General features: G+C 49.2%; 117 protein-coding genes, 5 tRNA genes, 3 pseudogenes and 1 CRISPR repeat array. Of the genes and pseudogenes, 89 read left to right on the top strand and 36 right to left on the bottom strand.

What is annotated here, in order from left to right; translation table 11 throughout:
* Positions 1–89 precede the first annotated feature (89 nt).
* The 4 genes from FAH66_RS09010 to FAH66_RS08995 all read right to left on the bottom strand — a co-directional run bounded on the left by FAH66_RS09010 (position 90) and on the right by FAH66_RS08995 (position 3,030).
* Positions 90–920: an integrase core domain-containing protein gene (locus FAH66_RS09010; protein ID WP_137041351.1), complete on the bottom strand. Its 831-nt coding sequence runs from the start codon at positions 918–920 to the stop codon at positions 90–92.
* Positions 921–972: 52 nt separating this feature from the next.
* Positions 973–1,434 carry an aspartate carbamoyltransferase regulatory subunit gene (pyrI, locus tag FAH66_RS09005; RefSeq protein WP_137041350.1) on the bottom strand — a complete coding sequence of 154 codons (462 nt, stop codon included), beginning with the start codon at positions 1,432–1,434 and terminating at the stop codon, positions 973–975.
* Between the two features lie 10 nt (positions 1,435–1,444).
* Positions 1,445–2,365, bottom strand: coding sequence for an aspartate carbamoyltransferase (gene pyrB / locus FAH66_RS09000; protein WP_003684701.1), 921 nt, complete (start codon positions 2,363–2,365; stop codon positions 1,445–1,447).
* 377 nt (positions 2,366–2,742) lie between these two features.
* The gene (locus tag FAH66_RS08995; protein WP_036472233.1) at positions 2,743–3,030 is read right to left on the bottom strand and encodes a ComEA family DNA-binding protein; all 288 of its coding nucleotides are present in this window, start codon (positions 3,028–3,030) and stop codon (positions 2,743–2,745) included.
* A 279-nt stretch (positions 3,031–3,309) separates the two neighbouring features.
* Between FAH66_RS08995 and FAH66_RS08990 the strand changes: the two genes are divergently transcribed.
* Positions 3,310–4,140 (top strand): integrase core domain-containing protein, encoded by an 831-nt coding sequence (locus FAH66_RS08990; protein ID WP_137041108.1) that lies wholly within the window; start codon positions 3,310–3,312, stop codon positions 4,138–4,140.
* A gap of 111 nt (positions 4,141–4,251) precedes the next feature.
* On the opposite strand, the gene FAH66_RS08985 is transcribed toward FAH66_RS08990, so the two are convergent.
* Positions 4,252–4,905, bottom strand: coding sequence for an IS1595 family transposase (locus FAH66_RS08985; RefSeq protein WP_137041349.1), 654 nt, complete (start codon positions 4,903–4,905; stop codon positions 4,252–4,254).
* 149 nt (positions 4,906–5,054) lie between these two features.
* Here FAH66_RS08985 and FAH66_RS08980 point away from each other — a divergent pair, with 149 nt between their 5' ends.
* The 3 genes from FAH66_RS08980 to FAH66_RS11155 all read left to right on the top strand — a co-directional run bounded on the left by FAH66_RS08980 (position 5,055) and on the right by FAH66_RS11155 (position 7,008).
* Positions 5,055–5,720, top strand: coding sequence for a COG1361 family protein (locus FAH66_RS08980; protein WP_137041348.1), 666 nt, complete (start codon positions 5,055–5,057; stop codon positions 5,718–5,720).
* Between the two features lie 275 nt (positions 5,721–5,995).
* Complete coding sequence (locus tag FAH66_RS08975) at positions 5,996–6,859, top strand: GNAT family N-acetyltransferase (protein WP_137041347.1); 864 nt, start codon at positions 5,996–5,998, stop codon at positions 6,857–6,859.
* A gap of 23 nt (positions 6,860–6,882) precedes the next feature.
* Positions 6,883–7,008: a hypothetical protein gene (locus FAH66_RS11155; RefSeq protein ID WP_279638369.1), complete on the top strand. Its 126-nt coding sequence runs from the start codon at positions 6,883–6,885 to the stop codon at positions 7,006–7,008.
* A 65-nt stretch (positions 7,009–7,073) separates the two neighbouring features.
* On the opposite strand, the gene FAH66_RS08970 is transcribed toward FAH66_RS11155, so the two are convergent.
* Positions 7,074–7,577, bottom strand: coding sequence for a hypothetical protein (locus FAH66_RS08970; protein ID WP_003684697.1), 504 nt, complete (start codon positions 7,575–7,577; stop codon positions 7,074–7,076).
* A gap of 213 nt (positions 7,578–7,790) precedes the next feature.
* Here FAH66_RS08970 and pyk point away from each other — a divergent pair, with 213 nt between their 5' ends.
* Together pyk and FAH66_RS08960 are read left to right on the top strand one after the other, a co-directional pair.
* Positions 7,791–9,263 carry a pyruvate kinase gene (pyk, locus tag FAH66_RS08965; RefSeq protein ID WP_137041346.1) on the top strand — a complete coding sequence of 491 codons (1,473 nt, stop codon included), beginning with the start codon at positions 7,791–7,793 and terminating at the stop codon, positions 9,261–9,263.
* A 199-nt stretch (positions 9,264–9,462) separates the two neighbouring features.
* Complete coding sequence (locus FAH66_RS08960; RefSeq protein ID WP_137041345.1) at positions 9,463–10,875, top strand: OmpP1/FadL family transporter; 1,413 nt, start codon at positions 9,463–9,465, stop codon at positions 10,873–10,875.
* 78 nt (positions 10,876–10,953) lie between these two features.
* Here the strand turns inward: FAH66_RS08960 and FAH66_RS08955 are convergent, their stop codons facing one another.
* Both FAH66_RS08955 and FAH66_RS08945 read right to left on the bottom strand, forming a co-directional pair.
* A complete protein-coding gene (locus tag FAH66_RS08955; protein ID WP_244284934.1) occupies positions 10,954–12,105 on the bottom strand; it encodes an IS3 family transposase in 1,152 nt (383 codons plus the stop codon).
* A gap of 334 nt (positions 12,106–12,439) precedes the next feature.
* Entirely contained in the window at positions 12,440–13,705 is a 1,266-nt protein-coding gene (locus tag FAH66_RS08945) for a LysM peptidoglycan-binding domain-containing protein (RefSeq protein WP_049329177.1), read from the bottom strand.
* A gap of 234 nt (positions 13,706–13,939) precedes the next feature.
* Between FAH66_RS08945 and def the strand changes: the two genes are divergently transcribed.
* The 59 genes and pseudogenes from def to rplQ all read left to right on the top strand — a co-directional run bounded on the left by def (position 13,940) and on the right by rplQ (position 59,108).
* The gene (def, locus tag FAH66_RS08940) at positions 13,940–14,443 is read left to right on the top strand and encodes a peptide deformylase (protein ID WP_003678675.1); all 504 of its coding nucleotides are present in this window, start codon (positions 13,940–13,942) and stop codon (positions 14,441–14,443) included.
* A gap of 134 nt (positions 14,444–14,577) precedes the next feature.
* Positions 14,578–15,504, top strand: a complete 927-nt coding sequence (gene fmt / locus FAH66_RS08935; RefSeq protein WP_137041343.1) for a methionyl-tRNA formyltransferase — start codon at positions 14,578–14,580, stop codon at positions 15,502–15,504.
* Between the two features lie 33 nt (positions 15,505–15,537).
* The gene (locus tag FAH66_RS08930) at positions 15,538–16,056 is read left to right on the top strand and encodes an O-acetyl-ADP-ribose deacetylase (RefSeq protein WP_137041342.1); all 519 of its coding nucleotides are present in this window, start codon (positions 15,538–15,540) and stop codon (positions 16,054–16,056) included.
* A 46-nt stretch (positions 16,057–16,102) separates the two neighbouring features.
* Entirely contained in the window at positions 16,103–17,362 is a 1,260-nt protein-coding gene (rsmB, locus tag FAH66_RS08925; protein ID WP_137041341.1) for a 16S rRNA (cytosine(967)-C(5))-methyltransferase RsmB, read from the top strand.
* Positions 17,328–17,921, top strand: coding sequence for a DUF4390 domain-containing protein (locus tag FAH66_RS08920; protein WP_137041340.1), 594 nt, complete (start codon positions 17,328–17,330; stop codon positions 17,919–17,921). The genes rsmB and FAH66_RS08920 overlap by 35 nt, the downstream gene beginning before the upstream one ends.
* A 3-nt stretch (positions 17,922–17,924) precedes the next feature.
* Positions 17,925–20,051, top strand: a complete 2,127-nt coding sequence (locus FAH66_RS08915) for a sensor histidine kinase (RefSeq protein ID WP_137041339.1) — start codon at positions 17,925–17,927, stop codon at positions 20,049–20,051.
* Positions 20,038–21,312 (top strand): sigma-54-dependent transcriptional regulator, encoded by a 1,275-nt coding sequence (locus FAH66_RS08910; protein WP_049329173.1) that lies wholly within the window; start codon positions 20,038–20,040, stop codon positions 21,310–21,312. The genes FAH66_RS08915 and FAH66_RS08910 overlap by 14 nt, the downstream gene beginning before the upstream one ends.
* Before the next feature lie 234 nt (positions 21,313–21,546).
* A pseudogene (gene dprA, locus FAH66_RS08905) lies at positions 21,547–22,477 on the top strand (DNA-processing protein DprA); the annotation flags it as partial.
* 104 nt (positions 22,478–22,581) lie between these two features.
* A pseudogene (locus tag FAH66_RS11230) lies at positions 22,582–22,737 on the top strand (DprA-like winged helix domain-containing protein); the annotation flags it as partial.
* Between the two features lie 24 nt (positions 22,738–22,761).
* Positions 22,762–23,217, top strand: coding sequence for a Smg family protein (locus FAH66_RS08900; protein ID WP_003679497.1), 456 nt, complete (start codon positions 22,762–22,764; stop codon positions 23,215–23,217).
* A gap of 73 nt (positions 23,218–23,290) precedes the next feature.
* Positions 23,291–25,597 (top strand): type I DNA topoisomerase, encoded by a 2,307-nt coding sequence (gene topA / locus FAH66_RS08895; RefSeq protein WP_137041337.1) that lies wholly within the window; start codon positions 23,291–23,293, stop codon positions 25,595–25,597.
* 148 nt (positions 25,598–25,745) lie between these two features.
* Positions 25,746–26,318, top strand: coding sequence for a 16S rRNA (guanine(966)-N(2))-methyltransferase RsmD (rsmD, locus tag FAH66_RS08890; RefSeq protein ID WP_137041336.1), 573 nt, complete (start codon positions 25,746–25,748; stop codon positions 26,316–26,318).
* Between the two features lie 122 nt (positions 26,319–26,440).
* A complete protein-coding gene (locus FAH66_RS08885) occupies positions 26,441–26,692 on the top strand; it encodes a YfhL family 4Fe-4S dicluster ferredoxin (RefSeq protein WP_003679513.1) in 252 nt (83 codons plus the stop codon).
* A 98-nt stretch (positions 26,693–26,790) separates the two neighbouring features.
* A tRNA-Tyr gene (locus FAH66_RS08880) sits at positions 26,791–26,874 on the top strand.
* 32 nt (positions 26,875–26,906) lie between these two features.
* A tRNA-Gly gene (locus FAH66_RS08875) sits at positions 26,907–26,980 on the top strand.
* A gap of 9 nt (positions 26,981–26,989) precedes the next feature.
* Positions 26,990–27,064: transfer RNA gene (locus FAH66_RS08870), tRNA-Thr, on the top strand.
* Between the two features lie 50 nt (positions 27,065–27,114).
* A complete protein-coding gene (gene tuf / locus FAH66_RS08865; RefSeq protein WP_049350946.1) occupies positions 27,115–28,299 on the top strand; it encodes an elongation factor Tu in 1,185 nt (394 codons plus the stop codon).
* Positions 28,300–28,305: 6 nt separating this feature from the next.
* A tRNA-Trp gene (locus FAH66_RS08860) sits at positions 28,306–28,381 on the top strand.
* A 131-nt stretch (positions 28,382–28,512) separates the two neighbouring features.
* Complete coding sequence (secE, locus tag FAH66_RS08855; protein ID WP_137041335.1) at positions 28,513–28,788, top strand: preprotein translocase subunit SecE; 276 nt, start codon at positions 28,513–28,515, stop codon at positions 28,786–28,788.
* Between the two features lie 2 nt (positions 28,789–28,790).
* The gene (gene nusG, locus FAH66_RS08850; protein WP_003680697.1) at positions 28,791–29,324 is read left to right on the top strand and encodes a transcription termination/antitermination protein NusG; all 534 of its coding nucleotides are present in this window, start codon (positions 28,791–28,793) and stop codon (positions 29,322–29,324) included.
* 104 nt (positions 29,325–29,428) lie between these two features.
* Complete coding sequence (gene rplK / locus FAH66_RS08845; RefSeq protein WP_002220151.1) at positions 29,429–29,863, top strand: 50S ribosomal protein L11; 435 nt, start codon at positions 29,429–29,431, stop codon at positions 29,861–29,863.
* A complete protein-coding gene (rplA, locus tag FAH66_RS08840) occupies positions 29,863–30,558 on the top strand; it encodes a 50S ribosomal protein L1 (protein WP_003677918.1) in 696 nt (231 codons plus the stop codon). The genes rplK and rplA overlap by 1 nt, the downstream gene beginning before the upstream one ends.
* 223 nt (positions 30,559–30,781) lie before the next feature.
* Positions 30,782–31,282 carry a 50S ribosomal protein L10 gene (gene rplJ, locus FAH66_RS08830; RefSeq protein ID WP_003680699.1) on the top strand — a complete coding sequence of 167 codons (501 nt, stop codon included), beginning with the start codon at positions 30,782–30,784 and terminating at the stop codon, positions 31,280–31,282.
* A gap of 58 nt (positions 31,283–31,340) precedes the next feature.
* A complete protein-coding gene (gene rplL / locus FAH66_RS08825; protein ID WP_003677916.1) occupies positions 31,341–31,712 on the top strand; it encodes a 50S ribosomal protein L7/L12 in 372 nt (123 codons plus the stop codon).
* A 189-nt stretch (positions 31,713–31,901) separates the two neighbouring features.
* On the top strand, positions 31,902–36,080 hold the full coding sequence (gene rpoB, locus FAH66_RS08820) for a DNA-directed RNA polymerase subunit beta (RefSeq protein ID WP_137041334.1): 4,179 nt from the start codon (positions 31,902–31,904) through the stop codon (positions 36,078–36,080).
* Between the two features lie 157 nt (positions 36,081–36,237).
* Positions 36,238–40,413 carry a DNA-directed RNA polymerase subunit beta' gene (gene rpoC, locus FAH66_RS08815; RefSeq protein WP_137041333.1) on the top strand — a complete coding sequence of 1,392 codons (4,176 nt, stop codon included), beginning with the start codon at positions 36,238–36,240 and terminating at the stop codon, positions 40,411–40,413.
* Between the two features lie 331 nt (positions 40,414–40,744).
* Positions 40,745–41,116 carry a 30S ribosomal protein S12 gene (rpsL, locus tag FAH66_RS08810; protein ID WP_002218431.1) on the top strand — a complete coding sequence of 124 codons (372 nt, stop codon included), beginning with the start codon at positions 40,745–40,747 and terminating at the stop codon, positions 41,114–41,116.
* 117 nt (positions 41,117–41,233) lie between these two features.
* Positions 41,234–41,704 (top strand): 30S ribosomal protein S7, encoded by a 471-nt coding sequence (gene rpsG / locus FAH66_RS08805; RefSeq protein WP_137041332.1) that lies wholly within the window; start codon positions 41,234–41,236, stop codon positions 41,702–41,704.
* An 18-nt stretch (positions 41,705–41,722) separates the two neighbouring features.
* Positions 41,723–43,828 carry an elongation factor G gene (gene fusA / locus FAH66_RS08800; RefSeq protein ID WP_063076706.1) on the top strand — a complete coding sequence of 702 codons (2,106 nt, stop codon included), beginning with the start codon at positions 41,723–41,725 and terminating at the stop codon, positions 43,826–43,828.
* 85 nt (positions 43,829–43,913) lie between these two features.
* Positions 43,914–45,098, top strand: coding sequence for an elongation factor Tu (tuf, locus tag FAH66_RS08795; RefSeq protein ID WP_049350946.1), 1,185 nt, complete (start codon positions 43,914–43,916; stop codon positions 45,096–45,098).
* A gap of 17 nt (positions 45,099–45,115) precedes the next feature.
* Positions 45,116–45,427: a 30S ribosomal protein S10 gene (gene rpsJ / locus FAH66_RS08790; RefSeq protein WP_002642322.1), complete on the top strand. Its 312-nt coding sequence runs from the start codon at positions 45,116–45,118 to the stop codon at positions 45,425–45,427.
* Positions 45,428–45,678: 251 nt separating this feature from the next.
* A complete protein-coding gene (rplC, locus tag FAH66_RS08785; RefSeq protein ID WP_137041331.1) occupies positions 45,679–46,323 on the top strand; it encodes a 50S ribosomal protein L3 in 645 nt (214 codons plus the stop codon).
* On the top strand, positions 46,323–46,943 hold the full coding sequence (gene rplD, locus FAH66_RS08780) for a 50S ribosomal protein L4 (RefSeq protein WP_003684798.1): 621 nt from the start codon (positions 46,323–46,325) through the stop codon (positions 46,941–46,943). Before rplC ends, rplD begins: the two co-directional genes overlap by 1 nt.
* Positions 46,940–47,254 carry a 50S ribosomal protein L23 gene (gene rplW, locus FAH66_RS08775; RefSeq protein WP_002243944.1) on the top strand — a complete coding sequence of 105 codons (315 nt, stop codon included), beginning with the start codon at positions 46,940–46,942 and terminating at the stop codon, positions 47,252–47,254. Before rplD ends, rplW begins: the two co-directional genes overlap by 4 nt.
* 5 nt (positions 47,255–47,259) lie before the next feature.
* Positions 47,260–48,093: a 50S ribosomal protein L2 gene (rplB, locus tag FAH66_RS08770; protein WP_049350999.1), complete on the top strand. Its 834-nt coding sequence runs from the start codon at positions 47,260–47,262 to the stop codon at positions 48,091–48,093.
* Between the two features lie 5 nt (positions 48,094–48,098).
* On the top strand, positions 48,099–48,377 hold the full coding sequence (gene rpsS, locus FAH66_RS08765; protein WP_002215422.1) for a 30S ribosomal protein S19: 279 nt from the start codon (positions 48,099–48,101) through the stop codon (positions 48,375–48,377).
* Positions 48,378–48,385: 8 nt separating this feature from the next.
* Positions 48,386–48,715, top strand: a complete 330-nt coding sequence (gene rplV / locus FAH66_RS08760; RefSeq protein ID WP_003749277.1) for a 50S ribosomal protein L22 — start codon at positions 48,386–48,388, stop codon at positions 48,713–48,715.
* Positions 48,716–48,724: 9 nt separating this feature from the next.
* Positions 48,725–49,417: a 30S ribosomal protein S3 gene (gene rpsC, locus FAH66_RS08755; protein ID WP_003684753.1), complete on the top strand. Its 693-nt coding sequence runs from the start codon at positions 48,725–48,727 to the stop codon at positions 49,415–49,417.
* Positions 49,401–49,817, top strand: a complete 417-nt coding sequence (gene rplP, locus FAH66_RS08750; protein ID WP_003684741.1) for a 50S ribosomal protein L16 — start codon at positions 49,401–49,403, stop codon at positions 49,815–49,817. The genes rpsC and rplP overlap by 17 nt, the downstream gene beginning before the upstream one ends.
* On the top strand, positions 49,817–50,008 hold the full coding sequence (rpmC, locus tag FAH66_RS08745) for a 50S ribosomal protein L29 (protein WP_003684705.1): 192 nt from the start codon (positions 49,817–49,819) through the stop codon (positions 50,006–50,008). The genes rplP and rpmC overlap by 1 nt, the downstream gene beginning before the upstream one ends.
* Positions 50,008–50,271, top strand: a complete 264-nt coding sequence (rpsQ, locus tag FAH66_RS08740; protein ID WP_003684766.1) for a 30S ribosomal protein S17 — start codon at positions 50,008–50,010, stop codon at positions 50,269–50,271. Before rpmC ends, rpsQ begins: the two co-directional genes overlap by 1 nt.
* Positions 50,272–50,498: 227 nt before the next feature.
* Positions 50,499–50,867, top strand: a complete 369-nt coding sequence (rplN, locus tag FAH66_RS08735; RefSeq protein WP_002215434.1) for a 50S ribosomal protein L14 — start codon at positions 50,499–50,501, stop codon at positions 50,865–50,867.
* Positions 50,868–50,878: 11 nt separating this feature from the next.
* Positions 50,879–51,202: a 50S ribosomal protein L24 gene (rplX, locus tag FAH66_RS08730; RefSeq protein WP_003684754.1), complete on the top strand. Its 324-nt coding sequence runs from the start codon at positions 50,879–50,881 to the stop codon at positions 51,200–51,202.
* 9 nt (positions 51,203–51,211) lie between these two features.
* Positions 51,212–51,751: a 50S ribosomal protein L5 gene (gene rplE, locus FAH66_RS08725; RefSeq protein WP_003684750.1), complete on the top strand. Its 540-nt coding sequence runs from the start codon at positions 51,212–51,214 to the stop codon at positions 51,749–51,751.
* A 2-nt stretch (positions 51,752–51,753) separates the two neighbouring features.
* Positions 51,754–52,059: a 30S ribosomal protein S14 gene (rpsN, locus tag FAH66_RS08720; RefSeq protein ID WP_003684736.1), complete on the top strand. Its 306-nt coding sequence runs from the start codon at positions 51,754–51,756 to the stop codon at positions 52,057–52,059.
* A gap of 14 nt (positions 52,060–52,073) precedes the next feature.
* The gene (rpsH, locus tag FAH66_RS08715; protein ID WP_063075320.1) at positions 52,074–52,466 is read left to right on the top strand and encodes a 30S ribosomal protein S8; all 393 of its coding nucleotides are present in this window, start codon (positions 52,074–52,076) and stop codon (positions 52,464–52,466) included.
* A gap of 13 nt (positions 52,467–52,479) precedes the next feature.
* A complete protein-coding gene (gene rplF / locus FAH66_RS08710; RefSeq protein WP_004464590.1) occupies positions 52,480–53,013 on the top strand; it encodes a 50S ribosomal protein L6 in 534 nt (177 codons plus the stop codon).
* Positions 53,014–53,026: 13 nt separating this feature from the next.
* Positions 53,027–53,380, top strand: a complete 354-nt coding sequence (gene rplR, locus FAH66_RS08705) for a 50S ribosomal protein L18 (protein WP_003749287.1) — start codon at positions 53,027–53,029, stop codon at positions 53,378–53,380.
* Positions 53,381–53,397: 17 nt separating this feature from the next.
* The gene (gene rpsE / locus FAH66_RS08700) at positions 53,398–53,916 is read left to right on the top strand and encodes a 30S ribosomal protein S5 (protein WP_003684704.1); all 519 of its coding nucleotides are present in this window, start codon (positions 53,398–53,400) and stop codon (positions 53,914–53,916) included.
* The gene (gene rpmD, locus FAH66_RS08695; protein ID WP_003684808.1) at positions 53,909–54,094 is read left to right on the top strand and encodes a 50S ribosomal protein L30; all 186 of its coding nucleotides are present in this window, start codon (positions 53,909–53,911) and stop codon (positions 54,092–54,094) included. Before rpsE ends, rpmD begins: the two co-directional genes overlap by 8 nt.
* A 1-nt stretch (position 54,095) precedes the next feature.
* Positions 54,096–54,530: a 50S ribosomal protein L15 gene (rplO, locus tag FAH66_RS08690; protein WP_049329187.1), complete on the top strand. Its 435-nt coding sequence runs from the start codon at positions 54,096–54,098 to the stop codon at positions 54,528–54,530.
* Positions 54,531–54,543: 13 nt separating this feature from the next.
* Positions 54,544–55,857, top strand: coding sequence for a preprotein translocase subunit SecY (secY, locus tag FAH66_RS08685; RefSeq protein WP_049329188.1), 1,314 nt, complete (start codon positions 54,544–54,546; stop codon positions 55,855–55,857).
* 4 nt (positions 55,858–55,861) lie between these two features.
* Positions 55,862–56,080 carry a translation initiation factor IF-1 gene (infA, locus tag FAH66_RS08680; protein WP_003684714.1) on the top strand — a complete coding sequence of 73 codons (219 nt, stop codon included), beginning with the start codon at positions 55,862–55,864 and terminating at the stop codon, positions 56,078–56,080.
* A gap of 18 nt (positions 56,081–56,098) precedes the next feature.
* Positions 56,099–56,212 (top strand): 50S ribosomal protein L36, encoded by a 114-nt coding sequence (gene rpmJ / locus FAH66_RS08675; RefSeq protein WP_003697674.1) that lies wholly within the window; start codon positions 56,099–56,101, stop codon positions 56,210–56,212.
* 67 nt (positions 56,213–56,279) lie between these two features.
* Entirely contained in the window at positions 56,280–56,642 is a 363-nt protein-coding gene (rpsM, locus tag FAH66_RS08670) for a 30S ribosomal protein S13 (protein ID WP_003749295.1), read from the top strand.
* Between the two features lie 19 nt (positions 56,643–56,661).
* A complete protein-coding gene (gene rpsK / locus FAH66_RS08665; RefSeq protein ID WP_002216249.1) occupies positions 56,662–57,057 on the top strand; it encodes a 30S ribosomal protein S11 in 396 nt (131 codons plus the stop codon).
* A gap of 19 nt (positions 57,058–57,076) precedes the next feature.
* Complete coding sequence (gene rpsD / locus FAH66_RS08660; RefSeq protein WP_039863983.1) at positions 57,077–57,697, top strand: 30S ribosomal protein S4; 621 nt, start codon at positions 57,077–57,079, stop codon at positions 57,695–57,697.
* A 25-nt stretch (positions 57,698–57,722) separates the two neighbouring features.
* Positions 57,723–58,709 (top strand): DNA-directed RNA polymerase subunit alpha, encoded by a 987-nt coding sequence (locus FAH66_RS08655; protein ID WP_137041330.1) that lies wholly within the window; start codon positions 57,723–57,725, stop codon positions 58,707–58,709.
* 24 nt (positions 58,710–58,733) lie between these two features.
* Complete coding sequence (rplQ, locus tag FAH66_RS08650; protein WP_003684792.1) at positions 58,734–59,108, top strand: 50S ribosomal protein L17; 375 nt, start codon at positions 58,734–58,736, stop codon at positions 59,106–59,108.
* Between the two features lie 46 nt (positions 59,109–59,154).
* A CRISPR array of direct repeats spans positions 59,155–60,510; the repeat unit is 36 nt; unit sequence GTTGTAGCTCCCTTTCTCATTTCGCAGTGCTACAAT.
* Between the two features lie 63 nt (positions 60,511–60,573).
* Here the strand turns inward: rplQ and cas2 are convergent.
* The 7 genes from cas2 to FAH66_RS08615 all read right to left on the bottom strand — a co-directional run bounded on the left by cas2 (position 60,574) and on the right by FAH66_RS08615 (position 70,585).
* Positions 60,574–60,900 carry a CRISPR-associated endonuclease Cas2 gene (gene cas2, locus FAH66_RS08645; RefSeq protein WP_137041329.1) on the bottom strand — a complete coding sequence of 109 codons (327 nt, stop codon included), beginning with the start codon at positions 60,898–60,900 and terminating at the stop codon, positions 60,574–60,576.
* Positions 60,893–61,807 (bottom strand): type II CRISPR-associated endonuclease Cas1, encoded by a 915-nt coding sequence (cas1, locus tag FAH66_RS08640; protein WP_137041328.1) that lies wholly within the window; start codon positions 61,805–61,807, stop codon positions 60,893–60,895. The genes cas2 and cas1 overlap by 8 nt, the downstream gene beginning before the upstream one ends.
* A gap of 65 nt (positions 61,808–61,872) precedes the next feature.
* A complete protein-coding gene (cas9, locus tag FAH66_RS08635) occupies positions 61,873–65,118 on the bottom strand; it encodes a type II CRISPR RNA-guided endonuclease Cas9 (protein WP_137041327.1) in 3,246 nt (1,081 codons plus the stop codon).
* Positions 65,119–65,387: 269 nt separating this feature from the next.
* Entirely contained in the window at positions 65,388–66,812 is a 1,425-nt protein-coding gene (locus tag FAH66_RS08630; protein ID WP_137041326.1) for an alanine/glycine:cation symporter family protein, read from the bottom strand.
* Between the two features lie 262 nt (positions 66,813–67,074).
* Positions 67,075–68,586, bottom strand: coding sequence for a lysine--tRNA ligase (gene lysS / locus FAH66_RS08625; RefSeq protein WP_137041325.1), 1,512 nt, complete (start codon positions 68,584–68,586; stop codon positions 67,075–67,077).
* 179 nt (positions 68,587–68,765) lie between these two features.
* Positions 68,766–70,208, bottom strand: coding sequence for an aldehyde dehydrogenase (gene aldA, locus FAH66_RS08620; protein ID WP_137041324.1), 1,443 nt, complete (start codon positions 70,206–70,208; stop codon positions 68,766–68,768).
* A gap of 301 nt (positions 70,209–70,509) precedes the next feature.
* Positions 70,510–70,585: transfer RNA gene (locus tag FAH66_RS08615), tRNA-Lys, on the bottom strand.
* A 182-nt stretch (positions 70,586–70,767) separates the two neighbouring features.
* Between FAH66_RS08615 and FAH66_RS08610 the strand changes: the two genes are divergently transcribed.
* Entirely contained in the window at positions 70,768–71,178 is a 411-nt protein-coding gene (locus FAH66_RS08610) for an Ag473 family lipoprotein (protein ID WP_137041323.1), read from the top strand.
* 63 nt (positions 71,179–71,241) lie between these two features.
* Here the strand turns inward: FAH66_RS08610 and FAH66_RS08605 are convergent, their stop codons facing one another.
* Together FAH66_RS08605 and FAH66_RS08600 are read right to left on the bottom strand one after the other, a co-directional pair.
* Positions 71,242–72,216, bottom strand: coding sequence for a TerC family protein (locus tag FAH66_RS08605; protein ID WP_063069253.1), 975 nt, complete (start codon positions 72,214–72,216; stop codon positions 71,242–71,244).
* A gap of 33 nt (positions 72,217–72,249) precedes the next feature.
* The gene (locus FAH66_RS08600) at positions 72,250–72,699 is read right to left on the bottom strand and encodes a CopD family copper resistance protein (RefSeq protein WP_049329308.1); all 450 of its coding nucleotides are present in this window, start codon (positions 72,697–72,699) and stop codon (positions 72,250–72,252) included.
* Between the two features lie 254 nt (positions 72,700–72,953).
* On the opposite strand from FAH66_RS08600, the gene FAH66_RS08595 reads away from it, so the two are divergent.
* Positions 72,954–73,166 carry a glycine zipper 2TM domain-containing protein gene (locus tag FAH66_RS08595; protein WP_003684747.1) on the top strand — a complete coding sequence of 71 codons (213 nt, stop codon included), beginning with the start codon at positions 72,954–72,956 and terminating at the stop codon, positions 73,164–73,166.
* A gap of 63 nt (positions 73,167–73,229) precedes the next feature.
* On the opposite strand, the gene FAH66_RS08590 is transcribed toward FAH66_RS08595, so the two are convergent.
* The 5 genes from FAH66_RS08590 to FAH66_RS08570 form a co-directional block, all read right to left on the bottom strand.
* Positions 73,230–74,150 (bottom strand): hydrogen peroxide-inducible genes activator, encoded by a 921-nt coding sequence (locus tag FAH66_RS08590; RefSeq protein ID WP_003680626.1) that lies wholly within the window; start codon positions 74,148–74,150, stop codon positions 73,230–73,232.
* Positions 74,151–74,153: 3 nt separating this feature from the next.
* Positions 74,154–74,417 (bottom strand): cell division topological specificity factor MinE, encoded by a 264-nt coding sequence (gene minE, locus FAH66_RS08585; protein WP_003680625.1) that lies wholly within the window; start codon positions 74,415–74,417, stop codon positions 74,154–74,156.
* A 3-nt stretch (positions 74,418–74,420) separates the two neighbouring features.
* A complete protein-coding gene (gene minD, locus FAH66_RS08580; protein ID WP_070749750.1) occupies positions 74,421–75,236 on the bottom strand; it encodes a septum site-determining protein MinD in 816 nt (271 codons plus the stop codon).
* 26 nt (positions 75,237–75,262) lie between these two features.
* Positions 75,263–75,982, bottom strand: coding sequence for a septum site-determining protein MinC (minC, locus tag FAH66_RS08575; RefSeq protein WP_063076223.1), 720 nt, complete (start codon positions 75,980–75,982; stop codon positions 75,263–75,265).
* Positions 75,983–76,129: 147 nt separating this feature from the next.
* Positions 76,130–77,365: an FAD-binding domain-containing protein gene (locus tag FAH66_RS08570; RefSeq protein WP_244284931.1), complete on the bottom strand. Its 1,236-nt coding sequence runs from the start codon at positions 77,363–77,365 to the stop codon at positions 76,130–76,132.
* 125 nt (positions 77,366–77,490) lie between these two features.
* Here FAH66_RS08570 and FAH66_RS08565 point away from each other — a divergent pair, with 125 nt between their 5' ends.
* The 7 genes from FAH66_RS08565 (at position 77,491) to FAH66_RS08535 (ending at position 86,229) form a co-directional block, all read left to right on the top strand.
* Positions 77,491–78,348 (top strand): ATP-grasp domain-containing protein, encoded by an 858-nt coding sequence (locus tag FAH66_RS08565; protein ID WP_137041321.1) that lies wholly within the window; start codon positions 77,491–77,493, stop codon positions 78,346–78,348.
* A gap of 370 nt (positions 78,349–78,718) precedes the next feature.
* The gene (locus FAH66_RS08560) at positions 78,719–80,110 is read left to right on the top strand and encodes an alanine/glycine:cation symporter family protein (RefSeq protein ID WP_070608402.1); all 1,392 of its coding nucleotides are present in this window, start codon (positions 78,719–78,721) and stop codon (positions 80,108–80,110) included.
* Between the two features lie 77 nt (positions 80,111–80,187).
* The gene (locus FAH66_RS08555; RefSeq protein WP_137041320.1) at positions 80,188–81,444 is read left to right on the top strand and encodes a D-amino acid dehydrogenase; all 1,257 of its coding nucleotides are present in this window, start codon (positions 80,188–80,190) and stop codon (positions 81,442–81,444) included.
* Between the two features lie 180 nt (positions 81,445–81,624).
* On the top strand, positions 81,625–82,434 hold the full coding sequence (gene zupT / locus FAH66_RS08550) for a zinc transporter ZupT (protein WP_137041319.1): 810 nt from the start codon (positions 81,625–81,627) through the stop codon (positions 82,432–82,434).
* Between the two features lie 96 nt (positions 82,435–82,530).
* The gene (locus FAH66_RS08545) at positions 82,531–85,362 is read left to right on the top strand and encodes a valine--tRNA ligase (RefSeq protein ID WP_137041318.1); all 2,832 of its coding nucleotides are present in this window, start codon (positions 82,531–82,533) and stop codon (positions 85,360–85,362) included.
* Positions 85,363–85,440: 78 nt separating this feature from the next.
* On the top strand, positions 85,441–85,665 hold the full coding sequence (locus FAH66_RS08540) for an enterochelin ABC transporter (protein ID WP_244284929.1): 225 nt from the start codon (positions 85,441–85,443) through the stop codon (positions 85,663–85,665).
* Positions 85,666–85,764: 99 nt separating this feature from the next.
* Complete coding sequence (locus tag FAH66_RS08535; protein ID WP_137041316.1) at positions 85,765–86,229, top strand: hypothetical protein; 465 nt, start codon at positions 85,765–85,767, stop codon at positions 86,227–86,229.
* Positions 86,230–86,337: 108 nt separating this feature from the next.
* Here FAH66_RS08535 and FAH66_RS08530 read toward each other — a convergent pair whose 3' ends face one another.
* Together FAH66_RS08530 and FAH66_RS08525 are read right to left on the bottom strand one after the other, a co-directional pair.
* Positions 86,338–87,279 carry an ABC transporter ATP-binding protein gene (locus tag FAH66_RS08530; RefSeq protein WP_137041315.1) on the bottom strand — a complete coding sequence of 314 codons (942 nt, stop codon included), beginning with the start codon at positions 87,277–87,279 and terminating at the stop codon, positions 86,338–86,340.
* 15 nt (positions 87,280–87,294) lie between these two features.
* The gene (locus FAH66_RS08525; protein WP_137041314.1) at positions 87,295–88,185 is read right to left on the bottom strand and encodes an NUDIX hydrolase; all 891 of its coding nucleotides are present in this window, start codon (positions 88,183–88,185) and stop codon (positions 87,295–87,297) included.
* A 123-nt stretch (positions 88,186–88,308) separates the two neighbouring features.
* Between FAH66_RS08525 and FAH66_RS08520 the strand changes: the two genes are divergently transcribed.
* From FAH66_RS08520 to FAH66_RS08490, 8 genes and pseudogenes are all read left to right on the top strand, one after another.
* Entirely contained in the window at positions 88,309–88,893 is a 585-nt protein-coding gene (locus FAH66_RS08520) for a beta-class carbonic anhydrase (protein WP_070748605.1), read from the top strand.
* 18 nt (positions 88,894–88,911) lie between these two features.
* Positions 88,912–89,517, top strand: coding sequence for a nicotinate-nucleotide adenylyltransferase (gene nadD / locus FAH66_RS08515; protein WP_137041313.1), 606 nt, complete (start codon positions 88,912–88,914; stop codon positions 89,515–89,517).
* Positions 89,518–89,575: 58 nt separating this feature from the next.
* Positions 89,576–89,962: a ribosome silencing factor gene (gene rsfS, locus FAH66_RS08510; protein WP_002246503.1), complete on the top strand. Its 387-nt coding sequence runs from the start codon at positions 89,576–89,578 to the stop codon at positions 89,960–89,962.
* Between the two features lie 108 nt (positions 89,963–90,070).
* Positions 90,071–94,414: an ATP-dependent RNA helicase HrpA gene (gene hrpA, locus FAH66_RS08505; RefSeq protein WP_137041312.1), complete on the top strand. Its 4,344-nt coding sequence runs from the start codon at positions 90,071–90,073 to the stop codon at positions 94,412–94,414.
* Between the two features lie 94 nt (positions 94,415–94,508).
* Positions 94,509–95,612 carry a hypothetical protein gene (locus tag FAH66_RS10850; protein ID WP_167480333.1) on the top strand — a complete coding sequence of 368 codons (1,104 nt, stop codon included), beginning with the start codon at positions 94,509–94,511 and terminating at the stop codon, positions 95,610–95,612.
* A complete protein-coding gene (locus FAH66_RS08500) occupies positions 95,609–95,968 on the top strand; it encodes an STAS-like domain-containing protein (RefSeq protein ID WP_167480332.1) in 360 nt (119 codons plus the stop codon). Before FAH66_RS10850 ends, FAH66_RS08500 begins: the two co-directional genes overlap by 4 nt.
* A complete protein-coding gene (locus FAH66_RS08495; protein WP_137041311.1) occupies positions 95,955–96,497 on the top strand; it encodes a hypothetical protein in 543 nt (180 codons plus the stop codon). Before FAH66_RS08500 ends, FAH66_RS08495 begins: the two co-directional genes overlap by 14 nt.
* Positions 96,498–96,588: 91 nt before the next feature.
* Positions 96,589–96,822 (top strand): annotated as a pseudogene (locus FAH66_RS08490) (DNA-formamidopyrimidine glycosylase family protein); the annotation flags it as partial.
* Between the two features lie 291 nt (positions 96,823–97,113).
* Here FAH66_RS08490 and FAH66_RS08485 read toward each other — a convergent pair.
* The 3 genes from FAH66_RS08485 to FAH66_RS08475 form a co-directional block, all read right to left on the bottom strand.
* On the bottom strand, positions 97,114–97,884 hold the full coding sequence (locus tag FAH66_RS08485; RefSeq protein ID WP_049336841.1) for a ParA family protein: 771 nt from the start codon (positions 97,882–97,884) through the stop codon (positions 97,114–97,116).
* 67 nt (positions 97,885–97,951) lie between these two features.
* A complete protein-coding gene (gene rsmG / locus FAH66_RS08480; protein WP_137041310.1) occupies positions 97,952–98,581 on the bottom strand; it encodes a 16S rRNA (guanine(527)-N(7))-methyltransferase RsmG in 630 nt (209 codons plus the stop codon).
* Between the two features lie 82 nt (positions 98,582–98,663).
* Positions 98,664–99,158 carry a hypothetical protein gene (locus tag FAH66_RS08475; protein WP_137041309.1) on the bottom strand — a complete coding sequence of 165 codons (495 nt, stop codon included), beginning with the start codon at positions 99,156–99,158 and terminating at the stop codon, positions 98,664–98,666.
* A gap of 431 nt (positions 99,159–99,589) precedes the next feature.
* On the opposite strand from FAH66_RS08475, the gene FAH66_RS08470 reads away from it, so the two are divergent.
* The 3 genes from FAH66_RS08470 to FAH66_RS08460 all read left to right on the top strand — a co-directional run bounded on the left by FAH66_RS08470 (position 99,590) and on the right by FAH66_RS08460 (position 102,423).
* Positions 99,590–101,062, top strand: coding sequence for a malate:quinone oxidoreductase (locus FAH66_RS08470; protein WP_137041308.1), 1,473 nt, complete (start codon positions 99,590–99,592; stop codon positions 101,060–101,062).
* Positions 101,063–101,205: 143 nt separating this feature from the next.
* Positions 101,206–101,988: an indole-3-glycerol phosphate synthase TrpC gene (gene trpC / locus FAH66_RS08465; RefSeq protein WP_137041307.1), complete on the top strand. Its 783-nt coding sequence runs from the start codon at positions 101,206–101,208 to the stop codon at positions 101,986–101,988.
* A 63-nt stretch (positions 101,989–102,051) separates the two neighbouring features.
* Positions 102,052–102,423: a DUF488 domain-containing protein gene (locus FAH66_RS08460; RefSeq protein ID WP_137041306.1), complete on the top strand. Its 372-nt coding sequence runs from the start codon at positions 102,052–102,054 to the stop codon at positions 102,421–102,423.
* Between the two features lie 72 nt (positions 102,424–102,495).
* On the opposite strand, the gene FAH66_RS08455 is transcribed toward FAH66_RS08460, so the two are convergent.
* Together FAH66_RS08455 and argG are read right to left on the bottom strand one after the other, a co-directional pair.
* On the bottom strand, positions 102,496–103,023 hold the full coding sequence (locus FAH66_RS08455) for a DUF421 domain-containing protein (RefSeq protein WP_244284927.1): 528 nt from the start codon (positions 103,021–103,023) through the stop codon (positions 102,496–102,498).
* A 158-nt stretch (positions 103,024–103,181) separates the two neighbouring features.
* The gene (gene argG, locus FAH66_RS08450; protein WP_137041305.1) at positions 103,182–104,525 is read right to left on the bottom strand and encodes an argininosuccinate synthase; all 1,344 of its coding nucleotides are present in this window, start codon (positions 104,523–104,525) and stop codon (positions 103,182–103,184) included.
* A gap of 110 nt (positions 104,526–104,635) precedes the next feature.
* On the opposite strand from argG, the gene FAH66_RS08445 reads away from it, so the two are divergent.
* Genes FAH66_RS08445 through FAH66_RS08435 form a run of 3 tightly spaced genes read left to right on the top strand, consistent with a single transcriptional unit; the run spans position 104,636 to position 107,025 of the window.
* Positions 104,636–105,436, top strand: coding sequence for a competence/damage-inducible protein A (locus FAH66_RS08445; RefSeq protein WP_137041304.1), 801 nt, complete (start codon positions 104,636–104,638; stop codon positions 105,434–105,436).
* On the top strand, positions 105,436–106,062 hold the full coding sequence (locus FAH66_RS08440; RefSeq protein WP_137041303.1) for a phosphatase PAP2 family protein: 627 nt from the start codon (positions 105,436–105,438) through the stop codon (positions 106,060–106,062). Before FAH66_RS08445 ends, FAH66_RS08440 begins: the two co-directional genes overlap by 1 nt.
* A 12-nt stretch (positions 106,063–106,074) precedes the next feature.
* Entirely contained in the window at positions 106,075–107,025 is a 951-nt protein-coding gene (locus FAH66_RS08435) for a YheT family hydrolase (RefSeq protein ID WP_137041302.1), read from the top strand.
* A 95-nt stretch (positions 107,026–107,120) separates the two neighbouring features.
* Here FAH66_RS08435 and FAH66_RS08430 read toward each other — a convergent pair whose 3' ends face one another.
* The 6 genes from FAH66_RS08430 to FAH66_RS08405 form a co-directional block, all read right to left on the bottom strand.
* Entirely contained in the window at positions 107,121–107,414 is a 294-nt protein-coding gene (locus FAH66_RS08430; RefSeq protein WP_049352669.1) for a helix-turn-helix domain-containing protein, read from the bottom strand.
* 404 nt (positions 107,415–107,818) lie between these two features.
* Entirely contained in the window at positions 107,819–108,598 is a 780-nt protein-coding gene (gene map, locus FAH66_RS08425) for a type I methionyl aminopeptidase (protein ID WP_003683983.1), read from the bottom strand.
* 63 nt (positions 108,599–108,661) lie between these two features.
* Positions 108,662–109,267 carry a prolipoprotein diacylglyceryl transferase gene (locus FAH66_RS08420; RefSeq protein WP_137041301.1) on the bottom strand — a complete coding sequence of 202 codons (606 nt, stop codon included), beginning with the start codon at positions 109,265–109,267 and terminating at the stop codon, positions 108,662–108,664.
* A 67-nt stretch (positions 109,268–109,334) separates the two neighbouring features.
* Complete coding sequence (locus FAH66_RS08415) at positions 109,335–109,946, bottom strand: BON domain-containing protein (RefSeq protein ID WP_137041300.1); 612 nt, start codon at positions 109,944–109,946, stop codon at positions 109,335–109,337.
* A 73-nt stretch (positions 109,947–110,019) separates the two neighbouring features.
* Positions 110,020–110,613 (bottom strand): phosphoheptose isomerase, encoded by a 594-nt coding sequence (locus FAH66_RS08410; RefSeq protein ID WP_003680645.1) that lies wholly within the window; start codon positions 110,611–110,613, stop codon positions 110,020–110,022.
* Positions 110,614–110,617: 4 nt separating this feature from the next.
* Positions 110,618–110,965 carry a YraN family protein gene (locus FAH66_RS08405; RefSeq protein WP_003680646.1) on the bottom strand — a complete coding sequence of 116 codons (348 nt, stop codon included), beginning with the start codon at positions 110,963–110,965 and terminating at the stop codon, positions 110,618–110,620.
* 65 nt (positions 110,966–111,030) lie between these two features.
* On the opposite strand from FAH66_RS08405, the gene rsmI reads away from it, so the two are divergent.
* Positions 111,031–111,909, top strand: coding sequence for a 16S rRNA (cytidine(1402)-2'-O)-methyltransferase (gene rsmI / locus FAH66_RS08400; RefSeq protein WP_137041299.1), 879 nt, complete (start codon positions 111,031–111,033; stop codon positions 111,907–111,909).
* 157 nt (positions 111,910–112,066) lie between these two features.
* Here the strand turns inward: rsmI and FAH66_RS08395 are convergent, their stop codons facing one another.
* Positions 112,067–112,876 (bottom strand): alpha/beta hydrolase, encoded by an 810-nt coding sequence (locus FAH66_RS08395; RefSeq protein WP_137041298.1) that lies wholly within the window; start codon positions 112,874–112,876, stop codon positions 112,067–112,069.
* Between the last annotated feature and the right edge of the window lie 53 nt (positions 112,877–112,929).

Below are 112,929 nucleotides of genomic sequence, written 5' to 3'. Positions count from 1 at the left end.
ATCGGTTTGGCGATAGGTGATGGGGTAAGGGTGCAAGAATATTGATGAATCGATACCTATTGAGTGTTCGTGCATTCTTGGTATTTGGATTATGTGTAGGAAAACGTTGCGTTGTTTACACCACAGGTTGAGAATGAAGCCTGCAAGACCTCAAACGGCGTATCGCCGTTCAAACTGCGGTGCGGCTTCACAGTGTTATAGAAATTAACAAAGCGGCACAACTCCTTTCGCCAGTGTTCCGGACTGTCAAACAACTGTTTCCCATGCCACATCTCCATCAGGGTGCGGATAACCCGTTCCGCCTTACCGTTGGTCTGCGGACGGGCAACCCGGGTAAACTTTTGACCAATCCCGTTCTCATAACAGGCTACACCGAAAGCATGGTTGGCCGAGCCTTTATATTCCGTACCGTTGTCGGAGTAAACGCACTCAATCAGGTATGGACAGGGATCAATCAGGTGTCCAGTCAGAAACTTGGCGGCACTGTCTGCAGTTTTGTCCGGCAAAATGGCGGAGTATAGCTCCCTTGAGAAATCGTCGATGGCGACAAACAGGTAATCCCGATTATCGGTGGCTTTCTGCCCTTTGAGCAGCGGCAGCCGTTTGGTATCGAGATGTACCAGCTCTCCGGGGTAGGATTTATTGTAGCGTTTGGCCTGCCTTTTGAGTTTTTCCTGAATGCCGCGTTCTACCTTGGCCAGGCGTTTCATTCCGTACTTTGCCTGTTTGAAACGGTTGTTGGTACTGGTTTGGGGTTTGAGCAGTCTGCCCCTTGCGGCTTTAAGTGCGCGGTAAATGGTGACGCGGCAGACTTGGTAGCGGCGTGCCAGGGAGGTGACGCTTTCCTTTTCCTGCGTGTAGGCCAGCCAAATGGCTTGGCGGTGGTGCGGGGTGAGACGGGTGTTTTTGTGCATGTTCATGTTTCAGTATTCTCCTGGAAATACTGTAAACAACGCTACTAGTTTCTACATATCAGGCTTCGGCAACTGAATCACGCGAGAAGGTTTTCTCGCAATAATGGCATTTCAAACGTGTCTGAACATTATGATGTGAACGGACATAAAAACGGCTGATGACCGGCTCGCCATGACTGGCACAATTGGTATTCGGGCAGCGGAATACTTCTGAAATTTCGTCCGGCAATGACAAATGCTGTTTGTCGATCACTTTAAACTGATCGATTTTGTTTACCACTGCTTCAGGGGCAAATAAAGCCAAACGGTTGGCTGCATTGGCATCCAACCATACGCCGCTGACTTTGATAATGTCTTTGCTTCCCTGCGTTTTGCTGGGCAAATTAAAGCCGACCGTAACCGCGCTGCCATAATGCAGCAACTTAAACTGTCTTAAAATGGCCAAGCCTTTACCGGCAGGAATATGGTCAATTACCGTACCTTGTTCAATCGCTTCAACGCTGAGTTTTGAGTTTTCCATCTTTCGCTCCTTAAACTTCTTCGTTCAATACCAAAGACAAAATCGCCATCCGTGCATACACGCCATTGGTTGCCTGCTCAAAATAATAGGCATGAGGTGTTTTATCCACATCCGGATGAATTTCATCTACCCTCGGTAAAGGATGCAAGACGCGCAAATTGGGTTTGGCATTCGCCAACATCGACGCATCAAGATTGAATTTACCCTGAATTTTGGCAAATTCCTGCTCATCAAAACGTTCGCGCTGAACTCGGGTCATGTACAAAATATCCGCCCATTCGACCGCTTCTTCCAAACTAGACAAAACTTGGTAAGGGCAACCGGCCTCTTCCAACTCTTCAGTAATATAGTCCGGCATCGCCAAGCTGGGAGGGGATACAAATGCGAACTCACAACCCCAACGCTTCAATGCCTGACACAATGAGTGTACCGTACGGCCATATTTCAAATCACCGGCCATCGCAATCTTCAAATTGCTCAAACTGCCCTGCGTTTCATAAATCGTTACCAAATCCAAAAGCGTCTGGCTCGGATGTTGGTTGGTACCATCACCGGCATTAATCACAGGTACGCTCGAAAACTCAGCCGCCACACGGGCCGCACCGTCTTTAGGGTGTCGCTGAATAATCGCATCTGTATAGCTGGAAATAATCCTCGCAGTATCCGCAAGCGTTTCACCCTTTTTCGCACTGGTATTCGCACCATCGGAAAAACCGATAACTTTCCCACCCAAACGCTGTACCGCCGTTTCAAAAGACAAACGCGTACGGGTAGACGGTTCAAAAAAGCACGATCCAATCAATTTACCCTCAAGCAAATCTTCACGAGGCTGCTTTTTTAACTTCAAGGCCGTCTGAAGCAGCAATTCGAGCTGCTCCGTCGTCAAATCTGAAATTGAAATAATATGTTGCCGATAAAGCGGATTAGGCATGACCATTCCTTCCCATAAAAAAGCCCGCAACAGGCGGGCGTCTCAAGCAAACCAATTCCATCGTTGCCCGACATCATCCCCGTCAGACAATCACAACCATGTTCCTACCACACCCATGAAATCTTCCGCATTATCGCATATTTAACAGACAGCTGCTTCTTTCAAGTTTTCAGACGGCCTGATACCTTTGCAAAATAACCCTCTGTACTCAACAGCTGAGACCCAAGCACAGGGATTCGGCTGTTTTCAGTTATTACCCAATAGAAGCCCCGCGTTGTCCAAGCTCTCATTCCCGGCCCCATACAAAGCCGCCCGTCAACCCGAACCGGCAAGCGGTTCGGCCTCGGGGCGGCATATACGGCAGTTAACCATCAGGCTTATTTTTTCACGGCAGGCTGGGCGGCCTTAGGCGCGGCAGAAGAAACCGTCGCCTCCGCCTTCAACTTGTTCAGCACCGCATCACCGATGCCCTTCACGTTTTTCAGCTCCTCCACCGATTTGAACGCACCGTTCTTCTGACGGTATTCCACAATCGATTTCGCCTTAGCCGGGCCGATACCCGGCAAGGCCTCCAGTTCGGCAGAAGACGCGGTATTGATGTTCACGGCAGCCAAAGAGAACGCCGCACAGACGGCGGCAAATGCACCAAATAAAAATTTCTTCATCAGATTTTTTCCCATAACGTGTTTGATTGAATCAGTCAGGAAGTCTACAGAATGGTTTTATTCCAAGCGGTAAACACTGTCACATACGCAGATAGGGCAACAGCCCATACCCACATAAATGCTTACGCCATATTAACGCAAATATCGTTTGATTTCAAATATTCCAAACAGTTAACCGTAAATCTCGGTACTTTTGTTCAAGAATAACAACAGGGTAATCATACATATCTGTAGAAACTAGTAGCGTTGTTTACAGTATTTCCAGGAGAATACTGAAACATGAACATGCACAAAAACACCCGTCTCACCCCGCACCACCGCCAAGCCATTTGGCTGGCCTACACGCAGGAAAAGGAAAGCGTCACCTCCCTGGCACGCCGCTACCAAGTCTGCCGCGTCACCATTTACCGCGCACTTAAAGCCGCAAGGGGCAGACTGCTCAAACCCCAAACCAGTACCAACAACCGTTTCAAACAGGCAAAGTACGGAATGAAACGCCTGGCCAAGGTAGAACGCGGCATTCAGGAAAAACTCAAAAGGCAGGCCAAACGCTACAATAAATCCTACCCCGGAGAGCTGGTACATCTCGATACCAAACGGCTGCCGCTGCTCAAAGGGCAGAAAGCCACCGATAATCGGGATTACCTGTTTGTCGCCATCGACGATTTCTCAAGGGAGCTATACTCCGCCATTTTGCCGGACAAAACTGCAGACAGTGCCGCCAAGTTTCTGACTGGACACCTGATTGATCCCTGTCCATACCTGATTGAGTGCGTTTACTCCGACAACGGTACGGAATATAAAGGCTCGGCCAACCATGCTTTCGGTGTAGCCTGTTATGAGAACGGGATTGGTCAAAAGTTTACCCGGGTTGCCCGTCCGCAGACCAACGGTAAGGCGGAACGGGTTATCCGCACCCTGATGGAGATGTGGCATGGGAAACAGTTGTTTGACAGTCCGGAACACCGGCGAAAGGAGTTGTGCCGCTTTGTTAATTTCTATAACACTGTGAAGCCGCACCGCAGTTTGAACGGCGATACGCCGTTTGAGGTCTTGCAGGCTTCATTCTCAACCTGTGGTGTAAACAACGCAACGTTTTCCTACACCTGATAAAACTCTCAGGCCGTCTGAAAACACAGCTGTGCGGTTTGAGTTGTCTGCTTGATATATCAGTTTCATAAAAAGCAAGATATTAAGCAAAGGGGCTGACGTAGATTAGCCCTAAATTCCACACCAATCCCGCAGGATTTTAAGCTGTTGAGACGGTGTGCCGAAATTAAATCGAAATTCGCATTCTTTCAAGAACAGCGGGAAAGATTTGCGATCGATTCCGTTGTATTTGCGCAAGACGCGTTTTGCCTGATTCCAAAAATTTTCAATGCCGTTAATGTGGTTCTGACGGTCTGCAAATTCCTTGGAATGGTTGATGCGGTAATGAATAAAACCGCTTACGTCCAACTTGTCGTAGCTGCTCAGGCTATCCGTGTAAACAATGCTGTCCGGCATGATTTTCTTTTTAATGACAGGGAGTAACGTTTCAGACTTGGCATTATCCACCACAACGGTATAGACCCGTCCATTGCGTTTCAGAATGCCGAAGACAACCACTTTTCCTGCCGCACCGCGACCGCGTCTGCCTTTGCGCCGTCCGCCGAAATAGCTTTCGTCCAATTCAATAGAGCCCTCAAAAACCTCATCGGCAACCAAGGCCAGATAATGGCTGATAACCATACGAATTTTGCGGTAGAACAGAATAGCGGAGTTGGGCTGAATGCCCAAAATATCGGCAGCGGAGCGGGAGGTAACTTGGAGTACAAAAAATTCAAGTAGTTTCTTTTGAACTCTCTTTCTTAATTTACAATTGGTTATCTGCATTTTCGTATGCCTAGCATAACTGCTAATCTATGTCAGTCCCTAAGCAAATTGCGTTAAAATTACGTTAAAATAATGCCTTCTGAGTTAATGACATCATTTGCTCAAAAGGCATTATTTTTTATAACACGACACGAAATGTAGGAAAACTTATGCACTCATCCATACAAAGCCGGTTTGCCCCAATTTTATACGTCTTGATTTTCTTTGCCGGATTTTTGGCAGCACAAGTTTGGTTTAATCAGCAAGCCTATTTGACCAACCTTCCCCTTTTGGTCACTGCCATTTCTGCCGTTGCATTGGTTTGGTTGATTTGGGCTGTCGTCTCTGCACGATCCAAAGCAAAAAGCAAGATATTGCATCGTGAGCAGCTGATTAAAAAAGAGAGCATTCATCCTGTTTTGCATGCGACGTTGCAGCGTTCTGACGGTCAAACGGATTTATTGGTTTTGATTGTCCGCAATAGCGGTAAGGGCTTGGCGAAGAATGTGCGTTTTGAGGTAGAGTCTTTGCCGGATCACTTGCCGAGCAAGCTGGTCGCCGATGCGGTTATGCGCTTGGAGATGTTTTCCGGCGGTGTGGATATGTTGGCATCGGGCGAATTGTATGGCGGCGTGTTTGCAAGCATGTTGGCGCTGGCTGCCGAATTGCCGGACCAGACATTTGGCGGCGTGTTGAAACTGAAGGCCACTTATGAAAATGCCTTTGGCGATCAATGCACTTCTGAAAGCATTTTGGATTTGAGCATACTGAATTTCAATTTGTCAGAAATTAAATCCAGTGGCGAGCAAAAGCCCCGCAAGAAATTGTTGTATTGATATTTAAAATATGCAGGCCGTCTGAAACCGAAATACTTGTTTTCAGACGGCCTGTTGTTATTTTTCAAATGATTTTTGAAGAAAAAGAGGCGTATCGGGTATAATAATCAAAGAATTTGAAACGGATTGTCAGGATCGGCAAGCCGTCTCATCATTGTCGTATTTCAAAACCTTACTGATATTTTTTCAATAATCTGTTGCTATGTATCGGAACTTTTTCTGATGTTGGCACTGGCGAAATATTCCTTCAGCCATTTACTCTCAGGAAGCTGCTTATGTTAGTGTGTAATCCTTATGAAGTTGTGATCCATGGTACGACCAGCAAAGGCAAGATTTTCCGACCAAGCGACTGGGCGGAGCGCCTGTGCGGTATTTTGTCTTCCTTCACTAAAGACAACCGCCTTTCCTATTCGAATTGGGTGCGTCCGATTTTGGTGGATAATGTCCGTTGTGTGGCGGTCGATAAAAAGTTGGAAGAAGACAATCCGCAAATGTTCCGTTTCTTGATGGACTTTGCGGCGGATAATGATTTGCGCGTGATTGACTGCAAAGCCTTGCTTAAAGAACAAGAGAGCAAACAGCAGGGCGAAGTGCCGGTCGAGCGCGTTTTGTTGGCGCAGGCGATTGAAGAAAAACATGCCGCCGAGCGTGCGGAAGCGGCCAATGTGCAGCCTGAGCCACAAGCTGCCGCACCTGTGATCGGCGTATTGCGTGAAATTCAGCCGGAAGAAACTGCAACTGCTTTTGCGGCCTTGAGTGTTCTGCGTTCATCGTTGACCGATATTCACCGTTTTGTCGAACAAATCAACGAGCATCAGCGCAAAACCGGCTACCGTCTGCTGGGTATTTTTGAAGAAGGCAAACAAAATGCCGTAGCCGTATGCGGTTTCCATACTGCACATAACTTGGCCAGCGGTTACCATATCCATATTGATGATCTCGTAACCATGCCGCAATGCCGCCAAAAAGGCTATGCTTCTCGCTTGTTGGAAGAAGTACGCAAAATCGGTGCGGAAACCGGGGCAACCAAAATCCATCTGAATGTCCATGTGAACCATGACCGTGCCGATGCCCATCGTCTCTACTTCAAAAACGGATTTGAAATCTGCGCTTACCATTTCCGTTGCGACCCGAAATAATTTTTGTAGAAAGAGAACACTCAATGTTGAAGATTTTGACCGTGGCTGTTTTGACACTGAGCTTGGCGGCCTGCGCATCAGGCAGCGGAGGCAGCTCGCAAATGTATGGTGAGATTAAGGCTGGTGTAGAAACCAGCCATCAACGTTGAGATATACAATGACAAGGCCGTCTGAAATAGGTTTTCCTGTTTCAGACGGCCTTTTTGCAGCTTGCTTAGAGGGTTGTGGAGGTGTCGTCAGTGGCAACAGTCCGATGCAGGCGATACCAATTGTACAGACGCAAGATGCACAAGAAAGCGATGATGGGCATGCAGGCTGCGGTAACCAGATAACGCGGGTTGCTGAAGTTTAAAACGTTGTGACCGGAAAGCAGCGACAAAGCGGCATGCAACCATTCCCACAAAGACGAAATGCTGAATGCCAAAACAGCCAACAGGCCGAGGGTTCGGAAAATGCCGATGGGCAGGATTTGTTGGCGTAATACAGCGCGGTTGAGTTGGAACAAAACAATCAAACCGAAGCCGATGATGCAGACCATGCCGCCGTTGGCGACGATTTGCAGGCTGTTGAAGGCAATGTCGGGCGTAACGGAAATGGTACCGGATTGGTTGGAGGCGGTTTGTTGCAAATTTAAGCCTTGCATGACATTGAGTACGAAACCGTAGATTAGGTCGGCCAAAACGATGCCGATGGGTAGCGGAGTCAAAAAACGTTTCATGGATCAGTTGAGTATTCTATTAGTATGAGGGAGGCCGTCTGAAAATCAAAAATGACGACGTGAGAGTGTATTGTATCCGATAGAAAAGTAGGTTAATGCAAAAATAAATTTAGTTTAAGTCAGAAAATCATGTAATTTTACGCCAACATTATTGCATTAAGCGTACAATCTTCTTCATTATCAAACGTGGAATCAACAGGAAAGGACGTTTACATGAGCGAATTGCAACGTGATTTAACCCGTATCAGTCACAATACCAAAATTGTCGCCACATTGGGTCCGGGCAGCAACAATGTGCAATTGTTGGAAGACATGATCCGTGTCGGCGGTCTTAATGTCATCCGTTTTAACTTCAGCCACGGTACCCCTGAGTTCCATGAAGAAAATGCCCGCATCGTGCGCGAAGCCGCGAAACGTGCAGGTCAGGAAGTGGCTATTCTTGCCGACTTGCAAGGCCCGAAAATCCGTGTCGGCAAAATTGCCGGCGGCAGCATCGAGCTGAATAAGGGTGAAACCTTGATTTTGGATGCCGCACTTGAAGGCGAAGGCACACGCGAAGCGGTTGGCCTGGACTACCGCGATTTGCCAAATGACGTCGTTGCCGGCGATGTTTTGTGGCTGGACGACGGCCTGTTGACTTTGACCGTTGAAGCGGTTGAAGGAAGTAAGATTATTACAAGAGTAGAAAACAGCCATGTACTGAAAAGTAACAAAGGTATCAATAAACGCGGCGGCGGCCTGTCTGCCGGTGCGTTGACCGAAAAAGACTTTCGTGACCTGAAAACGGCGATTGCCATCGGTTGCGACTACTTGGCCATCAGCTTTGTGAAATCTGCTGAAGATCTGCACATCGCACGCGCCAAAGTCGAAGAAGAAATGAAAGGCAGTACAGCCGTACGCCCCGGTTTGGTTTCCAAAATCGAGCGCGTAGAAGCCATTGAAAATCTGGACGAAATCATCCTCGCCAGCGACGGTATTATGGTTGCCCGCGGCGACTTGGCAGTGGAAGTTGGTCATGCCGCCGTTCCTGCCCTGCAAAAACGCATGATCCGCCGCGCCCGCGAGTTGCGCCGCTTCAGCATTACCGCGACCCAAATGATGGAATCCATGATTACCAACCCCGTACCGACCCGCGCCGAAGTGAGCGACGTGGCAAACGCGGTGTTGGACGGCACCGATGCGGTGATGTGTTCCGCCGAAACCGCCGTCGGCGCATACCCGTTTGAAACCGTCAGCCAAATGGCGATTATCTGCGCAGCAGCCGAAAAAGAGCAGGACTCGCTCAATGGCGTTGCCGAACAAGTCGAGTATCCCGAAGCCGTCAGCACCAACTTGGCGATTGCCGGCGGCGCAGTCGGCGTAGCGCGTGCGGTTCATGCCAAAGCGATTGTCGCCCTGACCGAAAGCGGCTCAACCGCCTTCGAAATCAGCCGCCACAACATCACTTTGCCGATTTTCGCCCTGACCCCGAGCATTTCCGCACAACGCCGCATGGCGATGTATCGCGGCGTGCGTCCGATGATTTTGGCAACCAGTACCGACCACGATACTGCGCTGAACGAAGTGGAAGCTGTGTTGGTCGAACACCAAATTCTGTGTTCTGGCGACCAATACATCATTACCAGCGGCTCGAAAATGCGTGAATCCGGTTCGACCAACACATTGGAAGTGCTGCAAGTCAAATAATCGAATCAATGTTTTACTAAGTGGAAAAAGCAGGCTGCCTTCAGCCTGCTTTTTTGTATTTTGGATATTTGTTATGTAAAAAACCGAAAATAATAGGCAAGAATAACGATGTAGTATAGAATTGAGTACCTATACTAAATCAATAAAGGACGTTTCAGACGGCCTTTTTCTTTGTCCGCCACTTTCACGGTAAACCAAAATGATTCATTTCAATCTGAAAAAAACAGCATTTATTTTAAGCACAGCACTTTTATCTACCGCTGTCCAAGCTTCCGGTTACCACTTCGGCACACAATCCGTTAACGCACAAGGCACGGCCAACGCCGCCGCCGAAGCCGCCGATGCCTCAACCATTTTCTACAATCCGGCCGGTTTGAGCAAACTCGACAGCAGCCAAATTTCCGTCAACGCCAATATCGTTTTCCCAAGCATTCATTATGAAGCGGAATCTGCGAAACACTTCCGCACAGGTGCCGATGTCAGCGGCTCGACCAGCGGCAAAATTACCGAAACCACTATTGCTCCGCACGTCTATGGCGCGTACAAAGCCAGCGACGATGTGACTTTGGGTTTGGGCGTGTACGTTCCTTTCGGTTCCGCAACAGAATACGAAAAAGATTCCGTATTGCGCCACAACATCAACAAACTGGGTTTGACCACCATCGCCATCGAGCCGGTAGTCGCGTGGAAACTGAATGAGCAACACGCCGTCGGTGCCGGTTTAATTGCCCAATATTCCAAAGCCGAATTGCGCAAATACTCCGACTGGGACGCTTCCGGCGCCATCAGCCAGTTGGCCAGCAGCTTGGCTTCCCATCAAGCAGGCCGTCCCGTTGCTGTCGATGCAACCGGCAAAGCTGACGGTCATGCCGATGTAAAAGGCCACGATTGGGGCTTCGGCTATCAACTGGCGTGGATGTGGGACATTAACGACCGTGCACGCGTGGGTGTGAACTACCGCTCCAAAGTATCGCATACGCTGAAAGGCACTGCCGATTGGGAAGCGGACGGCGCATATGCAAAACGCGCTTGGGATTTGGGTGCAATGGCTGCACGCGGTTATGTGCCGAACGAAAAAGCCAGCGTAAAAATCGTCACGCCTGAGTCTTTGTCTGTTCACGGTATGTACCGCGCCACCGACAAAACCAACCTGTTCGGCGATGTGACTTGGACGCGCCACAGCCGCTTTAACAAAGCCGAGCTGGTGTTTGAAAACACCAAAAACGTTGTCAACGGCAAATCTAACCGTACCGTCATCACGCCTAACTGGCGCAACACTTATAAAGTTGCATTCGGCGGCTCTTACCAAGTTACCGAACCATTGCAACTGCGTGCCGGTATCGCTTTCGACAAATCACCGGTTAAAAGCGCCGAAGACCGCATGAACAGCCTGCCTGACGGCAACCGTATCTGGTTCTCCGTCGGCGCTAAATATCAACTGGGTAAAAACCATGTTATCGATGCGGCGTACAGCCATATCCACATCAATGACACGGTTTACCGCACAGGCAAAGCCAGCGGCAACGACGTAGACAGCCGCGGTACATCCTCTGCCCGCTTCAAAAACAAAGCGGACATCTTGGGCTTGCAATACACTTATAAATTCAAATAATCGGATTTGAGTTGTGGATAAAAAGGCCGTCTGAAATCTGAACTGGCCCCCAAATCTTGGACACTCATAAAAGCCTATTCAGGCGCTCTGTGCAAGCTGGGTTCTGTATGCGACAGGACTCAGCTTTTTCAATTTCAAACTGCAACGCTCGCGGTTGTAGTAATCCATATAATCATCTATCTGCTTCATCAATTCGTCCACCGTCAATTCTCCTGCGTTATAGAAACACTCCGTCTTCAACACCGCAAAGAAGCTTTCCATCGGCGCATTGTCCCAACAATTCGCCTTACGCGGCATGCTTTGAACCATGGAATGTTGGGCAAGCAATTCCCTATACCCCGCCGTACGATACAGCACACCTTGGTCAGAATGAAGCATCGTTCCTTTATCAGTCAGCCGGGGTGCGGCTTTTTCGAGCATTTCCTTCACCATTTTGCTGTTAGCATTGCGGCTCATGGCGTAGGCGACGATTTCTCGGTTGAACAAGTCCAAGATTGGCGAGAGGTACAGTTTGCCGTCCTTTCCTTTGAGTTCGGTCACGTCGGTCAGCCATTTTTCGTTGGGCTTTTGGGCTTTGAACCGGCGTTTGAGGAGGTGTTCCGATATTTCGCCCATGGCGGGATGGCGGTAGGCTTTTTTCGCCCGTATGAGGGCTTTCAGTCCTAGCTGCTTCATCAGCCGCGCCACTTTTTTGCGGTTCCAACCCAATGCTGCGGCAATGCGCCTTTGCCCGTAGCGTCCTTTATGTCGTCGGTAGGTTTCGACGAGGAGGGCTTTGTCGGCTGCGTCGGGGTCGGGTCGGTCTTGATGGTGGTGGTAAAAGCTGCTTTTGGGCAGGTTTGCGATGTGCGGCAGGTATTTGAGCGGGTGTTGCGCCCTCAGTGTTTGGACGGTTTGGCTTTGTCCTTTTCGGTCTGCTTTTGGCTGAGGGCTTTCAACTCCTTTAGGTAGGCGACCTCTGCGCGCATATAGCACAACTCTTCGATAAGCTCTGCCTGTGTTTTTTTCATGGTCGGGTTTGTCGGCGATGAAGGGGTTTTTGCGGTGTTGGTTCATGGTTTTGGATTGGGGATGTTCGAGTGCGCCGATACCGCCTTCCTGATAGGTGCGTATCCATCGTCGCAGGTGGGTTCGGGAAATGCCGTAGTGGTCTGCGGTACGCTGTTGGCTGCGTATGTGCAGGTAGTGGAGTACGGCTTGGTATTTGAAGTGTAATGTATATTTGCTCATAAAAAAACTGCACCTGTGAGTTGGAGGGGGATGTCCAACTTTTGGGGTGCAGTTCAATCTTCAGACGGCCTTTTTGATTGGCAGGAATAGATGGAATAATCAACAGCCAATAAATAGCGTGCTGGGCTTTTCATATTTCTGATTGGAATAGCAGAACGGAAAAACGATAGAAAAGGGAATAGCTGATTACCGGCTTGAGAAATAAGATGTTGTTTGCGCTTTAAACAACGCGTTACAGATTTTATTTATTCTGATGGGCAGCAATCAAAGGGCCGTCTGAAAAACAGGTTTTCAGACGGCCTTTATTTGCCGGATGGCGGCTAAGAAAGCTCAATCAGCTGCGGACTTCCAGTTCGATTTCTCTTTCCTGTTCGTCTTCAGCAGGCTTGTCCATGGTTTTTTCATCGGCCATATTGTCCAAATCACGGCCGGGTTCGGAAGCGGTATCGCCGATGGAAATGCTGTTCAGGCTTTCCAAAATAATGGCGGAGGCCAGATGGTCGGATGTGCGGTACACCATTGCCAAGCCGATTTCTTCCGCCGGAATGGAAACCAATTCAACCGTATCTTTGTCTTTCGGCTTGCGAATCAGGTTGTTGGACAGATTGACACGGACTTGGCGGCCGCGTTTGTAGAGGCTGACCACAGTGCCTTTGTCCAAGCCGTCGAGTTCGCCTTTATCCAAAGTAATGGTTTGGAACTGACCTGCTTCGCCCACGCCGTCGAAGATGGAAACAACTTTGGCCTGAATCGGACGGGCAGGGGCGTGAGGCATAACATTGAAGCTGTCGAGGCCTTCGGGCAGTTTCAGCAGATAGTCGTCTTTGCGGATTTCGGAAACGGCTTCTTCGATAACCAAAGGTTGCGCGGATTGGGTACGCAGCTTCATGGCTTTGTTGACTTGGGTGTAATACTCGTTGCTTTTGAGTTTTTCGTCAGAAGCGCGGGTGCGGTTTTCCAAGGCGGAGTCGGTGTAAGGCAGCGTGTTGGCGATGCCGCTGAACACAACTTCTTGGCCGAGAAATTTGCCGGTTTCCGGGTCGGTGATGTTTTTATTGACGCGGTAGGTCAGGTAGCGGCCGGGTTCGGTCAGGCCGTATGCGTACACGCGGTTGCCTTGGGTGTAGAGGACGCGGTTGTCGGGGCCGGCAATCAGGCGCGGCGCGTTGGCGGTTTCTTCCGGAGCGATAATCTGCGGATGTTTCATGAACATGCGGTAGAGGTTGACATTGACGGTCGGAATGCCGTAGCCGGAAGTTTCGCGTACGCGCGGATGCAGTTTGATCACGGGAATGCCGTCTGAACGGGTTTGGGCATGTTCAAAACCCAGTCGCGGCTGACCGTTGATGTAGCGTAAAACCAACACCTGACCCGGATAGATCAGATGCGGATTGCGGATAGCGTTGCGGTTAGCGCCCCAAAGGCGGTTCCATTGCCATGGGCTGTACAGATATTTGCCGGAAATACCCCACAAGGTATCGCCGTTTTTAACGACGTAGCGTTGTGGCGCATTGGGGCGGATTTTTAAAGAAGCTGCCTGAGTGTGGGCAGAAATAGCCATGCCTGCCATGCAAAGCAGGGTTATAATACGTTGTTGCATAACCGTTCCCCTTGAAATCGATTCGGTTTGTCTTCAGATGATAAACAGAGAAGGCTGGAGTTTGCGAAACTGCCGCCCATTCATCAATACGATAACGAACGGCCTCCGTCGCGCTATCTTAACATTTTTCGGCGTTATTTTAGCATTGAATGTTGCTGTCATGACAGGAGATTGTGGCGGCGGAAACCGAATCTGTATGAAAATCACACATCAGCTTTATAAAACGAGAATATTATGGCTTTACTGAACATCCTCCAATACCCCGACGAGCGTTTGCACACGGTCGCCAAACCTGTTGAAAAAATCGACGAGCGCATCCAGACATTGGTTGCCGATATGTTTGAAACCATGTACGAAGCACGCGGTATCGGCTTGGCGGCCACTCAGGTCGACGTACACGAGCGCATCGTCGTGATGGATTTGACCGAAGACCGCAGCGAGCCGCGCGTGTTCATCAATCCCGTCATTGTCGAAAAAGACGGCGAGACGACTTATGAAGAAGGCTGTCTGTCCGTACCGGGCATTTACGATACCGTAACCCGTGCCGAGCGCGTCAAAGTTGAAGCCTTGAACGAAAAAGGCGAGAAATTCACGCTGGAAGCAGACGGCCTGTTGGCAATCTGCGTGCAGCACGAATTGGACCACCTGATGGGCATCGTGTTTGTCGAACACTTGTCGCAGCTGAAACAAGGCCGCATCAAAACCAAACTGAAAAAACGTCAGAAACACACCATCTGACCTACGCATCGCTTAAAGGCCGTCTGAAAAGACAAAACAGAAGGCAGACTTCGGTTTTCAATCTTTCAGACGGCCTTTTCAGCTGAAACAGTTTGTCCAACGCGCCATTCAAACCATTTCCACAAGGACACAACATGAAAGTCATCTTTGCCGGTACGCCCGATTTTGCCGCCGCCGCCTTGAAAGCCATCGCTGCCGCAGGTTTTGAAATTCCGCTGGTGTTGACCCAGCCCGACCGCCCTAAAGGCCGCGGCATGCAGTTGACCGCATCGCCGGTCAAACAGGCTGCCTTGGAATTGGGTTTGACCGTGGCGCAGCCGGAAAAGTTGCGCAATAACGCTGAAGCCCTGCAAATGCTCAAAGATACAGGCGCGGATGTGATGGTGGTGGCCGCGTATGGCTTGATTTTGCCGCAGGATGTGTTGGATACGCCCAAACATGGCTGCCTCAATATCCACGCTTCGCTGTTGCCCCGTTGGCGCGGCGCGGCACCGATTCAACGTGCGATTGAAGCCGGCGATGCCGAAACCGGCGTGTGCATCATGCAGATGGACATCGGCTTGGACACCGGCGATGTGGTCAGCGAACACCGCTATGCCATCCAACCTACGGACACTGCCAACGAAGTGCATGACGCGTTAATGGGTTTGGGTGCGGAAGCGATTGTTGCCGACTTGCAGCGGCTGCAGGCTGAAGGCCGTCTGAACGCGGTTAAGCAGCCAGAAGAGGGCGTGACTTATGCCCAAAAATTAAGCAAAGAAGAAGCGCGTATCGATTGGAACGAGTCCGCGCACATTATCGAACGCAAAATCCGCGCCTTTAACCCCGTTCCTGCCGCATGGGTCGAGTATCAAGGCAAACCGATGAAAATCTGGCGTGCCGAAGTCGTGGCCAAGCAGGGTAAGGCAGGCGAGGTGTTGTCCTGCACTTCAGACGGCCTGCTGGTGGCTTGCGGTGAAAATGCGCTGAACATCACCGAATTGCAGCCTTCCGGCAGCAAACGCATGAGCATACAGGCATTTGCGGCAGGTCGGACGATTGAAGTCGGAACAGTTTTGTAACAGGCTGGAAATCAACGTAGAGGAAAGAAAACAATGGCTGTTTTTGAAGTGATCGAAGGCGATATTACCCGATTGGCAGTCGATGCGATTGTCAATGCTGCTAATTCATCGCTGTTGGGCGGTGGAGGCGTAGATGGTGCGATACACCGCGCCGCGGGCAAAGAGCTGCTGGACGAGTGCCGCACTTTGGGCGGTTGCCGGACAGGCGAAGCCAAAATAACCAAAGGCTATCGTTTGCCTGCGCGTTATGTCATTCATACGGTCGGGCCGGTATGGTTTGGCGGAAAACAAAATGAAGAGGCCAAATTGGCACAATCCTACGCCAATTCCTTGCTGCTTGCCCAGAAACACAATCTCCACAGCATCGCCTTTCCGTGCATCAGTACCGGTGTGTACCGCTTTCCGGCCGAAGCCGCCGCGCGTATCGCTTTGGAGAGTTTGCAACAAACCTTGCCGCAATGTCCGGCAGTGGAAAAAATCATCTTTTGCTGTTTTTCCAAAACAGATGCCGAATATTATCGGGCATTGCTGGCAGCCGAACAGGCCGTCTGAAATCCTCCGAACACGTGAAATCAAATATGAATCAGAAAGCAAAAATATGAGTATGTCCCTCGCCCAAAAACTGGCCGCCGATAGCGTTGCCGCGGTTGCCGAAGGGCGCAATCTTCAGGATGTCTTGGCGGAAATCCGCGCGGCGCATCCGCAGCTGACGGCGCAGGAAAACGGCGCGTTGCAGGATATTGCCTACGGTTGCCAACGTTATTTGGGCAGTTTGAAGCACATGCTTGGTCAAATGCTGAAGAAGCCGATTGACAATCCTCAGCTCGAAAGCCTGCTTTTGGCGGCGATGTACCAACTGCATTACACGCGCAATGCGCCTCATGCCGTGGTCAATGAGGCGGTGGAAAGCATTGCCAAAATCGGCCGCGGCCAGTTCCGCTCGTTTGCCAACGCGATTTTGCGGCGTTTTTTGCGCGAGCGGGAGAAGCTGGAGGCTTCGTGCAAAAAAGACGATGTGGCGAAACACAACCTGCCGCTGTGGTGGGTGGCATACCTGAAAAACCATTATCCGAAACACTGGCACAACATCACCACCGCGCTGAAATCGCATCCGCCGATGACTTTACGCGTCAACCGCCGACACGGCAATGCCGAAAGCTATTTGGAAAAACTGGCTGCGGAAGGTATTCCGGCCAGGGCTTTGGACGAATACGCCGTGATGTTGGAAGAAGCCGTGCCGGTAAGCCGCCTGCCCGGTTTTTCAGACGGCCTGGTGTCGGTGCAGGATTTTGGTGCGCAACGCGCCGCCTATTTGTTGAACCCGAAAGACGGCGAACGTATTCTCGATGCCTGTGCGGCGCCGGGCGGCAAGACGGGCCATATCTTGGAACTGGCAGATTGTCATGTTACCGCTTTGGATATAGACGAGGGCCGTCTGAACAGGGTGAAGAGCAATCTTGACCGTTTAGGCTTTCAAACGGCCTCTTTGACTTGTGCCGATGCGCAGGACTTGACAGCGTGGTATGATGGCAAGGCCTTTGACGCTGTCTTGGCCGACGTGCCGTGTACCGCTTCGGGTGTGGCGCGGCGCAATCCCGACGTGAAATGGCTGCGCCGCCCGACCGATGCCGTCAAAACCGCACGCCAACAGGAAGCATTATTAGACGCGCTGTGGCAGACCCTGACGAAAAACGGCAGGATGTTGCTGGCTACCTGCTCGGTCTTTGTCGAAGAAAACGACGGTCAGTTGCAAAAATTCCTTAACCGCCATGCCGATGCCGAGTTGATCGAATCGCATGTGCTCTTACCGAACAAACATCAAGATGGCTTTTATTACGCGCTTATTAGAAAGCAGTAAAACGCTGATTGTACCGCTCTTGCTTGCCGTGTCGCTGAACGCAGCGGGCGAGGGCATCAGTGCGACCCGTGCCGAGGCAAAGCTGACCCATGCCGGACAGCTTTCTGTCAGCAGCCGTTTCCGCACCGACCTGCCCGACCAGCTTAAAGAAGCACTCAAACAGGGCGTCCCCCTGCATTTCAATTTGAGTTGGCAGCTGTCAGCGCCGTCCGTGGCGTCTTATAAATTCAAGTTCGACCAGCTGCTCAACAACGACAGCACGATTCAATACAAATTGTCCTTCCATCCGCTGACCAACCGCTATCGCGTTACCGTCGGTACGTTTTCTACCGAGTACGAAACGCTTGAGACTGCCTTGCGCGCAGTGGGCGCGGTCGCGAATTGGAAGGTTTTGTCCAAGGGCGCGCTGAGTGATGTGGCCGCCAAAGACACGAAGGCTGAAATCCGCCTGCTGCTGACAACCGCCAAGCTGCCCAAACCGTTCCAAATCAATGCCCTGACGTCTAAAAACTGGCATTTGGATTCGGGTTGGAAATCCTTGTCGGTCGTGCAGGAGTAAACCATGCGCCGCTTTCTCCTGATTGCCGCCGTATTCGCCGTTGTTTTGTTGTACGGTCTGACTGTTGCAACGGGCAGCAGCAACGTATTGTCCGATTACTTCTGGTGGATTGTCGCCTTGTGCGGTTTGCTGTTGCTGGTGTTGGCGGCGGTGTTGGTACGCTATGTCGTACTTTTGATGCGCGACAACAGCAAAAGCGTGTTCGGTTCGCAGATTGCGCGTCGGCTGTCGGGGATGTTTACCTTGGTTGCCGTATTGCCGGGCGTGTTTTTGTTCGGTATTTCCGCCCAGTTTATTAACGGTACGATTAATTCTTGGTTTGGCAACGATACCCATGAGGCTCTGGAGCGCAGCTTAAACTTGAGCAAATCCGCGCTGAACTTGGCGGTGGACAACGCTGTCAGTAACGCCACACCGGTGCAGATCGACTTAATCAGTGCCGCTTCACTGGACGGCAATTTAGGGCAGACGCTGGCAAAATCGGCACTTACTGCCGACTTTGCCCAGCTGGCGCTTTATAACGCGACCACCCATAAAGCCGAGAAAAACATCAATCCCCTGAAACTAAATCAACCCGAACTCAACAAAGAAGGATGGGAGCAGCTGGAGCAGACCGGTTCGGTGCGCAGCTTGGAAAACATCGGCGGCGTGCTGTATGCTCAAGGCTGGATGCTGATCGGTACGCATAAAAATCAGGATTATGCGTTGTTTTTCCGGCAGCCGATTCCGAAAGATGTTGCCCAAGACGCGACGCTGATTGAAGCGGCCCGAGCCAAATATGCCGAACTGAGTTATACCAAAAAAAGCCTGCAAACCTTTTTCCTGTCCACGCTGTTGGTCGCGACATTATTGGCCATCTTTTTGGCGCTGGTGATGGCTTTGTATTTTGCCCGCCGTTTTGTGGCACCGGTATTGTCGCTGGCAGAGGGTGCGCGGGCGGTGGCTCAGGGTGACTTCAGCCAGACTCGGCCGGTATTTCGCAATGACGAGTTCGGCCGTTTGACCCAGTTATTCAACCACATGACCGAGCAATTAGCGATTGCCAAAGAGGCAGACGAGCGCAACCGTTTGCGCGAAGAAGCCGCTCGCCATTATTTGGAATGCGTGTTGGAAAGTTTGACCACAGGCGTGATTACTTTGGATGCCGATGGCCGTCTGAAAACCTTTAACAAGGCCGCCGAACAGATTTTGGGCGTTTCGCTGGTGTCTTTGTGGGGCAGTAACTGGCATCAATGGCACGGCGAATCGCTGCAGCAAACTCTGTTGGCCGATGTGTTTGCCGCCATTAATGAAACCGCCGATAGCAACAAACCCGTCCAAGTCGAATACGCCGCGCCCGATGATGCCCGAATCTTGTTGGGCAAAGCCACCATTTTGCCGGAAGACAATGATAACGGCGTGGTGATGGTGATTGATGACATTACCGTCTTGATGCGGGCGCAAAAAGAGGCCGCATGGGGCGAAGTGGCAAAACGTTTGGCGCACGAAATCCGTAATCCGCTTACGCCTATCCAGCTTTCCGCCGAGAGATTGGCATGGAAATTGCATGATAAACTAGATGAACAAGACGCCCAAATTCTCAGCCGTTCAACCGATACCATCGTCAAACAGGTGGCCGCGCTGAAAGAAATGGTCGAAGCGTTCCGCAACTATGCGCGTGCGCCGTCGCTGAATTTAGAAAAACAAAATTTAAACGGTTTGGTGTCGGAAGTATTGGTATTATATGAGGCCGGCGTGTGCAAGTTTAATGCGCGGCTCAGCGCCGACACCTTGCCGATTGTTGCCGATACGACGGCGATGCGCCAAGTGTTGCATAACTTATTTAAGAATGCCGCAGAAGCGGCAGAGTCGGACGAAACGCCGCAAGTAAAAGTCGAAACAGGGCGCGAAGGCGGACAGGTTTTCCTGACCGTCTGCAACAACGGCAAAAGTTTCAGCAAAGAAATGCTGCACAATGCTTTTGAGCCGTACGTTACCGACAAACCGACAGGAACGGGACTTGGTTTGCCCGTTGTGAAAAAAATTATCGAGGAGCATGGCGGCCGTATCAGCCTGAGCAATCAGAACAGTGGCGGCGCGTGCGTCAAAATAGCTTTACCGGAAATGGCAGAAACTTATGCGAAGCAGTGATATTTTGATTGTAGATGATGAAGTAGGCATCCGCGACCTGCTCTCCGAGATCCTTCAAGACGAAGGCTATACCGTCACTTTGGCCGAAAATGCCGAAGAAGCGCGCCAATTGCGTTATCAAACGCGTCCGGCCATGGTGTTGCTGGATATTTGGATGCCCGATTGCGACGGCATCACTTTGTTGAAAGAGTGGGCGAAAAACGGCCAACTCAATATGCCTGTGGTGATGATGAGCGGCCATGCCAGCATTGACACTGCGGTTGAAGCCACCAAAATCGGCGCACTCGATTTTCTGGAAAAACCGATTGCCCTGCAAAAACTCTTGTCCGCAGTAGAACGCGCCTTGAAACATGGCGAAGTTCAGACGGTCTCCGGTATGACTTTGGACAAATTAGGCAACAGTTCCGTCATTCAAGAAATGAACGGCAGCATTGAAGCGGCTGCCAAACACAACCGCCCGCTGTTGTTTGCCGGTGAGGCAGGTTCGCCGTTTGAGATTGTCGCCCGCTATCTGCACAAAAGCGGTACGCCTTGGGTGGCAACCGACCGTGTCGAACACATTGTCGATATGCCGATGGAGCTGTTGCAAAAGGCATCAGGCGGTATTTTGTATGTCGGCGATATTGCCCGGTACAGCAAGAACATCCAAAACGGCATTGCTTTCTTGCTGGAGAAAGCCGACCGCTATAATGTCCGTGTGATTGCTTCATGCGGTTTTAAACGCGGTGAGAGCGCTGATGACGTCGTTACCGGCAGACTGGCAGAGCTGTTGAAAGAGCGCATCGATGTTCCTTCTTTGTGCAGCCAACCGGACGATATCGTCTTTTTAATCAACCGCATCATGACCGATTTGGCCGAAAGTCAAAAAATCCAGCCGGTAAAATTCAGCGACAGCGCGTTGGTGGTTTTGCGCCAATACGATTGGCCGGGCAATTACGACCAGCTTGCCGAAACGGTGAAAAACATCATGTTGGAATCTGACGGCAAAGAAGTGGACGAGCAGGCTGTTGCCGTGGCTTTAGGTCAGAAGGAAAATGCGACGGCGACAGAAATCATCGGCGGCTTCAATTTCAATATGCCTTTGCGCGAATTGAGGGAAGAAGTCGAGCGCCGCTACTTTGAGTACCATATCGCCCAAGAAGGCCAAAATATGAGCCGCGTGGCGCAAAAGGTCGGCTTGGAGCGTACACACCTTTACCGCAAACTCAAACAACTCGGTATCAGCGTATCGCGCCGCAGCGCCGACAAATCCGAAGAATAAGCGCAATATCGGTTCAAACACAAAAAAGGCCGTCTGAAAGCCATCAGGTTTTTCAGACGGCATCGTCATTTGACGGTGTGTTTAGACAAGCAATACTTTATAAAAATAATGATATGGCTAGGCATGGTTATTTTGCCTTTTAAGCCGACAGAAGTTTTATATCAATGAAATTTTTAGACGGCCTTTATTTACTTCAGGCCGTCTGAACAACCATTACGAAAAGGGAACAGATTGATGACGGAAAACGAGCGTTTTGCTTGGTTGCAACTGGCATTTACGCCCTATATCGGCGCAGAAAGTTTTTTGGTGCTGTTGCAGCAATTCGGTAGCGCACAAGCAGCCTTGAATGCGCCGGCAGACAAAATTGCCGCGTTGGTGCGCCATAAACAGGCGGCCGAGTCGTGGCGTAATACGGATAAACGGGCTTTGGCGCAGCAGTCTGCCGAAGCCGCTTTACAATGGGAAATGCAGGACGGTTGCCGTCTGTTGTTGCTGCAAGATGATGATTTCCCCGAAATGCTGACACAAGGCATTACCGCGCCGCCGGTCTTGTTTTTACGCGGTAATGCAGAGCTGCTGCACACACCTTCTGCCGCGATTGTCGGCAGCCGCCATGCCACGCCGCAGGCAATGCGGATTGCCAAAGATTTCGGCAGGGCGTTGAGCGAAAAAGGCATTCCCGTCGTATCGGGCATGGCTTCGGGTATCGATACCGCCGCCCATCAGGGCGCATTGCAGGCAGATGGCGGTACCATTGCCGTCTGGGGAACCGGTATAGACCGCATTTATCCGCCGTCCAATAAAAACCTTGCTTATGAAATTGCTGAAAAAGGCTTGATTGTCAGCGAGTTCCCTTTGGACACGCGTCCGTTCGCAGGCAACTTTCCGCGCCGCAACCGTCTAATTGCCGCGTTGTCGCAGCTGACATTGGTGGTCGAGGCGGCATTGGAATCCGGCTCATTGATTACTGCCAAGCTGGCGGCGGAGATGGGGCGTGAAGTGATGGCGGTACCCGGTTCGATAGACAATCCGCATAGCAAAGGCTGTCACAAGCTGATTAAAGACGGGGCAAAACTGGTTGAATGTTTGGACGATATTCTCCATGAGTGTCCGCAGCTATTGCAAAATACGCCTGTTCCATCATATTCTATAAATAAGACGGTCAAACCGAAAAACGATCAAACCAAACGTCTGCAACCAAAAACAATAGTGGATGAACCGCAAAGGCCGTCTGAAAACCTATCTGCTGCCCCATCAACTAGCGCTTTATTGGACGCAATGGGTTACGACCCGATACACCCCGATATTTTGGCGCAACAAACCAATACGGCAGCGGCAGATGTGTACGCACAGCTTTTGGAATACGAACTTGACGGTATCGTCGCCGCCTTGCCGGGCGGCCGTTATCAGCGTGTCAAAGCATAAATTATCTATATTTAAGGAACCAGCATGACCGAAGTCATTGCCTATTTAATCGAACACTTCCAAGATTTCGACAATTGTCCGCCTCCGGAGGACTTGGGTCGCCTCTTGGAAGATGCGGGTTTTGATGCTACGGAAATCGGCAATACATTGATGATGATGGAAGTCTTGTTCAATACGTCCGAATTCTATGCCGAGCCGTTTAACAGCGACTCCCTGCGCGTATTCTGCCGTGAAGAAGCTGAAAACCTGCCGCAGGAAGTCATGGGCTTGATGCAATATTTGGTTACCGAACACGCAATTACTTATGAGCAACGCGAAATCGTCATTCACGCCCTGATGCACATTCCATCGGACGAAATTACCCTCGATACCGCCAAAGTGTTGGTATTGCTAGTGTTGTGGATGCACAAAAGCGAGTTGCCCGTCCTGATTGGCGACGACTTGATGAGTGCGTTGACCGGACAAAACGTGATGCACTAAACCTTTTTTCAGACGGCCTCAATAATAAAGGCCGTCTGAAACATAAATCCAATACATCCAAAAGAGAACAACAATGGCGAAAAACCTATTAATCGTCGAATCCCCGTCCAAAGCCAAAACCCTGAAAAAATATCTGGGCGGTGATTTTGAAATCTTGGCGTCTTACGGCCACGTCCGCGATTTGGTTCCGAAAAGCGGAGCAGTCGATCCCGACAATGGCTTTGCCATGAAATACCAATTGATCAGCCGCAACAGCAAACACGTCGATGCCATCGTTGCCGGAGCCAAAGAAGCCGAAAACATCTACCTCGCAACCGACCCGGATAGGGAAGGCGAAGCGATTTCCTGGCATCTTTTTGAAATCCTCAAATCCAAACGCGGCCTGAAAAACATCAAGCCGCAGCGTGTCGTGTTCCATGAAATTACCAAAAACGCCGTGCTCGATGCCGTTGCCCATCCGCGCGAAATTGAAATGGACTTGGTTGATGCGCAACAAGCCCGTCGCGCTTTGGACTATCTGGTCGGTTTCAACCTTTCGCCGTTGCTGTGGAAAAAAATCCGCCGCGGTTTGAGCGCGGGTCGTGTGCAAAGTCCCGCCTTGCGTCTGATTTGCGAACGCGAAAACGAGATCCGCGCGTTTGAAGCGCAGGAATATTGGACAGTGCATCTCGACAGCCACAAAGGCCGCAGCAAGTTCACCGCCAAACTCGCCCAATACAACGGCGCGAAACTCGAACAATTCGACCTGCCGAACGAAGCCGCGCAAGCTGATGTGTTGAAAGAACTCGAAGGCAAAGAAGCCGTCGTTACCGCCATCGAAAAGAAAAAGCGCAGCCGCAACCCCGCCGCGCCGTTCACCACTTCTACCATGCAGCAGGATGCCGTGCGCAAACTCGGCTTCACCACCGACCGCACCATGCGTACCGCCCAGCAGCTTTACGAAGGTATAGACGTAGGGCAGGGCGCTATCGGTCTGATTACCTATATGCGTACCGACAGCGTGAACTTGGCCGATGAAGCGTTAACCGAAATCCGCCATTACATTGAAAATAAAATCGGCAAAGAATATCTGCCGAGTGCCGCCAAACAATACAAAACCAAATCCAAAAACGCCCAAGAAGCGCACGAAGCCATCCGTCCGACTTCCGTGTACCGCACGCCCGAAAGCGTCAAACCCTTCCTGAGCGCAGACCAGTTCAAACTCTATCAAATGATTTGGCAGCGCACCGTTGCCTGTCAGATGACGCCCGCCAAATTCGACCAAACCACCGTCGATATTACCGTCGGCAAAGGCGTGTTCCGCGTAACCGGACAAGTACAAACCTTCGCGGGTTTCCTCAGCGTTTACGAAGAAAGCAGCGACGATGAAGAAGGCGAAGACAGCAAAAAACTGCCCGAAATGAGCGAAGGCGACAAATTGCCCGTGGACAAACTCTACGGCGAACAACACTTCACCACTCCGCCTCCACGCTACAACGAAGCCACACTGGTTAAAGCCCTCGAAGAATACGGCATCGGCCGCCCTTCGACCTACGCCAGCATCATCTCTACGCTCAAAGACCGCGAATACGTTACCCTTGAGCAAAAACGCTTCATGCCCACCGACACAGGCGACATCGTCAATAAATTCTTGACCGAACACTTCGCCCAATATGTCGATTACCACTTCACCGCCAAACTTGAAGACCAGCTTGACGAAATTGCCAACGGCAAACGCCGTTGGATTCCCGTGATGGACAAATTCTGGAAACCGTTCATCAAACAAGTGGAAGAAAAAGAGGGCATCGAACGCGCCAAATTTACCACGCAGGAACTCGACGAAACCTGTCCGAAATGCGGCGAACACAAACTGCAAATCAAATTCGGCAAAATGGGTCGTTTCGTCGCGTGTGCCGGTTATCCCGAGTGCAGCTACACGCGCAATGTCAACGAAACTGCAGAAGAAGCTGCCGAACGCATTGCCAAAGCGGAAGCAGAACAAGCCGAACTCGACGGGCGCGAATGCCCTAAATGCGGCGGTCGCCTAGTGTACAAATACAGCCGCACCGGCAGCAAATTCATCGGCTGCGCCAACTATCCGAAATGCAAACACGTTGAACCGCTGGAAAAACCGAAAGACACCGGCGTCCAATGCCCGCAATGCAAAAAAGGCAACCTCGTCGAGCGCAAATCCCGTTACGGCAAACTGTTTTACAGTTGCAGCACCTATCCGGATTGCAACTACGCCACTTGGAATCCACCTGTTGCAGAAACCTGTCCGAAATGCGCGTGGCCGGTTTTGACCATCAAAACCACCAAACGCTGGGGTGTGGAAAAAGTCTGCCCGCAAAAAGAATGCGGCTGGAAAGAGCAAATTGAACCGCCTGTACCGAAGGAATAATTGGTTAAAGCTTGGGTAGAAAAAGGCCGTCTGAAAAATGATTTTCAGACGGCCTTTTTGTTTCTAAAAGAATAGAGTGAAATACGGCTTGATGGCAGTTTCACTATATAATTGAGGCCGTCTGAAAACTCGGCATTTTTTTAAAATCATGGCAAATAACAAACATTCCAAGCACACCAATCAAGTACGCATTATTGGCGGGCAATGCAGAGGGAGGAAGTTAACTTTTCTGTCTGCAGATGGTCTGCGTCCGACGCCTGACAGCGTGCGTGAAAAACTGTTTAACTGGCTGGGTCAGGATTTAACCGGCAAAACGGTATTAGATTTATTCAGCGGTAGCGGTGCTTTAGGAATGGAGGCCGCTTCTCGTAATGCGGCAAAAGTGTTAATGGTCGATAACCACCGCCAAACTGTTCAAACGCTTCAGAAAAATATCTGTGAATTAGGTTTGAAACAGGTGGAAATCGTGTGTTCAGACGGCATGGCTTATCTGACAAGGCCGTCTGAAAAATTTGATGTTGTGTTTCTTGATCCGCCGTTTGCATGGGAAGATTGGCAAAATCTGTTTATCCGATTGCAAAGCCACTTGAAAAATGGGGCAATGGTCTATATTGAAGCAGGGAAGCTGCCTGAAAAACCGGATTGGCTGGAAATTTATCGGGAAGGAAAGGCGGGAATGAGTAGGTTTGAATTATCGCTCTATTCGCAAGTTGCTGAATAGTATAGAATTTGAGAATCATTCCCAAGGTGTAAAACATTCTTTTAAACGGATTGTTCCGACGTCATTTGTGCTATAATCCGCGCCCAATCGGTTTTGATAATTTAAGAAAAAAGGAAATAGAAATGTCGCTCTTTATTACAGATGAGTGCATTAACTGCGATGTGTGCGAACCGGAATGCCCTAATGATGCCATTTCGCAAGGTGAAGAAATTTACGAAATCAATCCAAATTTGTGTACGCAATGTGTAGGCCATTACGATGAGCCTCAGTGCCAACAGGTATGTCCTGTCGACTGTATCTTGATCGATGAAGAGCATCCTGAAACGCACGAAGAACTGATGGCTAAGTATGAAAAAATCATTCAGTTTAAATAAATAGCGTTTAAAAGCAAAAGCTTGGGTATTTTTAAAGAAATAAATGAAAAAAAATCTTGACGGGAATCTGAGTTGCCAATAAACTAGCGTTCTCTTTTGGAGGGATTCCCGAGCGGTCAAAGGGGGCAGACTGTAAATCTGTTGCGTGAGCTTCGAAGGTTCGAATCCTTCTCCCTCCACCAAAAATTCTTACTTGGAGCAAAAAAGTGAGTATGCGGGTGTAGCTCAATGGTAGAGCAGAAGCCTTCCAAGCTTACGGTGAGGGTTCGATTCCCTTCACCCGCTCCAAACAATTTCGCCCATGTAGCTCAGGGGTAGAGCACTCCCTTGGTAAGGGAGAGGTCGGCAGTTCAAATCTGCCCATGGGCACCATCTCATTATTACCCTTTCTTTCAAAAAGCTATAGATTATAGGATATTGCCATGGCTAAGGAAAAATTTGAACGTAGCAAACCGCACGTAAACGTTGGCACCATCGGTCACGTTGACCATGGTAAAACCACTCTGACTGCTGCTTTGACTACTATTTTGGCTAAAAAATTCGGTGGCGCTGCAAAAGCTTACGACCAAATCGACAACGCTCCTGAAGAAAAAGCTCGTGGTATTACCATTAATACCTCACACGTAGAATACGAAACTGAAACCCGTCACTACGCACACGTAGACTGCCCGGGCCACGCCGACTACGTTAAAAACATGATTACCGGTGCTGCCCAAATGGACGGCGCGATCTTGGTATGTTCCGCAGCTGATGGTCCTATGCCACAAACTCGCGAACACATCCTGTTGGCTCGCCAAGTAGGTGTACCTTACATCATCGTATTCATGAACAAATGCGACATGGTTGACGATGCCGAGCTGTTGGAACTGGTTGAAATGGAAATCCGTGACTTGTTGTCAAGCTACGACTTCCCAGGCGACGACTGCCCAATCGTACAAGGTTCTGCACTGAAAGCTTTGGAAGGTGATGCTGCTTACGAAGAAAAAATCTTCGAATTGGCTGCTGCCTTGGACAGCTACATCCCAACACCTGAGCGTGCAGTGGACAAACCTTTCTTGTTGCCTATCGAAGACGTATTCTCTATCTCTGGCCGTGGTACGGTAGTAACCGGTCGTGTAGAGCGCGGTATCATCCACGTTGGTGACGAGATCGAAATCGTAGGTCTGAAAGACACCCAAAAAACCACTTGTACCGGTGTTGAAATGTTCCGCAAACTGCTGGACGAAGGTCAAGCAGGTGACAACGTAGGCGTATTGCTGCGTGGTACTAAACGTGAAGACGTAGAGCGTGGTCAAGTATTGGCTAAACCAGGTACTATCACTCCTCACACCAAATTCAAAGCAGAAGTATACGTATTGAGCAAAGAAGAGGGTGGTCGTCACACTCCATTCTTCGCTAACTACCGTCCACAATTCTACTTCCGTACTACTGACGTAACTGGTGCAGTTACTTTGGAAGAAGGCGTAGAAATGGTAATGCCAGGTGAGAACGTAACCATTACTGTAGAACTGATTGCGCCTATCGCTATGGAAGAAGGTCTACGCTTTGCAATTCGCGAAGGTGGTCGTACCGTAGGTGCGGGTGTGGTTTCTTCTGTAATCGCTTAAGTTTAGAGGCCAATAGCTCAATTGGTAGAGTATCGGTCTCCAAAACCGAGGGTTGGGGGTTCGAGACCCTCTTGGCCTGCCAAATAAAAAATTAACCGGCCTTGTGCCGGTTAATTTTTTTGTACTTAAGTTTTAAGATTATTTGGAATTAATTAATGGATCAATGCCACTATCTAAAATGAAGGCGGGTGGGGTATTGATAAGTGAGTAAAGATGACAGAACATCCGTCTGGACGCAAAGAAAACCATCAGAAAAAGGAAGTTGTGGTAAGTAATAAGCCGGCTCCTGAAAAGAAAGAAGGTCTGTTTGCATATTTTAAGAGCTCTTGGACTGAGTTTAAGAAGGTAGTTTGGCCGAGTCGCGATGAAGCGGTCAAAATGACTGTATTCGTGATTATCTTCGTTGCAGTTTTAGCAGCCTTCATTTATGCGGCAGATACAATTATTTCATGGTTGTTTTTTGATGTTTTATTAAATAGGAAAGGGTAAAGATGTCAAAGCGTTGGTATGTGGTACAGGCCTATTCCGGTTTCGAGAAAAATGTTCAAAAAACATTGAAAGAGCGCATTGCTCGTGAAAACATGGAAGAATATTTCGGTCAGATTCTCGTTCCTGTAGAGGAAGTGGTAGATATCAAGAATGGCCGAAAAACCATCAGTGAGCGTAAATTCTATCCAGGCTATGTGTTGGTTGAAATGGAAATGACCGATGATTCATGGCACTTGGTTAAGAGCACCCCTCGAGTAAATGGTTTTGTAGGTGGTAGCGGAAATCGTCCAATCCCAATTTCTCAAAAAGATGCAGATGCTATTTTGCAACAAGCCAAAACAGGTGTTGAGAAGCCAAAACCAAAAGTTGAATTTGAGGTTGGTCAGCAGGTTCGTGTGAATGAAGGTCCATTTGCTGATTTCAATGGAATTGTTGATGAAGTTAACTACGAGCGTAATAGATTGCGTGTTTCAGTTCAGATTTTTGGTCGTGAAACACCGGTTGAATTAGAGTTCGGTCAGGTTGAAAAGATTTAAGTGGTTTAATTCGCTTGAAAAATTTTTTTTAAGCGGATATAATCGCAAATTCTGTTTGGGAAGCGGAATGGTTCCGCGTTATACCCGTTTTTAGGAGTCCTTAAGTGGCAAAGAAAATTATCGGCTACATCAAACTGCAAATTCCTGCAGGTAAAGCCAATCCATCTCCCCCAGTTGGTCCTGCTTTGGGTCAACGTGGTTTGAATATCATGGAATTCTGTAAAGCATTTAATGCTGCAACCCAAGGTATGGAACCTGGGTTGCCAATTCCAGTCGTGATCACTGCATTTGCAGATAAATCATTCACTTTTGTGATGAAAACTCCACCAGCTTCTATCTTGTTGAAAAAAGCTGCTGGTCTGCAAAAAGGTAGTTCTAATCCTCTGACTAACAAAGTGGGTAAATTGACCCGCGCTCAGTTGGAAGAAATTGCTAAAACTAAAGAGCCTGATTTGACTGCTGCTGACTTGGATGCGGCTGTTCGTACTATCGCCGGCTCTGCTCGCTCAATGGGCTTGGATGTGGAGGGTGTTGTATAATGGCTAAAGTATCTAAACGCTTGAAAGCTCTGCGCTCTTCTGTTGAAGCTAACAAATTGTACGCAATCGATGAAGCAATTGCTTTGGTTAAAAAAGCTGCTACTGCTAAATTCGACGAGTCTGTTGACGTATCTTTCAACTTGGGTGTTGATCCTCGTAAATCTGACCAAGTTATTCGTGGTTCAGTCGTTCTGCCTAAAGGTACCGGTAAAACAACTCGCGTAGCTGTATTTACCCAAGGTGCAAATGCAGATGCTGCTAAAGAAGCTGGTGCAGATATTGTCGGTTTTGAAGATCTGGCCGCTGAAATCAAAGCTGGTAACCTGAATTTTGACGTTGTTATTGCTTCCCCTGATGCAATGCGTATCGTTGGTCAATTGGGTACCATCTTGGGTCCTCGTGGTCTGATGCCAAACCCTAAAGTAGGTACTGTTACTCCTAACGTTGCTGAAGCAGTTAAAAATGCAAAAGCAGGTCAAGTACAATACCGTACAGATAAAGCCGGTATCGTTCATGCAACTATCGGTCGTGCTTCTTTCGCTGAAGCTGACTTGAAAGAAAACTTCAATGCGTTGCTGGATGCTATCGTTAAAGCTAAACCTGCTGCTGCTAAAGGTCAGTACCTGAAAAAAGTTGCTGTATCCAGCACTATGGGTTTGGGTGTTCGCGTTGATACTGCAAGCGTGAACAACTAAGAAATTTTCAGGTGATCCAATTTTCTGGATTGCCTGAATTTGGGCTACTTAAAATTAAGTAGATGTCCAAGACCGTAGGGATCGTAAGATTTAATCGTAACTGCCCTACGCAGACGGTAGTCCTGAAACACATTGCAAGATTGCTTGTAAGATGTCTTTTTAGGTTACCGCGCTGGTGGGATATCATTTCGGTATCCTGTTTATAAACAGTGGGAGGTAGACCTTGAGTCTCAATATTGAAACCAAGAAAGTGGCCGTAGAGGAAATTAGCGCAGCAATTGCTAACGCTCAAACTCTCGTAGTCGCTGAATATCGCGGTATCAGTGTTTCCAGCATGACTGAGCTTCGTGCGAATGCACGTAAAGAAGGCGTTTACTTGCGCGTTCTGAAAAATACTCTGGCTCGTCGCGCAGTAGAGGGTACTTCATTTGCAGGTTTGGCCGATCAAATGGTTGGTCCATTGGTTTACGCTGCTTCTGAAGATGCTGTTGCTGCTGCTAAAGTGCTGCACCAATTCGCGAAAAAAGATGACAAAATTATCGTTAAAGCTGGTTCTTACAATGGCGAAGTGATGAATCCTGCTCAGGTTGCTGAGTTGGCTTCTATTCCAAGTCGCGAAGAGCTGTTGTCCAAACTGTTGTTCGTTATGCAAGCTCCTGTATCAGGCTTTGCACGTGGTTTGGCTGCTTTGGCAGAGAAAAAAGCTGGCGAAGAAGCCGCTTAATCGATTTTGTTTCATTTAATCAATTATTTTTTAATACAATATTTGGAGTATAAATAGCATGGCTATTACTAAAGAAGACATTTTGGAAGCCGTTGGTTCTTTGACCGTAATGGAATTGAACGACCTGGTTAAAGCTTTTGAAGAAAAATTTGGCGTTTCTGCTGCTGCAGTTGCAGTTGCAGGTCCTGCAGGTGCTGGTGCAGCTGCTGCTGAAGAAAAAACTGAATTCGACGTAGTATTGGCTTCTGCCGGTGATCAAAAAGTTGGCGTGATCAAAGTTGTCCGCGCTATCACTGGTCTGGGTCTGAAAGAAGCTAAAGACATCGTTGACGGTGCACCTAAAACTCTGAAAGAAGGTGTTTCTAAAGCTGAAGCTGAAGACATCCAAAAACAACTGGAAGAAGCCGGCGCTAAAGTCGAAATCAAATAATTTGATGCTTCCCATGAAGGCTGGCAGTTTTCTGCCAGCCTTATTTTGCTTCTTAAAATAAGTATCAGGTATTGTTTACATTTATTTGCATAGTCTTTATGAAACCATTGCAAATAAATGTAAATATCAGGTTGATGCATGCCGTTGTTTCAGACGGCCTATTATTTAAAATTGCTTTTCGGAGTGTATATGAGCTATTCGTTTACCGAGAAAAAACGTATCCGTAAGAGTTTTGCAAAGCGAGAGAATGTCTTAGATGTTCCTTTCCTGCTGGCAACCCAAATTGATTCTTATGCGAAATTTTTGCAGCTGGAAAATGCTTTTGACCAACGCACTGATGATGGTCTGCAAGCAGCATTTAATTCTATTTTCCCGATTGTGAGCCATAACGGTTATGCGCGATTGGAGTTTGTACATTACACATTGGGCGAGCCTTTGTTCGATATTCCTGAATGTCAATTGCGTGGCATTACTTATGCGGCGCCATTGCGTGCCCGTATCCGTTTGGTGATTTTAGATAAAGAAGCATCTAAGCCGACTGTAAAAGAAGTTCGTGAAAACGAAGTGTATATGGGCGAAATCCCATTGATGACGCCAAGTGGCTCTTTTGTCATCAATGGTACTGAGCGTGTGATTGTTTCTCAGTTGCACCGTTCTCCTGGCGTGTTCTTTGAGCATGACCGTGGTAAAACACATTCTTCCGGTAAGTTGTTGTTCTCTGCTCGTATTATTCCTTACCGTGGTTCATGGTTGGATTTCGAATTTGATCCAAAAGATTTGCTGTATTTCCGTATCGACCGTCGCCGTAAAATGCCGGTTACGATTTTGTTGAAAGCTTTGGGCTACAATAATGAACAAATCTTGGATATTTTCTACGACAAAGAAACTTTCTATTTGTCTTCAAACGGTGTTCAAACTGATCTGATTGCAGGCCGTCTGAAAGGTGAAACTGCCAAAGTTGATATCTTGGATAAAGAAGGCAATGTACTGGTCGCCAAAGGTAAACGCATTACTGCGAAAAATATCCGTGATATTACCAATGCAGGCTTGACTCGTTTGGATGTAGAGCCAGAAAGCCTGATAGGCAAAGCATTGGCTGCTGACCTGATTGATCCGGAAACCGGCGAAGTATTGGCTTCTGCTAATGATGAAATTACAGAAGAACTGTTGGCTAAACTTGATATCCATGGCGTAAAAGAAATTACGACCCTTTATATCAATGAGTTGGATCAAGGCGGCTACATCTCCAGCACTCTGCGTACAGACGAAACTGCTGATCAGCAGGCTGCACGCGTAGCGATTTACCGCATGATGCGTCCTGGCGAACCGCCTACCGAAGAAGCTGTTGAGCAGCTCTTCAACCGCTTGTTCTTCAGTGAAGACAGTTATGATTTGTCTCGCGTAGGCCGTATGAAATTTAATACGCGCACATACGAGCAAAAATTGTCTGAAGCACAACAAAACTCTTGGTATGGCCGTTTGTTGAATGAGACTTTGGCCGGTGCAGCTGAAAAAGGCGGTTACGTTCTGAGCGTTGAAGACATTGTTGCTTCTATTGCGACATTGGTTGAACTGCGTAACGGTCATGGCGAAGTAGACGATATCGACCACTTGGGTAATCGTCGTGTTCGTTCTGTGGGTGAGTTGACTGAAAACCAATTCCGTAGCGGCTTGGCTCGTGTAGAACGTGCAGTTAAAGAGCGTTTGAACCAAGCAGAATCTGAGAACTTGATGCCGCATGACTTGATCAATGCGAAACCTGTTTCTGCCGCGATTAAAGAATTCTTCGGCTCCAGCCAATTGAGCCAATTTATGGATCAGACTAACCCATTGTCTGAAGTAACCCATAAACGCCGTGTATCTGCATTGGGTCCTGGCGGTTTGACTCGTGAACGTGCAGGCTTTGAGGTGCGAGACGTACATCCGACCCATTATGGCCGTGTATGTCCTATTGAAACACCTGAAGGTCCAAACATTGGTTTGATCAACTCATTGTCCGTTTATGCGCGTACCAATGATTATGGTTTCTTGGAAACCCCTTATCGCCGTGTTGTCAATGGCAAAGTAACTGAAGAAATCGATTACTTGTCTGCTATCGAAGAAGGCCGTTATGTGATTGCACAGGCGAATGCCGATTTGGACAAAGACGGTAATTTGATTGGCGACTTGGTTACTTGTCGTGAAAAAGGCGAAACCATTATGGCAACGCCTGATCGCGTTCAATATATGGACGTGGCAACCGGTCAAGTGGTATCCGTTGCAGCATCTCTGATTCCATTCTTGGAACATGATGACGCGAACCGTGCATTGATGGGTGCCAACATGCAACGTCAGGCCGTACCGTGTCTGCGCCCTGAAAAACCGATGGTTGGTACCGGTATCGAACGCTCTGTAGCCGTTGACTCTGCAACTGCAATCGTTGCCCGCCGTGGTGGTGTGGTTGAGTATGTAGATGCCAACCGCGTCGTAGTTCGTGTTCATGATGATGAAGCGACTGCCGGTGAAGTGGGTGTCGATATTTACAACTTGGTTAAATTCACCCGTTCCAACCAATCTACCAACATCAACCAACGTCCGGCCGTAAAAGCAGGCGACGTTTTGCAACGTGGTGACTTGGTGGCCGACGGTGCATCTACCGACTTGGGTGAATTGGCTTTGGGTCAAAACATGACCATCGCCTTCATGCCATGGAACGGTTACAACTATGAAGACTCGATTCTGATTTCAGAAAAAGTGGCTGCGGACGATCGTTACACTTCGATTCACATTGAAGAGCTGAACGTTGTCGCACGTGACACTAAACTGGGTGCGGAAGACATTACCCGCGATATTCCGAACTTGTCCGAACGTATGCAAAACCGTTTGGATGAATCCGGTATCGTATATATCGGTGCAGAAGTAGAAGCCGGTGATGTCTTGGTAGGTAAAGTAACGCCTAAAGGCGAAACCCAACTGACTCCTGAAGAAAAACTGCTGCGTGCCATCTTCGGTGAAAAAGCGTCTGACGTAAAAGATACTTCATTGCGTATGCCTACCGGCATGAGCGGTACCGTTATCGACGTTCAAGTCTTCACTCGTGAAGGTATCCAACGCGACAAACGTGCTCAATCCATTATTGATTCTGAATTGAAACGTTACCGTCAAGATTTGGGCGATCAATTGCGTATTTTTGATAATGACGCATTCGACCGTATTGAGCGTATGATTGTTGGGCAAAAAGCCAATGGTGGTCCGATGAAGCTGGCTAAAGGCAGTGAAATCACTACCGAATATTTGGCAAGCCTGTCCAGCAAACATGATTGGTTTGACATCCGTCTGGCTGACGAAGATTTGGCCAAACAGTTGGAACTGATTAAATTGAGCCTGCAACAAAAACGCGAAGAAGCGGATGAGTTGTATGAGATCAAGAAGAAAAAACTGACCCAAGGCGACGAGCTGCAACCGGGCGTACAAAAAATGGTGAAAGTATTTATCGCCATCAAACGTCGTCTGCAAGCCGGTGACAAAATGGCGGGTCGCCACGGTAACAAAGGTGTGGTATCACGCATTCTGCCAGTGGAAGACATGCCTTACATGGCTGACGGCCGTCCGGTAGACATCGTACTGAACCCATTGGGCGTACCTTCCCGTATGAACATCGGTCAGATTTTGGAAGTTCACTTGGGTTGGGCGGCAAAAGGTATCGGCGAACGCATCGACCGTATGCTGAAAGAGCAACGCAAAGCCAGCGAACTGCGTGAATTCTTGAACAAACTCTACAACGGTAGCGGTAAGAAAGAAGATTTGGACAGTCTGACAGATGAAGAAATCATCGAATTGGCTTCCAACCTGCGTAAAGGTGCATCTTTCGCTTCTCCTGTATTCGACGGTGCGAAAGAGTCTGAAATCCGCGAAATGCTGAACTTGGCTTACCCAAGCGAAGATCCTGAGGTTGAGAAACTGGGCTTCAACGACAGTAAAACTCAAATTACGCTGTATGACGGCCGTTCAGGCGAAGCATTTGACCGCAAGGTTACAGTCGGTGTGATGCACTATCTGAAACTGCACCACTTGGTTGACGAAAAAATGCACGCCCGTTCTACCGGTCCATACAGTCTGGTTACCCAGCAGCCTCTGGGCGGTAAAGCTCAGTTCGGTGGCCAACGTTTCGGTGAGATGGAGGTTTGGGCATTAGAAGCATACGGCGCGGCATACACGCTGCAAGAGATGCTGACGGTGAAGTCTGACGACGTGAACGGTCGTACCAAAATGTACGAGAACATCGTCAAAGGCGAACATAAAATCGATGCCGGTATGCCTGAATCCTTCAACGTATTGGTTAAAGAGATTCGCTCACTGGGCTTAGATATCGATTTGGAACGTTACTAAAACAGAAGTTTTCAGACGGCCTTTCAAGGTCGTCTGAAAAAGCGGTTTCAGAATAAGAATGAAGCAATCGGCATTTAGGCCGTCTGAAATCAAAAGTACCGTTTCCCAATATCGAAAATCCGCCATGCGGTAAAAATACTTCCTTCAAGGAGCAAAAATGAATTTGTTGAACTTATTTAATCCGTTGCAAACTGCCGGCATGGAAGAAGAGTTTGATGCCATCAAAATCGGTATTGCCTCTCCCGAAACCATCCGCTCATGGTCTTATGGCGAAGTTAAAAAACCTGAAACCATCAACTACCGTACGTTCAAACCTGAGCGCGACGGTTTGTTCTGCGCCAAAATCTTTGGCCCGGTTAAAGACTATGAATGTTTGTGCGGTAAATACAAACGCTTGAAATTTAAAGGCGTAACCTGTGAAAAATGTGGCGTAGAAGTGACCCTGTCCAAAGTACGCCGCGAACGCATGGGCCACATTGAATTGGCAGCACCAGTTGCCCACATTTGGTTCTTGAAATCTCTGCCTTCCCGCTTGGGTATGGTACTGGACATGACTTTGCGCGACATCGAACGCGTATTGTACTTTGAAGCATTTGTGGTAACCGATCCCGGCATGACTCCGTTGCAACGTCGTCAATTGCTGACTGAAGACGATTACTACAACAAACTGGACGAATACGGCGACGACTTCGATGCCAAAATGGGTGCAGAAGGTATCCGCGAATTGCTGCGTACCTTGGATATTACCGGCGAAATCGAAATCCTGCGTCAAGAGCTGGAATCTACCGGTTCTGACACCAAAATCAAAAAAATCGCCAAACGTTTGAAAGTATTGGAAGCCTTCCACCGTTCCGGTATGAAACTGGAATGGATGATTATGGACGTGCTGCCGGTATTGCCGCCTGATTTGCGTCCGTTGGTTCCATTGGATGGCGGTCGTTTTGCCACTTCCGATTTGAACGATTTGTACCGCCGCGTTATCAACCGTAACAACCGTCTGAAACGTCTGTTGGAACTGCATGCGCCTGACATCATCGTTCGTAACGAAAAACGTATGTTGCAAGAAGCAGTTGACTCTCTGTTGGATAACGGCCGTCGCGGTAAAGCCATGACCGGTGCCAACAAACGTCCGCTGAAATCATTGGCTGACATGATTAAAGGTAAAGGCGGCCGCTTCCGTCAAAACCTGCTGGGTAAACGTGTGGACTACTCCGGTCGTTCCGTGATTACCGTAGGCCCATACCTGCGTCTGCACCAATGTGGTCTGCCGAAAAAAATGGCTTTGGAACTGTTCAAACCGTTCATTTTCCATAAACTGGAAAAACAAGGTCTGGCCTCTACCGTTAAAGCAGCGAAAAAATTGGTAGAGCAAGAAGTACCGGAAGTATGGGACATCTTGGAAGAAGTCATCCGCGAACATCCGATTATGCTGAACCGTGCGCCGACCCTGCACCGTTTGGGTATTCAAGCGTTTGAACCCATCCTGATTGAAGGTAAAGCCATTCAGCTGCATCCGTTGGTATGTGCCGCGTTTAACGCCGACTTTGACGGTGACCAAATGGCGGTACACGTTCCATTGAGCTTGGAAGCGCAAATGGAAGCGCGCACTCTGATGCTGGCTTCAAACAACGTATTGTCTCCTGCCAACGGCGAACCGATTATCGTACCTTCCCAAGACATTGTATTGGGTCTGTACTACATGACCCGCGACCGTATCAATGCCAAAGGCGAAGGCAGCCTGTTTGCCGATGTGAAAGAAGTGCATCGTGCATACCATACCAAACAGGTTGAACTGGGTACGAAAATTACCGTACGTCTGCGTGAATGGGTGAAAAACGAAGCAGGTGAGTTTGAGCCTGTCGTTAACCGTTACGAAACAACCGTCGGCCGTGCATTGTTGAGCGAAATCTTGCCTAAAGGCCTGCCGTTCGAGTACATCAACAAAGCGCTGAAGAAAAAAGAAATTTCTAAACTGATTAATGCGTCATTCCGTCTGTGCGGCTTGCGTGAAACTGTTATTTTCGCCGACCACTTGATGTATACCGGTTTCGGTTTTGCGGCTAAAGGCGGTATTTCCATTGCGGTTGACGATATGGAAATTCCGAAAGAAAAAGCAGCCTTGCTGGCTGAAGCTAATGCCGAAGTTAAAGAAATCGAAGACCAATACCGTCAAGGTTTGGTGACCAACGGCGAACGTTACAATAAAGTGGTCGATATTTGGGGTCGTGCCGGCGATAAGATTGCTAAAGCGATGATGGACAACCTGTCCAAACAAAAAGTCATCGACCGTGACGGCAACGAAGTTGACCAAGAGTCCTTCAACTCTATTTACATGATGGCCGACTCTGGTGCCCGTGGTTCTGCGGCTCAGATTAAACAGTTGTCCGGTATGCGTGGTTTGATGGCGAAACCTGACGGCTCCATTATTGAAACGCCGATTACCTCAAACTTCCGCGAAGGTTTGACCGTATTGCAATACTTTATTGCGACCCACGGTGCGCGTAAGGGTTTGGCGGATACCGCATTGAAAACCGCGAACTCCGGTTACCTGACCCGTCGTCTGGTAGACGTAACTCAAGACTTGGTCGTTGTTGAAGACGATTGTGGCACTTCAGACGGCTTTGTCATGAAGGCAGTTGTGCAAGGCGGTGATGTGATTGAAGCATTGCGCGATCGTATTTTGGGCCGCGTTACTGCTTCTGATGTTGTCGATCCTTCGACTGGAGAGACTTTGGTTGAAGCCGGTACGTTGTTGACCGAGAAACTGGTAGATATGATCGACCAATCCGGTGTCGATGAAGTCAAAGTCCGTACGCCGATTACTTGTAAAACCCGTCATGGCCTGTGTGCACACTGCTATGGTCGCGACTTGGCACGCGGTAAACTGGTTAATGCCGGTGAGGCAGTTGGTGTGATTGCTGCACAATCCATTGGTGAGCCAGGTACTCAGCTGACCATGCGTACGTTCCACATCGGTGGTGCGGCATCTCGTGCGGCGGCAGCCAGCCAAGTAGAAGCCAAATCCAACGGTACAGCGCGTTTCAGCAGCCAAATGCGTTACGTTGCCAACAACAAAGGCGAGTTGGTTGTCATCGGCCGTTCTTGTGAAGTAGTGATTCATGACGATATCGGTCGCGAACGTGAACGTCACAAAGTACCTTACGGTGCAATCCTGCTGGTACAAGACGGCGAAGCCATTAAAGCCGGTCAAACCTTGGCAACTTGGGATCCGCATACCCGTCCGATGATCACCGAACACGCAGGTATGGTGAAATTCGAAAACGTGGAAGAGGGTGTTACCGTTGCGAAACAAACTGATGATGTAACTGGTTTGTCTACTCTGGTGGTGATTGACGGTAAACGTCGTTCCTCTAGTGCTTCTAAACTGTTACGTCCGACTGTCAAACTGTTGGATGAAAACGGTCTGGAAATTTGCATCCCAGGTACCACTACCCCTGTTTCTATGGCATTCCCGGTCGGTGCGGTGATTACCATCCGTGAAGGTCAGGAAGTCGGTAAGGGTGATGTATTGGCGCGTATTCCACAAGCGTCTTCTAAAACCCGCGATATTACCGGTGGTCTGCCACGCGTAGCCGAATTGTTTGAAGCACGCGTGCCGAAAGATGCAGGTATGTTGGCAGAAATTACCGGTACCGTTTCTTTCGGTAAAGAAACCAAAGGTAAACAGCGTCTGATTATTACCGACGTAGACGGTGTAGCATACGAAACCCTGATTTCTAAAGAGAAACAGATTTTGGTACACGACGGTCAAGTGGTAAACCGCGGTGAAACCATCGTAGACGGTGCCGTAGACCCACACGACATTCTGCGTCTGCAAGGTATCGAAGCATTGGCTCGCTACATTGTTCAAGAGGTGCAAGAGGTTTACCGCCTGCAAGGTGTGAAGATTTCCGATAAACACATCGAAGTCATCATCCGTCAAATGCTGCGTCGAGTGAACATTGTTGATTCCGGTGATACAGAGTTCATTACCGGTGAGCAAGTTGAGCGTGGCGATGTGATGCTTGCCAATGAAAAAGCCATGGCTGAAGACAAAGAGCCTGCACGTTATGAAAACGTGTTGCTGGGTATTACCAAAGCTTCCTTGTCTACAGACAGCTTCATTTCTGCGGCATCGTTCCAAGAAACAACACGCGTCTTGACAGAGGCCGCTATTATGGGCAAACAAGACGAGCTGCGCGGTTTGAAAGAGAACGTGATTGTCGGTCGTTTGATTCCTGCCGGTACAGGTTTGACCTATCACCGCAGCCGTCATCAACAATGGCAGCAAGCTGATCAAGAAACTTCTGAAACCGAAGCTTCAGACGAATAATCCCTTGGGATTATTGTGAAAATAAAACCGCAAGCCAGTCTTGCGGTTTTATTTTTTAGAGGACATAAAAGAGGGTGGAGTTTAAGGCCGTCTGAATAAATAAGGAAAGCAATGAAGAAAAAATAAGTAGAGAACCAAATTGCGGACTTGTTTAAAATGCCAAAGGCCGTCTGAATCTTTCAGACGGCCTTTGTTTCCAAAATTTAGACATAAATTGGAAAACACCAAACTTTATCAGTCATTTGCTTGACTAAACCCTTGCAATAAAAATATAATTCTAATCTTGTCGACATGGTGTCGGCAAGTATTTAACTCAACAGGACGAGAAAATATGCCAACTATTAACCAATTGGTACGCAAAGGCCGTCAAAAGCCTGTGTACGTAAACAAAGTGCCTGCACTGGAAGCTTGCCCGCAAAAACGTGGCGTGTGCACCCGTGTATACACAACTACCCCTAAAAAACCTAACTCTGCATTGCGTAAAGTATGTAAAGTTCGCCTGACCAACGGTTTTGAAGTAATTTCATATATCGGCGGTGAAGGCCACAATCTGCAAGAGCACAGCGTCGTATTGATTCGCGGCGGTCGTGTAAAAGACTTACCAGGTGTACGTTACCACACTGTACGCGGTTCTTTGGATACTGCAGGTGTTAAAGACCGTAAACAAGCCCGTTCTAAATACGGTGCTAAGCGTCCTAAATAATTATCGGGACTCAAATAGGCACGTCGGCCGCCTAAGCTGAACAACGGCCGAGTAAGTGAATACTCTATTGGGTATTCATGGGAATTAACCCGACTGAATAGATTAAAGGAAATTAAAATGCCAAGACGTAGAGAAGTCCCCAAGCGCGATGTATTGCCTGATCCTAAATTCGGCAGCGTCGAGCTGACTAAATTCATGAACGTATTGATGATTGACGGTAAAAAATCTGTTGCTGAGCGTATCGTTTACGGTGCGTTGGAGCAAATCGAGAGAAAAACCGGCAAAGCGGCAATCGAAGTATTCAACGAAGCCATTGCAAACGCCAAACCTATCGTGGAAGTGAAAAGCCGCCGTGTAGGTGGTGCAAACTACCAAGTTCCTGTTGAGGTTCGTCCTTCACGCCGTCTGGCTCTTGCAATGCGCTGGGTTCGCGATGCAGCCCGCAAACGTGGTGAGAAATCCATGGACCTGCGTTTGGCAGGCGAGTTGATTGATGCGTCCGAAGGTCGTGGTGGTGCGTTGAAAAAACGTGAAGAAGTACACCGCATGGCTGAAGCCAACAAAGCATTCTCTCACTTCCGTTTCTAATTTTGAAAGGCTAATAAAATGGCTCGTAAGACCCCGATCAGCCTGTACCGCAATATCGGTATTTCCGCTCATATCGACGCGGGTAAAACCACTACTACAGAACGTATTTTGTTCTATACCGGTTTGACCCACAAATTGGGCGAGGTGCATGATGGTGCTGCTACTACCGACTACATGGAGCAAGAGCAAGAGCGTGGTATTACCATTACTTCTGCTGCTGTGACTTCTTATTGGTCCGGTATGGCGAAACAGTTCCCTGAACACCGTTTCAACATCATTGATACCCCAGGACACGTTGACTTTACCGTAGAGGTAGAGCGTTCTATGCGTGTATTGGACGGTGCAGTAATGGTTTACTGTGCAGTAGGTGGTGTTCAACCTCAATCTGAAACCGTATGGCGTCAAGCTAACAAATACCAAGTTCCTCGCTTGGCATTTGTAAACAAAATGGACCGTCAAGGTGCCAACTTCTTCCGCGTTGTCGAGCAAATGAAAACCCGTTTGCGCGCAAACCCTGTACCTATCGTAATCCCAGTTGGTGCAGAAGATAGCTTCAGTGGTGTTGTTGACCTGCTGAAAATGAAATCTATCATCTGGAACGAAGCTGATAAAGGTACAACCTTTACCTATGGCGATATTCCTGCTGAGTTGGTTGAAACTGCTGAAGAATGGCGTCAAAACATGATTGAAGCCGCGGCAGAAGCCAGCGAAGAATTGATGGATAAATACTTGGGTGGTGAAGAGCTGACCGAAGAAGAAATCGTAGGTGCATTGCGTCAACGTACTTTGGCAGGTGAAATCCAACCAATGTTGTGCGGTTCTGCATTTAAAAACAAAGGTGTTCAACGTATGTTGGACGCAGTAGTAGAATTGTTGCCTGCTCCTACCGACATTCCTCCTGTTCAAGGTGTTAATCCTAACACTGAAGAAGCAGACAGCCGCCAAGCCAGCGACGAAGAGAAATTCTCTGCATTGGCGTTCAAAATGTTGAACGACAAATACGTTGGTCAGCTGACTTTCATCCGCGTTTACTCTGGTGTCGTGAAATCCGGTGATACCGTATTGAACTCTGTAAAAGGTACTCGTGAACGTATCGGTCGTTTGGTGCAAATGACTGCTGCGGACCGTACTGAAATTGAAGAAGTACGCGCTGGCGACATCGCCGCTGCTATCGGTCTGAAAGACGTTACTACCGGTGAAACCTTGTGTGCAGAAAGCGCGCCGATTATCTTGGAACGCATGGAGTTCCCTGAGCCGGTAATCCATATTGCCGTTGAGCCGAAAACCAAAGCTGACCAAGAGAAAATGGGTATTGCCCTGAATCGTCTGGCTAAAGAAGACCCTTCTTTCCGTGTTCGTACAGACGAAGAATCCGGTCAAACCATTATTTCCGGTATGGGTGAATTGCACTTGGAAATTATTGTTGACCGTATGAAACGCGAATTCGGTGTGGAAGCTAACATTGGTGCGCCTCAAGTTGCATACCGTGAAACTATCCGCAAAGAAGTTGAAGCTGAATACAAACACGCTAAACAATCCGGTGGTAAAGGTCAATACGGTCACGTTGTGATCAAAATGGAACCTATGGAGCCGGGTGGTGCAGGTTACGAATTTATCGACGAAATTAAAGGTGGTGTGATTCCTCGCGAATTCATTCCTTCTGTCGATAAAGGTATCCGTGACACCCTGCCTAACGGTATCGTTGCAGGCTACCCAGTAGTTGACGTACGCGTACGTTTGATCTTCGGTTCTTCGCATGATGTCGACTCTTCACAACTGGCCTTCGAATTGGCAGCTTCTCAAGCCTTTAAAGAAGGTATGCGTAAAGCCAATCCAGCTCTGTTGGAGCCAATCATGGCAGTTGAGGTGGAAACACCTGAAGAATACATGGGTGACGTAATGGGCGACTTGAACCGTCGTCGTGGCGTTGTATTGGGTATGGATGATGACGGTATCGGCGGTAAGAAAGTTCGCGCCGAAGTACCTCTGGCAGAAATGTTCGGTTACTCAACCGACTTGCGTTCTGCAACCCAAGGCCGCGCTACTTACTCCATGGAGTTCAAAAAATACGCTGAAGCTCCTGCTCACGTAGCTGCTGCTGTAACTGAAGCCCGCAAAGGCTAATCAGAAAAGGCCGTCTGAAACTGAAAATAAATTTTCAGACGGCCATTGTTCTTTAATCGATCTTTATATGTAAAGGAATTAGCTCATGGCTAAGGAAAAATTTGAACGTAGCAAACCGCACGTAAACGTTGGCACCATCGGTCACGTTGACCATGGTAAAACCACTCTGACTGCTGCTTTGACTACTATTTTGGCTAAAAAATTCGGTGGCGCTGCAAAAGCTTACGACCAAATCGACAACGCTCCTGAAGAAAAAGCTCGTGGTATTACCATTAATACCTCACACGTAGAATACGAAACTGAAACCCGTCACTACGCACACGTAGACTGCCCGGGCCACGCCGACTACGTTAAAAACATGATTACCGGTGCTGCCCAAATGGACGGCGCGATCTTGGTATGTTCCGCAGCTGATGGTCCTATGCCACAAACTCGCGAACACATCCTGTTGGCTCGCCAAGTAGGTGTACCTTACATCATCGTATTCATGAACAAATGCGACATGGTTGACGATGCCGAGCTGTTGGAACTGGTTGAAATGGAAATCCGTGACTTGTTGTCAAGCTACGACTTCCCAGGCGACGACTGCCCAATCGTACAAGGTTCTGCACTGAAAGCTTTGGAAGGTGATGCTGCTTACGAAGAAAAAATCTTCGAATTGGCTGCTGCCTTGGACAGCTACATCCCAACACCTGAGCGTGCAGTGGACAAACCTTTCTTGTTGCCTATCGAAGACGTATTCTCTATCTCTGGCCGTGGTACGGTAGTAACCGGTCGTGTAGAGCGCGGTATCATCCACGTTGGTGACGAGATCGAAATCGTAGGTCTGAAAGACACCCAAAAAACCACTTGTACCGGTGTTGAAATGTTCCGCAAACTGCTGGACGAAGGTCAAGCAGGTGACAACGTAGGCGTATTGCTGCGTGGTACTAAACGTGAAGACGTAGAGCGTGGTCAAGTATTGGCTAAACCAGGTACTATCACTCCTCACACCAAATTCAAAGCAGAAGTATACGTATTGAGCAAAGAAGAGGGTGGTCGTCACACTCCATTCTTCGCTAACTACCGTCCACAATTCTACTTCCGTACTACTGACGTAACTGGTGCAGTTACTTTGGAAGAAGGCGTAGAAATGGTAATGCCAGGTGAGAACGTAACCATTACTGTAGAACTGATTGCGCCTATCGCTATGGAAGAAGGTCTACGCTTTGCAATTCGCGAAGGTGGTCGTACCGTAGGTGCGGGTGTGGTTTCTTCTGTAATCGCTTAATTGAGGGATATTGATAAATGGCAAACCAAAAAATCCGTATCCGCCTGAAAGCTTATGATTACAGTCTGATTGACCGTTCCGCACAAGAAATCGTTGAAACTGCCAAACGTACTGGCGCTGTTGTTAAAGGTCCAATTCCTTTACCAACTAAAATCGAACGTTTCAACATCTTGCGTTCTCCTCACGTGAACAAAACTTCTCGTGAACAATTGGAAATCCGTACCCACTTGCGTCTGATGGACATCGTGGACTGGACTGACAAAACTACTGATGCACTGATGAAACTGGATCTTCCAGCAGGTGTAGATGTAGAAATTAAAGTTCAATAAGAACTGAAAAACCGAACAGCTTAGCTGTTCGGTTTTTTATAGAATTCTTAGGCCGTCTGAAAATTTTCAGATATTTGGTAACACTTCATCCGAAAAAAATGATGGGTTTAAGAAGTTAAATTGAAATTTTTGTTGATATTTCTTTGATTTGTCAATTATAATGGCGGACTTGGTACATCCGTATCAAGTTTAACTTTGTCTGAAAGGCAGGCCAATCGTAGCCCGCCCCTTTACTTAAAAGGAAAATAATCATGGCTTTAGGTCTGGTTGGACGCAAAGTTGGTATGACTCGCGTGTTCGATGAACAGGGTGTTTCTGTTCCGGTAACTGTTTTGGATATGTCTGCCAACCGCGTTACACAAGTGAAATCCAAAGATACTGACGGCTACACTGCTGTACAAGTTACCTTTGGTCAGAAAAAAGCTAATCGTGTCAACAAAACTGAAGCTGGTCACTTTGCTAAAGCAGGTGTTGAAGCTGGTCGTGGTTTGGTTGAATTTGCTTTGACTGAAGAAAAACTGGCTGAATTGAAAGCCGGTGATGAAATTACCGTTTCTATGTTTGAAGTTGGTCAATTGGTAGATGTAACCGGCACCTCTAAAGGTAAAGGTTTCTCTGGTACGATCAAACGTCATAACTTCGGTGCTCAACGTACTTCCCACGGTAACTCCCGTTCTCACCGTGTTCCTGGTTCTATCGGTATGGCACAAGACCCTGGTCGCGTGTTCCCTGGTAAACGTATGGCAGGTCAATACGGTAACACTAAAGCAACTGTTCAAAAATTGGAAGTTGTGCGTGTTGATGCTGAACGCCAACTCTTGTTGGTTAAAGGTGCTGTTCCGGGTTCGGTTAACAGCGACGTCGTGGTTCGTCCTAGCGTGAAAGTAGGTGCGTAATGGAATTGAAAGTAATTGACGCTAAAGGACAAGTATCTGGCAGCTTGGCTGTTTCTGATGCTTTGTTTGCTCGTGAATACAATGAAGCTCTGGTTCACCAACTGGTTACTGCTTACTTGGCAAATGCCCGTTCTGGTAATCGTGCTCAAAAAACTCGTGCCGAAGTAAACCACTCTACTAAAAAACCATGGCGCCAAAAAGGTACCGGTCGTGCTCGTTCCGGTATGACTTCTTCTCCGCTGTGGCGTAAAGGTGGTCGTGCATTCCCAAACAAACCTGATGAAAACTTCACTCAAAAAGTGAACCGTAAAATGTACCGTGCCGGTATGGCGACTATTTTGTCCCAATTGGCTCGTGATGAACGTTTGTTTGCAATCGAAGCATTGACTGCTGAAACTCCTAAAACTAAAGTTTTTGCTGAACAAGTGAAAAATTTGGGTTTGGAGCAAGTTCTGTTTGTAACTAAACAGCTCGACGAGAATGTTTACTTGGCTTCACGCAACTTGCCTAACGTATTGGTTTTGGAAGCTCAACAAGTTGATCCTTACAGCTTGCTGCGTTACAAAAAAGTCGTTATCACTAAAGATGCAGTTGCACAATTAGAGGAGCAATGGGTATGAATCAACAACGTTTGACTCAAGTAATCTTGGCACCTATCGTTTCTGAGAAAAGCAACGTATTGGCTGAAAAACGTAACCAAATGACGTTTAAAGTTTTGGCAAATGCAACCAAACCTGAAATTAAAGCGGCTGTTGAGCTGCTGTTCGGAGTTCAAGTTGCAGACGTTACTACTGTTACCATTAAAGGTAAAGTTAAACGTTTTGGTCGCACTTTAGGTCGTCGCAGCGATGTTAAAAAGGCTTATGTGAGTCTGGCTGCCGGTCAAGAGTTGGATTTGGAAGCCGCTGCTGCAGCTGCAGATAAGGAATAAACAAAATGGCAATCGTTAAAATGAAGCCGACCTCTGCAGGCCGTCGCGGCATGGTTCGCGTGGTAACAGAAGGTTTGCACAAAGGTGCACCTTATGCACCTCTGCTGGAAAAGAAAAATTCTACTGCCGGTCGTAACAACAATGGTCATATCACTACCCGTCATAAAGGTGGTGGCCATAAACATCATTACCGCATCGTAGATTTTAAACGTAACAAAGATGGTATCCCTGCAAAAGTAGAGCGTATCGAATATGACCCTAACCGTACTGCATTTATCGCACTGTTGTGCTATGCAGATGGCGAGCGTCGCTACATCATTGCTCCACGTGGTATTCAAGCCGGTGCAGTATTGGTTTCCGGTGCTGAAGCTGCTATCAAAGTAGGTAACACTCTGCCGATCCGCAATATTCCTGTTGGTACAACTATTCACTGTATCGAAATGAAACCAGGTAAAGGTGCACAAATTGCACGTTCTGCTGGTGCTTCTGCGGTATTGCTTGCAAAAGAAGGTGCTTACGCACAAGTTCGTTTGCGTTCTGGTGAAGTGCGCAAAATTAGCGTAAATTGCCGTGCAACTATCGGTGAAGTTGGTAACGAAGAACAAAGCCTGAAAAAAATCGGTAAAGCTGGTGCTAACCGCTGGCGTGGTATTCGTCCGACCGTTCGTGGTGTTGTAATGAACCCTGTTGATCACCCACATGGTGGTGGTGAAGGCCGTACTGGTGAGGCTCGCGAACCGGTTAGCCCATGGGGTACTCCTGCTAAGGGCTACCGCACTCGTAATAACAAACGCACGGATAACATGATTGTTCGTCGTCGTTACTCAAATAAAGGTTAATTAGTATGGCTCGTTCATTAAAAAAAGGCCCATATGTAGACCTGCATTTGCTGAAAAAAGTAGATGCTGCTCGTGCAAGCAACGACAAACGCCCAATTAAAACTTGGTCACGTCGTTCTACCATTTTGCCTGATTTCATCGGTCTGACTATCGCTGTTCACAACGGTCGCACTCACGTGCCTGTGTTCATCAGCGACAACATGGTTGGTCATAAATTAGGTGAGTTCTCATTGACCCGTACCTTTAAAGGCCACTTGGCTGATAAAAAGGCTAAAAAGAAATAAGGTGAATCATGAGAGTAAGTGCACAACATAAAAACGCCCGTATTTCAGCTCAAAAAGCTCGTTTGGTAGCTGATTTGATTCGTGGTAAAGACGTTGCCCAAGCTTTGAATATCTTGGCATTCAGCCCTAAAAAAGGTGCTGAGCTGATTAAAAAAGTGTTGGAATCAGCAATCGCCAATGCCGAGCACAATAATGGTGCTGACATTGACGAACTGAAAGTGGTAACTATCTTTGTTGACAAAGGCCCAAGCTTGAAACGTTTCCAAGCTCGTGCCAAAGGTCGCGGTAACCGCATCGAGAAACAAACTTGTCATATTAACGTGACAGTGGGCAACTAAGGAAAAGCTATGGGACAAAAGATTAACCCTACAGGCTTTCGCCTGGCGGTAACTAAAGACTGGGCTTCAAAATGGTTTGCTAAAAGCACCGACTTTTCTACTGTTTTGAAACAAGATATTGATGTTCGTAATTACTTGCGTAAAAAACTGGCCAATGCTTCAGTTGGTCGCGTAGTAATCGAGCGTCCTGCTAAATCTGCACGTATTACCATTCACTCTGCTCGTCCAGGTGTGGTTATTGGTAAAAAAGGCGAGGATATCGAAATTTTGAAACGTGACTTGCAAGCTCTGATGGGTGTGCCTGTTCATGTAAATATTGAAGAGATTCGTCGTCCTGAATTGGATGCGCAAATCATTGCTGATGGTATTGCCCAGCAGCTTGAAAAACGTGTTCAATTCCGTCGTGCTATGAAACGTGCAATGCAAAATGCAATGCGTTCTGGTGCTAAAGGCATCAAGATCATGACTTCAGGCCGTCTGAATGGTGCTGATATCGCTCGTAGTGAATGGTACCGTGAAGGTCGTGTACCTTTACATACTTTGCGTGCGAACGTAGATTATGCAACTAGCGAAGCACACACTACTTATGGTGTACTGGGTCTGAAAGTTTGGGTTTATACAGAAGGTAATATTAAATCTTCTAAACCTGAGCATGAGAAGAAACAAAGAAAGGCAGGTGGACGTAATGCTGCAGCCAACTAGACTGAAATATCGCAAGCAACAAAAAGGTCGTAACACCGGTATTGCTACTCGCGGTAACAAAGTAAGTTTCGGTGAGTTCGGTTTGAAAGCCGTAGGCCGTGGTCGTTTGACTGCCCGTCAAATCGAAGCTGCTCGTCGTACTATGACTCGCCATATTAAACGTGGTGGTCGTATTTGGATTCGTGTATTCCCTGATAAACCAATTACTGAGAAACCTATCCAAGTTCGTATGGGTGGCGGTAAAGGTAATGTGGAATATTACATTGCTGAAGTTAAACCAGGCAAAGTATTGTACGAAATGGACGGTGTTCCTGAGTCTTTGGCTCGTGAAGCATTTGAATTGGCCGCTGCCAAATTGCCTATTCCTACAACCTTTGTAGTAAGACAGGTGGGTCAATAATGAAAGCAAATGAATTGAAAGACAAATCCATTGAGCAATTAAACTCTGATTTGTTGGACTTGTTGAAAGCTCAGTTTGGCTTACGCATGCAAAATGCAACCGGTCAGTTGGGTAAATCTAGCGAGTTGAAACGTGTACGTCGCGATATTGCTCGTATTAAAACCATTTTAACTGAAAAAGGTGCTAAGTAATGAGCGAAGCTAAAAATGTTCGTACTTTGCAAGGCAAAGTGGTAAGCGACAAAATGGACAAAACTGTTACAGTATTGGTTGAACGTAAAGTTAAACATCCTCTGTACGGTAAAATTATTCGTTTATCAACTAAAATCCATGCTCATGATGAAAACAATCAATATGGCATTGGTGATGTAGTGGTAATCGAGGAATCTCGTCCTTTGTCAAAAACCAAGTCTTGGGTTGTAAAAGAATTGGTTGAGAAAGCCCGTACTGTTTGATTTAAAACACAGTAATGTAGCTTAATAAGAAACGAAGTCTTGCAGCAAAGTTAATTTGCGTGTAAACTTCGTTTCTTATCTTCCAGCTTCTTATGGAAGTTTCTCTCCCTTCGGGATCCAAGACTGGTTTACTAGAACCGTGATGGTTTCATTTAATAAGCAGCTTAAAGTAAGGTGCGAGTTATATGAAAGTGGTAAATTAAGTTGGTTAATTTAAAGGTACTAATATGATTCAAATGCAGACCATCTTAGATGTGGCTGATAACTCTGGTGCGCGTCGCGTAATGTGCATCAAAGTATTGGGCGGATCTAAGCGTCGCTACGCTTCTGTTGGCGACATTATTAAAGTTGCAGTTAAAGATGCAGCCCCACGTGGTCGTGTCAAAAAAGGTGATGTATACAATGCGGTAGTTGTTCGTACTGCTAAGGGTGTACGTCGTCCTGATGGTGCGTTAATTAAATTCGATAACAATGCTGCTGTGTTGTTGAATAATAAACTTGAACCTCTGGGTACCCGTATTTTTGGTCCGGTAACCCGTGAATTGCGTACTGAGCGATTTATGAAAATCGTTTCATTGGCGCCTGAAGTATTATAAGGAATAGCGCGATGAATAAAATCATTAAAGGCGATCAGGTTGTAGTGATTACCGGTAAAGATAAAGGTAAGCAAGGTCAAGTAGTTCGAGTGTTGGGTGATAAAGTTGTTGTTGAGGGGGTTAATGTTGTGAAGCGCCATCAAAAACCTAATCCAATGCGTGGTATTGAGGGTGGCATTATTACTAAAGAAATGCCTTTGGATATTTCTAATATTGCAATCCTGAATCCGGAAACTAATAAAGCAGACCGTGTTGGTATTAAGCTGATTGAAAATGAAGGCAAAGTTAAACGCGTTCGTTTCTTCAAATCAAATGGCTCTATCATTGGAGCATAAGGAGATAACATGGCTCGTTTGAGAGAGTTTTATAAAGATACAGTTGTTCCTGAATTGGTTAAACAATTTGGTTACAAATCAGTAATGGAAGTTCCACGTATTGAAAAAATCACCTTGAATATGGGTGTGGGTGAAGCTGTTGCTGATAAAAAAGTTATGGAACACGCTGTTTCTGATTTAGAGAAAATTGCTGGTCAAAAACCAGTTGTTACTGTTGCTCGTAAATCTATCGCAGGTTTTAAAATCCGTGATAACTATCCAGTTGGTTGCAAAGTAACATTGCGTCGTGATCAAATGTTTGAATTCTTGGATCGTTTGATTACTATTGCGTTGCCTCGTGTACGTGACTTCCGTGGTGTAAGCGGTAAATCATTTGATGGTCGTGGCAATTACAATATGGGCGTTCGTGAGCAAATTATTTTCCCGGAAATTGAATACGATAAAATCGATGCTTTGCGTGGTTTGAATATTACTATTACAACTACTGCAAAAACTGATGAAGAAGCGAAAGCTTTGTTGTCACTGTTCAAGTTTCCGTTTAAAGGATAATCATGGCTAAGAAAGCACTTATTAATCGTGAGCTGAAACGTCAAGCATTGGCGAAAAAGTTTGCAGCTAAACGTGAGGCAATTTTCGCTGTTATTAATGATGCTAATGCGACTGAAGAAGAACGTTTTGAAGCACGTTTGAAATTTCAATCCATTCCTCGTAATGCAGCACCTGTACGTCAACGTCGTCGTTGTGCTTTAACAGGTCGTCCTCGTGGCACTTTCCGTAAATTTGGTTTGGGCCGTATTAAAATCCGTGAAATCGCTATGCGTGGCGAGATCCCTGGTGTTGTTAAAGCTAGCTGGTAATAGGAGTATAAATAATGAGTATGCATGATCCTATTTCCGATATGTTGACTCGTATTCGCAATGCGCAACGTGCTAATAAAGCAGTAGTTGCCATGCCTTCCTCTAAACTGAAATGTGCAATTGCAAAAGTTTTGAAAGAAGAAGGTTATATCGAGGATTTTGCGGTTTCTGCTGATGCAAAACCGGTATTGGAAATTCAATTGAAATACTATGCAGGTCGTCCCGTGATTGAGCAAATTAAACGTGTTTCACGTCCAGGTTTGCGTATTTACAAAGCATCAAGTGAGATCCCTAGCGTAATGAATGGCCTGGGTGTCGCTATTGTTAGTACTTCTAAAGGTGTAATGACTGATCGCAAAGCCCGCTCTGAGGGTGTTGGTGGTGAGTTGTTGTGCATCGTAGCCTAGTGGAGAAAAGTAAATGTCACGCGTCGCAAAAAACCCAGTGACTGTTCCTGCTGGTGTAGAAGTAAAATTCGGAACAGATGCATTGGTTATCAAAGGTAAAAACGGTGAATTGTCTTTTCCTTTGCATTCCGATGTTGCTATTGAACTGAACGATGGTAAATTGACTTTTGCTGCAAAAAATGACAGTAAACAGGCTAATGCTATGTCTGGTACTGCTCGTGCATTGGTTAATAACATGGTTAAGGGTGTCTCTGAAGGTTTTGAGAAAAAACTTCAATTGATTGGTGTGGGTTATCGTGCCCAAGCTCAAGGTAAAGTTTTGAACTTGTCTTTGGGTTTCTCTCATCCAATCGTATACGAAATGCCTGAAGGTGTTTCTGTTCAAACTCCTAGCCAAACAGAAATCGTTTTGACTGGTGCAGATAAACAAGTGGTTGGCCAAGTCGCTGCTGAAATTCGTGCATTCCGTTCTCCTGAGCCTTATAAAGGTAAAGGTGTTCGTTATGTAGGTGAAGTAGTAGTGATGAAAGAAGCCAAGAAAAAATAATTGAGGTTCACTAATGGATAAACATACAACCCGACTCCGTCGTGCACGCAAAACCCGTGCGCGTATTGCGGACTTGAAAATGGTAAGATTATGTGTGTTCCGCAGCAATAATCATATTTATGCTCAAGTAATTAGTGCTGAAGGTGATAAAGTATTGGCTCAAGCCTCTACATTGGAAGCTGAAGTACGTAGTAGCCTGAAATCAGGTAGCAACGTTGAAGCAGCAGCTGTAGTTGGTAAGCGTATTGCTGAAAAAGCTAAAGCAGTGGGTGTTGAAAAAGTTGCTTTTGACCGTTCAGGTTTCCAATATCACGGTCGTGTGAAAGCTTTGGCTGAAGCTGCACGTGAAAATGGTTTAAGCTTCTAATATTTGGAGACTTTCAGATGGCAAAACATGAAATTGAAGAACGCGGTGACGGCCTGATTGAAAAGATGGTCGCTGTTAATCGCGTAACTAAAGTAGTTAAAGGTGGCCGTATCATGGCTTTCTCAGCACTGACTGTTGTTGGTGATGGTGATGGTCGCATTGGTATGGGCAAAGGTAAATCAAAAGAAGTACCGGTTGCTGTTCAAAAAGCAATGGATCAAGCTCGACGCTCTATGATTAAGGTACCTTTGAAAAATGGTACTATTCATCATGAGGTTATTGGTCGTCATGGTGCTACTAAAGTATTTATGCAACCTGCTAAAGAAGGTAGCGGTGTAAAAGCTGGTGGTCCAATGCGTTTAGTATTTGATGCTATGGGGATCCATAACATCTCAGCTAAAGTACATGGTTCTACTAATCCTTACAATATTGTACGCGCTACATTAGACGGTTTGTCTAAACTGTATACCCCTGCTGATATTGCTGCTAAACGTGGCTTGACAGTAGAAGATATTTTGGGAGCTAACCATGACTGAGCAAAAAAAGATTAAAGTTACATTGGTTAAGAGCCTGATCGGTACAATTGAATCTCATCGTGCATGTGCTCGTGGTTTAGGTTTGCGCCGCCGTGAACATACTGTAGAGGTTTTGGATACCCCTGAAAACCGTGGCATGATCAATAAAATCAGCTACTTGTTGAAAGTGGAGTCTTAATATGTTTTTGAATACTATTCAACCTGCTGAGGGTGCTACTCACGCTAGTCGTCGTGTAGGCCGTGGTATTGGTAGTGGCTTGGGTAAAACAGGTGGTCGTGGTCATAAAGGTCAAAAAAGCCGTTCTGGTGGCTTCCACAAGGTAGGTTTTGAAGGCGGTCAAATGCCTTTGCAACGCCGTCTGCCGAAACGTGGTTTCAAATCTTTGACTGCTGCCGCTAATGCTGAAGTTCGTTTGAGTGAATTAAATCTGATTGCTGTGAACGAGATTGATGTCTTGGTTCTTAAACAAGCTGGTCTGATTCCTGTAACTGCTTCTAGTGTAAAAGTTATTGCTTCTGGTGAAATCTCAAAAGCAGTTACCTTGAAAGGTGTAAAAGCTACTAAAGGTGCTAAAGCTGCTATTGAGGCTGCCGGTGGTAAAGTAGAAGAATAAGGCTTGCACTACAGTGGCTAATCAACAATCTTTATCGGGATTATCCAAATTTGGTGATCTGAAAAAACGTCTGGCATTCCTTTTAGGTGCTTTAGTCGTTTTCCGTATTGGTGCTCATATACCGGTACCGGGCGTAGATGCTGTTGCATTAGCTAAGTTATACGAAGGCGCTGCAAACGGCATATTCGGAATGTTAAATATGTTCTCGGGTGGTTCGTTGGAGCGCTTTAGTATATTTGCAATTGGTATCATGCCTTATATTTCGGCATCGATTATTGTTCAGCTTGCTTCTGAAATTGTTCCTTCTTTAAAAGCTTTAAAGAAGGAAGGTGAGGCTGGTAGGAAAATAATTACGAAATATACTAGGTATGGGACGGTATTATTGGCTGTATTGCAAAGCTTTGGTGTTGCAACATTTGTTTATCTGCAAGGTGTTGTTGTAACGAGTTCGCTTGAGTTTCATATTTCTACAGTAGTCTGTTTGGTTACAGGTACTATGTTTCTGATGTGGTTAGGGGAGCAAATTACCGAGCGTGGTATTGGTAATGGTATTTCTTTAATTATTACAGCAGGCATTGTATCGGGTATTCCATCCGGTATTGTTCGGATGTTAACTTTGACTGAACAAGGCTCTATGAGTATGTTGATGGCGGTATCAATTGTGATTGGTATTTTGCTGTTGATCTATGCTGTAGTTTATTTTGAGAGTGCTCAGCGTAAAGTTCCTGTGCATTATGCTAAAAGACAGTTTGGCTCTGGAATGATGCCGGGACAAAGCATTCATATGCCGTTCAAGCTAAATATGGCAGGTGTTATTCCTCCTATTTTCGCTTCCAGTATCATTTTATTTCCATCTACACTTTTAGGGTGGTTTGGTTCAAATAGTACGAATTCTGTTCTTCATAAGGTTGCTGCAATGCTGCAACACGGACAGCCTTTGTATATTGTATTATTTGCCACAACTATCATCTTCTTCTGCTATTTCTATACTGCTTTAGTATTTAGCCCTAAAGAGATGGCTGAAAATTTGAAGAAGAGTGGTGCATTTGTACCGGGTATTCGCCCAGGTGAGCAAACCTCTAGATATTTGGAAAAAGTTGTACTGAGACTGACATTATTTGGTGCTTTGTATATCACTACAATCTGTCTGATACCTGAATTTTTAACGACGGCATTGAAAGTTCCTTTCTATTTAGGTGGAACATCTCTGCTTATTTTGGTTGTCGTTACAATTGATTTTAGGACACAAATCAATTCATATAGAATGAGTAGTCAGTATGAAGACTTGATAAGTCGTCCAGATATGAAATCTTTGTCACGTAAGTAGGCTTATGGCTAAAGAAGATACCATACAGATGCAGGGCGAAATCCTTGAGACTTTGCCCAATGCAACATTTAAAGTAAAACTGGAAAATGATCATGTAGTACTTGGTCATATATCTGGCAAAATGCGGATGCACTATATTCGTATTTCTCCAGGTGATAAGGTAACAGTTGAATTAACTCCTTATGATTTAACCCGTGCTCGGATTGTTTTCCGAGCAAGATAAACGATAAAAGGAAATAAAATGCGTGTACAACCTTCTGTAAAGAAAATTTGTCGCAATTGCAAGATTATTCGTCGTAATCGTGTAGTTCGCGTAATTTGTACTGACCCACGTCACAAACAACGTCAAGGTTAAGAAGCTAGTTTTCTTAACTATTGATTTTGTGGTATAGTGACATACTTTGCCCTAAAAAGGAAAAAATATGGCTCGTATTGCAGGGGTAAATATCCCTAATAATGCCCATATCGTAATTGGCCTTCAGGCTATTTATGGTATTGGTGCGACTCGTGCTAAATTGATTTGTGAGGCAGCAAATATTGCTCCTACTACTAAAGCAAAAGATTTGGACGAGGCTCAATTAGACGCTTTGCGTGAGCAAGTTGCTAAATATGAAGTTGAAGGTGATTTGCGTCGTGAAGTAACGATGAGCATTAAACGACTAATGGATATGGGTTGCTATCGCGGCTTCCGTCATCGTCGTGGCTTGCCTTGTCGTGGTCAACGCACTCGCACAAATGCTCGTACCCGTAAAGGTCCGCGCAAAGCGATTGCCGGTAAGAAATAAATTTTAAGGAATTTGATTAATGGCTAAAGCAAACACAGCTTCGCGTGTACGTAAAAAAGTACGTAAAACCGTAAGCGAAGGTATTGTGCACGTTCATGCATCTTTCAACAATACCATCATTACAATCACTGACCGTCAAGGCAATGCATTGTCTTGGGCTACCTCTGGCGGCGCTGGTTTTAAAGGTTCTCGTAAAAGTACACCATTTGCAGCACAAGTTGCAGCAGAAGCAGCTGGTAAAGTTGCCCAAGAGTATGGCGTTAAAAATTTAGAAGTCCGCATTAAAGGCCCTGGCCCTGGTCGCGAATCTTCTGTACGTGCTTTAAACGCTCTTGGTTTCAAGATTACCAGCATTACTGACGTTACCCCGTTGCCTCATAACGGTTGCCGTCCGCCTAAAAAACGTCGTATTTAATATTGGAGTGATTTAAAACATGGCACGTTATATTGGCCCTAAATGTAAATTAGCACGTCGCGAAGGTACGGATCTGTTTTTGAAGAGTGCACGTCGCTCTTTGGATTCCAAATGTAAAATGGATTCTGCACCTGGTCAACACGGTGCGAAAAAACCACGTTTGTCAGACTACGGTTTGCAATTACGTGAAAAACAAAAAATCCGTCGTATTTATGGCGTATTAGAGCGTCAATTCCGTCGTTACTTCGCAGAAGCAGCTCGTCGTAAAGGCTCTACCGGTGAATTGCTGTTGCAATTGCTGGAGTCTCGTTTGGACAATGTCGTTTACCGTATGGGTTTTGGCTCTACTCGCGCCGAAGCACGTCAATTGGTTTCTCACAAAGCTATCGTCGTAAACGGTCAGGTTGTTAATATCCCTTCTTTCCAAGTTAAAGCAGGTGATGTTGTAGCTGTTCGTGAAAAAGCTAAGAAACAAGTACGTATCCAAGAAGCATTGAGCCTGGCTACTCAAATTGGCTTGCCAAGCTGGGTATCTGTTGATGCCGACAAATTGGAAGGCGTATTCAAAAATATGCCGGATCGCTCAGAATTGTCTGGCGATATTAATGAACAGCTGGTGGTAGAGTTCTACTCTAAATAATGCTAGCTCAATGAGGGACAGTTAAATGCAAAATAGCACAACCGAATTTTTGAAACCTCGTCAAATCGATGTAGATACTTTGTCTTCCACACGGGCCAAGGTGTCTATGCAGCCATTTGAACGTGGTTTTGGTCATACTTTAGGTAATGCTTTGCGTCGTATCTTACTGTCATCCATGAATGGCTTTGCCCCAACTGAAGTAGTTATTTCTGGGGTGTTGCACGAATACTCTACTATTGATGGTGTTCAAGAGGATGTTGTTGACGTTCTCTTGAACATTAAAGGTATCGTATTCAAGCTTCACGGTCGTAACCAAATTCAGTTAACTTTGAAAAAAACAGGTGCCGGTGCTGTTGTAGCCGGTGATATTGATTTGCCACACGATGTGGAAATCATCAATCCTGAACATGTTATTTGCCACTTGTCCGACAATGGTCAAATCGACATGGAAATTAAAGTAGAGCAAGGTCGTGGTTATCAATCTGTTTCAGGCCGTCGCGTATTGCGTGATGAGAATAAACAGATTGGTGCGATTCAGTTGGATGCGAGCTTTTCGCCCATCAGTCGTGTTAGCTTTGAAGTTGAACCTGCACGCGTAGAGCAACGCACGGATTTGGATAAATTGGTTTTGGATATTGAAACCAATGGTTCTATTGATCCAGAAGAAGCTGTACGTAGTGCCGCACGTATCTTAATTGACCAAATGTCTATTTTTGCAGATCTGCAAGGTACTCCGGTTGAAGAGGTTGAAGAAAAAGCGCCTCCTATCGATCCTATCTTGCTGCGTCCTGTAGATGATTTGGAATTAACCGTACGTTCAGCTAATTGTCTGAAAGCTGAAGATATTTACTATATTGGCGATTTGATTCAACGTACTGAAACTGAGCTTCTCAAGACCCCTAATTTGGGTCGTAAATCTTTGAATGAGATCAAAGAAGTGTTGGCCTCTAAAGGTCTGACATTAGGTTCCAAATTAGAAGCTTGGCCGCCTGTAGGCTTAGAAAAGCCGTAAGTTTGAAGATTAAAGGATAATGACATGCGTCATCGTAATGGCAACCGCAAATTAAACCGTACTAGCAGCCACCGTGCTGCGATGCTGCGCAATATGGCGAATTCCTTGTTGACTCACGAAACCATCGTGACAACTTTGCCTAAAGCAAAAGAATTGCGCCGCGTAGTTGAGCCCTTGATTACCTTGGGTAAAAAACCTTCTTTGGCAAACCGTCGTTTGGCTTTTGACCGCACTCGCGATCGTGATGTTGTAGTTAAATTGTTTGACGAATTGGGTCCACGCTTTGCTGCTCGTAACGGCGGCTACGTTCGTGTACTGAAATACGGTTTCCGTAAAGGCGACAATGCTCCTTTGGCATTGGTTGAATTGGTTGATAAAGCAGCTGATTCTGCTGAATAAGCAAATTAATATGAAAGCACTACCTGTTTAGGTGGTGCTTTTTTATTTGGATAGACCCTTTCTCATTTCGCAGTGCTACAATTTCGTTTTTATCGGCAAATCCGACGCGGATATTGTAGCTCCCTTTCTCATTTCGCAGTGCTACAATGAACCATTCCGTACTCGTCCATCAAATCCAGTTGTAGCTCCCTTTCTCATTTCGCAGTGCTACAATCGGAAAACAACGGCACCGAGCCCATGCGGTGTTGTAGCTCCCTTTCTCATTTCGCAGTGCTACAATACGCTGGCACAAGTCAAAGCCGCGCGCGCAGTTGTAGCTCCCTTTCTCATTTCGCAGTGCTACAATCGGCTTCAGGATGATGTCTTTATCGGATGGGTTGTAGCTCCCTTTCTCATTTCGCAGTGCTACAATTACCATCTACCAGCTTGGACGGCCAGAAGTGTTGTAGCTCCCTTTCTCATTTCGCAGTGCTACAATCGCTATTCAGACGCTGAACGCTGCCGCGCAGTTGTAGCTCCCTTTCTCATTTCGCAGTGCTACAATTTTCACTGTTAATTGCTCTACATACCAACAGTTGTAGCTCCCTTTCTCATTTCGCAGTGCTACAATTAACATCACACAAACGTGTTTCAGTCTCACGTTGTAGCTCCCTTTCTCATTTCGCAGTGCTACAATTTTATCAGTTTCCATTTCTAAAAATTTTTCGTTGTAGCTCCCTTTCTCATTTCGCAGTGCTACAATTCGGCTTGGTATCGCTGGATTACGAGCCGGGTTGTAGCTCCCTTTCTCATTTCGCAGTGCTACAATAAAAAAGCGAAAACCCCCGAATCGGGGGCTGTTGTAGCTCCCTTTCTCATTTCGCAGTGCTACAATTGAATACATCGTCCGCGCATCTATGGTTCTGTTGTAGCTCCCTTTCTCATTTCGCAGTGCTACAATCTCCTCGGCATGGGGCAGGCGGCTGTGATGGTTGTAGCTCCCTTTCTCATTTCGCAGTGCTACAATCTTGATATTCAGTCCTATACAAACACTGCTGTTGTAGCTCCCTTTCTCATTTCGCAGTGCTACAATTTTTTTCACAGGACGGATCAATTGTCGAAAGTTGTAGCTCCCTTTCTCATTTCGCAGTGCTACAATTTTCAGTTATTCAGGATGGTGTCAAATGGCGTTGTAGCTCCCTTTCTCATTTCGCAGTGCTACAATTTATTGGTATATCGTTAATACCAGCTTAGGGTTGTAGCTCCCTTTCTCATTTCGCAGTGCTACAATCTTCATTGAGAGCCGTATGAGTCCTTATACGTTGTAGCTCCCTTTCTCATTTCGCAGTGCTACAATATAGACATGACGACAAAGCAAAACAGAAAGGTTGTAGCTCCCTTTCTCATTTCGCAGTGCTACAATACCTAAACGGGAAACTCTTATTCTATAAGGGTTTCCCGTTTTATTTGGTCTGAAAAATAGGGCTTAAAATAATAATAGTTGGTCGGAATTTACCCTTTTTTCTTGGGTTTTCAGCTCTCCCAATAGTAGTTTCATGGTGGCATATTGCTTTTCTGTTACTTCCAAACAGCGGATTGACCCTTCTTGCGGTAGGTTTGCACATAGCCTGTTGTGGTGTTTTTGCAACGAATCTCGACCTTTGACAATACGGCTGTATATGGAAAGTTGGAGCATTTGGTATCCATCTTTTAATAGAAACTGGCGGAATTGATTGGCGGCTTTGCGCTTGGCCGCTGTGGTGACTGGTAGGTCGAAGAAGACGATAATCCTCATAAATTTGGCCTCACTCATATTGGTATTCTTTCAATGGCAAGATTTCAGGTAGTTTCAGCTGTTTGGCGTTTTTGTCGGTTACGCTGGCTTGAAATGAAGAAATCATTTTGTCGATGGCAGCCAAGGTGCTGAAATGTTGCCGTTCGATGCAGATTTGACAGTGAAGGGTCTTGATAAGGTTTTGTTTGATGTTGGGGGTCAGATCAGTTTTCAGACGGCCTTGTTCATGCAAATGTATAACGACCAGGTCGGCCAATGGGCGTAAGGGTTCGATAAAGTCATCAGCGAGGTTGAATGGATTTAGTTCGCTTCTATGAAACAAGCCTAATGCAGGCAACCAGCCATATAAGGTCAGGGCGCGTGCGACTGCGGCACGGAGTACGGCGTAGGTGTAGTTCAATGCGGCATTGACGGCATTGTTGTCATTACGGGTAAATTTTTCTCCAAAGAGGGCTTGGAAGTAGAGGGCGGCAGCTTGGGCTTCACGGTTTCCTGTATCGCCTGAACGGACTTCAACTGCCAAAGTGCGTAACCGTTTGGCTGCAAGATCATTGCCTGTTTCGTCTGCGACAAATGCTTGGTTCAGGATTTTTTGGCGGACGATATGTTGCCAGAATTGCTTTTTTAAAGGTTCGCTTATATTCAGCTGTAGTTTGAGGATTTTGAGTTGGCGGTGATATTGGGCATAAGGCAGCCATTGTCCGCAGGGCAGGAACTGTTCGTCACATGTCAGTAAGGTTGCGCCATATTCGGCTAAGGCTGATAGGAGCGGGGCAGTAATCAGGGTTTCGCGGTTTTCGATGATAATAACGGCGATGTCTTCTAATGGTACGGTGTGGGACTCGCCGTTTTGTTGAATCAGCAGTTGCCGGCGTTGCAAGGATAGTTTGCCGCCGTTTTGAATAAGCAGGCTGCGCCAAGTCATGTTTTCCCCTTATTTTGATATAAAAAATCCCTGCTTCAGGCCGTCTGAAACAGGGATAGATTAATTTAACGGACAGGCGGGCGTTTTTTCAGACGGCATGGTCTGATTTCTTTGCCGAGTTCGTCGATTTGGTATTTTTGGAATGAAAGAGCGGTTTTGACACCAATACCTTCCAGTATTCCATTTTTGCCAATTTTATGATCAAGATCATGAATGCGTATATTAATATTACCTGTGCCTCGATGGCAGCTGGCAAAGTAACCAAATATCCTAGCTTTTTTTGTTATTACTTCAATTAAATCATTAGGGTGTAATGAGAATTTAAAGTTAAAACTATCATCAATAAGTTGCCAATCTTCTTCATCTTTAAAAGCGATAATAGCCCTATCCGGCAAAATCCCTTTCGCTACCTGCCAACTGTAAATCGGAACCAGATAATACTTGCCGCCTTTCTCAAACACATCTACGCGCACCATGGTTGCATTGTCGGCAATACCGTTATGGTTGCGCACCCATACGCCGGTTTTCTGTACTTGCTCTACACGTACGGCTTTTACCTGTTGGGTGCGGTTGCCTGCTTTATCGTATTTGTAAAACGGCTCGGCAAAGGCTTTGGTAGGATCGTCTTTATGTGCTTCCAAACGTGCTTTCAGTCCTTCGCATAGCTTAGGTTCGCGCTCCCGATTGACCATTTTTTCCAAGTCTTTCAGTTTTAATTGTGTCAGCGGTACGCGCAACACGCTGATGCCTTCGTCCAGTCGTTTGGCGGATTTGACGGTCTCCATATGGCCTTGCCCGCTCATCTTCCGATTGGGCGCGCGTGAAACAAACAGTGGCGTAACGTATTCGTGCACGGCTTCGGGGCGAGAAGATAATTTTTCTGCGAGCAGGGTACGCAGTTTTTCGGGGGTATCCGCTTCTTCAAATTCGGATTTGCCGTCCGGTTTGCCGAAGACGCGAATCATGACTTCTTGTGCGAAAAATTCCCAAGGTTGCGGGAAGTGTGCTTTTTGATGCAGCACTTCTCCTGTTTCTTTATCTATGGTTTTGCCGTCAAACGCGTTCATCTCTTTATAGCGTACAAAACGGGTAATTTTCTGCTGCATGGCAACGGTCGAGCAGGCAACGACGACGGCGTCCAAGGCGTGATGGCGGTCGTTTTCCGCACGCACTTTGCGCAATCCCCAAAAGCCGCGCAACAGATTGGTAATTTGTCCGTTGGATGCAAAGACACGTCTTTTCCCTTTACCTGTCAGCAGCATATGGTCGGCAACGAATTGGCACAGGAAACGGTTGACGTAGCGCGTATCGTTCAGATTGCGTTCTTTAAAGCCATCTTCATCGAATTTTTGCAGCAGAATCCGTTGTTTTTTACTGCGTGGGAAACGGCTGGTTTCGACACGCGCTTTAAATTCCTGCCATTCGCGGCTGTTGTCTTTGCCGTTGAAGTATTCGTAAGGGGTTTGGTTGCCTTTGTTTTGGTTTTCGCTGCCCAATACCAGCACTTTATTGTTGAAACTGTCGTCCCATGTGCGCGAGAACGGCAGGGCATGGTCGATTTCGACATAGCCTTTTTCGTTCAGACGGCCTAAGTTGATTTCTTTGCCCGAATACAGGCATTTGCCGTGTTGTTGCTCGTACAGGCGCAGTTTCAGAATATCTTTGGATTTGGGTTCGCCGACAAAATTGGGGAAATACTCTCGGAATTCGGCGGCGGCTTTTTCACGGTCTTTACGGTTTTCTTCTTGGCGTTTTTCGATTTCTTTGCGGTCTTTAAACGATTTTCCTACTTCCCTTGCTGTTTCAATATGGATACGGGCAGGGGAGCCGTAACGCCGAACCACGCTGTTAATGACTTTCCGTGCTTGAGATAAGGCGCGCAAGACGACGGGGTTGCGGATTTCGTCGGCGGGAATCGGCGGCAGATAAAGCATTTCCTCCGAATTTTTCTCGCCATAATGATCCCCGTAGGTTTCAGCGCAGGCTTCATCGTAACGTTTGCCTTGTTCCATCAGCGGCACGATTCGGCGCAACGCTTTCAAAGAAATTTGAACGAACTTGTCGAAGCTGATGTGTTTCAACAGTGCATCCAAGATTTCAGGTTGCAAGCAGCCTTTCAGACGACCTGTAATATCCTCATCTGTTTTAAACAGGGAGAATGCCGTACCGATTTCATCCTGCAATTCGGGGGAAAGGCTCAACGGAGATTTTTTGTCTTTCAAACCTTCTTTTTCCAGCGCACGGCGGATGGCGTGGTAAGCCTTCATTTCCATCAGCGTTGCCGATTCGGCATTGTCTTTGCCGTAACGCAAACCTTTGAAAAATGCCGTATCGTCCAATCCCAGCAGTTCTCGTGCTTTTGCATAAGTTAGCTTATTTTTATAAGGCATATCTATAAGCGTGGCACGTTCGGTATCAGTCAGCGGACGCTCGCTGCCTTGCTCTAAAATACGCAGGTTGTTCAGCTTGGTCAGCCAGATGAAACGTTCGGCGGTATAGGTGTTTTTAGCGGCTTTCGGCTCTGTCGGCTCAAAGGTGCAATACCCCAACATTTTTTGAACAGCATCGCCAGACAGGGCAGGGCGTTGCGCCATCAGCAGGGTTTCAATACCTTCTTTAAGGCCGTCTGAAATATGCGGATTGCCGAATTCTTTTTGTTTTTCAAACAGTAAATTCAGCTCCGCCTGCAAATCTTTGCGGCTGAACGTATGCGAATAATCGCCGCGCTGGTTGCGGATATGGCCGCTTTCTTCCTCAAATTTATTTAAAGCCAATTCGGCCGGTGTGCGGAATTTGCCTGTCTGTAAGGCATGGGCATTGTCGGCTACGCCTTTAAGTAAAGCGCCAAGCTCCTTATCGGCAGTTTTGTCCTCGTTTTTTCTTTGCGACAAATAGCCGCGGTGTTTGATTAAATGTAGTAAGACTGCCGACCACTCTAAAGGCGTCAGTTTGCGGTCTAATGCGGCTATACGAAGTTGCCATGGTGTATTCGGTAAGGATTTAATCAAGCCGTTTTCATCAAAATCGGCAGCCTGTAATACGCCCTCGCGTTTCAATAGGCGACGGGCCCGAAGCAGGCGGTGGGCGCGACGGCGGGTCAGGTGGCGGACGCTGCGTGCCAAGCGTCTTGCCGCTGCGAGAGAGTCGCCTGTTTTCGGTACTTCTGCACGCTCAAATACGCGCACGCCCAAATCAATCAGGCGGATGGGGTTTTCTTCTTCGTCAATTTCTACCATCGCCCAGCCGACGGATGCGATGCCGATATCGAGGCCGAGGATGTAGTTGATTGGATTGGGTTTGAATGCAGCCATCAGTTTCTCCGTAATATGATGTTTAGTAAGTATAAATATATCCTAGGTAAGTATTATCATGCAAATGAAATGCTTGACTGGGTGCCGATTTGGAATTAGAATTTGGACATATTGTTGCACTGCGAAATGAGAAACGTTGCTACAATAAGGCCGTCTGAAAAGATGTGCCGCAACGCTCTGCCCCTTAAGGCTTCGGCTTTAAGGGGCATCGTTTTGTCTAAATGGCAGGGATTAAAAAGGCCGTCTGAAATTTCAGACGGCCTTTGGTGTTACCAGATATCGGATTTGATTTTGCGTTTCAAGCCTGGGTGCTCAGAGAGTTTGAACTCTGGGTCTTTGCCCATTTTCAGCTTGGCTGTGTAGTCTTTCAACAGCAGGAAGGCAAGTGGGGACAGGAGTAGGATGGCGACGAGGTTAATCCATGCCATGATGCCCATGGCCATGTCTGCCATATCCCATACCAAGGGTACGTTGGCAACTGCGCCGAAGTATACCCATGCCAAAACCAGCATACGGAAAATGGCGGTAACCAGCCAATGGCTCTTGATGAATTGGACGTTGGACTCGGCATAGGCATAGTTGCCGATAACGGTTGAAAAGGCAAACATAAATAGGATGACGGCAAGGAAGCCCGCGCCCCATTTGCCTACCTGGCTGACGATTGCCGCTTGGGTCAGCGCCGCACCGCTCAGGTCTCCGTAAGGCTGTTGATAGGTCAAGATGATAAAGGCGGTGCATGAGCAGACGATGATGGTATCGACGAAAACGCCCAGCATTTGAATCATGCCTTGGGAGACGGGGTGCTTCACTTCGGCTGCGGCTGCGGCGTTCGGCGCGGAACCCATACCCGCTTCATTGGAATACAGGCCGCGTTTGATACCCTGCATCATGGTGGTCGAAATCAGACCGCCGAGGAAACCGCCTGCAGCCGAATCGAAGTTGAACGCGTTGGAAAAAATCTGACCGAACACTTCAGGAATCAGGGAAATATTGGTAACAATGATGAAGAGTGCTATGACGAGATATAAAACCGCCATCAGCGGGACGATGATTTCCGCGGCTTTGGATACGCGGCGGATACCGCCGAAGATAATCGGGGCAGTCAGAATGACCAGAGCGACGCCGACATAGTGTTGATCCCAGCCCCATGCCGCTTTGGTGGTATCGGCGATGGTATTGGTCTGTACGGCTTCAAATACAAAGCCGAAACAGAAAATTAGACTCAGGGCGAATAAAACGCCCAGCCATTTTTGTCCCAGGCCTTGAGTGATGTAGTAGGCAGGGCCGCCGCGGAAGTGGTGGTTGTCGTAGTCCCGGATTTTAAAGAGTTGAGCCAGTGAAGATTCGACAAACGCCGAACTCATGCCGATTAAGGCGGTTACCCACATCCAGAACACCGCGCCCGGTCCGCCGAGTTTGATGGCAATCGCCACGCCGGCGATGTTGCCCACGCCTACGCGGCTGGCCAAGCCGGTAACGAATGCTTGGAACGGTGTAATTCCGTGCGGATCATCACCTTGTTTGCGTCCACCCAACATTTCTTTGATACTGCGGCCGAAGAGGCGGAATTGTACAAAACCGGTGGTAACGGTGAAAAAGAGGCCTGCGCCTAAAAGCATATATACCAACCCCGACCACATTGGGTCGTTGATGGCGTTTACCCAGCCGTGAAGCTGTTCAAAAAATTGATCCATACAAACCTTTCAGAATTTCTGCATTTTCAGACGGCCTGTGTGTGGAGGCTGTCTGTAACTGGATGTATTCTAGCAGACTGTCAACAAACTGAAAAACGTTTACATATTCTTTTTTATATTATCTTTCTGATTATCATGTAATTTTATTATTATGGTGTAAAGAATCTATCGATTTTAATTTTTCCGTTTTACATATTTGAACAAAAAGGACGTCTGAAAACAGAGTCTTGTTTTCAGACGGCCTCGATTTTATTTCAATGTATTATTCGGGACGCATTTGCGGGAACAAAATCACGTCGCGGATGGTTTGCGAATCGGTCAGCAGCATTACCAAGCGGTCGATGCCGATGCCGCAACCGCCTGTCGGCGGCAGGCCAAATTCCATCGCGCGGATGTAGTCGGCATCGTAGTGCATGGCTTCGTCGTCGCCCGCATCTTTTTGCGCCACTTGCGATTTGAAGCGTTCGGCTTGGTCTTCGGGGTCGTTCAACTCGGAATAGCCGTTTGCCAGCTCGCGGCCGACAACGAACAATTCGAAACGTTCGGTCAGACCTTGTTTCGTATCCGAAGCGCGTGCCAATGGCGACACTTCGACAGGGTAGTCGATGATGAAAGTCGGGTTCCACAGTTTACCCTCGGCGCAACCTTCAAACAAGGCAAGCTGCAGGCTGCCGATGCCCGGAGAAGGAGGCAGGCTTTCGCCATGTTTGACGATTTCTGTTTTCAGCCATTCTTCATCGTTCAACTGCTCGTCGGTGTAGTGCGGATTGTATTTTTTGATGGCGCCGAGAATAGTCAGGCGTTCAAACGGGCTTTCCAAATCGACTTCTTTGCCGTTGTAGCTGATTTTCGCCGTGCCGTTTACCGCGCGGGAAGCGTTGCGGATGATGTCTTCCGCCATTTGCATCATGCGTTCATAGTCGGAGAAGGCTTCGTAGAATTCGATCATGGTGAATTCAGGGTTGTGGCGTACGGACATGCCTTCGTTACGGAAGCTGCGGTTGATTTCAAACACGCGTTCCAAACCGCCGACAACCAAGCGTTTCAGATACAGTTCGGGAGCGATGCGCAGGTAGAGCGGAATGTCCAAGGCATTGTGGTGGGTAACAAAAGGTTTCGCTGTCGCGCCGCCCGGAATCGGGTGCATCATTGGGGTTTCAACTTCGAGATAATGCTCGTTAACCATGAAATTACGCACGGATTGGATGATTTGGCTGCGTTTGATGAAGGTATTACGCGACTCTTCGTTGGCAATCAAATCGACGTAGCGTTGACGGTATTTGGTTTCCTGATCGCTCAAACCTTTGTGTTTGTCCGGCAGAGGGCGCAGGGATTTGGACAGCAGGCGGATGTTGGACACGCGCACGGTCAATTCGCCGTGGTTGGTTTTGAACAAAGTACCTTCCGTGCCGACGATGTCGCCCAAGTCCCAGTGGTTGAAGTCGTCCAAAACTTCTTGGCTCACGCCTTTGTTGTTCAAATAAAGCTGGATTTGACCGGTAACGTCTTGAATGGTGGCGAAGCTGGCTTTGCCCATTTGACGTTTGAGCATCATACGGCCGGCAACTTTGACGGGAATGCCTTGCGGGTCGAGTTCTTCTTTGCTGATTTCACCGTATTGGGTGTGCAGGTCGGCGGCAAAGCTGTCGCGTTTGAAATCGTTAGGGTAGGCGTTGCGTTCTTTGCGGATGTTGTGCAGTTTCTCGCGGCGCAGGGCGATGATTTGGTTTTCGTCCAACTGCGGCTCGATTTGCGGATTGTTTTGTTCGCTCATGGTGTTTTCCGGAAAAATGAGTCAGGCTGCCGGAGTTTTCAGACGGCCTGAATAAAGTGAAAAATTGGCTCTATTTTACGCGATGTCGGTGTTTTTTTCTATAAAGGCAGAAAGGCCGTCTGAAACCTGAAAAATCGGTTTCAGACGGCCTTTTGTTTCATGAAGGGCAGTATCGGCAGTTAGATATCGGTTTCCAAATAAACGACTTGGGTTTGCAGATATTCTTCCAAACCGTGTTTGCCGTCCGCCCCGCCGATGCCGGATTTTTTCCAGCCCGCGTGGAAGCCCTGCATGGCTTCGAAGTTTTCGCGGTTGATGTAGGTTTCGCCGAATTGCAGGCGGCGGGTGACGTAGAAGGCTTCGTTCAGGTTGGTGGTGTAAACGGAGCTGGTCAGACCGAATTCGCAGTCGTTTGCCAAGGCGATGACTTGGTCGAGCGTGTCGAAAGTGGAAACAGGCAGGACGGGGCCGAAGGTTTCTTCCTTCATAATGTCCATGTTGTTGTCGGTGTAGGTCAGCAGGGTCGGCTCGAAGAAATAGCCGCGTCCTTCGGCGCGTTTGCCGCCGCAGACCAGCGTCGCACCTTGTTTGATGGCGCGTTCCACTTTTTCGGCAACGGCGTTGACGGCGCGCTCTTCAATCAGCGGGCCCATTTCCAGCGCGCCTGCTTCGGCTTCGGCAGGGTTGCCGTAGCGCACGCCTTTCATGGCGGCGGTCATTTTTTCGATAAACGCGTCTTTCAGGCTGTTGTGGACGTACACGCGTTCGGCGCAGTTACAGATTTGGCCGGTATTTCCCACGCGTGAAGCCAAGATGGATTTGACGGCCAGATCCAAGTCGGCATCTTTCAGAACGATGGCAGGGGCTTTGCCGCCGAGTTCCAGCGAAACTTTGGTGATGTTGGCGGAAGCGGCTTCCATCACTTGGCGGCCCGCTTCGACGGAGCCGGTCAGGCTGACCATATCGACTTGCGGATGGGCGGACAGGGCATTGCCGATTTCCGCACCCGGACCGTTCACCACGTTGAACACGCCTGCGGGCAGTCCGACCGCATCGACGATTTCGGCGAAGATGTGGCAGTTGATCGGGGTCACGCTGCTGGGTTTGACGACGATGGTGTTGCCCGTTACCAAAGCGGGACCCATTTTGCGGGCAATCAGGAAGAAGGGGAAGTTCCACGGCAAAATGCCGGCGATTACGCCCAAAGGACGTTTGAACAATAAAATATTTTCGCGCGGGCGGTCGCTTTGGATGATTTCACCTTCATAACGGCGCGCCCATTCGGCTTGGTAGTCGAGATAATCGGCAGTGAACATGACTTCTATGCGTGCCAAATCTTTGGTTTTGCCGCCTTCGGCGACAATGGTGTCGGTCAGCTCGTCGGCGCGTTCGCGGATGCCTTGGGCAATTTTGCGCAGGTATGCGCCGCGTTCAACGGCAGGCAAACGCTCCCATGCAGTTTGTGCATCTCTGGCCGCAGCAACGGCACGATCAACATCGGCTTTTCCGCCTTTAGGCTCACGTGCGATGACTTCTTCGGTTGCCGGATTCAATACATCACGCCATGTGCCGTTAAAGTCGGTTTCAAAGCGGCCGTTGATATACATAGACAGTTGTTTCATCAAACCTTCTCCTGTTGTTGTAGTTGGATGTAGTTTTAGTCTATGCCTAAATTGTCTGGCATACAAGAGGATTTGGCATGGGTTGATGATAGGTGTTTGGAAGTTTTTAGAAAAAGGTGATGGGTGGAGAGTTGGGTTTGATTGATTCAAGAGGTTTGTGATGCTTTGAGTTACATCTATAACAGCATTGTGGCAAAGCTCGAATATTATTGATGTTGATAATAAGGGAGGTATCAAGTGAAGAAAGGCTTGATGGAGAATATAAAAAAAACCTGCTTTTTTCAAAGCAGGTTTTCATATTTGGTGGGTCGTGAGCGATTCGAACGCTCGACCAACGGATTAAAAGTCCGCTGCTCTACCGACTGAGCTAACGACCCGATAATCTGTGTATTATAGGGAGCTTGTTTCTTTTCGTCAACTGTTTTTTTGAAATTTTTTTCAAAAAACGTAAACCGGCTGTTATTTGGCGTTAATTCTCCCGTTTTCGAGTATTAATTATGTTATGATTTTCTAATCTGTCAGTTCTGATGGATATTTTTTAGACCAAAGGATATACAACATGAAAAAATTATTGATTGCTGCGATGATGGTGGCTGGTTTGGCTGCTTGTTCTCAAGAGGCGAAACAGGAAACTCAAGAAGCGGCTTCTGCCGTTGCTTCTGATGTGAACGCTGCTGCTTCCGAAGCTAAAGGCGCTGCTGAACAGGCTGTTTCTGACGCTAAAGAAGCCGGTGCCGAAGCGAAGGAAACTGCGGAGAAAGCAATTTCCGATGCTAAAGAAACTACCGGTAAAGCCATCGATGGTGCTAAAGAAGCCAGCGACAAAGCCTTGGACGATGCAAAAGCTGCTGTGGGTGAAGCTAAAGATGCTGCCAAAGATGCGGCTAAAGATGCGGCTAAAGATGCTTTGGGTAAAGCAGCCGATGCGACTCAAGAAGCTGCCGACAAATTGAAAGACGCTGCTAAATAAGCTGGTGTTTGATATTTGAAAAGGCCGTCTGAAATGTTCAGACGGCCTTTTTATATTGGCAGATTATTTTTTCTCTTGCTGACGCGTGTACACCAAAGAAGTCAGGATGGACGCGCCCAGTGCGCCGAAGACGACGGACAGGGAAATGGAAATCGGGATATGTACCCAGTGCATAATCAGCATCTTAATACCGATAAAGCTCAATACGAAAGCCAAGCCGTATTTGAGGAAAATAAAGCGTTCGGCAAAGTCTGCCAGTAAGAAGTACATGGCACGCAGTCCCAAGATGGCAAAAATGTTGGAGGTGAGGACGATGAAAGGGTCGGTGGTTACGGCAAAAATAGCGGGGATGCTGTCCACGGCGAAGATGACGTCGCTCAATTCGATCATAATTAATACCAGTAAAAGCGGCGTAGCGATGCGTTTGCCGTTTTCGATGGTAAAGAATTTTTCACCGTCAAACTGTTGGCTGGTCGGGATGACTTTTTTGAGTAGGGTCAGGATCTTGTTTTGGGAAAGGTCTTCTTCAGCTTCGGCTTCGGGCTTCATCATATGAATGCCGGTGTATAAGAGGAACGCGCCGAAGAGGTACAAAATCCATTCAAATTGTTGTACCAAGGCGGCGCCGATGAAGATCATGATGGCGCGCAGGACGATGGCACCGAATACGCCATAGAGCAAGACGCGGTGTTGGAATTTGGGTTCGACTTTGAAGTAGCCGAAAATCATCAGGAAAACGAATATGTTATCGACGGCAAGGGATTTTTCGAGTACATAGCCGGTGAAGAATTCGAGGACTTTTTCTTTGGCGACAACGGCCCCGTAAGTCGGGTTGCCCGCCAGTTCAAAATAGAGCCAGCCTGCAAATGCGCAGGATACGGCCACCCAAATGCCGCTCCAAGCTAGGGCTTCTTTGATGCTGACTTTGTGGGCGCCGTTTTTTTTCAGCGATACCATATCGATGGCGATCATGATTAAGACGGCGATAAAGAAGATGCCGTAAAACATCGGCGAGCCGACGGACGGGTATTGGGTCATAAAAAATCCTTGTGTGTGGGGTATGGGTAAGGTTTACCAAGACAGGTAGAACATCGCCTTGGCAAAAAAGACGATAAACAGCATATGGCTGAATACAACGGCGTGTATGTATTTCGACCAGCCGACGGTGAGGGTGTGTCGGGCCATTTTGACAACAGCGATGGCAAAATGCACCAAAACGCTTACTGCCAACAGGATTTTGATGCTCAACATAATGCTGAAGGCGCTGTCGAGAGGATGGTGCAGCGTTGGCAGATAACGGTTGTACACCATGACGATGCCGCTGATAAAAAGGGTGATGACGACAATCGGCATCACGCGGACGGCACGATGGGACATGGCACGTTCGACTTCGCGGCGCGATTCACGCGAAACGCGGCCGGTGTGCAAAACGGAGAGAACCAGCATTTCGAAAAATACGCCGCCGACAAAGGCAATCGCGCAATAAACGTGGATGATGTGTGCCAGTGCGTAGGTACTCATGACGGGTGTTTCCGGTAGTTCAGACAAGTCGTCATTGTATCACTACCGAATGCGGTTGATATATGCGCAATTTTATGCCAAATATATTAAATTTTATAAATATTCTATTGGAATTGCCGTTAATTTTTGAAGTTAACCGTTCATCAAAAGCATTATCTTAGTTTAATCTGTCTTTACTTATCAGAAAATATATTAATGAAATGTTGTGCCATACTGTTCTATATACAGCTTAACCCCTGATGGAGAATCAAACCATGAAGAAAACTTTTGCAAAAACTGTGACCTTGATCATGCTGGCTGCCTCTTTGGGTGCATGTGCCAATATGACTCAAACCCAACGCAACACTGCTGCTGGTGCGGTATTGGGTGGCGTGGCAGGTAACTTGATTGGTGGCGATACCGGCTCTACCTTGGGTGGTGCGGCTTTGGGTGGCGTTATCGGCAGTCAAGTTCATACTCGCTACTAATCCTTTATTCGGTTAAAAATAAAAAGGCCGTCTGAATGTTCAGACGGCCTTTTGTTTTGCGGTTCATTCGTTGACGAAGGTTACACCGGTCAGTTGCGATTGCAAAATGGCAGTACGCAAAGCAGTCAGTGCTTTCGGACGGACAAAGTTGCGGCGATAGGCCAAAACGACACGGCGGTGCGGCGCATTGCCTTCAAACGGGATAATGCTGAAAAGCATATGGTCGTTTTCGGTCAATGCGGTAGCAGGCATGACGCTGATGGCCAAACCGCTGGCAACCATGTGGCGGATGGTGTTGATGGAGCTGCCTTGCAGGGTATTGGTCAAACCTTGGATTTTCTGTTTGGAGGCCAATTCGGAACAGCTTGCCAACACTTGGTCGCGCATACAGTTGCCTTCGGACAGCAGCAACACTTGTTCTTCGCTCAAAAGCTGAGGTGTAACGGCATCAAGTTCTTCAAAGTGATGGCCTTTGGGAACAATGACGAAGAAAGGTTCGTCATACAGAGGCTCGGTTACGATGCCCGGCTCTTGGAACGGTTCGGCAACGACGATTGCATCGACATCGCCACGTTTGAGCGACTCGGTCAGGATGTGGGTATAGTTCTCTTCCAGCATCAGCGGCATTTTCGGCGCGGTTTCACGCAGCGCGGTAATGAGCTTGGGCAGAAGGTAGGGGGCAACGGTGAAAATCAGGCCGAGTTTGAACGCGCCTTCCAATTCGTTTTGCTCTTCATTGGCAAGGTGCTTGATGAGTTCCGCTTCTTCCAGAACCCGGCGGGCTTGGGCGACAATGCGCTCTCCCGCTTCGGTCGTGATGATATCGTTGCTGCTACGGTCGAACAGGGATACCGACAGCTCTTCCTCCAGCTTTTTGATGGCGATGGAGAGGGTGGGCTGGCTGACAAAGCAGCGTCGTGCGGCACGTCCGAAGTGACGTTCTTGTGCGACGGCTACGATGTAACGCAATTCGGTCAAGGTCATGTGTTAAGCCTTTTTTTGTTCCGGCAGGGTGATGTTCAGCTCAAGAACGTCCAAGCCGTCTTGTTTCTCTTGGGAGATGCGGATGTCGTCCAATGATACGTTGACGTATTTGGACAGGACTTCCAACAACTCTTTACGCAGGGTCGGCAGATAGTCCGGAGCTTGGCCTTCTTGTGCGCGTTCTTGCGCGATGATGATTTGCAGGCGGTCGCGCGCGACTGTGGCGGTTTTCGGCTTTCTGCCGAACAGCATATCGAGCAGTGACATGTATTAACCTCCGAACAGTCGTTTTAAGAAGCTTTTCTTCTCAGTTTCGAGGAAACGCATTTCGCGGTTTTCACCCAAGAGGCGGGCGATAACGTCTTTGTAGGCTTCTGCTGCTGCGGCATTGTCTTGGTGGATAACAGGTTCGCCGGCGTTGGAAGCTTGCAGAACGTTTTGTGATTCGGGAATCACACCGATCAACGGAATACGCAAGATGTCGCAGATGTCTTGTACAGACAGCATTTCACCCTTGGCTACGCGCTCAGGGGAGTAGCGGGTAATCAGCAGGTGCTCTTTAACAGTGCCGCCTTGTTCGGCTTTGCGGGATTTGCTTTGCAAAATGCCCAGGATGCGGTCGGAGTCGCGGACGCTGGATACTTCCGGATTGGTGGTAATGATGGCTTCGTCGGCAAAGTAGAGTGCCATCAGTGCGCCTTGTTCGATACCGGCAGGGGAGTCGCAGATGATGAATTCAAAGCCCATTTTTTCGCTGGCCAGCTCTTTCATCACGTTGTCTACGCCTTCGCGGGTCAGCGCGTCTTTATCGCGGGTTTGCGATGCAGGCAGGATGTAGAGGTTTTCGCAGTTTTTGTCTTTAATAAGGGCTTGGTTGAGAGTCGCTTCGCCGTGGATAACGTTGATGAGGTCGTATACGACGCGGCGTTCGCAACCCATAATCAGGTCAAGGTTGCGCAAACCGACGTCGAAGTCGATTACGGCAGTTTTGTGGCCGCGCAGGGCCAGGCCGGTTGCGATGCTGGCGCTGGTAGTGGTCTTGCCTACGCCGCCTTTACCTGAAGTTACTACGATGATTTTGGACACGATATTTCCTTTTTAAGTACTGATGTTTATTCGGCGTCGATTGCGCTGATAACCAGTCGGTTGTCTTGCAATGATACTTGTACGGGTTTTTTGTGCAGATGCTCGGGCAGGTCTTGCTCGAAGTTGCGGTAGATACCGGCAACGGAGACTAATTCGGCCTGCATGGAATGAATAAAGATGCGCGCGTTGGTATTGCCTTTGGCACCGGCCAACGCTCTGCCGCGCATGGGGGCATAAATATGGATGTTGCCGTCGGCGATAAGTTCCGCACCTTGGCTGACGATGCCGGTAACGATGAGGTCGCCGTTTTCAGCGTAAACCTGCTGGCCGGTACGCACGGGCGTGCTGACCAATACAGTCGGATTGTTGATAACGGTGGCTTGTACGTCTTGCGGCTGCGGTGCTTGGCGGGGGGCAGGCGCTGCCTGTGTGTCGGCTGCCTGGGTGGAGTTGCCTTGTTTGAATACCAAGTGGTAACGCGCCGCTGCTGCCGCCCATGTGTCGCTGGTGTGGTGCAGCCCTAAGATTTGCATACCGTAACGGGCAAACAGGGAAATCATGCCGCCCAAATCGATGGATTCGGGGTGGTCGAAATCTTGTACGTCTAAAATGAAGGGAACGAATTCGTCTTGGGATTGGCCTGCCAGTTGGCGCAGGAATTCTTCCAATTCGGTTAAATCTGCGGTGTGCAGATGGATGGATAAGACGTCCAAACGTGACGTTTTTATGTCGAATGCGGGTTTCATTGTAATGAAATAATAAAATTTTTTAATGACGTAAGTTTACCGTGTAAATCTTGGCTATTCAATCTGTTTGACCATCTGAAACCAAAATATTTTGTTTGAACGTTTTTCAACTGTATTTAGTGTGGTTTTTTGGTGTGAATGCAGGTTTCAGACGGCCTTGGGAAAGGGGTAGCCGTGTGTGTCGATGTCATCGGCGGCGGCCCACGGCGTGTGGATGAGGGTGGACGGTAGGTGCGCCAATTCGGGGACGTAACTGCGGATGTAGCTGCCGTCGGGATCGATTTGATGCGAACGGTGGGCATAGCGGACGGTGGCCGTGTCTTGTGCGGCGAGGTGCCAGTTGGCTTGGTTGATCGCGGGGTCGGTGCCGGTTTGGACGGAGGCTGTCCACGCGATGCCTTGGTTGGGGTCGAAGTTGAGCGCATGGCAGAAATAGTGGGCACACAGCTGCTGGAGAACGGGGTGTAAGTGGCCGGTGGCTTCGAGGCCGCGGATGGAGGCATCGATGATGGGCACGCCGGTTTGGCCGTGTCGCCAGTATTCGCGTACCGGGGCGGCATCGGTTGTTTCGGGCAGGCGGCGGTGGTAGGCGAGCTGGTAGCAGTAGTCGCGGAAAATAAGTTTGTCCAGCCACTCGAAATGTCGGTTTGCCAAGCTTTCGGCGGCCAGCAGGCGCGGTGAAATGCAGCCTGCGGACAGGTAGGCATTGAGGAGGCTGGTGTTTTTTCGTACAGGAAAGTTTTGGGTAATCGGGTAGTGAACCAAATTCTGTTTGAACGCGTGCCATTGCGTTAAGGCTGCGGTTTCGCCGCCCTGTTGATAGGCAGGCAATACCGCGCCGGTATGGGCTGGAAACAGCGGAACGTTTTGTCTGGTTTGAACAGGCAATTCGGTTTCAGACGGCCTTTGTCCTGAATAAGCTTGCAACCATGCTTGTTTATAGGCGGCAAAATCGGTGTAGGGCAGGCCGTTGGCATCCATAAGGGGGAATTTGGCCAAAATGCCGCGGTCGTTGGTGTGTTGCAAGGCAATGCCTGCCCGGTCGAAATTGTGCCAGAGGTGGTTGTCTTGGCGGATTTCGGCTTCGGTGTAGGCTTCGTCTGTGATGACGGTATGGGCATTGAGCGCAGCAGCCAAGGGGAGGAGGTCTTCGTCGGAGGCGACGACATATAAAGGAATATGGTGCGCCACCAGACGGGTATGCAGTTCTTGCGCGGCTTGATAATGGAACAGGCTTTGACGCGGATTGTGGTTTTCAGACGGCCTTTGACTGACCCAGACGCAGGTGATGGGCAAACCGCTTGCAACGGCGGCATTAAGCGCGGCATTGTCGTGCAGGCGGAGGTTGCGGCGGAACCAGACAAGGACGTGAGCAGATTTCATGAGCATGTTCCGACGAAAAAGGGGAGACCATTTTATCAGAATCGGCCTCATGTATCAGGCCGTCTGAAAAATCTTTTGGTTTGATTTTGCTATATAATTTTGTTTTTAGCAATGAGGCGGCAATCATGACCGAGAAAACCGTTTTGGCACTCATTACCTGCCAAACCTATCCCGAACCATCAGACAACCTGAAAACATTGGCGGCATGCTTGGAAACCATAGGCGTGAAAACCGTATTTGATGCGTGGCAAAACCATCCGTCCGCGCCGTTTTTACTGCCTTTGTGCGCATGGGATTATACCGCCGAACCCGAAGCCTTCCGCCAATGGCTGGAGCAAGCTGAGCAGGCAGGGCAGCGTTTTATCAATCCGCCCGAGCTGATGGCTTGGAATATGGAAAAGACTTATTTGTGCGATTTAGCAGAACGCGGCGCGCGAGTGATTCCCAGCGTGTTCGTTCCGCCGCAAAAAGCCGAATTGGCCGACATCCTGAACCAACAAGGATGGACGGAAGCGGTCATCAAACCGGCATTCGGGCAGAGCGGCAAAGGCGTGGTTAAAGTTTATGCAGAAACATTGGACGTGAACATGGCGGATTATCCGCAAGGCGTGATTGTGCAACCTTATATCCGCGAAATCGAAACGGCGGGCGAAACCTCGCTGGTGTTTTTCAACGGCACATTCAACCATGCCGTGCGCCGTCAGCCGCCACACGGCGAATGGCGTGCCAACTCGGCCTATGGCGTGTCGGTGTTCGGTATCGAGCCGCCCGAGTTTGTCATCCGTGCCGCGCAAGACGTACTGGCCGCTTTGCCGCAAATGCCGGTTTACGCCCGAGTGGACGGCACATTGGTCGGCGACACCTTCCTGCTCAATGAATTGGAACTCATCGAGCCCGCCCTGTATTTGCACACCAGCGAAGGCGCGACGGAACGCTTTGCCCGAGTGTTGGCGCAGTTGCTTGGGCAACATTCATCAACCTGACTTTATCAATATAAATAGCAAGCCTCAGGCCGTCTGAAAACCATTTTTCAGACGGCCTGAGGCTTTTTTAAACAAGATTAGCGTGTTTGTATTTTTCAATAATGTGCCATTTGTCGATTGTGTCATTTTAATTGTTGCAGTCTTAATTGATGGTTGATTAACTTTCATTTGGCATTTTATCTCGGCCGCAGCCTTTATTTTTAGCGGATTGTAAACAATCTGATCGGTCTAAATAGATATCTTTTTAGGGTAAAACCTCAAAAATCTTTTTAAAAAGAAAGATATTGTCTTATTGAATATTCTGTGCTGAAATTACATGACACTACAAAAAGTAGTGCATAAAAAAATAAAACAGACAAAGGAGAAAGCCATGCAATTTTTTTTAGACAATCTCAAAGCCTTTTTCGAAACCATCAGCGGCTGGGTCTGGGGACCTATTATGTTGATGCTGCTGGTCGGTACGGGCATTTTGCTGACCGTGTTGCTGAAAGGCTTGCAGTTCACCATGTTGGGTTATGCGCTGAAACAGGCGTTTGTGCCGTCAAAGAAGCATGAAGACGGCGAAGACCACGAAGGTGATATTTCCCATTTTGCGGCGTTGATGACCGCGCTGTCCGCCACCATCGGTACGGGCAACATCGCCGGTGTGGCGACTGCGGTGGTAACCGGCGGCCCGGGCGCGGTATTTTGGATGTGGATGACCGCCATTTTCGGTATGGCCACCAAATACGGCGAGGGCGTGTTGGCGGTGAAATACCGCGTGACCAATTCCAAAGGCGAAATGTCCGGCGGCCCGATGTATTACATCGAAAAAGGCTTGGGTAAAAACTGGAAATGGATGGCCGTCGCATTTGCGCTGTTCGGCACATTCGCTTCATTCGGTATCGGCAGCTCGGTGCAGTCCAACTCGGTTGCGCAGGCAGTGCAGACCAGCTTTGGTGTTGAACCTGCCTACACCGGCGTGATATTGACCGTATTAACGGCCATTGTGCTTTTGGGCGGCATTAAGGGCATCGCCAAAGCCGCGTCCTTTATCGTGCCTGCCATGGCAGTGTTTTATGTAGTAGGCGGTATTGCCATTATCGTGATTAATTCCGATGTGCTGATGCCTGCCGTCAAACTGATTTTCTCCGATGCGTTTAGCGCACAGGCCGTGGCAGGCGGTGCCATCGGTACAGTCATCCGCTACGGCGTGGCGCGCGGGGTATTCTCCAATGAGGCAGGTATGGGTTCTGCGCCGATTGCTGCCGCCGCCGCGAAAACCGACCACCCCGTCCGTCAGGCTTTGGTTTCCATGACCGGTACTTTTTTGGATACCATCGTTGTCTGCTCGATTACCGGCATCGTGTTGGTCATGGGTCTGCTCGGCGCAGGCGGCGAGTTTGTCAAACCTGAATTGAGCGGTGCGGCGCTAACAACCGTCACTTTCCAAAAAATGCTGCCCGGCATCGGCGGCTGGATTGTGACCATCGGCCTGATTTTCTTTGCTTACTCAACCATTCTCGGCTGGTGTTATTACGGCGAGAAATGCGCGGTTTACGTTTTCGGCGAGAAGTTTGCCGGTTTGTACCGCGTCGGTTATGTTTCTTCCGTCATGCTGGGAACCGTTTTGAGCCTTGATTTGGTGTGGCTGGCTTCGGACACATTCAACGGCTTGATGGCCTTACCCAACCTGATTGCACTTTTGTTGATGGCGAAAGTTATCGTCAATGAAACACGCGACTTCAAACAAAAAATCAAAAACGGCGAATTGCCGCATTGATGTCCAAGGCCGTCTGAACATTCAGACGGCCCGATGTATATTAAGTCTGTTTTGAAAAAAGTCAGAGGAGGAACAAAATGAAAGTGCTTGTTTTAGGTGCTGGGGTTGCCGGCGTATCTTCCGCGTGGTATCTGGCGGAGGCAGGACATGAAGTAACGGTCATCGACCGCGCAGAAGATGTGGCGATGGAAACCAGTTTTGCCAATGCAGGCCAACTTTCTTACGGCTATACCACGCCTTGGGCTGCACCCGGTATCCCGACCAAAGCGCTGAAATGGCTGTTTAAAAGCCATCCGCCTTTACTGTTTCGCCCTGACGGCAGCCTGTATCAAATCGAATGGCTGTGGCAAATGCTGCAAAACTGCACGGCAGCACGCTATCAAACCAACAAAGAGCGCATGGTTAGGATTTCCGAATACAGCCGTGAAATGTTCCGCCGTTTTGAAGCGCAAACCGGCATGAATTTTGAAGGGCGCAAAAAAGGGACGTTGCAGATTTTCCGCCAAGCCAAAGAAGTCGAAGCGGCAGAACAAGACATTGCCGTTTTGGAACGCTACGGCGTGCCCTACCGCCGTCTGAAACCCGAAGAATGCGCAGAATTCGAGCCTGCGCTGGCGCGCGTTACCGCCAAAATTGCCGGCGGACTGCACCTGCCTGCGGATGCGACCGGCGACTGCCACCTATTCACCCAAAACCTGTACCAACTCTGTCTGGAAAAAGGCGTACAGTTCCATTTCAACCAAACCATCCGCCGCATCGAACATAACGGGCAGCGTATCAGCGCAGTCGAAACGGAAACAGAACGCTTTGAAGCAGATGCCTTCGTCTGCGCGCTCGGCTGCTTCAGCAGAACGGTTTTGGCGCAGTTGGATCTCAATCTGCCCATCTACCCCGTCAAAGGCTATTCCTTGACCCTGCCCGTCACAAACTCAGACGGCGCGCCGGTCTCCACCGTCTTGGATGAAAGCTACAAAGTCGCCATCACGCGCTTCGACAACAGAATACGCGTCGGCGGCATGGCAGAATTGTCCGGCTACGAAATCAAACTGTCCGAAAAACGCCGCGAAACGCTGGCTTTGGTCGTCAACGATTTGTTCCCCGAAGGTGGCGACTTGAATCAGGCATTGTTCTGGAGCGGCCTCAGACCGATGACGCCCGACAGCACGCCGCTAATCGGCCGCACCCGCTTTGACAATCTGTTCCTGAACACAGGTCACGGCACTTTGGGCTGGACCATGTCGCTAGGCTCGGCAAAATTAACTGCCGATATCGTGAGCGGCAAAGATACCGAAATCCGAAGCGACGATTTGAGCCTGTCGCGCTATCAGGCTTAAGCTGGAAAGCGATAAGGTTTAGCGACATTTCAAATTTAAAGGCCGTCTGAAAATTATTTTTCAGACGGCCTTTTGTTTCAAAATCCGTGTATCCAATCAATAAAATAAATAATAACTATTATCATGCGCATTAAAAAGTGTTAGTCTGAACCTGTCCCAGCTTTTAGCGCAGGTTTTCTCATGCCCGATTTTTCGATGTCCAATTTGGCTATTGCCTTTTCCATCACGTTGGCTGCCGGTTTGTTTACCGTTTTAGGCAGTGGCTTGGTAATGTTTTCCAAAACGCCCAATCCGCGCGTGTTGTCGTTTGGTTTGGCATTTGCCGGTGGTGCGATGGTGTATGTTTCCCTGACGGAGATTTTCAGTAAATCCAGTGAGGCGTTCGCTGAAATTTATGATAAAGACCACGCGTTTGCGGCGGCGACCATGGCATTCTTGGCCGGTATGGGCGGCATTGCGCTGATTGACCGCCTGGTGCCGAACCCGCATGAAACCTTAGACGCGCAAGACCCGTCGTTTCAAGAAAGCAAACGCCGCCATATCGCGCGAGTCGGCATGATGGCGGCGTTTGCGATTACGGCGCACAACTTTCCCGAAGGCTTGGCGACATTTTTTGCCACCTTGGAAAATCCGGCGGTCGGGATGCCTTTGGCCTTGGCGATTGCCATCCATAATATTCCGGAGGGCATTTCCATCGCCGCGCCGGTTTATTTTGCCACCCGCAGCCGTAAGAAAACGGTATGGGCGTGCCTGCTATCCGGCTTGGCCGAGCCGTTGGGGGCGGCTTTGGGCTATTTGGTTTTGCAGCCGTTTTTGTCGCCTGCCGTGTTTGGTTCGGTGTTCGGCGTGATAGCCGGTGTGATGGTGTTTTTGGCGTTGGACGAGCTGCTGCCGGCCGCCAAACGCTATTCAGACGGTCATGAAACCGTTTACGGCCTGACAACGGGCATGGCGGTGATTGCCGTCAGCCTGGTATTGTTCCGTTTTTAAAACCCGTATGCCGAAGGCCGTCTGAAATGATTCAGACGGCCTTTTTGCGTTATAATCCGCACATCAAAAATAACCTTAATTTCACAAAGTTCCATCATGTTAGACAAATACAATCCCGCCGAAATCGAATCCAAACATTATCAAAACTGGGAAGAGCAAGGCTATTTCCAACCTGATATGGATTTGACGAAACCGTCTTTCTCCATCCAACTGCCGCCGCCCAATGTAACCGGCACGTTGCACATGGGTCATGCCTTCAACCAAACCATCATGGACGGCCTGACCCGCTACTACCGCATGAAAGGCTGCAATACCGCCTGGATTCCCGGCACCGACCACGCGGGCATCGCCACGCAAATCGTGGTCGAGCGTCAGCTTGCCGCGCAAAACGTGTCCCGTCATGACTTGGGCCGCGAAAAATTCTTGGAAAAAGTGTGGGAATGGAAAGAAGTTTCCGGCGGCACGATTACCCAACAAATGCGCCGCGTGGGCTGCTCTGCCGACTGGACGCGCGAGTATTTCACGATGGACGACGTGCGCGCCGAAACCGTGACCGAAGTGTTCGTGCGCCTGTTTGAACAAGGCTTGATTTACCGCGGCAAACGTTTGGTGAACTGGGATCCGGTTTTGGGTACGGCAGTGTCTGATTTGGAAGTGGAAAGTGTGGAAGAACAAGGCTCTATGTGGCACATCCGCTATCCGCTGGCCGATAATCCTGCCGAAGCCGTCATCGTCGCGACCACCCGCCCTGAAACGCTGCTGGGCGACGTGGCCGTTGCCGTCAATCCTGAAGACGAACGTTACACCCACTTAATCGGCAAAGAATTAATCCTGCCGCTGACCGGCCGCACCATTCCCGTGATTGCCGATGAATACGTTGAAAAAGACTTCGGTACAGGTTGCGTGAAAATCACGCCTGCGCACGACTTCAACGACTACGAAGTCGGCAAACGCCACGACACGCGCCTGATTAATGTGTTCGACTTGGAAGCCAAAGTGCTGGCAAACGCCGAAGTGTTCAACTTCAAAGGCGAAGCGCAACCAGGCTTTGCCCTGCCTGAAAAATATGCGGGCTTAGACCGTTTTGCCGCGCGCAAACAAATGGTTGCCGATTTGCAGGAACAAGGTTTCTTGGTCGAAATCAAAGCGCACACATTGATGACACCCAAAGGCGACCGCACAGGTTCCGTGATTGAACCGATGCTGACCAGCCAATGGTTTGTTGCCATGTCTGCCACACCAAACGGCGGCGAGCCTGACAGCGAATTCAAAGGCCTGAGCCTCGCCGACAAAGCCAAAAAAGCCGTCGACAGCGGCGCGGTACGCTTTATCCCTGAAAACTGGGTCAACACCTACAACCAATGGATGAACAACATCCAAGACTGGTGTATCTCGCGCCAATTGTGGTGGGGTCATCAAATCCCTGCATGGTACGACAACGAAGGCAATGTGTACGTCGCCCGCAATCAGGCGGAAGCCGAAAAACAAGCCGGCAAAACCGGTTTGATCCGCGAAGAAGACGTATTGGACACATGGTTCTCCTCCGCGCTCGTGCCGTTTTCCACGCTCGGCTGGCCGTCTGAAACCGATGAACTCAAAGCCTTCCTGCCGTCCAACGTCTTGGTAACCGGCTACGAAATCATCTTCTTCTGGGTGGCGCGCATGATTATGATGACCACCCACTTCACCGGTAAAGTACCGTTTAAAGACGTGTACATCCACGGCATCGTACGCGACCACGAAGGCAAAAAAATGTCCAAATCCGAAGGCAACGTCATCGACCCCGTCGATTTGATTGACGGCATCGACTTGGACAAGCTGCTGGTGAAACGCACGACCGGTCTGCGCAAACCCGAAACCGCGCCGAAAGTGGAAGAGGCCACGAAAAAACTCTTCCCCGAAGGCATTCCGAGCATGGGCGCGGACGCATTGCGCTTCACCATGGCGAGCTACGCCAGCCTCGGCCGCAGCGTCAACTTCGACTTCAAACGCGCCGAAGGCTACCGCAACTTCTGCAATAAATTGTGGAACGCCACCAACTTCGTGTTGATGAACACCGAAGACAAAGACTGCGGCCAAGACGAAACCCAGCCGCTGGCCTACACCTTCGCCGACCAATGGATTATCGGCCGCCTGCAACAAGCCGAAGCCGCCGTTGCCGAAGCCTTCGAAACCTACCGCTTCGACCTTGCCGCGCAAACGCTGTACGAATTCGTGTGGAACGAATATTGCGACTGGTACATCGAGCTGGCAAAAGTGCAAATCCAAACCGGCTGCCCGACAACCCAGCGCACCACACGCCGCACCCTCGTGCGCGTACTCGAAACCATCCTGCGCCTGCTGCACCCAATCATGCCGTTCATTACCGAAGAGTTGTGGCAGGTTGTTGCGCCTCTGGCGAATGCCAAAACCGCCGACAGCATCATGTTGGCCGCCTATCCGCAAGCCGATAAAGAAAAAATCGTTCAGACGGCCTTCGACAAAATGGCCGCATTGAAAGACTTGGTGGAAGAAGTGCGCAAACTGCGCGGCGAAATGGGTATCGCGCCAAACGTCAAAGCGCCGCTCTTCGTCGAAGGCAGCGCAGAACTCGAAGGCCTGCTCAAATACCTGCCGTCGCTGACCCGACTGACCGAAGCCAAGCTGGTGGACAACCTGCCCGAAGCGGAAGACGCTCCCGTCGCCGTCTGCAACGGCGCGCGCCTGATGTTGAAAGTCGAAATCGACAAAGCCGCCGAAACCGCCCGTTTGAGCAAAGAAGCCGAGAAGCTGCAAAAAGCCTTGGACAAACTCAATGCCAAACTCTCCAAACCCGGCTACACCGAAAAAGCCCCGGCGCATTTGGTGGAAAAAGACAAAGCCGATTTGGCGGAATTGGAAGACAAAATGGCGAAAGTTCAAACTCAGTTGGCGAAGTTGAAAGACTGATTTTGATTGAATAGACAAGGCCGTCTGAAAACCTGAAACCACGGTTTTCAGACGGCCTCATCAAAAGGAAATCAGATTATGGACTACATCGTGCCTATATTGCTCATCGTCGCCATCGTCGTACTTCATATTCATACCTGCTTTACCGAAGCCGTCCACCTCAACAAATGGCGGCCATGGCTTATTATTCTACTGTTGAGTCTGACCGGCACTTGGTTTATCTACTTCGTCAGCCGTACCGCGCTGATAAAGCTGGGTGTCCAGCTGGTGCTGATTGCCGTCCTCGTGCTTTACATCTCTTGAACGTCTGCCTGCGACAGAATACTCGCAAAGGCCGTCTGAAAATGCAGCTTCAATGTCGTTGCAACTTTTCAGACGGCCTCTTTCTAAGAAAGGAAATAGATGAAACTCTTTATTTTGCCGGTACTTTTATCCGCAACAACCGCCCTGGCTTCTCCGATTGTCGGTACATGGCATTGCGTTGGCTCTGATGAAAACATTCACAGTGATACAAAAGTCGAATATCTTCAGGACGGCAGTTTCCGTGGCGACGCTAAGCTCAAAGTGGACGATGACGGCAATGTCTTAGCGTACCATGTTGTCGGTGGGGGTAAATGGCGTTTTGCGAACAATGCCTTAACTCAAAGCCAAATCAAGTACAGCGAAGTTTCACGACTCCACAGCCCTGAAACATTGGCATGGTTGGAAGAATCAGAAGACGGCCAATTCTTGGAAAGCATGATATACACCGGATTGGTCGCGCAGATGGATAAACCCGGTGAAGATGAAGTGTATCAACTGGATAAAACAGGCAAATTGGTGTCTGAGGATGGAACTTCCCGTGAGGTATGCACGAAAGTGAAGTAAACAGCGACTGTGGGTCGGACATATTTGTCTGATTGATGGCTTAGATAACAAAGGCCGTCTGAAACTTAATTTTCAGACGGCCTTTTTCTTTTTCTCAATCCATCACATTCAATTAAACCAAACAATCTGACTTTCATCCACGCTGATGCGGATTTCCTGTCCGGTTTGCGGTTTGTCCGTATCGTGGTCGGCGTGGGGATACCAAATCAAATCGCCGTATTGCGGATGGGCGAGGGTAAGGCGTGTGCCTTCGGCGAGGGGGACGGCTTCGCTGATGCGGACGGCCGTGCCGTTCGGGTTGAATCGGATGGCGTGTTGGGGGATGTAGCGTGTGTCGCCGGTGTTGGCCAAACCGAGCAGCAGGGCGGCTTGGGCATTGACGGGGCGGCGGATAAGGGTTTCCGGCGTGCCGTGTTGGAGGATGTGGCCTTCGTGCATGATGGCGATGGTGTCGGCCATGGTGCAGGCTTCCTCGGCGGAGTGGGTCACGAGGATGGCGGGGATGTTTTGACTGCGGATGCGTTCGGCGGTCAGGGTGCGCAGGTGGTGGCGCAGGTGGGTGTCGAGGCTGGAGAAGGCTTCGTCCAAGAGCAACAGCGACGGGCGCGTGATTAGGGCGCGTGCGAGGGCGAGGCGTTGCTGTTCGCCGCCGGAGAGGCTTTCGGGTTTGCGTTGCGCTTCGTGTTCCAAACCGATGTCGCGCAAGGCCTGCATGGATTGTTCTTCGATTTCGGCTTTGGGCAGACGGCGCATTTTGAGGCCGAAGCCGACGTTGTCGAGGGCGGTTAAATGAGGCAAAAGGGCGTAGTCTTGAAACATCAGCGAGATATTGCGTTTTTCAGACGGCATGTCTGTGATGTTGTCGCCGTTGAGCCAGACTTCGCCGCTGTCGGGACGCACCAGGCCGACGATGGTTTTGAGCAGGGTGGATTTACCGCAGCCGGAGCGGCCGAGTACGGCGAGGATTTCGCCTGCTTTGACGTTTAGGTTGATGTCTTGGGCAACGGTTTTGCTGCCGAAGCGTTTGTTGATGTTTTTAAGTTGCAACATGGTTTCAGACGGCCTTTAAAAATGGGGTCGGCAACGGATGCTGTCGAGCCATGCGGACAGTGGATGTTTGGGGTCGATCAGGCCGTATCGCCGGCAGGCTTCGATCGTGACCAACTGGGCATCGTGCATCATGTGTCCGCCCAACATGGCATCGAGCAGGGTGGGGATGTCCATCAGTTCAAAACCGGCGACTTCGCCGTCTTGGTTGGCGGGTTGGAAGCCTTCGGGCAGGACGATGTCGAAGATATACAGGATTTCGTTATGGACACCGCGATTAACCGGGCGCAAACTATATATTTGGGCGGTCGGTCGGATATGGGGTGTTAACGAAGCGGGAATGCCTGCTTCTTCTTCGCCCTCGCGGCAGACGGCTTCAGACGGCCTCTCGCCGCTGCTGATGCCGCCGCCGGTCAGATTATCGAGTTTGTTTGGATCAACGGCTTTGTGCGGACTGCGGCGGCCTATCCAAAAGCGCAGACCGTCTTTTGTTTCGACCAATCCGTTTAAGTGAACTGCCTGACTCATCAGGCCGAACGGACGGAAGGCGGCGCGTTCGAGTACGCATAAAGGCTTGCCTGCCTGGTCGCAGATGTCAAACTTTTCACCGCGCCAACCTTTGAGCCAACCGTACTTGCGCCATTGTTGCGCCAGCGTTTGCAAACTGTCGCCCATTTGAGCCCAGCTGTCGGTTTCCAAATTCAGGCCGTCTGAAAGGGTCGACTGCCTGCCTGTCCAATCGCGCCCGAGGCGTTCGCGCCATAACGGGTTCAGACGGCCTAAAGGCAGGCCGTTGAGATACAGAATGCACCAATCGTCGGATGCACCATAGTTTGTCTGCACCCAATCCCACAATGCGTCGTGGACATCGGGGGTGAATACTTGTTCAAAACGGAAAGATTGAGGCATGGCGCATCCTCCAAAAGAACTAAAGATACGTCGATTTTAGCCGTTTACGGCGAATTTGCAAAACGACCATACCCCCTGAAAACCGCTATAATAGAGTAAACCATCCGAAACGAGCACATCATCATGAGTGAATTGACCGATATCCTTTCCTACAACCAACATTTCGTTGAATCGGGAGAGTACGAAAAATATTTCACCGACAAATACCCCGGTCGCGAGCTGGCCATTCTTTCCTGCATGGACGCACGCATTATTGAATTGTTGCCCAATGCTTTAGGCTTGAAAAACGGCGATGCCAAGCTCATCAAAAACGCCGGTGCGCTGGTGACCCACCCTTGGGGTTCGGTGATGCGCAGTTTGTTGGTCGCCGTATTTGAACTCAAAGTCAAAGAAATCATGGTCATTGCCCACCACGACTGCGGTATGCGCGGATTGCACGCTGAAGAGTTCCTCCAACGCGTACACGACAGCAATATCCCCGACGACCGCATTGAAACCCTGCGCAATGCCGGTATCGATTTGGACGGCTGGCTGACCGGTTTTGACAACGTCGAAGACAGCGTGCGCCATACCGTCGAGCTGATTCGCAAACATCCGCTGATGCCCGACAACATCGCCATCCACGGCCTGGTCATCCACCCGACCACAGGCAAGCTCAACCTAATTGTTGACGGCAGCCTGCCTGCTTCAGACGGCCAAAACATCTAACGCAGACACCACCACGAAATGAAAAACATCGGATTATTCGGCGGCACATTTGACCCCATCCACAACGGCCACCTCCACATCGCCCGCGCCTTCGCCGACGAAATCGGTTTGGACCTTGTCGTCTTCCTGCCGGCAGGCGACCCGTACCACAAAGACAGCACGCGCACGCCGGCACAAGAGCGCCTCAATATGGTTGAACTCGCCATCGCCGACGAGCCGAAATTCGCCGTCAGCGACTGCGACATCGTCCGCGACGGCGCGACTTATACGTTTGACACCGTCCAAATCTTCCGCCAGCAGTTTCCCGGCGCGCAACTGTGGTGGCTGATGGGCAGCGACAGCCTGATGCAGCTGCACACATGGAAAAAATGGCAAAACCTCGTGCGCCAGACTAATATCGCTATCGCCATGCGCCAAGGCGACAACCTCAACAAAACCCCGCGCGAATTACACGCATGGCTCGGCGAAGCCCTGCAAAACGGCAGCGTCCGCATCCTCAACGCGCCGCTGCACAACACCAGCTCCACCCAAATCCGCGCCGATCTCGCCAAAACGCACCATTCAGACGGCCTGCCGCAACCTGTCGCCCAATACATCCGCCAACACAAACTCTATGAAAAATAGCGTTTATTCAAGCAGATAAGCTATAATGCCGTCTGAAAACATTTCAACTAGGAAAATAATGAACGAACAAGAATTGCAAGACCTGCAAAAAATGGTCGAAGTGGCCGTAAACGCCCTTGAAGACATCAAAGCCAAAGACATCTCTGTTTTGGAAACCCAAGACAAAACCTCCCTGTTCGCCCGCATGATTATTGCCAGCGGCGACAGCACACGCCAAGTCAAAGCACTGGCGAACAACGTTGCCGTCGATTTGAAAGAAGCCGGTTTTGAAATCCTCAGCACCGAAGGCGACAGCGGCGAATGGACGCTCGTCGACGCAGGCGACCTCGTTGTCCACGTCATGCTCCCTGCCGTGCGCGACTTCTACGACATCGACACCTTGTGGGGCGGAGAAAAACCGAGTTTCCACGCAGGTATGCAAAAACCTTGGCACGCCGCCGACTAAAACGGTTTATCCATACAAAGGCCGTCTGAAACTTGAAAGCAAGCAAGTTTCAGACGGCCTTTTGCTATAATTCCATTCTTTTCACATTATTCAATTTATTGCACCATCATGCCGCAACACGATTTCGCCCAAACCCTCTCCAAAGACCGCCATTTTCTGCGATCTGCCTTTAAAAAACCCAATAAATACGGCGGCTTGGCCAAGGTTGAGGAAAAATACAAAAAATCGCACGACCTCTATCTGCAACGCCTGTCCAAACTGCCCAAGCCCGAATTCGACAACACGCTGCCTGTTCACGAAAAACTCGACGAAATCAAAAAAGCCATTGCCGAGAATCAGGTAACGATTATTTGCGGCGAAACCGGTTCGGGCAAAACCACGCAGTTGCCCAAGATTTGTCTGGAACTCGGGCGTGGGGCGGCAGGATTGATCGGGCATACCCAGCCGCGCCGTTTGGCCGCGCGTTCGGTGGCGGAGAGAATTGCCGAAGAATTGAAATCGGAAATTGGCAGCGCGGTCGGCTATAAAGTACGTTTCACCGACCACACCTCGCGCGATGCCTGCGTCAAGCTGATGACCGACGGCATCCTGCTGGCGGAAACCCAGACCGACCGTTATCTCGCCGCCTACGACACGATTATCATTGACGAAGCGCACGAGCGCAGCCTGAACATCGACTTCCTCTTGGGCTATTTGAAACAACTTCTGCCGCGCCGCCCCGATTTGAAAGTCATCATCACCTCGGCAACCATAGACGCAGAACGCTTCTCCCAACACTTCAACGGCGCGCCCGTGCTGGAAGTAAGCGGGCGCACCTATCCCGTCGAAATCCTCTACCGCCCGCTGACCAGCAAAGACGAAGACGACGCGGAAGTAGAGCTGACCGACGCGATTGTCGATGCAGCCGACGAATTGGCACGCTACGGCGAAGGCGATATTTTGGTATTCCTGCCGGGCGAACGCGAAATCCGCGAAGCCGCCGAAGCCCTGCGCAAATCCACGCTGCGCCGCAACGACGAAATCCTGCCCCTGTTCGCACGCCTGTCGCACGCCGAACAGCACAAAATCTTCCACCCCTCCGGCGCGAAACGACGCATCGTGCTGGCAACCAACGTCGCCGAAACCTCGCTCACCGTGCCGGGCATCAAATACGTCATCGACACCGGCCTCGCACGCGTCAAACGCTATTCCGCACGGGCGAAAGTGGAGCAGCTTCATGTCGAAAAAATCTCCCAAGCCGCCGCACGCCAACGCTCCGGCCGCTGCGGGCGCGTCTCCGCAGGCGTGTGTATCCGACTGTTTTCAGAAGAAGATTTTAACAGCCGCACCGAATTCACCGACCCCGAAATCGTCCGCAGCAACCTGGCCGCCGTCATCCTGCGCATGGCAGCATTAAAACTGGGCGACGTGGCGGCATTCCCGTTTTTGGAAATGCCCGATTCGCGGTATATCAATGATGGTTTTCAGGTGTTGTTGGAATTAGGGGCGGTTAATGAACATAACGGCCTGACCAAACTCGGCGAACAAATGGCGCGCCTGCCCATCGACCCGAAAATCGCGCGCATTTTGCTGGCGGCGAAGAAACACGACTGCATGGCGGAAATATTGGTGATTGCGTCCGCGCTGTCGATTCAAGACCCGCGCGAGCGGCCGCTGGAAGCGCGCGATGCCGCCGCCAAGGCGCACGAGCGTTTTACCGACAAGCAGTCCGATTTCCTTGCCTATCTGAACATTTGGGACAGCTTCCAGCGCGAGCGCGATAAAGGCTTGTCTAACAAGCAGTTGGTGCAGTGGTGCCGCCAATATTTCCTGTCGCACCTGCGGATGCGCGAGTGGCGCGAGCTGCACCACCAGCTTGCCCAAACCGCGATTGAAATGGGTTTGACCACCAAGGAAGCGGCTTTCAGACGACCTCCCGAAGTTAGGCAGCTCACGTCATCTGAAAATGCGGGCGACCAAGACCTATCCGCCAAACTCAAACAAAAACAACTGGATAAGAAACAACACCGCGCCCAAATCCGCGCCGCCAAAGAAGCGGGCTACGAACAAATCCACCGCGCCCTGCTCACCGGCCTCATCGCCAACGTCGGCATGAAATCGCCCGACGGCAACGACTACACCGGCGCGCGCGGCAGCCGCTTCCACCTTTTCCCCGCCTCCGCCCTGTTCAAGGCGAAGCCCAAATGGGTGATGGCGGCAGAACTCGTTGAAACGACAAAACTTTATGCCCGCGACGTAGCCGCCATCCAGCCCGAATGGATCGAGCAGGAAGCGCCGCACCTCGTCCGCTACCACTATTTCGAGCCGCACTGGGAACAAAAACGCGGCGAAGTCATCGCCAGCGAACGGGTAACGCTCTACGGCCTGACCGTCTTGCCGCGCCGCCCCGTGTCCTACGGCAGAATCGCCCCCGAAGAAGCGCGCGAAATCTTTATCCGCAGCGCGCTGGTGGCGCAGGAATGCGATTTGAAAGCGGAATTTTTTGTCCACAACAAAAAGCTGATTAAGGAAATTACCGAACTCGAACACAAATCGCGCAAGCAAGACGTGCTGGTCGATGACGAAGCGCTGTTTGCGTTTTATCACGAACGGCTGCCCGATTTTTATACGGCGGACGCGGTTTCAGACGGCCTGCGCCCTACAAATCCGCAGCAACCCGCCCCCTCCCCCGTGGGGGAGGGCTGGGGAGAGGGCAAAACAGTTGCCGCACAAACCAACTTTTCCGCAGCCGCAGCAAACCCTCTCTCTAACCCTCTCCCACAGGAGAGGGAACAGAGTACCGAAATTTCAACGGTTTCAGGCAGCCTGCACAACGTAGGGTATGTAGCGCAAGCCACGCACGCGGATTCTAAAGCTACGGACAACCGCGTGCGTGAATCGAGTTCACACACTCTACAAAATGTTTCAGACGACCCCAAACCCAAAAAGCAGCCTGTACCCCCAAAAGGCCGTCTGAAACCCCTCCCACTCGCCGACATCCGCACCTTCCAAGCCTGGCTCAAAACCGCCGAGCGCGACAACCCGCGCCTACTATTCCTCAGCCGCGACGACCTCATGCAGCACGCTGCCGCGCACATCACCGAAGAACAATTCCCCAAACACTGGCAAACCGCAGACGGCAAATTCAAACTCAGCTACCGCTTCGAGCCGCACCATCCGCTCGACGGCGTTACCCTCACCCTGCCGCTCACCGTGCTCAACCGCATCAGTCCTGCCACCCTCGAATGGCTCGTGCCCGGCATGATACGCGAGAAAATCCAGCTACAAATCAAAGCGCTGCCCAAACAAATCCGCCGCATCTGCGTGCCCGTGCCCGAATTCATCACCCAATTTTTAAGCCAAAACCCCGACCGCAACGCCCCCATCCTGCCCCAACTCGCCCAAGCCATCGCCAAAACCGCAGGCGACATCCGCATACTGGAGCAAATCAACCAAGACGAATGGGCCGCGTTCAGACTGCCCGAACACTGCTATTTCAACCTTCGCATCATCGACGACGGCGGGCAAGAATTAGCCATGGGGCGCGATTTAATCCAAATCCAACAACAACTTGGCAAAGCCGCCGCCACCACCTTCCGCGACAACACCCAAGAATTCGAGCGCGACAACGTCACCACATGGGATATCGGCACCCTGCCCGAATCCATCAAATTCGCCCGCGGCAAACAGCAGCTCACCGGCTACCTCGGCCTGCAAAAAGAAAAAGACGGCCGCATCGCCCTGCGCCTATTCGACATGTCTGCCGCCGCCGAACAAGCCCACCGATTAGGCGTAATCGAACTTATGAAACTACAACTAAAAGAACAAGTTAAAGACCTGAACAAAGGCATCCAAGGCTTCACCCAAGCCGCCATGCTGCTCAAACACATCAACGCCGACACCCTGCGCGACGACCTCACCCAAGCCGTCTGCGACCGCGCCTTTATCGGCGAAGACGAGCTGCCGCGCAACGAAAAAGCCTTCAAAGAACAAATCAAACGCGCCCGCAGCCGCCTGCCCGCCGTCAAAGAAGCCCTCAGCCGCTACCTGCAGGAAACCGCCGCCGCCTACGCCGAACTCAACGGCAAACTCGGCAAACACCCGCTCACCCACCTCATGCGCCAACGCCTGCAAACCCTGCTCGCCGCCGGCTTCGCCACCCGCACCCCGTGGGCACAATGGCCGCGCCTCCCCATCTACCTCAAAGCCATGACCCTGCGCCTCGAAAAATACAGCAGCAACCCCGCCCGCGACGCAGCCCGCGAAGCCGACATACAGGAATTGGAACAGATGTGGCAGGAAAAAACCGACAGCCTGATCAAACAAGGTCTCCCTATTTTAGACGGCCTTGCAGGGTTTAAATGGATGATTGAAGAATTGAGGGTGTCGCTGTTCGCGCAGGAATTGAAGACACCTTATCCGGTGTCGGTGAAGAGGTTATTGAAGGAGTGGGAGAGTAAACAGGCAGGCTAGATATAGCATGGCATCGTAAAATCGTAACTCTTACATTCGCCTTACAAGATAAACTTGTTATAATACTAGGAATGTCTTTTTTACTGCGACAACTATGACACCACGCGAGAGAGCTTCACATCATCGTTGGGAAATCAGCCAACGGCGTAAACAAAAAATTTATAATTACAGCAATAAACAATTACCTAATTCAAAAATGCTATACGCACCTGAGATTTTAGATATTTATGGTAAAGATGGCATTGATCGCAGCTTGGCATTTATTCATAGATTGCAAAAATATCAGTACAATACCGTTTTAGACTTTACTTTAAATTTCCGTAATTGTAAAACTTTAAAGGCAGCAGCGCTTGTTACAATATTTTCAATAGTAGAAAGGATTATTGTAGATTATCATAAACAGGTAAAACTTGTCCTACCAACACAAAAACAAGCCCCACATATTCTAAAAACTTTGAGAAAATCAGGGTTGATAGAGTTATGTAGAGAGAAGAAAGTAGAAAATTATTTTGATAGAAACTACTTACCCATTGTAAGTAGTTCTGGTGGCAGATTTCGTGAAGAGATTGTAGATTTTATTGTCAAAAAAATCTATCAAGAAATGTCGCCCAGTTTAGAAAATATTTATGCAGATGCAATTCAAGAAGCAATTAACAATGTTACTGCTCATGCTTATATAGCTGAAAATAAAAATATTATTAAACGATGGTGGTTATTATGTGATGTGATTGGAGATCAATTATATTTGGTTATTTACGATGCAGGCATTGGCATTCCACAAAGCTTGGAAGTTCACATAAATAAAAATGAATTAGATTTTTCTCAACCTGAAACGATTTCGGAATTGCGTGAACATTATAACAATTTCCCAGAATTAAACCAACATTCTACTTTTGAACAGTTGCTATCTATACTAAATAGTGCAAAATTCCCTGAAAAATTTCCTGATGAACAGAAAATTTATTTAGCTATGATAGGTAATTTTACACGTAAAACAGGTAACGACGAATTAAAACATGGGCAGGGTAGTAAATCTATTAAAGCACTAGTTAGTACAAATGATGATGGTATTTTGTGGATTTTTAGTGGATTGGGGCGAGTAAAATTTGTCAATGATGTAATAAAGCCAGATTTAATGAGCCTACCAAAACATTTAACTGGCACGCTTATTCAATGGAATATTAAGGTATCAAAATGAAAAATGAAACTAAAACATTAAACATTATTCAAGATTATAGTTCATCTCCTTATGGGCGTTATTCCCATGAAGTGCAAAAAGGGGAAGAAGATACAACTGGCGAACGTTTTCGTAAGGAATATCTCATTCCTGCATTACAGGAGTATCAAAAAGTTCATGTTAATTTAACTGGCTACAACAGATATGCCCGCTCTTTCATTGATGAAGCATTTGCTGGGCTAATTTCCAGTGGGGAATTTACATTGGCAGATTTGAAAGATAGATTAACCTATGAACATAAAGATTTGCCTAGTATTGAAGCATTGATTAAAGACCGCATGGAAGTTGCAGAAAAAAAACGTCATGAACAAGTTTAGAGAAATAAAAGAAAATTTAAAAAATTTTATTTGTTCAGCTAGAACGAAATTAGTCGTAATGAATTGTGCGTTGCCAGCACTGATTATTTTTGGTACTGCATGGTTTCTTGTCAAAGATATACCGTTAGCATTGATTGTGTCATTAGCTACTGCATTTATGGGTTGGACAAATAGTATTATATTAAATAGTTTAAATTTTACACGTGCAGAAGCATCAAAAGGTAGAGATGCTTCTGCACAATATATTGAAAAATTATTTGATGAAATAGATGAACTGCTTAGAGATAGATCACTAAGGGAAGATAAATTTGAAACTATACTAACAGCACGGGTATCTATTTTAGAATTACGTTTATTACACTTAAACAAGCGAACAGGTTTGATATTATTAAATAATGAATATATTGCCAATTTACGGAGTAAGCCATTAGATTTTATACAGTTGCATGATTATCAAAGAGAGTTAATTAATCTAAAATTTGAGTATTTAAATGAGGTTGAGGGGAACTATTCTAGTTGGGTTAAGTGAAATTTAATAATTTCATTTACTATTAACCGTTTTTAATTGAAAAAGTCTTATTTTTAATATACTTTTCTCTTATAATTCAATTGTCCCCACCATGCCCGAACTCCCCGAAGTAGAAACCACCTTGCGCGGCATCGCCCCACATATCCTCCACCAAACCGTTTCCGCCGTAACCGTCCGCCAACCCAAACTGCGTTGGCAAATCCCGAGTGCGCTGCCCGAAACCCTGCGCGGGCTGGTAGTGCGCGAATGCCGCCGCCGCGCCAAATATCTGCTGATTCGTTTTGACACAGGCGTGCCGCTGGTTCATTTGGGTATGTCGGGCAGCAAGTAGTAGCCTGCATCAAACCGCATGCGTGCCTTTTGAAACACATTCCACCTACAAATCACGCCAAACTTGGAATCCGTGTGTAGCGAGCTGTAGCCTACATCAAACCGCGTGCGTGCCTTCGGGCACACACCCTACCTGCGAATTACAAAGAGTTTAAAATTTATGTGTAGGGTGTGTGCGGTACGCACGCACGCGTTCTTTTAAAAAAATGTTCTTTCCAATCAAACCAAAGGCCGTCTGAAAGCACTTTTCAACTTTCGGACGGCCTTTTTATATTCATATTTCTGTTTATTTTTCCAACCGTGCAATCAGTTCATCGGCCAAGTCCAAATAAGCTTGGGTGCCTTTGGCGTGGGCATCGTAGGCGAGGGCGGGGAGGCCGTGGCTGGGGGCTTCGGCTAGGCGGATGTTGCGGGGGATGACGGTATCGAAGAGCAGGTTACCGAAGTGTTGTTTGAGCTGTTCGCTGACTTCGACAACGAGGCGGCTGCGGCTGTCGTACATGGTGCGGACGATGCCGGTTACGTCGAGGTCGGGGTTGATGGCTTGGCGGATTTTGCGGACGGTGGCCACGAGGTCGGAGATGCCTTCGAGGGCGTAGTATTCGCAAAGCATGGGGACGATGACGCCGTTGGCGGCGACCAGGCCGTTGAGGGTGAGCAGGGTCAGGGACGGGGGGCAGTCGATGAGGACGTAGTCGTAGTCGTCGGCAACGAGCTGCAGGGCGTTTTTGAGGCGGATTTCGCGTGCGATTTCTTGGACGAGTTCGACTTCTGCGCCGGCCAGTGTGCGGTTGGCGCCCAATACGTCGTAGCCGCCTTCTTTGCTGCGGACGACGGCGTTGGGGATGTCGGTTTCGCCGAGGACGACTTGGTAAACGCCGTTTTCGATGGTGGCTTTGTTGATGCCGCTGCCTGTGGTGGCGTTGCCTTGGGGGTCGAGGTCGACGACGAGGACGCGGCGGCCTTTGGAGGCCAGGGAGGCGGCGAGGTTGACGGTGGTGGTGGTTTTGCCGACTCCGCCTTTTTGGTTGGCGACGGCGAGGATTTGTGCGCTCATGTGCTTTGCTGTCGTGTTAAGTGTGGATGGCTGGATTGTACCGTTATTCGGTATGCTTGGGTTGTTTTCAGACGGCCTTTTTGCGGATGATGACGATATGGCGTTCGGCATTGAGTTGGGGGACGTGCAATGCTTCGACTTTTTCGACGGCGACGCTTTCGGGCAGTTTGTCGATTTCTTCTTGCGGGTATACGCCTTTCATGGCCGCCCAGTAGCCGCCGTCTTTGAGGAGGTGCTCGGTCCAGCTGACGAAGTCGGCGAGTTCGGCAAAGGCGCGGCTGGTGATGACGTCGGCGCGGCAGTCGGCGGCGGCTTCTACGCGGCCGCTGATGACGCGGACGTTTTTAAGGCTGAGTTCGATGACGGCTTGTTGCAGAAAGGCGGTTTTTTTGGTGTTGGCATCGAGGAGGGTAATGTCAAGGTCGGGACGGCAGATAGCGGTGGGTATGCCGGGCTGTCCGCCGCCGGAGCCGACGTCGAGCATGGTTTGCGCGTGTTCGATATAGGGCAGGAGGGTCAGGCTGTCGAGCAGATGATGGCTGACGGTTTGGGCGGGATCGCGCAGGGCGGTCAGGTTGTAGGTTTTGTTCCACTTTTGCAGCAGGGCGGCATAGTCTAGGAGTTTGGCCTGTTTGGCTTCATCGATGTCCAAACCCAGTGCCTGTATGCCGTCGCGGAGCTGTTGCGCCTGATTCATTTGTTATTCCTTATTGGTTAAAACGCGTTGGATGTAATGGTAACGGAAAGCATGCCGTCTGAAAATGTTTGCGCCTGTTGAATCAACGTTTCATCTTGTGAAAGACGATGGGCTGCTCCGGTGCGCGCGTGAGCTGTTTGGGCAGGGTCAGCATGGCGATAATCCACACGGAGAGGGTGTAGTAGAACACGCCTTGCCCGCGCATACCGGCCAATGCGGCATTGCCTAAGATGACTTCAAAAATCAAGCCTGCCGTCGCCGAGGAACACGCTGCGACACCGGCAAGGAAGATGGCGTAACGCGAATGCCGGCGCATCATTTTTTTATACGCCAGCTTGGTCAGTCCGCCGGCAATCGGCAGGTTGAGGAAGGCAAACATGCCGCAGACGAACCATGCGACGGAATCCTGCCAACCGCTTTGCCATGTCCACGCGCCGTCTTTGACTGTGACCAACAGCCCTTGGCCGTCTGAAAAGGCAATTTGCACGATATTGTGCAATATCATCGCCAGCGGCAGGGTGAGGAACATCAGTGCGACCAATAGGGGGCGGTAGGGCTTTTCTTGAGTCAGGTACATGGCAGCTTGCCTTGGGAAAATAAGTTGAAATGATAGCAGATCGGCGGTTGATTCACGTTAGTCTGCTGCTGAAATTGCTGACAAAAACAGTCAATTAAAAAAGAAATGAAAAATTCTTTTTTCTTGGCAAACATTGGCAGATAAAGGGTAAGAAAACGTTTTCAGACGGCCTAATCTATTATTTTTATATGAACCGAACAGAAAATCTTTGCATTTCTCCGTAAAATCTACTAAATTCTTAATAACATATTATAAAGACCTGAAATCTGGAACCCAAACCGAAACTGCCTTCCGCCATTTACGCTCGGAAACTCAGCAGGCAAAAAGTTTCACACACAACAAAACCAAAAAATAATTCCTCTGAAATCAGTTGTTTATAATGATAGATAACCACAAGGCAAACCATGCCTGACTTTAGTAGGAGTAAAACCATGGCTGAAGCAACCGATGTCGTATTAGTAGGCGGCGGCATTATGAGCGCCACTTTGGGCGTATTGCTCAAAGAACTCGAACCATCTTGGGAAATCACCCTGATCGAACGCTTGGAAGATGTAGCGTTGGAATCATCAAATGCATGGAACAATGCCGGTACGGGACACTCTGCGCTGTGTGAATTGAACTATGCGCCCCTGACTGCCGACGGCACGATCGATCCGACCCGCGCCCTCAATATTGCCGAACAATTCCATATCAGCCGCCAATTTTGGGCGACTTTGGTCGAAGAAGGCAAACTGACCGACCGCACTTTCATCAATTCCGTCCCCCATATGTCGCTGGTGATGAACGCCGACCATTGCAGTTATCTGCAAAAACGTTTCGACGTGTTCAAAAACCAAAAACTCTTTGAAAAAATGGAGTTTTCTACCGACCGCGCCAAAATCGCCGAATGGGCGCCGCTGGTTGTCAACGGTCGTGATGAAAGCCAACCCATTGCCGCCAACTACTCCGCCGAAGGTACGGACGTTGATTTCGGTAACTTGACCCGTCAAATGGTGCAATATCTGCGCGAAAAAGGCGTGAAAATGGAATTCAACCGCCATGTTGAAGACATCAAACGCGAATCTGACGGCGCGTGGGTACTCAAAACCTGCAACACCGAAAACCATGAAGACCATTTGACCCTCCGCAGCCGTTTCGTGTTCCTCGGCGCGGGCGGCGGCGCACTGACCCTGCTGCAAAAATCCGGTATTCCGGAAGGCAAAGGCTACGGCGGCTTCCCGGTTTCCGGCCTGTTCTTCCGCAACAGCAACCCTGAAACCGTTGCCCAACACAATGCCAAAGTGTACGGTCAAGCTTCCGTTGGTGCGCCTCCTATGTCCGTTCCGCACTTGGATACCCGCAACGTGAACGGCCAACGCCATTTGATGTTCGGCCCGTATGCAGGCTTCCGCCCCAACTTCCTCAAACAAGGCTCGCTTATGGATTTGCCGATGTCCATCCAAATGGACAACCTCTATCCTATGCTCCGCGCCGGTTGGGCTAATATGCCGCTGACCAAATATCTCTTGGGCGAATTGCGTAAAACCAAAGAAGAACGCTTTAATTCGCTCTTAGAGTATTATCCGGAAGCCAATCCTGACGATTGGGAACTGATTACCGCCGGTCAGCGTGTACAAATCATCAAAAAAGACCCGAAAAAAGGCGGCATACTCCAATTTGGTACCGAAATCGTCGCTCATGCCGACGGTTCGCTGGCCGCATTGCTGGGCGCGTCCCCAGGCGCATCAACCGCCGTGCCTTTGATGATTAAGCTGATCAACCAATGCTTCCCAGATCATGCCGAATCATGGTCTGGCCGTCTGAAAGAATTGGTGCCCGGCTACGGTATCAAGCTGAACGACAATCCGACTTTGGCGGACGAAATCATCAGCCACAACGCGACCGTTTTGGGCATTCATCACTAAATTGAAGCAGACACAAAGGCGGGCATTCTTGCCCGCCTTTTTTCAAACCATTAAAATAGCGGCATTCAGGCCGTCTGAAATCTAATCTGCGGCAGCATGTTGCACGATTCAAACCCGAAAATCAGCCCCAATAGAAAAACGCCATGACCGATATTCTCAACAAAATCCTTGCCACCAAAGCAGAAGAAGTGGCTGCCCAAAAAGCCGCCGTTTCCTTGGAAGACATCAAAGCCCAAGCACAGGCTGCTGCGCCGGTTCGCAGCTTTATCGGCTCAATCCGTGAAAAACACGCGCAGAATCTGCCTGCCATTATTGCCGAAGTCAAAAAAGCCAGCCCGAGCAAAGGCCTGATCCGTCCTGATTTTCATCCTGCCGAAATCGCCGTTGCCTATGAAAAATCCTGCGCGGCCTGTTTGTCCGTATTGACGGACGAACCTTATTTCCAAGGCTCGCCCGAGTATTTGAAACAAGCGCGTGCGGCTGTGGCGTTGCCGGTCTTGCGTAAAGATTTCATCATCGACGAATACCAAATCTATCAGGCGCGCGCGTGGGGGGCGGATGCGGTTCTTCTGATTGCCGCCGCCTTGGAAGCCGGGCAGCTTGAGCGTTTTGAAGCCGTTGCCCACGAATTGGGCATGACTGTATTGTTGGAGTTGCACGATGCGTCCGAGCTGGAAAAATGCCGCAACATGACCACACCGTTGTGGGGTGTTAACAACCGCAACCTGCGTACGTTTGAAGTGATCCTGCAACAAACCCTCGACCTCTTGCCTGAATTGAACGGCAAAACCGTTGTAACCGAAAGCGGCATCCGTAACAAAGAAGATGTCGATTTCATGCGCAGCCACGGCGTGCATACTTTCTTGATCGGCGAAACCTTTATGCGAGCCGATGATATCGAAGCTGAAGTCAAAAAACTGTTTTAAACCCTAAGAACATCAGGCTGTCTGAATTTTCAGACGGCCTGAATCGATTTGAAGGTAGATATAATGTTTACCGTACAACGCATTTACGCTTATCAGCCCAATACCGAGCAGACCGCCGTCTTTATCGACCGCCTCTATCCGCGCGGCGTCCGCAAAGAGGTTTTCGCCACGGCGCTTTGGCTGAAAGACATTACACCCAGTGCAAACCTGCGCCGCTGGTATCACGAAAATCCGGCTCAAAATTTCGACGGTTTTGTCAGCCGTTATCACGAAGAGTTACATGGTGATACCGAGCAGGTCGCCATCAAGCAGCTGCTGGATTTGGAGCGGCAACACGGCAATATCCTGTTGCTGACCGCCGTCAAAGACCCCCGACATTCCCACGTCTCTGCGCTGGCTCAATTTTTGGGCGTAAGGTTTGAATACCGCGATTAAAAAATCAGTGTTTGAGCTAAATGCAAAAAGGCCGTCTGAAACCGAAGTTTCAGACGGCCTGCTATTTTCAAATTAAGAAGGATAACGGTGTGCCACCAATTTTCCGTCTATGTATTCGCCGATATAGACTTGCGAGGCTTCAAGGTGGAGGCGGTCAAGCTCTTGTTGCAGCCACGCTTCATCACGCTTAATGATTTCGAGGATGTCGGGGTCGACTTGGCCGTCTGTAATCAGCGGATAGCGTAGGCTTTCGTCGCCGTACTGAATGACGGTGAACTGGACGTTTTGCTCCATGACGGCGCGTTTGACCGAAGAGATTTCATAGATGCCGGCGGCGCGGAGTTTGAACATGAGGTCATGCACGCTGATGCCGTTTTTCATACATTCTTCTGCTTGTACTTTGCCGTTGACGATGATCCAAACGGATTTGCCGTCAATCACGGATTTGACCCAGCGGTTGTGGTTTTTGATGAATTTCAGGCTCAATACCAATAGCGTCCACAAAATCAGTACGGGGAAAAATTGCAACAGGCCGATGCTGTCGCTGTAAATCACGTCGCTGATGATGCCGCCGAGTACAAAGTTTTGTACTTGATCCATGGCGGAGGTCGGTGCGAGGTTGCCTTTACCTAAGATGTTGATTTACAAAATTAAACATAAAATATCCATCTAATCTGAGGAAAAATAGAAAGGTCGTCTGAAAACTAAATTTCAGACGACCTTTCCCGTTTGAAACGGTCCCAAATGGCAGGGTTGCTTTATTTCTTATTACCCAACTGCGGCAATACCGAACCTTCGCCCAGCGACAACAAACCGCTTTGCGAGTAGATACCCAGTTTGGCGCGGGTGTCGGTGATGTCGAGGTTGCGCATGGTAAGCTGGCCGATGCGGTCGAGCGGTGTGAACGCTGCGTCTTCGACTTTTTCCATGCTCAGGCGTTCCGGTTGGTAGGTCAGGTTGGGCGACTCGGTGTTCAGAATCGAGTAGTCGTTGCCGCGGCGCAGTTCGAGGGTTACTTCGCCGGTGATGGCTTTGGCGACCCAGCGTTGGGCGGTTTCGCGCAACATGAGGGCTTGGCTGTCGAACCAGCGGCCTTGGTAGAGCAGGCGGCCGAGGCGCAGGCCGTTGATGCGGTATTGCTCGATGGTGTCTTCGTTGTGGATGCCGGTTACCAAGCGTTCGTAGGCGATGTGGAACAACGCCATGCCCGGGGCTTCGTAGATGCCGCGCGATTTGGCTTCGATGATGCGGTTTTCGATTTGGTCGCTCATGCCCAAGCCGTGGCGTCCGCCGATGCGGTTGGCTTCGAGGAAGAGTTCGACAGGGTCGGCGTATTCTTTGCCGTTCAGTGCAACGGGGACGCCTTCTTCAAAGCGTACGCTGACTTCTTCGGGTTTGACTTCGACGCTTTCGTCCCAGAAGGCAACGCCCATGATGGGCTTGACAATTTTGATGCCGCTATTGAGGAACTCCAAGTCTTTGGCTTCATGCGTTGCGCCGAGCATATTGGAATCGGTGGAATAGGCTTTTTCAACCGACATTTTGTAGTTGAAGCCGTTGGCAATCAGAAATTCGCTCATTTCGTGACGGCCGCCGAGTTCGTCGATAAATTGTTGGTCGAGCCAAGGTTTGTAGATTTTCAGCGCAGGATTGGTCAACAAGCCGTAGCGGTAGAAACGCTCGATGTCGTTGCCTTTGTAGGTGCTGCCGTCGCCCCAGATGTTGACGTCGTCTTCTTTCATGGCGGAAACGAGCATTGTGCCGGTAACGGCGCGGCCCAGAGGCGTGGTGTTGAAGTAGGCGATGCCACCGGTGGAAACGTGGAACGCGCCGCATTGGATGGCGGCAATGCCTTCATGTGCCAGCTGCGCGCGGCAGTCGATCAGGCGGGCGTTTTCCGCACCGTATTCCATCGCTTTTTTGGGAATGGCGTTGTAGTCGTCTTCGTCAGGTTGGCCTAGGTTGGCGGTGTAGGCGTAAGGCAGTGCGCCTTTGAGTTTCATCCACAGCAGTGCGGCAGAGGTATCAAGACCACCGGAGAAGGCGATGCCGACTTTTTGACCGATGGGGAGATTTTGTAAAATGGTATGGTTTTGGCTCATTGGGATTCCTCCAGACTTGAAAAGTTGAAACCATTATCTTATAAATGGAATACATTGTCAGCAATTAGGCCGTCTGAATGTTCGGAGGGCCGTATTAAAGAAACCTCATCATGAACGCTTTTAACCTCATCATCATCGGCGACGAAATCCTGCACGGCAGCCGTCAAGACAAGCATTTCTCCTTTTTTAAAGCTTTATTGGAATCGCACGGGCTGAAGCTCAATCAGGTGCAATATCTGCCAGACGAACCCGATTTGCTGGTCAAACAACTGCGCCGCAGTTTTTCAGACGGCCTACCGACTTTTGTTACCGGCGGTATCGGTTCTACGCCTGACGACCACACGCGCCAAGCCGCAGCGGCCGCTTTGGATTTGCCTGTCGTCCGCCATCCTGAAGCCGCCAAGTTTATCGAGGGCGTGACCCAGAAACGCGGCGAATCGCTCGATTCGCCGGAACACGCCCAACGCCTGAAGATGGCGGATTTTCCCGAAGGCGCGGAATTGGTGCCCAATCCGTTTAACAACATCGCCGGATTTTCCATCCGCGAGCATTATTTCTTCCCCGGTTTCCCCGTGATGGCGCACCCGATGGTGGAATGGGTATTGGAAACTTATTACGCCGACCGCTTTAACCAAACCGAACGCGGCAGCCGCAGCGTGTATGTGTTCGACCAACCCGAATCGCGCATTACGCCGATTATGGAACATCTTGAGCGTACCTACGCTGGTATCCGTTCGTACAGCCTGCCAACCGTGGGCCGTACCGATTCAGACGGCCGTTATATTCCGCCGCATATCGAGTTCGGCATTAAAGCGGAAGGCGAGGCCTGCCGCTTGCTGGATGCGGCGTGGGAAGATGCGTTGCAGGGTTTGCAGGCGATTGGCGCGACTTTGAAAGAAACGGTGGAATAATGCATTTATCCCCAGCCCAATCCAGACGCGCACTGACTTTTGCCTCTTTGTTGTTTTTACCGCCTACCCTCATCATCGGCATTTGGCTGGCACAATATGGCGGCTTCGCTTTTGAACCGCCGCTGATGCACGCCGTCCATGCCCACGCGGGAACATGGTTTGACCCGATTGCCACCGTGTTGCACTATCTGGGCAAAACCGCGATTGCCGTGCCGCTGATCGGCGCGGTTGCCGCCGCCCTGTATTTTGCCGATAAGAAGCGCGAAGCGCTGTTTTGCGTGTTGGCGGCATTGGTGCCGACTTTGAACATGCTGATTGTGAAGGTATGGTTTGCCCGCGAACGTCCGCTGCTTTGGCCGCGCCTGATTGAAGAGAGCAATTTTTCCTTTCCCAGCGGCCACAGTACGTTTTCCGCCGCCATTGCCGTCATGTTGATATTGCTTTGCCGTCGCACGCGCTACCGCCGTGCTGCTTGGGTAGGCGGCATTTCCTTTGCCCTGCTGACCGGGTTTTCACGCATTTATTTGGGCGTGCATTATCCCACCGACGTTTGGGCAGGCTGGACAAACGGCACGCTGACTGCATTGCTGGTGTATATGATCATCTTCAGGCCGTCTGAAAAATAGAAGAAATAAATCATGAATACACGTTCACCCAACACGCCTTATTGGCTCAGAAACGGCCATGCCGATACTCTGTTTGCCAAGCTGCTGCAAGGCAAGGTGCCCGACTACCGTCGCGAGCTTCTGCCCGACAGTACCGGCAAAACCCAAGTTGCCTACGATTTTGTCGACAGCGCCGATCCTGATGCGCCGTTGGTGGTTTTGTTCCACGGACTGGAAGGCAGCAGCGAGAGCCATTACGCGGTCGAATTGATGAAAGCCGTACAGCAGCGCGGTTGGAACGGCGTGGTTGCCCATTTCCGCAGTTGCGGCGGCATAGAAAACACCGCGCCCGTGTTCTACCACCTCGGCGATACGCCCGAAATCGCCTTTATGCTCAACACGCTGGCACAACGCTACTCAACCATCTACGCCGTCGGCGTTTCTTTGGGGGGCAATGCCCTGGCCAAATATTTGGGTGAGCAGGGCAGCAATGCCGTTCCACGCGCATCTGCCGTCGTTTCCGCGCCGGTTGATGCCGTAGCGGCCGGTACGCGATTTGATCAGGGCATGACGCGCTTGATTTACACGCGCTATTTTTTAAATTCGCTGTTGCCGAAAGCCCAGGCGATTCCTCAGTTTCAGACGGCCTTAAGCCAGCAAAACTGCAAAACGCTTGGCGACTTTGACGACCGCTTTACCGCGCCGCTACACGGTTTTGCCGACCGCCACGATTACTACCGCCGTAATTCCTGCAAACCGTTTCTGAAAGGCGTGGGTACGCCGTTACTGCTGCTCAATGCCGTCAATGACCCTTTCCTGCCGCCAGAAGCCCTGCCGACCGGGCGGGACGTGTCCTCGGCCGTTACGCTGCTGCAACCGGCATACGGCGGGCATGTCGGTTTTGTCAGCCGCGATCAAGGCCGTCTGAATCTGCAATGGCTGCCACAAATCGTGTTGGACTATTTCAAACAGTATCAGCCGTAAATGGAAAAGGGCATGTATGCAGACATGCCCTTAGGGTGTAGAAAGTAAAAAGGCCGTCTGAAAACGAGTTTCAGACGGCCTTTTGAATAGCTTGATTATTTACCTTTGTCGGCTTTGGCTTCTCTTTTCAGAGAAGCGTACAACTCAGGGTCGCGGTTTTTCAGCAGGGAAGCAACGGCCAAGTCGTCACGGTTAACTTTAGCCAAATCTACGCGCTCGATGTGTACCAAACGCAGCAATTCGCGTACAGGTTTAGGCATATTGCGGCCAGATTCGTAACGGGAACCGCCGGATTGAGTCACACCAATGCGGCTCCAGAAGTCCATTTGGTTCAGGCCGAGTTTTTTACGGATATCGCGGATGTTTTCAATTTTTTCGAACGATTTCATGAATCTTCCTTATTGTGGTATTTGTTGCATGCCTCTAGGCATAAAAATGGGTCTGCAAGAATGCCGGCATCCCTTTCCTGTAGGCTTTTGGGGTGATATGTGGGCGTATTGCAAATGACTGATCTAGATAATTAGACAGTATATTCGAAAGAAGTTTTCCGCTGTCTGCCATAATTTATGTAAATATTTCTTAATTCATTATTTCAGTAAATTTTCATTATATAAATCATTAAATTATGCGCTTATCTTAAATATGGCGTAAGCAAATTTTTACATAATTAAACAATTCAATTTGGGTGAAAACTTAATTTCGAGTTTTTATTCGGTTTTCTAGATTGAGAATGCGAATAAACTTCAGGTCGTCTGAATCTATATTTTCAGATGGCCTGAAGGTTTTTTCAAGGTTAAGGCTTACCGCTGGCAGGGCTGATGGTGAGGATTTCGTAGCCGGTTTCGGTAACCAAAACTTCGTGTTCCCATTGGGCGGAGAGGGAGCGGTCTTTGGTAACCACTGTCCAACCGTCGTTCAGGATGCGCAGATGGCGTTTGCCTTGGTTGATCATCGGCTCGATGGTAAAAATCATGCCCGGTTTGAGGACGAGGCCCTCACCTTTGCGGCCGTAGTGGACTACTTGAGGTGCTTCGTGGAAGCCGCGGCCGATGCCGTGTCCGCAGAATTCCTGCACGACGGAGTAGCCGGCATTTTCGGCAACTTGTTGGCAGGCATAGCCGACGTCGCCGAGGGTGGCGCCGGGTTTGACCGCTTCTATACCCGCCATCATGGAGGCGTGGGTCACGTCGATCAGGCGTTGGGCAATCGGGGAGACTTTGCCGACGGTAAACATACGGCTGGAGTCACCGTGGAAACCGTCTTTTTTAATGGTCAGGTCGATGTTGACGATGTCGCCTTCTTTCAGCGGCTTGTCGTCGGGAATGCCATGGCAGATGACGTGGTTGACGGAGGTGCAACAGGATTTCGGGTAGGGCGGGTTGCCGTAGTTGAGGGGAGCTGGATAACCGCCTTGAACGTTGACGTGGTAGTCGTAAACGAGTTTGTCGATTTCGTTGGTGGTGACGCCGGGTTTGACGAATTGGCCGATGTAATCGAGGGCTTCGGCGACCAAGCGGCCGAGTTCGCGCATTTTTTCGATTTCTTCGGGGGTTTTGATGATGACTTCGTTCATGAGGTTTCCTTCTTGTTTCAGACGGCATGGAGGCCGTCTGAACGGGACGGGTGTGCCGTCTGTTTAAAACAGGTTGTCGAGATTGTCTTTATTGCGCGGTTTGGCTTGTGGTTTTGCCCCAGGCTCGGCTTTCGGAGTCGGTTTGGACTCGGGGGCTTTGGCTTTTTCCGGTTTGTTTTCTACCGCTTGTGCGGCAGGTTTGTTGCTTGCGGCTTTGTTTTCTACCGGCTGGCTGTCTGCTTTAGGTTTGTTTTGAGCGGCAGGGCTGCTGTTGTTGGATGGTGTGTTTTCTGATTTGTCGGCTTCAGTGCGTTTGTTTTCTGTGCGTTTGCCGCGGTGTGCAGCGGCGTGGTCGTTTTTTACACCTTCTTCCGCTTTTTCACCTTTTTCATTTTGTGGGACGACAGGATTGCCGGAGGCAGTTTTTGCGTCGCCGTCCTTGGCAGGCTGAACGGTTTCAGGTTCGACTGCGCCGTTGGGGCGCCAAACTTCAATGCGTGTGTCGGTTTGTTCGGCAGGGCTTTTTTCGGGTACATCGGTTTTGCCGGAGTGTAGGGTGCTGAATACGCCGGCAACCAGGGCTGCGACGGCGATAAAGCTGACAAGGAATAAAGCGCGGATTAGGTGTTTGGGCTTAAGTTGGAAAGGGGTTTTATTATTCTTGGACATGATGGGTCGGGTAATCGTTGGAGGAATGGCCGTCTGAATATTCAGACGGCCCCGGGTTGGCTGTGAATCAGTTGGCAACGTAGTTTTGATAGAGGGTCACGACTTTTTGTACGCCGACGGTCGTGCTGACTTTTTGGGTCACGCGGGCTTGCTCGTCAGGCGTGAGGATGCCCATCACATAGGTCACGTTGCCGTAAGTCACGATTTTGACGCGTGCTTGGGTGGCCGGGCTGAGGCCCAACAGGGAGGCGCGGACTTTGGATGTACCCCAAGTATCGTTGGTCACGTCGCCGAGCGAACGCGCTTGTGAGGCAACGGTGATGTAGTTGTACACGCCTTCTGCGGCTTGTTCGGAACGGGCGATGCGTTCAACAAATTGTTTTTCGCCTTCGGTAGCCACTTGGCCGAGCAGGAGCAGGTGGCGGTTGTAGCCGACCACGTTCAGTTTGGGCTTGTAGCCTTGGACTTGGTTGTTTTGGCGCAGGTAGGAGCGTGCGGTGGTCTCGACGCGCAATGCCATAACGTTGTCGTCGGTTTGCGCGCCGGTGGTGCGGCGGTCGACGGCGGATTTGGTGCCGACGGCTGCACCGCCGATCAGTGCGCCGACGCAGCCGCTTAGACTCAGGCTTAAGAGGGTCGCAGTCAGAACGGGGAGGGCGTAGCGTTTGATATTCTTCATATCCTTTTCCTTGGGTATGGACGGTTGGGTGTTCAGACGGCCTTTAAGGGATGGGCCGTCTGAAAAGAAAGGGTTACATGCCTTCAAGCAGGACGGAGTCGATGCAGTCGCACATGGCGTGAATCAGCAAAATATGGTTTTCCTGAATGCGGGCAGTGCGCGGATAAGGGACGTTGAGCAAAACATCGGTATCTTTGAGCATGGCGGCGATTTTTCCGCCGTCGCGGCCGGTCATGGCGATGACGTGCATGTCGCGTTCGTGTGCCGCTTTGATGGCTTCGATGACGTTGGCTGAATTGCCGGAAGTGGAGATGCCGACCAATACGTCGCCGGCACGTCCGAGTGCACGCACTTGTTTGCTGAATACATGGTCGAAACCGTAGTCGTTGCCGATGGCGGTCAGGGCGGAAGTGTCTGTCGTCAGCGCGACAGCGGCCAATTCCATGCGTTCTTTTTCAAAACGGCCGGTCATTTCTGCGGCGAAGTGCTGCGCGTCGGCAGCCGAACCGCCGTTGCCGCAGGCCAGAATTTTGCCGTCGTTCATCAGGCATTGCAGCATCAGCTCGGCAGCCTGTACGGTCGGCTCGACCAGTACTTTTTCGGCTTCTTGCTTGGCGCGGATGCTCTCGGCAAAATGCGCGGAAACGCGTTCTTGTAATGTTGTCATGAGGTTAACCTGTAATATTTTGAATCCATTCGGGTTGGCCGTCGCCCTCAATCAGTACCGCATCCAGGCGGCAGGGCGCATGGTTTAACCCGTGCTTTTGCAGATAATACTCTACACTTCGTTGCAATTTCAATAATTTGGACGGCGAGATGCTGTATGCGGCACCACCGAAACCTCGGTTTTTGCGGTATTTTACTTCAACAAACACAATCGTACCGCCGTTTTTGACGATTAAATCGATTTCGCCGTAGGCGCAATGCCAGTTCCGCGCCAGCAGCGAGCAGCCTTTGCCCAGCAGGAATGCCAATGCCGCATCTTCGGCCGCCGCCCCCTGTTTGTGGTTTAAGCGCATGAAAAGTTTACCCGTTATATAATCATTGTTTTTAAAGAGACGCCGTTTCAGACGGCCTTGAATCTATGTACACAAAACACCTGCAAAAAGCCGTCGACAGCATCGAAAAACAGACATTATACGTTGTCGCCACACCCATCGGCAATTTAGCCGACATAACGCTGCGCGCGTTGGCCGTTCTGCAAAAGGCCGACATTATCTGCGCCGAGGACACCCGTGTTACCGCCCAGCTTTTGAGTGCGTACGGCATTCAGGGCAAACTCGTGAGCGTGCGCGAACACAACGAGCAGCAAATGGCCGATAAAATCATCGCCCATCTTTCAGACGGCCTGAGCGTCGCCCAAGTTTCGGATGCGGGCACGCCTGCGGTTTGCGATCCCGGTGCGAAACTTGCCGCCCGCGTGCGCGAAGCCGGATTTAAAGTGGTGCCTGTGGTCGGCGCAAGCGCGGTCATGGGGGCGTTGAGCGTGGCCGGGGTGACGGAATCCGATTTTTACTTCAACGGTTTCCTGCCGCCTAAGGCCGGCGAGCGCCAAAAGCTGTTGACCAAATGGGTGGAAGCCGATTTTCCGATTGTGATGTTTGAAACGCCGCACCGTATCGAAGCAAGCCTTGCAGATATGGCCGCGCAGTTCCCCGAACGCCGTTTGACTTTGGCGCGCGAAATCACCAAAACGTTTGAAACCTTCCTCAGCGGCACGGTTGCCGAAATTCAAGCCGCCCTTAAAAACGACAGCAACCAAACGCGTGGCGAGATGGTACTGGTGTTGCACCCTGCGGTGAAAGAGAAACACAGCGATTTGCCCGATGCGGCGCAAAATACCATGAAAATCCTTGCGGCCGAGTTGCCGACCAAACAAGCCGCCGAACTTGCCGCCAAGATTACCGGCGAGAATAAAAAGGCGCTGTATGATTTGGCTTTGGAATGGAAAAAGCAGGGATAATGGCTGATTGGCAAACCGTATATCAAAGGCCGTCTGAACAATAGATTTCAGACGGCCTTTTTATAATTGGATTTTAGAGGGTTTAAAATTGATCCAATAGGTTCAATACGCTTCTAAGTTTGCGTTTCAGACGGCCTCGATGTTTGGCAAACCTGCTTCAACGCTGCCATGCGTTGCGCAAATATTCGATGCAGTCGGTCAGGGCGTAAAACGGGGCGTTGCCGTGATTGGCGTTGGGGTAGAGGGTGAAGCGGACATCTGCGCCGAGGTGGTGCAAAGTGCCGGCAAGGATTTTGGCTTGTGCGACCATGCCGCGGCTGGTTTGGTCGGGACGGTTGTTTCTGCCTTCATGCTCGCCTGCGCCGAGGCGGATGCCGATTCCTTGCGGCAAAGTGTCGGGCAGCCAATCAAGTACGCGGCGGTCTTGCCACCAGATAGACGGCGAAACCAGCAAATAATGGCGGAATCGTTCGGGACGGGTGAACAGGGAATAGAGGCCGTACAGTGCGCCGAACGAATGGCCGAAGATGGCTTGGTTTTGGGTATCGATGCGGTATTTGCTGTCGAGCAGGGCGGAGAGTTCGTCATCGATAAAGCGGCTGAAGCGGTCGGCTTGGCCGTATTGTTTGCGTTCGGATTCGGGCGCGTTGTCGGGCAGCGGCGGCGTGTAGTCGAGTGCGCGTTGGCTTAAGTCGCGGATGGTGCCGCCGGTGTAGCCGATACCGACAATCAGACAGGCGGCATGGCTTTTGGTGATGGGGTTGATGAGCAGGGATTGCGCCATATTGAGGATGGAGGGGAAAAAGGCATCTCCGTCAAGAATATACAGTACGGGATAGCCGCCAGCCGGACGCTCGCCGAGTACCGCGGCTTGAATGCGGTAGGTGCGGCCGGTGTGGGCGGAGGTAACGGAGGTTTCTTCGGCTTGCAGCAGGGTGGCGGTTTGCCAGTTGGGACAGATGGGCATGATGGGGTGCTTTAATCAATGGGTTGCGTGAGGAAAAGGAGAAAAGGCCGTCT

This window comes from Neisseria subflava (genome assembly GCF_005221305.1).
In the GTDB taxonomy this organism is placed as follows: domain Bacteria; phylum Pseudomonadota; class Gammaproteobacteria; order Burkholderiales; family Neisseriaceae; genus Neisseria; species Neisseria subflava.
Note: the sequence above shows the minus strand (reverse complement) of the source record. Positions and strands in the feature narration are given on the sequence as shown.

Bases quoted from the DNA above. Each gene is read 5' to 3' on its own strand.
- cas9 (WP_137041327.1), bottom strand. From the start codon at position 65,118: ATGGCTGCATTCAAACCCAATCCAATCAACTACATCCTCGGCCTCGAT.
- FAH66_RS08430 (WP_049352669.1), bottom strand. From the start codon at position 107,414: ATGAAATCGTTCGAAAAAATTGAAAACATCCGCGATATCCGTAAAAAA.
- FAH66_RS08540 (WP_244284929.1), top strand. From the start codon at position 85,441: ATGGACTACATCGTGCCTATATTGCTCATCGTCGCCATCGTCGTACTT.
- FAH66_RS08915 (WP_137041339.1), top strand. From the start codon at position 17,925: ATGCGCCGCTTTCTCCTGATTGCCGCCGTATTCGCCGTTGTTTTGTTG.
- cas2 (WP_137041329.1), bottom strand. From the start codon at position 60,900: ATGAGTGAGGCCAAATTTATGAGGATTATCGTCTTCTTCGACCTACCA.
- rpsE (WP_003684704.1), top strand. From the start codon at position 53,398: ATGGCAAAACATGAAATTGAAGAACGCGGTGACGGCCTGATTGAAAAG.
- rplC (WP_137041331.1), top strand. From the start codon at position 45,679: ATGGCTTTAGGTCTGGTTGGACGCAAAGTTGGTATGACTCGCGTGTTC.
- infA (WP_003684714.1), top strand. From the start codon at position 55,862: ATGGCTAAAGAAGATACCATACAGATGCAGGGCGAAATCCTTGAGACT.
- rpmD (WP_003684808.1), top strand. From the start codon at position 53,909: ATGACTGAGCAAAAAAAGATTAAAGTTACATTGGTTAAGAGCCTGATC.
- FAH66_RS08605 (WP_063069253.1), bottom strand. From the start codon at position 72,216: ATGACCCAATACCCGTCCGTCGGCTCGCCGATGTTTTACGGCATCTTC.
- rplA (WP_003677918.1), top strand. From the start codon at position 29,863: ATGGCTAAAGTATCTAAACGCTTGAAAGCTCTGCGCTCTTCTGTTGAA.
- FAH66_RS08435 (WP_137041302.1), top strand. From the start codon at position 106,075: ATGAATACACGTTCACCCAACACGCCTTATTGGCTCAGAAACGGCCAT.
- FAH66_RS08420 (WP_137041301.1), bottom strand. From the start codon at position 109,267: ATGTCCAAGAATAATAAAACCCCTTTCCAACTTAAGCCCAAACACCTA.
- rpoC (WP_137041333.1), top strand. From the start codon at position 36,238: ATGAATTTGTTGAACTTATTTAATCCGTTGCAAACTGCCGGCATGGAA.
- FAH66_RS08630 (WP_137041326.1), bottom strand. From the start codon at position 66,812: ATGGATCAATTTTTTGAACAGCTTCACGGCTGGGTAAACGCCATCAAC.
- fmt (WP_137041343.1), top strand. From the start codon at position 14,578: ATGAAAGTCATCTTTGCCGGTACGCCCGATTTTGCCGCCGCCGCCTTG.
- rplW (WP_002243944.1), top strand. From the start codon at position 46,940: ATGAATCAACAACGTTTGACTCAAGTAATCTTGGCACCTATCGTTTCT.
- FAH66_RS08525 (WP_137041314.1), bottom strand. From the start codon at position 88,185: ATGCCTCAATCTTTCCGTTTTGAACAAGTATTCACCCCCGATGTCCAC.
- FAH66_RS08455 (WP_244284927.1), bottom strand. From the start codon at position 103,023: ATGGATCAAGTACAAAACTTTGTACTCGGCGGCATCATCAGCGACGTG.
- aldA (WP_137041324.1), bottom strand. From the start codon at position 70,208: ATGAAACAACTGTCTATGTATATCAACGGCCGCTTTGAAACCGACTTT.
- rpsC (WP_003684753.1), top strand. From the start codon at position 48,725: ATGGGACAAAAGATTAACCCTACAGGCTTTCGCCTGGCGGTAACTAAA.
- rsfS (WP_002246503.1), top strand. From the start codon at position 89,576: ATGAACGAACAAGAATTGCAAGACCTGCAAAAAATGGTCGAAGTGGCC.
- FAH66_RS08395 (WP_137041298.1), bottom strand. From the start codon at position 112,876: ATGCCCATCTGTCCCAACTGGCAAACCGCCACCCTGCTGCAAGCCGAA.
- FAH66_RS08530 (WP_137041315.1), bottom strand. From the start codon at position 87,279: ATGTTGCAACTTAAAAACATCAACAAACGCTTCGGCAGCAAAACCGTT.
- rplP (WP_003684741.1), top strand. From the start codon at position 49,401: ATGCTGCAGCCAACTAGACTGAAATATCGCAAGCAACAAAAAGGTCGT.
- nusG (WP_003680697.1), top strand. From the start codon at position 28,791: ATGTCAAAGCGTTGGTATGTGGTACAGGCCTATTCCGGTTTCGAGAAA.
- rpsS (WP_002215422.1), top strand. From the start codon at position 48,099: ATGGCTCGTTCATTAAAAAAAGGCCCATATGTAGACCTGCATTTGCTG.
- fusA (WP_063076706.1), top strand. From the start codon at position 41,723: ATGGCTCGTAAGACCCCGATCAGCCTGTACCGCAATATCGGTATTTCC.
- FAH66_RS08595 (WP_003684747.1), top strand. From the start codon at position 72,954: ATGAAGAAAACTTTTGCAAAAACTGTGACCTTGATCATGCTGGCTGCC.
- rplQ (WP_003684792.1), top strand. From the start codon at position 58,734: ATGCGTCATCGTAATGGCAACCGCAAATTAAACCGTACTAGCAGCCAC.
- FAH66_RS08900 (WP_003679497.1), top strand. From the start codon at position 22,762: ATGACCGAAGTCATTGCCTATTTAATCGAACACTTCCAAGATTTCGAC.
- FAH66_RS08405 (WP_003680646.1), bottom strand. From the start codon at position 110,965: ATGCGCTTAAACCACAAACAGGGGGCGGCGGCCGAAGATGCGGCATTG.
- FAH66_RS08995 (WP_036472233.1), bottom strand. From the start codon at position 3,030: ATGAAGAAATTTTTATTTGGTGCATTTGCCGCCGTCTGTGCGGCGTTC.
- rpsQ (WP_003684766.1), top strand. From the start codon at position 50,008: ATGAGCGAAGCTAAAAATGTTCGTACTTTGCAAGGCAAAGTGGTAAGC.
- FAH66_RS08415 (WP_137041300.1), bottom strand. From the start codon at position 109,946: ATGAAGAATATCAAACGCTACGCCCTCCCCGTTCTGACTGCGACCCTC.
- rpoB (WP_137041334.1), top strand. From the start codon at position 31,902: ATGAGCTATTCGTTTACCGAGAAAAAACGTATCCGTAAGAGTTTTGCA.
- FAH66_RS08440 (WP_137041303.1), top strand. From the start codon at position 105,436: ATGCATTTATCCCCAGCCCAATCCAGACGCGCACTGACTTTTGCCTCT.
- FAH66_RS09010 (WP_137041351.1), bottom strand. From the start codon at position 920: ATGAACATGCACAAAAACACCCGTCTCACCCCGCACCACCGCCAAGCC.
- nadD (WP_137041313.1), top strand. From the start codon at position 88,912: ATGAAAAACATCGGATTATTCGGCGGCACATTTGACCCCATCCACAAC.
- FAH66_RS08975 (WP_137041347.1), top strand. From the start codon at position 5,996: ATGTTAGTGTGTAATCCTTATGAAGTTGTGATCCATGGTACGACCAGC.
- rpsJ (WP_002642322.1), top strand. From the start codon at position 45,116: ATGGCAAACCAAAAAATCCGTATCCGCCTGAAAGCTTATGATTACAGT.
- FAH66_RS08655 (WP_137041330.1), top strand. From the start codon at position 57,723: ATGCAAAATAGCACAACCGAATTTTTGAAACCTCGTCAAATCGATGTA.
- rsmI (WP_137041299.1), top strand. From the start codon at position 111,031: ATGTACACAAAACACCTGCAAAAAGCCGTCGACAGCATCGAAAAACAG.
- rsmD (WP_137041336.1), top strand. From the start codon at position 25,746: ATGGCAAATAACAAACATTCCAAGCACACCAATCAAGTACGCATTATT.
- FAH66_RS08985 (WP_137041349.1), bottom strand. From the start codon at position 4,905: ATGCAGATAACCAATTGTAAATTAAGAAAGAGAGTTCAAAAGAAACTA.
- def (WP_003678675.1), top strand. From the start codon at position 13,940: ATGGCTTTACTGAACATCCTCCAATACCCCGACGAGCGTTTGCACACG.
- rplV (WP_003749277.1), top strand. From the start codon at position 48,386: ATGAGAGTAAGTGCACAACATAAAAACGCCCGTATTTCAGCTCAAAAA.
- rsmB (WP_137041341.1), top strand. From the start codon at position 16,103: ATGAGTATGTCCCTCGCCCAAAAACTGGCCGCCGATAGCGTTGCCGCG.
- rpsM (WP_003749295.1), top strand. From the start codon at position 56,280: ATGGCTCGTATTGCAGGGGTAAATATCCCTAATAATGCCCATATCGTA.
- FAH66_RS08545 (WP_137041318.1), top strand. From the start codon at position 82,531: ATGTTAGACAAATACAATCCCGCCGAAATCGAATCCAAACATTATCAA.
- topA (WP_137041337.1), top strand. From the start codon at position 23,291: ATGGCGAAAAACCTATTAATCGTCGAATCCCCGTCCAAAGCCAAAACC.
- rplR (WP_003749287.1), top strand. From the start codon at position 53,027: ATGGATAAACATACAACCCGACTCCGTCGTGCACGCAAAACCCGTGCG.
- FAH66_RS08980 (WP_137041348.1), top strand. From the start codon at position 5,055: ATGCACTCATCCATACAAAGCCGGTTTGCCCCAATTTTATACGTCTTG.
- FAH66_RS10850 (WP_167480333.1), top strand. From the start codon at position 94,509: ATGACACCACGCGAGAGAGCTTCACATCATCGTTGGGAAATCAGCCAA.
- argG (WP_137041305.1), bottom strand. From the start codon at position 104,525: ATGAGCCAAAACCATACCATTTTACAAAATCTCCCCATCGGTCAAAAA.
- rplN (WP_002215434.1), top strand. From the start codon at position 50,499: ATGATTCAAATGCAGACCATCTTAGATGTGGCTGATAACTCTGGTGCG.
- FAH66_RS08500 (WP_167480332.1), top strand. From the start codon at position 95,609: ATGAAAAATGAAACTAAAACATTAAACATTATTCAAGATTATAGTTCA.
- tuf (WP_049350946.1), top strand. From the start codon at position 43,914: ATGGCTAAGGAAAAATTTGAACGTAGCAAACCGCACGTAAACGTTGGC.
- hrpA (WP_137041312.1), top strand. From the start codon at position 90,071: ATGCCGCAACACGATTTCGCCCAAACCCTCTCCAAAGACCGCCATTTT.
- FAH66_RS08485 (WP_049336841.1), bottom strand. From the start codon at position 97,884: ATGAGCGCACAAATCCTCGCCGTCGCCAACCAAAAAGGCGGAGTCGGC.
- FAH66_RS08590 (WP_003680626.1), bottom strand. From the start codon at position 74,150: ATGACCTTGACCGAATTGCGTTACATCGTAGCCGTCGCACAAGAACGT.
- FAH66_RS08520 (WP_070748605.1), top strand. From the start codon at position 88,309: ATGAGTGAATTGACCGATATCCTTTCCTACAACCAACATTTCGTTGAA.
- rsmG (WP_137041310.1), bottom strand. From the start codon at position 98,581: ATGAATCAGGCGCAACAGCTCCGCGACGGCATACAGGCACTGGGTTTG.
- zupT (WP_137041319.1), top strand. From the start codon at position 81,625: ATGCCCGATTTTTCGATGTCCAATTTGGCTATTGCCTTTTCCATCACG.
- FAH66_RS08600 (WP_049329308.1), bottom strand. From the start codon at position 72,699: ATGAGTACCTACGCACTGGCACACATCATCCACGTTTATTGCGCGATT.
- FAH66_RS08945 (WP_049329177.1), bottom strand. From the start codon at position 13,705: ATGCAACAACGTATTATAACCCTGCTTTGCATGGCAGGCATGGCTATT.
- FAH66_RS08495 (WP_137041311.1), top strand. From the start codon at position 95,955: ATGAACAAGTTTAGAGAAATAAAAGAAAATTTAAAAAATTTTATTTGT.
- pyrI (WP_137041350.1), bottom strand. From the start codon at position 1,434: ATGGAAAACTCAAAACTCAGCGTTGAAGCGATTGAACAAGGTACGGTA.
- rpsH (WP_063075320.1), top strand. From the start codon at position 52,074: ATGAGTATGCATGATCCTATTTCCGATATGTTGACTCGTATTCGCAAT.
- FAH66_RS08460 (WP_137041306.1), top strand. From the start codon at position 102,052: ATGTTTACCGTACAACGCATTTACGCTTATCAGCCCAATACCGAGCAG.
- cas1 (WP_137041328.1), bottom strand. From the start codon at position 61,807: ATGACTTGGCGCAGCCTGCTTATTCAAAACGGCGGCAAACTATCCTTG.
- FAH66_RS08555 (WP_137041320.1), top strand. From the start codon at position 80,188: ATGAAAGTGCTTGTTTTAGGTGCTGGGGTTGCCGGCGTATCTTCCGCG.
- FAH66_RS08445 (WP_137041304.1), top strand. From the start codon at position 104,636: ATGAACGCTTTTAACCTCATCATCATCGGCGACGAAATCCTGCACGGC.
- FAH66_RS11155 (WP_279638369.1), top strand. From the start codon at position 6,883: ATGTTGAAGATTTTGACCGTGGCTGTTTTGACACTGAGCTTGGCGGCC.
- FAH66_RS08970 (WP_003684697.1), bottom strand. From the start codon at position 7,577: ATGAAACGTTTTTTGACTCCGCTACCCATCGGCATCGTTTTGGCCGAC.
- rplL (WP_003677916.1), top strand. From the start codon at position 31,341: ATGGCTATTACTAAAGAAGACATTTTGGAAGCCGTTGGTTCTTTGACC.
- FAH66_RS08930 (WP_137041342.1), top strand. From the start codon at position 15,538: ATGGCTGTTTTTGAAGTGATCGAAGGCGATATTACCCGATTGGCAGTC.
- FAH66_RS08960 (WP_137041345.1), top strand. From the start codon at position 9,463: ATGATTCATTTCAATCTGAAAAAAACAGCATTTATTTTAAGCACAGCA.
- rplX (WP_003684754.1), top strand. From the start codon at position 50,879: ATGAATAAAATCATTAAAGGCGATCAGGTTGTAGTGATTACCGGTAAA.
- FAH66_RS08410 (WP_003680645.1), bottom strand. From the start codon at position 110,613: ATGACAACATTACAAGAACGCGTTTCCGCGCATTTTGCCGAGAGCATC.
- tuf (WP_049350946.1), top strand. From the start codon at position 27,115: ATGGCTAAGGAAAAATTTGAACGTAGCAAACCGCACGTAAACGTTGGC.
- rplO (WP_049329187.1), top strand. From the start codon at position 54,096: ATGTTTTTGAATACTATTCAACCTGCTGAGGGTGCTACTCACGCTAGT.
- FAH66_RS08570 (WP_244284931.1), bottom strand. From the start codon at position 77,365: ATGAAATCTGCTCACGTCCTTGTCTGGTTCCGCCGCAACCTCCGCCTG.
- rpsG (WP_137041332.1), top strand. From the start codon at position 41,234: ATGCCAAGACGTAGAGAAGTCCCCAAGCGCGATGTATTGCCTGATCCT.
- FAH66_RS08470 (WP_137041308.1), top strand. From the start codon at position 99,590: ATGGCTGAAGCAACCGATGTCGTATTAGTAGGCGGCGGCATTATGAGC.
- map (WP_003683983.1), bottom strand. From the start codon at position 108,598: ATGAACGAAGTCATCATCAAAACCCCCGAAGAAATCGAAAAAATGCGC.
- pyrB (WP_003684701.1), bottom strand. From the start codon at position 2,365: ATGCCTAATCCGCTTTATCGGCAACATATTATTTCAATTTCAGATTTG.
- minE (WP_003680625.1), bottom strand. From the start codon at position 74,417: ATGTCACTGCTCGATATGCTGTTCGGCAGAAAGCCGAAAACCGCCACA.
- FAH66_RS08475 (WP_137041309.1), bottom strand. From the start codon at position 99,158: ATGTACCTGACTCAAGAAAAGCCCTACCGCCCCCTATTGGTCGCACTG.
- minC (WP_063076223.1), bottom strand. From the start codon at position 75,982: ATGAAACCCGCATTCGACATAAAAACGTCACGTTTGGACGTCTTATCC.
- trpC (WP_137041307.1), top strand. From the start codon at position 101,206: ATGACCGATATTCTCAACAAAATCCTTGCCACCAAAGCAGAAGAAGTG.
- FAH66_RS08535 (WP_137041316.1), top strand. From the start codon at position 85,765: ATGAAACTCTTTATTTTGCCGGTACTTTTATCCGCAACAACCGCCCTG.
- FAH66_RS08560 (WP_070608402.1), top strand. From the start codon at position 78,719: ATGCAATTTTTTTTAGACAATCTCAAAGCCTTTTTCGAAACCATCAGC.
- FAH66_RS08990 (WP_137041108.1), top strand. From the start codon at position 3,310: ATGAACATGCACAAAAACACCCGTCTCACCCCGCACCACCGCCAAGCC.
- rplF (WP_004464590.1), top strand. From the start codon at position 52,480: ATGTCACGCGTCGCAAAAAACCCAGTGACTGTTCCTGCTGGTGTAGAA.
- rpmJ (WP_003697674.1), top strand. From the start codon at position 56,099: ATGCGTGTACAACCTTCTGTAAAGAAAATTTGTCGCAATTGCAAGATT.
- FAH66_RS08565 (WP_137041321.1), top strand. From the start codon at position 77,491: ATGACCGAGAAAACCGTTTTGGCACTCATTACCTGCCAAACCTATCCC.
- FAH66_RS08885 (WP_003679513.1), top strand. From the start codon at position 26,441: ATGTCGCTCTTTATTACAGATGAGTGCATTAACTGCGATGTGTGCGAA.
- lysS (WP_137041325.1), bottom strand. From the start codon at position 68,586: ATGAGCGAACAAAACAATCCGCAAATCGAGCCGCAGTTGGACGAAAAC.
- rplB (WP_049350999.1), top strand. From the start codon at position 47,260: ATGGCAATCGTTAAAATGAAGCCGACCTCTGCAGGCCGTCGCGGCATG.
- FAH66_RS08610 (WP_137041323.1), top strand. From the start codon at position 70,768: ATGAAAAAATTATTGATTGCTGCGATGATGGTGGCTGGTTTGGCTGCT.
- rplE (WP_003684750.1), top strand. From the start codon at position 51,212: ATGGCTCGTTTGAGAGAGTTTTATAAAGATACAGTTGTTCCTGAATTG.
- secE (WP_137041335.1), top strand. From the start codon at position 28,513: ATGACAGAACATCCGTCTGGACGCAAAGAAAACCATCAGAAAAAGGAA.
- FAH66_RS08955 (WP_244284934.1), bottom strand. From the start codon at position 12,105: ATGAGCAAATATACATTACACTTCAAATACCAAGCCGTACTCCACTAC.
- rplD (WP_003684798.1), top strand. From the start codon at position 46,323: ATGGAATTGAAAGTAATTGACGCTAAAGGACAAGTATCTGGCAGCTTG.
- rpsD (WP_039863983.1), top strand. From the start codon at position 57,077: ATGGCACGTTATATTGGCCCTAAATGTAAATTAGCACGTCGCGAAGGT.
- FAH66_RS08920 (WP_137041340.1), top strand. From the start codon at position 17,328: ATGGCTTTTATTACGCGCTTATTAGAAAGCAGTAAAACGCTGATTGTA.
- rpsL (WP_002218431.1), top strand. From the start codon at position 40,745: ATGCCAACTATTAACCAATTGGTACGCAAAGGCCGTCAAAAGCCTGTG.
- FAH66_RS08910 (WP_049329173.1), top strand. From the start codon at position 20,038: ATGCGAAGCAGTGATATTTTGATTGTAGATGATGAAGTAGGCATCCGC.
- rpmC (WP_003684705.1), top strand. From the start codon at position 49,817: ATGAAAGCAAATGAATTGAAAGACAAATCCATTGAGCAATTAAACTCT.
- rpsK (WP_002216249.1), top strand. From the start codon at position 56,662: ATGGCTAAAGCAAACACAGCTTCGCGTGTACGTAAAAAAGTACGTAAA.
- rpsN (WP_003684736.1), top strand. From the start codon at position 51,754: ATGGCTAAGAAAGCACTTATTAATCGTGAGCTGAAACGTCAAGCATTG.
- pyk (WP_137041346.1), top strand. From the start codon at position 7,791: ATGAGCGAATTGCAACGTGATTTAACCCGTATCAGTCACAATACCAAA.